We start from the raw sequence: 115343 nt of genomic DNA, 5'->3' as shown, positions 1-115343 counted from the left end.
ATCGTCGGTATGCTGCAGGGCGTGGTGGAGAAGGGCGGCGAGCTGCGCGTTGAAGTGGCCGATACCAACGAAAGCAAAGAGCTGATGAAGTTCTGCCGCAAGTTTACGGTACCGCTGCGCGCGGCGCTGCGCGAAGCGGGCGTGCTGACCAACTATGAAACGCCAAAGCGTCCGGTGGTCCACGTGTTCTTTATCGCCCCCGGCTGCTGCTACACCGGTTACTCGTTGTCTAACAACAACTCGCCGTTCTATATGGGCATTCCGCGGCTCAAGTTCCCGTCCGATGCGCCGAGCCGTTCGACCCTCAAGCTGGAAGAGGCGTTTCACGTCTTTATTCCGGCGGATGAGTGGGACGAGCGCCTGGCGAACGGTATGTACGCGGTGGATCTTGGTGCCTGCCCCGGCGGCTGGACCTATCAGCTGGTGAAACGCAATATGTGGGTCTCCTCGGTGGATAACGGCCCGATGGCGCAAAGCCTGATGGATACCGGCCAGGTGACCTGGCTGCGCGAAGATGGCTTCAAGTACCGCCCAACGCGCAACAACATTTCGTGGATGGTGTGCGATATGGTGGAGAAACCGGCGAAAGTGGCGGCGCTGATGGCCCAGTGGCTGGTGAACGGCTGGTGCCGGGAAACCATCTTTAACCTGAAGCTGCCGATGAAAAAACGCTACGAAGAGCTGTCGCGCAACCTGGCCTATATTCAGGAACAGCTGGACGAGCACGGCATCAACGCGCAAATCCAGGCGCGCCAGCTGTATCACGATCGCGAAGAGGTGACGGTTCACGTTCGCCGCCTGTGGGCTGCCGTCGGCGGTCGCCGCGACGAACGCTAGTTTAGCCGCTTTTGTAGGCCGGATAGGGTGTTAAGCCGCTATCCGGCGCTGCAATAGCCGTTACGACTGCGACACGTCCGAAACGATATGCGGCACATCATCCAGATGGCCGATCCGCGCCTCCCCTGAACGATTAAATTTGCTCTTATCAATCAACAATAACGATTGCGACGCTCGCTTAAGCAGCAGCGATTTGAACTCGGCGTTCACCGTATTTGAGTCCCAGAGCGCGCCGTCGCTGTCGATGCCCTCGCAGGAAAAAATGAACAGGTCGATCTCCAGCGCTTTGAGCTGTGAGATAAGCGACGCGCTGACGTAGCAGCCGTATTTTCGCTGGAGCGTACCGCCGGAGCAGGTAAGCTGAATATTCTCTCGCTTGCTGAGCTCCTGGCAAATCGGCTGGCTGTTGGTAAAGACGTGAAGGTCGATATCCGGCAGCTGGCGGGCCAGATACCAGCAGGTGGAACTGGCATCAAGGGCGATAACCATCCCCTCTTCTATCCACGCAAGCGCCTCGCGGGCGATGTCCGCTTTGTGCGCGTAGTGGCTTTTCAGACGGATATGAAAAGGGTCGCCGCTGTCACGGCTTTGCCGGTGAATGACTTTTGCCCGACCGTGGTTACGCAGCACTTTCCCCTGGGACTGGAGCTCGCTGAGATCGCGGCGAATGGTTTCTCTGCTGACGTTAAGCTGTAGCGATAAGGCTTCGGTGGTCAGGCTGTTATGGTTAATGAGCAGGTCTAGTATCGCTTGCTGTCGTGCCGCTTTCATTTTTCTCACCCTGGCGTTCGCTGAGCGCCCGCATCAGACGGGCGCTCCGGCATGAGATTACGGCGTTACTCCTTTTTTTAAAAGAATATTCCCGTACTTAGCGCGCTCACCTGTGATAACGATCGCAAAGGCTTTTTGCGCCCGCTCGTAGAAAGCAAAGCGGTCGATGCGGGCGATCTCCGGGCAGGGCGCGGGGCCGGAAAGCGCCTCGCGATAGCGCGTTTCTACCTGAGGGTCGAGGACGTCGCCTTCCACGGCGGCCATCATCACCAGCGGCGGAGCGTAGCTGTCTAACTCAAACAGCGGAATAATCGCCTGCAGCAGGTCGCTCACCCGCAGGCCGTCGGCGCGAATGACCTGTGGGCCCATGCTGTGGGCCGGGAAGTGGGCATCGGAAAAAATAATCTCATCGCCATGCCCCATTTCCGCCAGCACTTTGAGGAGGTCCGGGGAAATCAACGGGGAAATCGTTTTTAGCATCTCATACTCCCTCAATCAGTTCGGGTTCGGTTTGCGGGTAAAAGTAACGATACCGGTAGCTCACCTGCGCTCTGGCCTGCTCCGGGCTGCTGAATTCACCGACGCCATACCAGCCAAACATGGCGGCGCCGGCGACGGTGGTTTCGGCGTCATCGAGTACTTTAATGGGGATCTCCAGCCTGTTGGCTTTGATCTGATTCCACAGCGCGTTGCGGCTGCCGCCGCCGACCAGCAGCAGCTCGCGGGCTTTGAAGTGGCCGATTTGCTGCAGCGTTTGCAGATTGTGCGCCAGCTGTTCGGCTAATCCTTCCAGCGCGGCGAGGTAGAAATGACCGCGGGTGGTATTCAGCGTTATGCCCTGCCAGCCTGCGGTTGGGCTGGATAGCAGGTCGCACTGCATCTTCACCTTCTGAGCGCCGCGGGGGAGGGCCCGGGCCTCTTCAATCAACGTTTGCCACGGCGTTTCAGGTGTCCACAGCAGCTGGCGTATCCATTCCAGCACGCCGGAGGCCAGCCACTGCATGCCGGGGTTATAGCGTCCCGGCTGACAATCCAGCTCGCAGGTGGAGCCCGCATAGTGGCTGAGCAGCGACGTGTCTACCTGGGCGCTGCGCACCATCAGAATTTCCCAGGTGCCGGACGACAGCACCGGTTCATCCTGCTCCGCGCCCGCGCCAAACAGCGCGAACTGGGTGTCGTGCCCGGCGGAGATAACCGGAATGCCGACGGCTAAACCCAGCATTTTCGCGGCATCGCTCCGCAGCGTGCCAATCTGCTGGCCCGCTTCAACGAGCCGGGGAAACAGGCGGCGCGGCAGCCCCGTGGCCTGCAGAATCTGCGCGCTGAAATCCCGCTGGTGGATATCCAGCATCTGGCTGGTGCCCGCCATGGTGATATCGGTCGTGAATTCCCCGGTCAGACGCTGGTTGAGAAGCGAGGAGATGAACAGCCAGGCGTGGGCTTGCTCCAGCAGCTGCGGGTGGTTCTCTTTCAGCCATATCAGCTTATACAGGGTGTTGAAACCAAATGCGCCGACGCCGGAGATCTGCTGGAGCTGCTGCGCGGGCATAAAGCGGCCGATATTGTCCATCACCGACGCGGTACGCGGACATTTCCAGCTGATGACCGGATAGAGCAGCTTGCCCTGTTCATCCACCAGCGCGCCGTCGACGCCGAAGGTGGTGACCGTGATGCCGCGAACCGTGCAGGATGAGAGCGGGTCGGCAATTTGCCGACAGCATTCGGCGAAGCGTTGCAGGATCGCCTCCAGCGACCACTGGTGCCAGGCGCTGTTCTCCACGGCGATATCGCTGGCGTTGGCCGTTGCGGCGCGGGCGATAATGTTCCCCTGGCGGTCAACGGCAATCGCCCGTACGTTAGTGGCGCCGCAGTCGAGGACCAGGATGACTTCATTCTTCATAATCTCTCCCGAGACGTTGCCGGATGGCGGCGTAAACGCCTTATCCGGCCTACGGGACGGTATCATCCGTAGGCCGGATAAGCGCAGCGCCATCAGGCATTTTTAACGTTTATACAGCGGGCCGTAGTTCTGGCAGGCGCGGTAATCCTGGCCTTCGCTATCCATCCCGTGCGCAGACCAGCTGGAGGGGCGGTAGATTTTCGCCTCTTCTACGTTATGCATGCACACCGGGATCCGCAGCATCGACGCCAGGGTGATAAAGTCGGCGCCAACGTGGCCGATGGTCAGCACGCCGTGGTTAGCGCCCCAGTTCGCCATCACCGAGTAGACGTCGGAGAACGGGCCTTTACCGGTCAGGCGCGGCGCAAACCAGGTGGTGGGCCAGGTGGAGTTGGTGCGGGCATCCAGCTGGTCATGCATCGCTTTCGGTAGCTCTACGCTCCAGCCTTCGGCAATCTGCAGTACCGGGCCGAGGCCTTTGATGATATTTACGCGGGTCATGGTGAACGGTACGCCGCCTTCGGTCAGGAAGCGGGAGGAGAAGCCGCCACCGCGGAAATATTCATGAATCGCCGGGCACCATTCGGTGGCCGCGAGGCAGGCGTCGGCCTCCTGCTGGCTGATTTCCCAGTGCGGCTTCATGGTTGGCTTGCCTTCCGCATCGAGCTGTTTGCAGGCGCCGTCCAGCGCCGCTGAACCGGAGTTGATCAAGTGGATAATGCCGTGTTCCGCCAGTCCGGTGAGCGGTTGGCCGGTGACGCGTTTAACCGCGTCCGGCGACCAGTAGGTGCGCACGTCGGCAAACACCTGGGCGGTGCCGGTCAGCTGGTGGCCCATCAGCATCGCCACGCCGTTGAGGCTGTCGTTTTCCGTGGCGACGACGAAGGGTTCGCGTACGCCGTTCCAGTCGAACGAGCTATTGAGCAGCGCTTCGGCGGTATCGCCGTTAGGGTATTGATCGGTCCAGTGGCGCTGGCCCTGGAAGCCCGCAGCGATGGCGTTGTAGCCCAGCGACTCTTCGACCAGCCCTTTTTCCGCCAGCTTCTTGTTGCCCTGCATCATGTCGCGGATGCACATCGCCATCAGCAGGCTCTCTTTCAGCACCGCGCGGCTCTGTTCGGCGTTGCGCTTATACTGCTGCGCGTTCTGGTCTTCGCCGTAGCGGAAGTTTTTATCCGCCCACGCCAGCGCCATTTCCAGCTCGCTTTCATCATAGATTTTCTGGTCGATGCGGCGGCGCAGCTCGGTCATGTCCACCGCCTGCACTTTCATACCGAGCCAGGACTCGAAGAAGTTGTGATCGACGATAGAACCGGCGATCCCCATCGACACGCCGCCAACGGAAAGATAGCTTTTGCCCTTCATGCTGGCCACCGCTAAGCCGGCGCGGGCAAAGCGCAGCAGTTTTTCTTCGACATCCGGCGGAATGGAGGTGTCGTCGGCGTCCTGCACGTCGTGACCATAAATGGAGAACGCCGGAATACCCTTCTGACTGTGGGCTGCCAGCGCTGCCGCCAGGTAAACCGCGCCGGGGCGTTCGGTGCCGTTAAAGCCCCAGATGGCTTTTGGCCGCAGCGGGTCCATATCGATAGTTTCGCTGCCGTAGCACCAGCACGGAGTCACGGTAATGGTGACGCCGACGTTCTGGCTGCTGAATTTCTCCTCGCAGGCGGCGGATTCTGCCATGCCCGCAATGCAGCTGTCGGCGATGACGCACTCAATCTGCGCGCCGCAGGCGTGACGCAGTTTTTCCGCGATCAGCGCGGCGGTGGCTTTCGCCATATTCATGGTTTGCTCTTCCAGCGACTCGCGCACCCCCATGCGGCGTCCATCAATCACCGGGCGGATGCCAATTTTCGGTAAGCTGATTTTTTTCATTCCAGATTCCTCACGTTATTCGGATAAATATTTAGTTAGCTGCCGTTTGCGAACGGAAACGGGCAAAGATGAAGATGACGGCAAAGCACAGCGCCGGGACCAGCTCCGCGGTGGGGATGTTGCCGGCGGCGTCGCTGACAAAGCCCATCACCGGGGTGACAATCCCGCCGCCAATAATGGTCATGACGATAAAAGAGGAGCCGTATTTGGTGTCCTGCCCGAGGTTTTTGATGCCCAGCGAGAAGATGGTCGGATACTGAATCGACATAAAGGCGCTGCACAGCGTCAGGGCCAGCAGACCCACGTGGCCGCCGGTGAAAGCGGAAATCAGGCACAGGATCATCGAGAGCAGGGCATAGGCTGCCAGCACTTTATGCGGCGCGAAGCGGCTGATGAGCCAGGTACCGGAGAAGCGGCCGATAAAGAAGCACACCATCGTGCCGGTCAGATAGTTGGCGGCGAAACCGGGCGTCATGCCGGGGATCTCTTCGATAGCGTAGCGAATCAGATAGCTCCAGCAGGCGGTTTGCGCGCCGACGTAGCAGAACTGCGCCAGCACCGCCCAGCGCCAGTGGCGAACGCGGACCAGGCGAGCAAGGGAAGCGGAGAAGGAACTCTGGTTGGCGTCACTATGGTCGTCGCTCTGCAGGGCCGGAAATTTGGTCAACATAATCAACAGAGCGACCAGTAAGACAACCGCGACGATGATCATATACGGGGTTTGCACCGAGAGCACCAGGCTGTGTTTATAGGCGCTAAGCTGCTCCGGAGCCATTTTATCGAGCACATCCTGCGATTGATGCGGCACATTAGACAAAATGAGACTTTGCCCAAAAACCACCGCAATAATGGCGCCAAACGAGTTAAACGTTTGGGCAAGATTAAGCCGGAAGTGACCGCCGCTTTCTGGTCCTAAGACGGTAACAAACGGGTTTGCCGCGGTTTCTAAACACCCTAAGCCTGCAGCAATAATAAACAGGCCAATCAGGAATAAGGTGTAATTCATAACTTCAGCGGCGGGCCAGAATAGCGCGGCGCCAAAAGCATATAAGAACAGTCCGGTAATAATGCCGGCTTTATAACTTAACTTTTTCATCAAAATTCCGGCCGGAATGGGAATGACGAAATAGCCGAAATAAAAGGCGGATTGAATCAGTCCAGCCTGGAAGTTGGTTAAGGTAAAGGCTTGTTGAAATTGTGGTAATAAAATATCGTTGAGATTATTTGCGACCGCCCAAAGAAAAAACAGCGAGCACAGCAGGGCGAAGGGAATAATGTAGCGCTTGCTTTGCCCTGTCTCTACCGCACGAAAACTCTGCGTTTGTATTGTTGTGTTTCCCATAGCATCCTCATTGGTTCAGAAGCGTGTTCAGCAGCCGGCTTATGCCCACCAGACCGCAAAAATCAGGCGAGCTCTTGTGACGACATCAACAGTGAAATAAACATCACGGAGTGAACTCATGAATTCATTTTCAAATTAAAAAAGCCTTTTAATATGATAGCGGTCACACTTCGTATCCACTCGGTGGTTTTATGTGATTATCATCACTTTAATAATCAGAAAAACATGACCGTTTGAGAAAGTTAATTGTAAAACCCACAGGGTCGATGACCGATTTATTTTATTATGTGGAAAACGGGCAGTTGTTAAAACTATCAGTAAAATGCCCGTTTTTAAATCTATTAGTAAGAACGGGCATTTTTCAGAAAGCAAAAATCAATGAACGGTTGTTTTTATACTGAAATAAGTGAGAGGAATCACAGAACCGGCGGATGTAAATTCCTTTCTGCTTATTCGGGATGATGATGGTGAGTAATTATTTGAGCTATTCAACAGCGTCGGAGCGTCATCTCCGGCGAGCCGTCTGTTGTCGCATTGCGCATCATAAAGAGAGGTAAAGAATGGAACGAAATAGACTGGCCCGGCAGATTATTGATACCTGCCTGGAAATGACCCGCCTGGGGTTAAATCAGGGAACCGCCGGTAACGTGAGCGTGCGTTATCAAGGGGGGATGCTGATCACGCCAACGGGTATTCCTTACGAAAAGCTGACGGAAGCGCACATTGTGTATATCGATGCCGAAGGTCAGCATGAACAGGGCAAACTGCCGTCCAGCGAGTGGCGTTTTCATATGGCGGCTTATCAGACGCGGCCTGATGCTCACGCGGTGGTACATAATCATGCGGTTCACTCTACGGCGGTGTCGATCCTCAATCGTCCCATTCCCGCCATTCACTATATGATTGCGGCGGCGGGCGGTAACTCTATCCCCTGTGCGCCCTACGCCACGTTTGGTACCCGCGAGCTGTCTGAGCATGTGGCCGTGGCGCTGAAAAACCGCAAAGCTACGCTGCTGCAGCACCATGGCCTGATCGCTTGTGAAGAGAATCTGGAGAAGGCCCTGTGGCTGGCGCATGAAGTTGAGGTGCTGGCGCAGCTTTATCTCAGCACTCTGGCCATCACCGACCCAGTGCCGGTTCTTGGCGACGAGGCCATTGCTATCGTGCTGGAGAAATTCAAAACCTACGGATTGCGAATCGAAGAGTGATGCCGTAAGCGAAGGCTTCTGCCGGCTGCTTCCGGGAGATGTGCTGGGCTGATACCCCGGCGCTGTTATTCCCCGGCTTGCGCTGCGCTTAGCCGGGCTACGGGCTACAGGTATTCAGCCGTCTGCGGTAGCCCGGGTAAGGCGTAAGCCGCGACCCGGGGAATGCGCTCACCGTCTGCGGGCCGGTAGCCCGGACAGATGCGCAGCATCGCCTCCGGGGAAATGGTGCCACGCTGCGCTCTGCTCCCGGGGGCGGCGCAGGACGCGCCTTGCCCGGGCTACAGGTATTCCGCCGTCTGCGGTAGCCCGGGTAAGGCGTAAGCCGCGACCCGGGGAATGCGCTCACCGTCTGCGATCCGGTAGCCCGGACAGATGCGCAGCATCGCCTCCGGGAAGCCGCGCGCACCGCAGCCCGGCGCTACCGGGACAGCCGCAGCTGCTGGAGGTTGCCGTCCAGCTGTAAATCGGTTTGCAGGCGCGCGATGTCCCGGCAGGTGAAGGCCATCTCTTTCTGTTCTTCCAGCTTCTTGCGCCACTTCTCCGGCACGTCCGCCAGCCGCGCGTAGATCCCTTCCAGATCCTGAAAATCGGTTAACAGCTGGGCGGCGCTTTTCGGCCCAATGCCCGCCACGCCGGGAACCTTTGAGCTGCTGATGCCCGCCAGCCCCCAGTAGTCAGGCAGCTGTTCCGGCGTCACGCCAAACTCTTTGGCGATAAACGGCGCATCAAGCCAGCGCTTCTGAAAATAGTCGCGGATGCGGATCGTTGGCGACAGCAGCTGGCAGTAGCCTTTGTCGGTTGAAACGATGGTTGCCTGATGGCCGGCCTGCGCCACTTTGACCGCCAGGGTCGCGGCAAGATCGTCGGCTTCGCTGCCGCTGAGCGCCCAGCAGCGAAACCCGCGTTGCTCAAACGCCGCCCGCAGCGCCGGCATTTCCGCTTCGAGGGTCTCCGGCATCGGCGCGCGCCCGGCTTTATAATCGGGCAGACGCTGATGTCGCCAGCCGTGGCCGCGGTCTTCATCATCAAATACCGCCACCACGTGGGTTGGCTGGCTATGGACCACCAGCTGTTCAAGCGCATGCAGGCAGGTGTCGACGCAGGGTGACCCCTGCACCGCGTGGATGCGGCGAATCAGATTAAGTGCGTCGACGATTAACAGATGAACGGCCACGAATATCCTCATAAATAGGCTCTTATTGCAGTGCCTTTCAGGGTAACATCGCTGCGCGGATGAGGCTATTGGCGCCAGGGAAATCAGGAAGATGACTCGCAGTTTCCGGCTAATCAACGTGCATCAGCAGGCCGAGATCGCTATTGGTGGCTTCGCCGTACCAGACCGCCTCGCGCACCGAAACCGGTTTGTGGATAAGCCCAAGGGCGTAAAAGCGATCGGCGATACTTTGTTGGGCGCGAATCACGTTGAGATCCATCGGCCGCGGACGATGGCTGCGGCGCGATAAGGCGCGCGTCAGAGAGGCGGCGTTAAGCCCCAGCTCGGCGGAGAGCAGTCCGGCGGCTTGCTCCCGGTGCTGGTCAATAAACTGGCCGGTCTGCGCCAGCTCGGCTAACAGGCGCTGCATGATATCGCTATTGCGGCTGGCGTAGTCGCGGCGCGACAGGTAGAACTGGTGATTATTGACGCGCCCCTCGCCGCTGGCAACAACCCGTAATTCGCCGCTATATTCCGCGTCGCTGAGCAGCGGATCCCACATCATCCAGGCGTCCACCGCCAGGTAATCGCTGGCGGTCAGCGGATATTTCGGCGGAATATAGACCACTTTGACGTCGTTTAATGCCAGCCCGGCCTCTTCCAGGATATGCAGCAGCAGCCAGTGCACGTTAGAGCCCTTATTCAGCGCGATACGCTTGCCGCGCAGGTCGGCAATGGTGCGAATGTCGCTGTGCTGCGGGACGACCATCGCCACGCTTTGCGGAGCGGGCGGTTCCCAGGCGACGTAGACCAGCTCGCCGTTACTCGCCTGAGCGAAAACCGGCGGCGCTTCGCCGGTGGTGCCGAAATCGATCTCATCGCAGGCGAGGGCGTGCAGCAGCTGCGGCCCGGCGGGGAATTCGCTCCACAGCACGCTGACGCCGCGGCTGGCAAAGGCTTGCTCGAGACTTTGCCGCGCTTTCAGGATGCCAAGATTGCCGAAGCGCTGGAAGCCGATGCGCAGTTCCCGGTCGCGAGAGACGCTGTTGACCGCCGGGCCGAAGAGGGGCTCCTGACGGCGGCGGCTTTTAATGATGCCAAAATTGGCCAGCTGCGTGCGCAGCGTGTGGCGGCTAATACCGAGCAGCGCCGCGGCCTGGCTTTGATTATCGTCACTGTGGGCCATCGCGCCGCGTATCAACGCCCCGGTGACCCTCTCCCACAGCGGCTCGCCCGGCAGGGAAAGCTGACGACGAATAAAATCGTCGAGCTCATTATCGCCCGCCGCCGAGGGCTCATTGTTCAGCGTCGTCAGCCGCAGCTGGGCGGGGCCGATCTCCTCTTCTTTACTCAGCAATACCGCGTTATGCAGAGTGTTTTCCAGCTCGCGAATATTGCCCGGCCAGGGGTACTCCATCAGCCTTGCCAGCGTCTCCGGGGCCAGACGACGAGCCGGGCGGCCCAGGCGGCGGGCGTAGAGCGAGAGAAAATGGTCCGCCAGTACGGGAATATCCTGGCGACGCTGGCGCAGCGGCGGCAGCGGGACGAGGGCGATATTCAGGCGATAGTAGAGGTCTTCGCGGAAACGACGCTCGCGGATGGCCTGCATCAGGTCCACGTGGGTGGCGGCGATCACCCGCACGTCCACCTTAATGGCCTTGCGCGAGCCGACGCGGGTGATTTCGCGCTCCTGCAGAACGCGCAGCAGTTTGACCTGAAGCGGCAGGCTAAGCTCGCCGATTTCATCGAGCAGCAGGGTGCCGCCCTCCGCCGCCTCGAACCAGCCGGGATGGCCTTGTACCGCGCCGGTAAACGCCCCTTTTTCATGGCCGAACAGCTCCGCTTCCGCCAGGCTTTCGCTGAGCGCGCCGCAGTTGACGGCCAGAAACGGCCGGTGGCGGCGCGGGCTATGGTGATGCAGGTAGCGGGCGACGACCTCCTTACCGGTGCCGGTTTCGCCGACAATCAGCACGGTCGCCTCGGTGGGGGCCAGTTTATCCAGCAGGCTCTGAAACGCTTTTGACGCCGGGTCGATCAGCGCGGGCGTAGAGGATGGAAATTCAGGATTCAGCATGGTGACCTCCGGTATTTGATGCCCTGAAGTTATCCTGTGCCGGGGACGGAAACCAGAGGGCTAACTCGCCGGTCTGTTGCAAATGCCGCAGTCCGGACGCATTGGCTGCGGCATTTGCAACAGCGGCGTAAGGTTCGGTTTTTTGTAACTCACTGAATTTATACTGTTAATTTTTTATTCACCATTGGCACGATTATCGCTAACACTCATATAACCAAATTAAAACAACTCTTCGATAAATATCGGATATGGTTATATAGGAAATGGATAATGACGCAAAAAACCGACGATAAAATCAACGTGTTCTGGTTTCTGCCCACCCACGGCGATGGCCGCTACCTGGGCACCTCGGAGGGCGGACGCCCGGTTGATTTGCCTTACCTGCAGCAGGTGGCGCTGGCGGCCGATAGCCTCGGCTACTACGGCGTGCTGATCCCAACGGGGAAAAGCTGCGAAGACTCCTGGCTGGTGGCCTCGGCGCTGGCGCCGTTGACCCGCCGCCTGCGCTATCTGGTGGCCGTTCGTCCGGGCCTGCAGCCGCCGACGCTGGCGGCGAGGATGGCGACGACGCTCGACCGCCTGTCGGGCGGTCGGCTGCTGATTAACGTGGTGACCGGCGGCGATCCGGTGGAGAACAAAGGCGACGGTATTTTCCTCAGCCACGGCGAACGCTATCAGGTCACCCGCGAATTTCTCGACGTCTACTCGCGCCTGCTGAAAGGTGAAAAGGTGGATTATCACGGCGAGCATATCCACGTGGAAGGCGCGGAAGTGCTGTTTCCGCCGGTACAGGAAAACGGCCCGCCGCTGTTTTTTGGCGGCTCCTCTGAGGAAGCCATCGACGTCGCCGCCGATCAAATCGATACCTACCTGACCTGGGGGGAGCCGCCGGCGCTGGTGGCCGAAAAGCTGGCGATAGTGCGCGAGCGCGCCGCCGCCCGGGGCCGCACGTTGCAGTACGGGATTCGTCTGCATGTGATTGTTCGCGAAACCGAAGAGGAGGCGTGGGCCGCCGCCGATCGGCTGATTTCACACCTTGATGACGAAACTATTGCCCAGGCGCAGAAAATTTTTGCCCGTATGGACTCCACAGGCCAGGCGCGAATGAGTTCGCTGCATAAAGGATCGCGCGACAATCTGCGTATTGCGCCGAACCTGTGGGCGGGCGTGGGACTGGTGCGCGGCGGGGCCGGGACGGCGCTGGTCGGCAATCCGCAGCAGGTGGCAGAACGCATTCGTGAATATCAGGCGCTCGGTATCACCAACTTTATCTTCTCCGGCTACCCGCATCTGGAAGAAGCCCATCGTTTCGCTGACCTGGTCATGCCGCTATTGCCGCTGGCAGGCCACGATCAGCCGAAGGCGCGTAGCGTCAATACCGGCCCGTTTGGCGAAACCATCGGCGGCGATAAGCGTCCGGTGAAACAGGTCAGCGCAAGCTGAGGAGGCGCGTATGTTACACCGATTTGTGAAGGCGGTGGGCTATGCAAACTGAACCGCACGTGGTGATTGTCGGCGGCGGATTTAGCGGTGCGGCGGTGGCGATTCATCTCCTGCGCCTGGCGCCGGTTGGCGTGCGGGTCACGCTGCTGGAGCCGCGCGAGGTGCCCGGCGCGGGCGTGGCCTACTCCACGACCGAACCGAGCCATCGGATTAACGTTCCTGCCGCGCGGATGCAGCTTGCCGGTGAAGAGGAGGGCGCGTTCGATCGCTGGTACCGCAGCCAGCCCGCCTTTGCGGATGACCCGCATGCCCTGCTGGCAGACGGCGCGGTCTATCCGCAGCGCGGTCAGTTTGGCCGCTATGTCGCCCAGCGTTTCGCCGAGGAGGCGCGCGCCAGCGGCGGGCGGCTGACGCATCTGCGCGAGCAGGCGCTGAGCGTTAATCATGGTGAAGTTGTCACCGACGGCGGGCGTCGGCTGCAGGCCGATCTGCTGGTGCTGGCCATCAGCCATCCGCCGCCCTCGCTGCCGTCGCTGGCGACGCCGTTCGCAACGCATCCGGCGCTCATCGCTAACCCCTGGCGAGCGGGCGCGCTGGCAACTATCGCCCCGGAAGCGAGCGTCGCGGTCATGGGCACCGGCCTGACGATGGCGGACACCGTCGCGACCCTGACGCGTCTGGGCCATCGGGGGCCGATCGCGGCATTTTCACGCCGTGGGCTGCTGTCCCGCAGCAACCTCAGCGGCAGTAGTGAACCCTGGCCTGGCGAATACGATTGCGGAACGCTGCGCCAGCGGCTGCGGCAAATCCGTCTGGATATCGAGCGCGCGGCGGAGCAGGGACAGGCCTGGCAGGTGGTGCTGGACGCGGTGCGTAATCAGGGGCAGAGCATCTGGCAGGGGCTGACGGTGGCCGATCGCCAGCGCTTCCTGCGTCATTTGCGCAGCTACTGGGACGTTCACCGCTACCGTATCGCTCCGCAGGTCGCCGGGGTCCTTGAGCAGCGCCAGCGCGACGGCAGCCTGCGGGTGCTGGCGGCCAGGCTGACGGCGCTGGAAGGCGACGCGCAAAAGCTGGCGCTAACCCTGACGCCCCGGCGCGGTGAAACGCTGCGGGTGAGCGCTGACCACTTTATTTTAACCACCGGCCCGGCGCACGGCGGGTTGACCGACAGCCAGCCGCTGCTGCGTCAGCTGAGCCAGCGTGGGCTGATTCGCGCCGATGCGTTCGGCCTTGGCCTGGACGTCGATCCCCGCTCGCGGGCGATAGGCCGGGAAGGGCGGATTACGCCCAATCTGCTGGTTTCCGGACCCGCCGCGCGGGCGTATTTCGGAGAATTAATGGGGCTGCCGCAGGTGGCCGACCATGCCGCCGCCGTGGCCGACGAAGCGCTGCGGACCCTGGGCGTCAAACAATCCGCCCGATGTCCGGCGTTCTGAACGCCTTTTATCCCCTGATTCCTTTAACGATTATGCGCGCGTCCCGACAGCGGGGCGCGCCGTGGAGAGTGCTATGTCATCACAACGTGAAATTCGTCTGAACGCTTTTGATATGAACTGCGTCGGCCATCAGTCGCCGGGGCTGTGGGCCCATCCGCGCGACCGCTCCTGGCAGTATAAAGACCTCGAGTATTGGGTCGACCTGGCGCGTCTGCTGGAGCGGGGCAAGTTTGACGGGCTATTTATCGCCGATGTGCTGGGCGTCTACGACGTGCTGAACGGCAACGGCGATGCGGCGATCCGCCAGGCGGCGCAGGTGCCGGTCAACGATCCGCTGGCGCTGATTACGCCGATGGCGCTGGTGACGGAGCATCTGGGATTCGGCCTGACCGCTTCGCTCTCTTTTGAGCATCCCTATCCGTTCGCCCGCCGTCTTTCAACCCTCGACCATCTGACCAAGGGGCGAGTGGGCTGGAATATCGTGACCTCCTACCTTGAGAGCGGGGCGCGTAATATTGGCCAGAAAGCGCAGACCGACCACGACGCCCGCTACGACTACGCCGATGAATATCTGGAGGTGGTCTATAAGCTGCTGGAGGGGAGCTGGGAGGATGGCGCGGTGCTGCGCGACAGGGAACGTAAGATCTTCAGCGATCCGCGAAAAATTCACCCGATTAACCATCAGGGGAACTTCTTCTCGGTGCCGGGGATCCACCTCTGTGAGCCGTCGCCGCAGCGTACGCCGGTACTCTATCAGGCGGGCGCCTCCAGCCGCGGCAAGCAGTTCGCCGCCGGCCACGCGGAGTGCGTATTTGTCGGCGCGCCGTCGAAAGTGCTGCTGAAAAAGACGGTGGCGGATATTCGCCGTCGCGCCGAGGAGGCCGGGCGCGATCCGCGCAGCATCCTGATCTTCAATATGCAGACGGTCATCGTCGGCGAAACCGACCGTGAAGCCCAGGCTAAATGGCAGGAGTATAAACCGTACGTCAGCTACGAAGGGGCGCTGGCGCTGCTCTCCGGCTGGACCGGCATCGACCTTGGTCAGTATCAGCCGGATCAGGTGCTGGAGTATCTGCATACCAACGCGATTCAGTCGATGGTAGAGGCGTTTTCCACCGCCGATCCGAACAGCCAGTGGACCGTGCAGAAGCTGGCGGACTGGGCGGGAATCGGCGGCTTCGGGCCGCTGGTGGTCGGCAGCCCGCAGACGGTCGCCGATGAGCTGCAGTCCTGGGTCGAAGAGACCGACGTCGATGGGTTTAACCTCGCCTATGCGGTGACCCACGAAACCTTCCGCGACGTGGTGGATTTGCTGGTTCCGGAGCTGCAAAAGCGCGGCGTGTTTAAGCAGGAGTATCGCGAGGGAACCCTGCGCGAGAAGCTGTTTGGCGCCGGCCCGCGGCTGGCTGCGCCGCATCCGGGCGCAGGCTATCGCTACGGCGCGCAGGTCGCGGTCGGGAGTGAAGAGAAGGTGAGTTAATTTTGCCGGTCCCCCTCTCCCCGAAGGGTGAGGGACTGAACTGTGGGGCGGGAGGTTTTTCCCGGAGGCGGCGCTTGACGCGCCTGTTCGGGCTACGGATCCACCGCCGTCTGCGGGCCGGTAGCCCGGGTAAGGCGCCTGCGCCGCGACCCGGGAAGGGAAGACTTACTGCTTATCCAGCGACCAGGTCGCGCTGCGAACATCGACTTTCACCGGCAGCAGGCCGATACGGGTGAAGGTATCCGCCAGCGCCTGCTGTTCGTTATAGACCGCAGGCGTCATACGCTCGGCACCATAAGGCAGACGCGCCAGCGTCTTCAGCCAGATAGCCTTATCCAGCCCGGTTGAGGTGGAGAGGATCCCGGCGGCATCGTCCTGATGACTGTTGGCCCATTCGCTCAGTTTACCCAGCTCATCCACCACCTGCTTTGCGGTATCCGGATAGGTGTCGGCAAATTTGCGGCTGGCCAGGTAGAAGGTGTAGTGCGGCACCAGCCCTTCGGCATTGCCAATCTGTCGCGCTTTGGCGTTCGTTTCCACTTCGGCGAGGAACGGATCCCAGATAACCCAGGCGTCAATAGCGCCGCGCTGGAAGGCGGCGCGGGCGTCAGCAGGCGGCAGATAGACCGGCGTGATATCTTTATAGCTCAGCCCGGCTTTCTCCAGCGCGGTCACCAGCAGGTAGTTTACGTCGGAGCCTTTATTGAGCCCCACGCGCTTGCCCTTAAGATCGGCCACGCTCTTAATTGCCGAGTTTTCCGCCACCACGATGGCCTCGGTTTTTGGGTTCGCCGGGGAGTGGGCTAAATAGACCAGATCCGCCTGCGCCGCCTGAGCAAAGGCCGGCGGCGCATCGCCGGTGGCGGCGAGGTCGATGCTGCCGACGTTCAGCCCTTCCAGCATCTGCGGCCCGGCGGGAAATTCAATCCAGCGGACGGCGATACCCTGCTTTTTGAAGCTTTCATCGAGGGTGCCGCGATATTTAAGCAGCGCGAAGATATTGGCTTTCTGATAACCGATATTCACGGTTTCCGGCGCTTTCGCCAGCGCGGAAGCGGATAAGCCTGCCAGCAGTAGCAGCAGCGCCGGGCGGGATAATCTGAGCATGATTTGTTCTCCTTGAGCGGTTTTTCCGTAAGGTAACAAATCGTCTTTATAACTAATAAATAACTAAATTATCATTTATATAACATAAATGAAGGAGGAGGGCAGGGAAAAGAAGCCCGGCATGCCGCAGCATACCGGGAGGGGGGCGTTAATCGCAGGCGACAATCTTCATTGCCAGGCCGCCGCGCGAGGTTTCACGATATTTGGCGTTCATATCTTTGCCCGTTTCGTACATGGTCTCGATGACTTTATCGAGGCACACCCGCGGCTCGCTGGTGCGGCGCAGGGCCATACGCGCGGCGTTGACCGCCTTGACCGCTGCGATAGCGTTACGCTCGATGCACGGCACCTGCACCTGGCCGGCAACCGGATCGCAGGTGAGACCGAGGTTGTGCTCCATACCAATTTCCGCCGCGATGCATACCTGACCCGGACTGCCGCCAAGCAGTTCAGCCAGACCGGCCGCCGCCATTGAACAGGCTACGCCGACTTCACCCTGGCAGCCCACTTCGGCGCCGGAAATCGAGGCGTTCATCTTATAGAGCGAGCCAATGGCGCTGGTGACCAGCATATAGCGCGCCAGCGAGTTGGCGTTCACTTTGCGGATGAACTTGTCGTAGTAGGCCAGCACCGCAGGTACGATACCGCAGGCGCCGTTGGTCGGTGCGGTCACGACGCGCCCGCCGGCGGCGTTCTCTTCGTTAACCGCCAGGGCGAACATGTTAATCCAGTCAACGACCGCCATCGGGTCGCTGTTGGTGTTGTCCTGGCTTACCAGCATCCGGCGCAGCGCGGCGGCGCGACGCGGCACCCGCAGCTTGCCCGGCAGAACCCCCTCGGTGGTGATGCCGCGCTCAATTCCGCTGCTCATCACTTCCCAGACCGCGGCAAAATGCTGCTCCAGCGCTTCTTTACTGTGCAGCGCCAGCTCGTTTTGCATCATCAGACCGGAGAGCGATAGCCCGCTTTCGCGGCAGTGGCGCTGCAGATCGGCGGCGTTTTTATACGGATAAGGTACGGCGACCGGCGCTTCGCGGGTCACGCCGAAATGGTCTTCATCGACGATAAACCCGCCGCCGATGGAGTAATACGTCTGGCTGTAGAGAACCTTCTCGCCGCCGAGGGCGGTAATACGCATGCCGTTTTCATGCCGCGACAGGTTGTCGGCGTGGAAATTCATGCACCGATCGACCGGGAACGCCACTTCCTGCTGGCCGTTTGCCAGCATCAGGCGGCCATGGGTGTTGACGTCCTGGATAAAGCCGGGAATCGCGTCGATGTCGACGGTATCCGGCAGGTTGCCCGCCAGGCCCATAATAATCGCGATATCGGTATGGTGGCCTTTTCCCGTCAGGGAAAGGGAGCCGTAGACATCGACGACGACTTTGGTTACCTCGGAAAGCAGCCCGCGCTCAATAAGATCGTCCGTGAATTGTTTGCCCGCTTTCATCGGTCCAACGGTGTGGGAGCTGGAAGGGCCAATGCCGATTTTAAAAATATCGAATACGCTGATCATGATGCATCCAGTGCTGTCGGGAGCGCCGCCGTCAGGCGGCGCGGGGGATATTAACTAAACAGAGAGTAGAAAATCGCGGAGATAGCAATCAGGCCCATAATCACCACGAAAACGTTGCTGACGTGGCCGCTGTATTTACGCATCGCCGGGACTTTCTGAATCGCGTACATCGGCATCAGGAACAGAATCATCGCGATAATCGGGCCGCCCAGGGTTTCGATCATCCCGAGGATGCTGGGGTTCAGCGTCGCCACAATCCAGGTGGTGACCAGCATGAACAGGGCGGTGATTTTGTTCAGTTTATTGATTTCGATGGACTTGCCTTTACCGCGCAGGGATTTAATCACCATGCCGTTAAAGCCTTCGCGAGCGCCCAGGTAGTGGCCAAGGAAGGATTTAGTGATGGCGATCATCGCAATGATCGGCGCCATCCAGGCGATGATCGGCGCGTTAAAGTGGTTCGCCAGGTAAGACAGAATCGAGATGTTCTGATCTTTCGCCGCCGCCAGATCCGCCGGGGAGAGGCTCAGTACGCAGCTGAAGACGAAGAACATGACGGTCAGCACCATCATGATGTGCGCGCGGGCCAGAATGCTGGAGCATTTTTTCTCTGCGCCCTGGCCGTACTCTTCGCGTTTCGCGACGGCGAAGGAGGAGATGATCGGCGAGTGGTTAAAAGAAAACACCATCACCGGAATCGCCAGCCACAGGGTCATCCACAGGCCGTTGCCGGTCGCGGTCGCGCTGCTCAGGGAGAGGGTTTCCAGCGCCGCGCCGTTCCACTGCGGGATCAGATAAAAGGCCAGAATCATCAGCGCGACCACGAACGGGAACACCAGCACGCTCATCGCTTTCACAATCATCTGCTCGCCGAAGCGCACGATGGTCATCATGCCGACAATCAGAATCAGGGAAAGAATGGCGCGAGGCGGCGGCGTGATATGCAGCTGGTGCAGCATAAAGCTTTCCACGGTGTTGGTGATCGCCACGCTGTAGACCAGCAGAATCGGGTAGATGGCGAAGAAGTAGAGCAGGGTAATCAGCTTACCTGCGCCAACGCCGAAATGCTCTTCGACCACTTCAGTGATGTCTTCGCCCGGATTCTTACCGGACAGCACGAAACGGGTCATCCCGCGGTGGGCGAAGAAGGTCATCGGGAAGGCCAGAATCGCCATGATGATCAGCGGGATCATGCCGCCGACGCCGGCGTTGATCGGCAGAAACAGGACGCCCGCGCCGATAGCCGTGCCGTACAGGCCCAGCATCCACATGGTGTCCGTCTTACGCCAACCGCTACGGGTAGCATCCGAAACGATGGTGCTGGTTTGAGTGGTTTCCATCTGTATCTCCTGGAGGAAGCAACAAAATCTATTGAATAAAAAAGACCAAATAATATGAAATTCGTTTGTTTACGGTTTTTTAGGCATTTTCTCCGTAACAATTGGTGCGGGAAGATACATTTATATGGTGAATGCATCAGTGATCGCGATCTCAAATGCAATAATCCACTTTAAATGTAAGCAATTTTAGTCCAACAGCCTGTTTCTGGTGATCAGCCAGAGATTTGTGGCGCGGAGGCTATCATTTTCAGCATATGAGAGAATAGTGGCGCGACGTAATAACGAGGTTTTTACTGTAAAAATGCGAAGTTCTCGACGTTTTTACGTTAAAAGGCGTTTTTCCTGGTGATATTTATTGCAGTTTTTGGAAACGCAAACGATTGGCTTTTGTAAAGACGATGCTAAAAATTCATAAAAGGAATGATTTATCTGGAAAGCATACGGGCGAATGGAGAAGCGAAAAAGCGGAGAAAGAGTGCGGCCCGGGCGGGGAGAAATAGCCCGGGGGCGTAAGCCGCCCGGGAGAAGAGCAGAAGAGAACTCAGGAACAGATTTCGTAGCAGGGGATGTAAGCGGTGCCGCCCGGCAGCTTCATACGATGCTGCGCCACAAAGCCCTGCAGCAGATCGTCCATGCGGCGCATCATTGCCGGGTCGCCGTGAATCTTATACGGGCCGAATTTCTCGATAGCCTGGATACCCACCTCTTTAACGTTACCGGCGACGATACCGGAGAAGGCGCGGCGGAGATCCGCTGCCAGCACTTCCACCGGCTGGTCCGGATAGAGCTTAAGATTGGCCATATTCTCATGGGTCGGATCGAATGGCATCTGCAGGTCCGGCGCAATGCGCATCGACCAGTTGAAGCTGTAGGCGTCGCCGGTCTCGCGGCGATTCTCTTTCACCATCGGCATCGCTTTTTTCATCTGCCGGGCCACTTCCGCGGCGTCGTCAACGATAATGCGATAGTGACGACGGGCGGCTTCACCCAGCGTATGGACGATAAACTCATCCAGCACGCGGAAATAATCGGCGCTCTCTTTTGGCCCGGTGAGAATCAGCGGCAGAACCTGCGACTTGTTCGACGGGTGCATCAAAATGCCCAGCAGATAGAGCAGCTCTTCCGCCGTGCCCACGCCGCCCGGGAAGATGATGATGCCGTGGGCGATGCGCACGAATGCCTCCAGGCGTTTTTCGATATCCGGCATGATGATCAGTTCGTTCACCAGCGGGTTCGGCGGCTCGGCGGCGATAATCGACGGCTCGGTCATACCGATAAAGCGGCTGTCTCTGTAACGCTGCTGCGCGTGGCCGACGGCGGCGCCTTTCATCGGTGCTTCCATCGCGCCCGGTCCACAGCCGGTACAGATATTCAGTTCGCGCAGGCCCAGCTGGGTGCCGACGCGGCGGGCGTACAGATATTCGTTTTCGTTAATCGAGTGGCCGCCCCAGCAGACAATCATGTTTGGCGCTTCGCCGACGTGCAGGGCGCGGGCGTTACGCAAAATGGAGAATACCAGGTTGGTGATATGTACCGAGCTTTCAAGATCGAGATTCGGGAAGCGAACGGTATTGTGGATCTGGCCGTAGACGAACAGGATATCGCGCAGTACGGCAAACAGGTTGGCCTGCAGGGAACGGATAATACGCCCGTCAACGAAAGCGTCTTCCGGCGGGTTGATCAGTTCCAGCTTCACGCCGCGTTCGCGACGCAGCACGTTAATATCGAAGTTTTCAAAACGAGACAGAAGCTCCTTGCTGTTATCGGTCAGGCTCCCCGAGTTGAGCACAGCAAGCGAGCAGTTGCGAAAGAGTTGATACAGGTCACTGCTGGCGGTGCGTTTAAGCATATCCACTTCCAGCTGCGACAGCATATCCATTGAACCAAGCGGGCTAACATGTGTAATCAAGTGAACTCCTTACAGGACGATTATCGTCTTCCTGTGATTACAATAGCCCTGCTGATGGCGTTTTCACAACCTTGCGCGCGGGTTAACGCGCGCAAATTGTGAAAATGTTTACTATTGACGGGCGAGGCGACCGGTGGCCGGCACAAAATCGGTATTGCTGCGCCACGGGTTGATATCGAGACCGCCTCGTCGCGTGTAGCGCGCATAAACGGAAAGGGCTTCCGGCTGGCAGAAACGCTGAATGTCATTGAAGATGCGCTCTACGCACTGCTCGTGGAACTCGTTGTGGTGGCGGAATGACACCAGATAGCGCAGCAGCTTTTCGCGATCGATTTTCGCCCCGCGATACTGGATTTGCACCGACCCCCAGTCTGGCTGGTGGGTAATCAGGCAGTTGGACTTCAGCAGATGGCTGACCAGGGTCTCTTCGACCACTTTGCCGGCCGCGGCGTCCTGCAGGTAATCGGCGCTGAACTGGTAATTATCGATTTCAATATCCTGGTCGTCGATGCAGGTGCCGTGCAGATGAGCGACCGGCTGGCCTTCGAGCTCATCGAGGCGATACAGCGCTACCTTCACTTCTCCTTGCGCACAGGCGCTGAGATCGCGCGCCAGCGTCGCCTCGACCGCCTGCCAGTCGGCAAAGCGCGTCTGGTTGAAGCTGTTGAGATAGAGCTTAAAGCTTTTTGATTCCACCAGGTTTACGGTGGTATCGCTGAGCTCCACGTGGCCCACGGCGACCTGCGGCAGGCCTTTGGCGTTCAGCCAGGAGAGCTCATACAGCGTCCAGATATCGGCGCCGTGAAACGGCAGGTTATCGGCGTGCAGATCCAGCGGGTCGCGGTTCAGGCTGCGCGGGACGCCCTGAAGCAGGCTGGCGTCGTAGGTATCGCGGTAATCGGTTGATTTTCCGAGCGTCAGGCCGGCCAGCGCCTGATGATTATCGTAAGAAGACATGTTTCACCATAGTTAAAGCGGTTACACTATATGCCAAGTGTATCCTGTCTAACGTGAAGAGAGAAACCGGTGGACCAGCAAACCGCAGAAGCGCTACAAGCATTTACCCAACGTTATTGTGAGGCGTGGCAGCAGCAGCGCTCCAGCCTGCCGCGCAGCGAAGAGCTTTACGGTATCCCGTCGCCGTGCGTCAACGGCACGGATGATGACGGCGTTTTCTGGCAGCCGCAGCCGTTTTCATTAGCACAAAATATTGACGCGGTTGAACGGGCGCTGGAGATTGTGGTACAACAACCGCTTCATGCTTATTATACCACTCAGTTTGCCGGCGATATGCAGGCGCGTTTTGCCGATGAAACTGCCGATGAAACCATGACGCTGCTGCAAACCTGGAGCCCGGATGATTTCCAGCGGGTGCAGGAGAATCTGATTGGTCATCTGCTGGTGCAAAAGCGTTTGAAGCTGTCGCCCACGCTGTTTATCGCCACGCTGGACAGCGAACTGGAGGTCATTTCGGTCTGTAATATGAGCGGTGAAGTGATCAAAGAGACCCTCGGCACCCGAAAACGGACGACCCTTTCTCCCTCGCTTGCGAGTTTCCTTAATTCCCTTAAGCCAGTTCTGTAATCCACAGTACCCAAACTTTTGTGAGAGATCTCTTACAAGACCTGTAAGAGATCGTCATCATTTAAGCCGATCCTTCAGGGGGCGTATTTTAAGAAATATAATATTTTTCAAGTGATTAATGATTTTCTCATTAAGGATACTGACGATTAATCTTAAGATATTGTCTTAACAAGGGTTGTAAGACAGGGCGGAATCAGGGATTCTATACACATCGACAGGGAGTTGATAAACGAAGTGAACATCAGGATGATGACGCTTCTGCAGGACCCGCCAGGATGGCGTTGCAAGGACAGGCATCAGGATGAAGCACAGGATAACGCAGGATTGCGTAAAAGGACACCTCCAGGAAGGAGAACGAGAGCCGAGCGGGACGTTCGGTGGATCAGGAAGATCAGGACAGACTTAAGGATGAGTTATTTCGCATCGGGGTGGTGTGAAAGCAGGATGCAACTGTTTATGGATGAACATGGTCAGGAGACCTCAGGAAAAGTTTTCAAGGACGAGCAGGGAGCACCAATGTAGCTGGATTGCTGCAAAACGAACCGGGAGCACTGTTTTATACAGTGCTCCCTTTTTTTATTTCTCGTCTGAATTTGCTATTCTGCGCCGGTTTTTAACTCACCGAGGTTTCCCATGACTCTTGACCATCGCGTGCGCGAGCGCCTGCTCGCCATTGAAGCGCTGCTGCGCGAAACGGAACTCTGGCAGGATAGTGCCCCCGATAGCCGCGCGTTTGCCAGCGAACAGCCGTTTTGCCTCGACACCATGGAGCCGCTTGAATGGCTGCAGTGGGTATTGATTCCGCGTATGCACCAGCTTCTGGAAAGCGGAACGCCGCTGCCGCAGAACTTCGCCGTTGCGCCCTATTATGAGATGGCTCTGGATAATGCTCACCCCGTGCGCGAGCGGGTGCTGGCCGAACTGGTCCTGCTGGATGCGCTGTTTGCCGGCGGCGAAGCCTGATGCTGGAGATTTTATATCAGGACCAGTGGCTGGTCGCGGTGAACAAGCCATCGGGCTGGCTGGTGCACCGCAGCTGGCTGGATCGTGATGAAAAAGTGGTGGTGATGCAGACCGTGCGCGACCAGATAGGCCAGCACGTGTTCACCGCCCATCGCCTCGACAGGCCGACGTCCGGCGTGCTGCTGATGGGGCTGTCGAGCGAAGCGGGAAGATTGCTGTCGCAGCAGTTCGAGCAGCATCAAATGCAGAAACGCTATCATGCGATCGCTCGCGGCTGGCTGAACGACGAAGCGGTGCTTGATTACCCGCTGGTTGAGGAACTGGATAAAATCGCCGATAAGTTTGCCCGCGAAAATAAAGACCCGCAGCCGGCGGTGACGCATTATCGCGGCCTGGCGACGGTAGAGATGCCGGTGGCGACCGGCCGTTACCCCACGACCCGCTATAGCCTGGTGGAGCTGGAACCGAAAACCGGACGTAAACACCAGCTACGTCGCCATCTTGCCCATCTTCGCCATCCGATTATCGGCGATAGCAAACACGGCGATTTGCGGCAGAATCGCAGCGCGGCGGCGCACTTTGGCTGCGATCGGCTGATGCTGCACGCCAGCCAGCTCTCGTTAACGCATCCCTTTACCGGCGAACCGTTGGTTATTCGCGCCGGTCTTGACGACGTCTGGATGCGCGCGCTGTCGCAGTTTGGCTGGCGCGGCCTTCTCCCGCTAAATGAAAGGGTTGAGTTTGCCGACGACTGCGGTCAGGATGAAGAGATACAGGTCAATTCAGGGAGATAGTCATGGCAGAAGTCGGAATTTTTGTCGGCACGATGTATGGAAATTCGCTCCTGGTCGCCGAAGAGGCGCAGGCTATTTTGAGCGGGCTGGGGCATCAGGCGAAAGTCTTTGAGGATCCCGAGGTCAAAGACTGGGAGTCGTATAGCGGTAGATATGTGCTGGTGGTGACATCGACCACCGGACAGGGCGATTTACCGGACAGTATCGTGCCCTTGTACGAAGGCATCAAAGATATGTATCAGCCGCATTTACGCTATGGGATTATCGCCCTGGGCGATAGCACCTACGCTAACTTCTGCGGCGGCGGCCTAAAGTTTGATGCGTTATTGCAAGAACAGGGCGGCACGCGCGTTGGCGAGATGCTGATGATTGACGCCAGCGAAGATCCGGAACCCGAAAGCGTCTCTAACCCATGGGTAACGCAGTGGGCGTCGCTGCTCGATTAAAAAGTTTCGCCCTCTCCCTACACTAGAGGGCGCTCCTTTTTTACTGATGTTCAATGCCAGAGCCAGATTAACGGTCAAAAAGATCGTACCAATTCTCCACGTGGCTGGCTTCGGGCATTTGCCTTAAAACCTGTATAATGCCAGGGCCTTTACCGGGCTATTTCACGGGGTCAAGAGAGTTGATTCACACTCCTGCCTTTTGCACCGCCGTTTCCGCCTCTGAACGCGCGCGGTTTTTCATTTCCGTGAACCATCCCCCATCTCATTAGGCATACGCCATAAATCACATTTACTCAGCCGGTGAAAGCTGTGTATTTGCACGGTGAGCCCGCTAGCCCCTCTTTTTATACTTTCCCTGCCAGTTCCCAATGCAGTGCCAGATATAACGAAAACAATGAAAAACACTAACACGTCATTCTGAGTACCCTACAGGTTGTGCTGTTCAGAATGAACGTAGCTAACGCTATGATTCAGGAGTGCAACAATGAGTTCATTAAGTCAGGCGGCGAGCGGCGCTGAAAAGCGCACCAATGCTCGCTACTGGATAGTGGTGATGCTGTTTATCGTCACATCCTTCAACTACGGCGACCGCGCCACCTTATCCATTGCCGGATCGGAGATGGCCAAAGATATTGGTCTTGACGCCGTTGGCATGGGGTATGTTTTCTCCGCGTTTTCATGGGCCTATGTGATCGGCCAAATCCCGGGCGGTTGGCTGCTTGACCGCTTCGGTTCAAAACGCGTCTACTTCTGGTCCATTTTTATCTGGTCCATGTTTACCCTGCTGCAGGGCTTCGTCGATATCTTCAGCGGCTTCGGCATTATCGTCGCGCTGTTTACCCTGCGTTTCCTTGTCGGCCTGGCCGAAGCGCCATCTTTCCCCGGAAACAGCCGTATCGTCGCGGCGTGGTTCCCGGCGCAGGAGAGGGGCACCGCGGTGGCTATCTTTAACTCCGCGCAATACTTTGCCACCGTTATTTTTGCGCCAATCATGGGTTGGCTGACCCATGAGGTGGGCTGGTCGCACGTGTTCTTCTTTATGGGCGGCCTCGGGATTATCATCAGTTTTGTCTGGCTGAAGGTCATTCATGAACCCAACCAGCATCCGGGCGTGAACCAAAAAGAGCTGGATTACATCGCCGCAGGCGGCGCGCTGATCAATATGGATCAGGCGGCGGCCAAAGCCAAGGTGCCATTTAGCGTAAAATGGGGGCAAATTAAGCAGCTGCTGGGCTCCCGCATGATGATTGGCGTCTATATCGGACAGTACTGCATTAACGCTTTAACCTATTTCTTTATCACCTGGTTCCCGGTTTATCTGGTGCAGGCGCGCGGCATGTCCATTCTGAAAGCCGGTTTTGTCGCTTCGGTGCCGGCTATCTGCGGCTTCGCGGGCGGCGTGCTCGGCGGGATTATTTCCGACTGGCTGATGCGTCGTACCGGCTCGCTGAACATCGCGCGTAAAACGCCGATCGTGATGGGGATGCTGCTGTCGATGGTGATGGTGTTCTGTAACTACGTCAACGTGGAGTGGATGATCATCGGCTTTATGGCGCTGGCCTTCTTCGGTAAAGGCATCGGCGCGCTGGGCTGGGCGGTCATGGCGGATACGGCACCGAAAGAGATCAGCGGGCTGAGCGGCGGTCTGTTCAACATGTTCGGCAATATCTCCGGCATCGTGACGCCGATTGCGATTGGCTACATCGTTGGCACCACCGGTTCGTTTAACGGCGCGCTGATTTATGTGGGCGTCCATGCGCTGGTGGCGGTGCTGAGCTATCTGGTTCTGGTCGGCGATATTAAGCGTATTGAACTGAAACCTGTGGCAGGACGATCATCATGACAACGCAATCGAGCCCCGTTATCACGGACATGAAGGTTATCCCGGTGGCCGGGCAGGACAGTATGCTGCTCAATATCGGCGGTGCCCATAACGCGTACTTTACCCGTAATATCGTGGTGCTGACCGACAGCGCCGGCAATACCGGCGTCGGCGAAGCGCCCGGCGGCGAGGTGATTTATCAGACGCTGGTGGAGGCGATCCCGATGGTTTTGGGGCAGGAAATCGCCCGCCTGAATAAAGTGGTTCAGCAGGTGCATAAAGGCAACCAGGCCGCGGATTTCGACACCTTTGGTAAAGGCGCCTGGACGTTCGAACTGCGGGTGAACGCGGTGGCGGCGCTGGAGGCTGCGCTGCTGGATCTGTTGGGCAAGGCGCTCAACGTGCCGGTTTGCGAACTGCTGGGGCCGGGCAAGCAGCGCGATGCGGTGACCGTGCTGGGCTACCTGTTCTACGTGGGCGATCGTACGAAGACCGATCTGCCCTATCTGGAAAGCACGCCGGGCAGCCACGCGTGGTATCGCCTGCGTCATCAGGAAGCGCTGAACAGCGAGGCGGTGGTGCGGCTGGCGGAAGCCGCGCAGGATCGCTACGGCTTTAAAGATTTCAAACTCAAGGGCGGCGTGCTGCCCGGCGAGCAGGAGATCGAAACCGCCCGCGCGCTGAAGAAGCGTTTCCCGGATGCGCGCATTACGGTCGACCCAAACGGCGCCTGGCTGCTGGATGAAGCCATCGCCCTGTGCAAAGGGCTGAACGATGTGCTGACCTACGCCGAAGACCCCTGCGGCGCCGAGCAGGGCTTTTCCGGCCGCGAAGTGATGGCGGAATTCCGCCGCGCCACCGGTTTGCCGGTGGCTACTAACATGATCGCCACCAACTGGCGCGAAATGGGCCATGCGGTGATGCTGAACGCCGTGGATATTCCGCTGGCCGATCCGCACTTCTGGACCCTGTCCGGCGCGGTGCGCGTGGCGCAGCTGTGCGATGACTGGGGCCTGACCTGGGGCTGCCATTCCAATAACCACTTTGATATTTCACTGGCCATGTTCACCCACGTCGGCGCGGCGGCGCCGGGTAACCCCACGGCCATTGATACCCACTGGATTTGGCAGGAGGGAGATTGCCGTCTGACCAAAAATCCGCTGGAGATTAAGCACGGAAAAATTGCTGTTCCGGACGCGCCAGGACTTGGCGTTGAGCTGGACTGGGAGCAGGTACAGAAAGCGCATGAGGCGTATAAAAAGCTGCCCGGCGGCGCGCGTAATGACGCAGGCCCAATGCAGTACCTGATCCCCGGATGGACTTTTGACCGTAAACGCCCCGTTTTCGGCCGTCACTGATTTGAATAAGGACTAAATTATGAGCGCACAATTTTCGACCCCCGTTGTTTCTTCTATGCAGGTCATTCCGGTCGCGGGCCACGACAGCATGCTGATGAACCTGAGCGGCGCGCACGCCCCGTTCTTCACGCGCAATATTGTGGTGATCAAAGATAATTCCGGCCATACCGGCGTCGGTGAAATCCCCGGCGGAGAGAAAATCCGCACCACCCTGGAGGACGCGATCCCGCTGGTGGTCGGTAAGACGCTGGGTGAATATAAAAACGTGCTGACCGCCGTGCGCAATACTTTCGCCGACCGCGACGCCGGTGGACGCGGTTTGCAGACCTTCGATCTGCGTACCACAATTCACGTAGTGACCGGGATCGAAGCGGCGATGCTTGACCTGCTGGGCCAGCATCTGGGCGTGAACGTGGCGTCTCTGCTGGGCGATGGCCAACAGCGCAGCGAAGTGGAAATGCTCGGCTACCTGTTCTTCGTCGGCAACCGTAAAGCCACGCCGCTGCCGTATCAGAGCCAGCCCGATGACAAATGCGACTGGTATCGCCTGCGTCATGATGAAGCGATGACCCCGGATGCGGTGGTGCGCCTGGCGGAAGCGGCGTATGAGAAATATGGCTTTAATGACTTTAAACTGAAAGGCGGCGTACTGGCCGGGGAAGAGGAAGCGGAGTCCATCGTTGCGCTGGCGAAGCGCTTCCCGCAGGCGCGCGTGACCCTCGATCCGAACGGCGCGTGGTCGCTGGATGAAGCGATCAAAATTGGCAAATACCTGAAAGGCTCTCTGGCCTATGCGGAAGATCCGTGCGGCGCAGAACAGGGCTTCTCCGGACGCGAAGTGATGGCGGAGTTCCGCCGCGCCACCGGCCTGCCGACGGCGACCAATATGATCGCGACCGACTGGCGTCAGATGGGCCACACGCTGTCGCTGCAGTCCGTCGATATCCCGCTGGCGGATCCGCACTTCTGGACCATGCAGGGTTCCGTCCGCGTGGCGCAGATGTGCCACGAGTTTGGCCTGACCTGGGGCTCGCACTCTAACAACCACTTTGATATCTCGTTGGCGATGTTTACCCACGTGGCGGCGGCAGCGCCGGGTAAAATTACCGCCATCGACACCCACTGGATCTGGCAGGAGGGTAACCAGCGTCTGACCAAAGAGCCCTTTGAAATTAAAGGCGGGATGGTACAGGTACCGGCGAAACCGGGTCTGGGCGTGGAGCTCGATATGGATCGGGTGATGAAAGCTCATGAGCTGTACCAGAAACACGGCCTGGGCGCGCGCGATGACGCGATGGGCATGCAGTATTTGATCCCGAACTGGACGTTTGATAACAAGCGTCCGTCCATGGTGCGCTAAAGAAATACCGGTCCCTTCGGGGACCGGTTTCCTGCACGGCGTCGGGTAATCGTTCATTTTAAGGACAGCATATGAAGATAGTGATCGCACCGGATTCATACAAGGAGAGCCTGAGTGCGCTGGATGTCGCAACCGCGATAGAACAAGGTTTTCGGGAAATTTACGCCGATGCGGAGTACGTTAAGCTGCCGGTTGCCGACGGTGGCGAAGGAACCGTTGAAGCCATGGTTGCCGCGACCCAGGGATGCCGGATTGCGGTCACCGTCACCGGTCCGCTCGGTGAACCCGTGGAGGCCTTCTATGGCCTGTCGGGCGACAGGCAGTGTGCGTTTATTGAAATGGCGGCGGCAAGCGGCCTGGAGAGCGTACCGCCGGCGCGGCGAAATCCTTTGCTGACCACTTCATGGGGGACCGGCGAGCTGATTCGCCATGCGCTGGATGCCGGAGTGAGGCAAATTATTATCGGCATCGGCGGTAGCGCGACGAACGACGGCGGCGCCGGGATGGTGCAGGCGCTGGGGGCGAAACTGCTGACCAAAGATAACCAGCAGATTGCCGCCGGCGGACGCGCGCTGGAGAGCCTCGCGCGCATCGACGTTAGCGAACTTGATAAACGCCTGGCCGGCTGTCGTATTGACGTCGCTTGCGATGTTACCAACCCGCTGACGGGACCACAGGGTGCGACGGCGGTATTTGGGCCGCAGAAAGGGGCGACGGCGGAGATGATCCCCTGCCTTGACAACGCGCTGGCCCATTTTGCCGATATTATCCATCGCGATTTAGAACTTGATGTGCTGCATCTTGAAGGCGGCGGCGCGGCGGGGGGAATGGGCGCGGGCCTGTACGCCTTTTGCGGCGCAAAGCTGCGGCCGGGCATTGAGATTGTGACCGATGCGCTCCATCTTGCCGATATCGTGGCGGATGCGGACCTGGTGATCACCGGCGAAGGGCGCATCGATAGCCAGACGGTTCACGGCAAAGTGCCGGTTGGCGTGGCGAGGGTGGCAAAACGCTACAACCTGCCGGTCATCGGCATTGCCGGGAGCCTGACGGCTGACGTCGGCGTCGTGCATCAGCACGGCCTGGATGCGGTATTCAGCGTGATTTATTCCGTTTGCACCCTGGAGCAAGCACTGGAAAATGCCGCCGAAAACGTGCGTATGACGGCGAGAAACGTCGCCGCCGTGCTGAAAATGGGCCGGCTATTATAGGTTTTTCCCCGGTCGCGAAGCGCAGACCGGGGCTCGCGTTTTACATCCTCTAAATCCCCAACAGCTTACAGGCTTCGCGCGCGACGTTGTCCATTTCATCCAGCAGCTCCAGAAACTCCGGCTCCATCTCTTCGGCGGCGGTGCCCGCGCGTAGCTGGCTCTCAAGGGTGTGACACAGCTTTTTCAGCCGCGGTACGCCGCTATAGCTACAGCTGCCGTGAAGCTTATGAATGAGATCCAGCAGGCCTTCCGGCTGCTCTCCCACCAGCTGTTCTTCTACCTTGTTACGCACCTCCGGCATAAAGGCGAGCAGCATCTGCAGCATTTCCCGCGCCAGATCCGGTTTCATCGCCGCCTGGCGCAGCGCCAGCTGCCAGTCGAGGGTGATGTCATGGTTAACGGGCGGCTCAACAGGCTCCGCGGCGACCTGCGGCGGTAGCGTCTTTCCCGGCTTGTAGCGCAGCAGCAGGCTGTAGAGCTTATCCTCCTCAATGGGTTTCGCCAGATAGTCGTTCATCCCCGCGCTGAGTAATTTCTCTCGCTGCCCTTCCAGGGCGTGGGCGGTCACGGCGATCACCGGCGTTTGCTGCTGATGAGGGAGCTGGTGAATCAGTTCGCAGGCGCGGATCCCATCCATCTCCGGCATCTGAATATCCATCAGAATCAGATCCTGCTGCGTTTCTCTGGCCCGCTCGACGGCGTGCTGGCCGCTGTCGCAGAGGATAACGTGCTGGACTAAATCCTCCAGCAGGGCGCCGATAAGCTTGAGATTCGCCGGATTGTCATCAACGGCCATGACCGTCATCGGAAGCTTCTTACTATCGGAACGCGGTGGCAGAACCGTTGGCTGCGTCTGGCAGGAGGCCGTCAGCGCCGGCAGTAAGCGCGTTGAGGTCAATGGCTTAAGCAAACAGGCGGCAATGCCGTCCTGCCGCAGCGTTTCGGCGCTGACCTGGGCGTGGCACGGCAGGGCCAGCACCAGATGATCGGCAAGCTTGCTGGCTCTTTCCAGCTTATCGCGATGCTGGCTCAGGTCACGTATTGATACGGGAATGCCGGCCAGCAGGATATCGTAGTGAGCATCCGGTAGGGCGGTCATCGTCGGACTGTAAACCACCTCCAGCGGCGTTGTCGCCAGTAGCTCCATCGTACACTGCGCCGCCGCCGCGTTGGCCTCGATATAGGCCAGCTTTTTACCCGCCAGGCACTGGGTTGGCACGCTGTCGGGAACCGCGTTGGGGTTGAGATCAAGGCTGATATGGAACCAGAACGTCGAGCCGCGATTAGGTTGGCTATGGAAGGAGATATCGCCGCCCATCTCTTTCACCAGCCGCTGGGTGATGACCAGCCCAAGTCCGGTTCCGCCGTGGCGACGGGAGATGCTGGCGTCGGCCTGGCGGAACGCCTGGAACAGACGCGACTGATCGCGTTCAGGAATCCCGATACCGGTATCGTGGATCTGGACTTCAATTTGTACCCTTGAGTTGCTGATGGCGCGCTGTTCCACCAGCACGTCGATATTGCCGTGTTCGGTAAACTTAATGGCGTTGCCCATCAGGTTGGTAATAATTTGCTGCAGGCGCAGCGGGTCGCCAATGACGTTATCCGGCACATCGTTTTTGATATTCAGCGTCAGCTCCAGCCCCTTATCGTGCGCCGAGTGCGCCAGCAGCGTGACCACCTCGTCCAGCGAAGTGCGCAGCAGGAACGGAATACTCTCCAGAATAAGCTTCCCGGCTTCGAGCTTAGAGAAGTCCAGAACATCGTTAATGATGGCCAGCAGATTATTCGCGGAACGCTCAATGGTCGTCAGGTGATCGCGCTGGGTGGTGTTTAAGTCGGTCTTCAGCGTCAGGCGGGTAAAGCCAATGACGCCGTTGAGCGGGGTGCGCAGTTCATGAGACATATTGGCGAGGAATTCGGATTTGATTCGCGCCGCTTCCTGCGCGCGTTTTTTCGCCAGGTCCAGCTCGACGTTCTGGATTTCCATCTGTTCAAGCGTTTCCCGCAGATCCGATGTCGCCTGATCGACGTTATGCTGCATCTCTTCGTGGTAGGCCGCCAGCGACATGGCCATGGAGTTGATACCGTTTTTCAGCATATCCAGCTCGCCGAGCATAAAGCCTTCGACGCGGCTATCAAGCTGGCCCCGGCGGATGCGGTCAACGGTATTCACCATATTGCGGATCGGCCCGGTCACGTCGCGCATCAGCCGCCAGCCGAAGATCAGCGCAATACCGATACAGAACAGCATCATCACGCTGGAGATAAAGATCTCTTTGTACTGCTGTAGCCGCACCGATTTGAGATCCATCTCAAGCGCCACGTAGCCCAGCATATTGTCCGGCATCTTGGCATCGCTTCCCGGCGATTCATCCGGTGAATAGCTTTCCGAGATAATAGGGGTACGCAAAATCATCAAATCGCCGTGGCGCACCACGCTCAGGCGGCGGGGAAAGGGTTCCCCTTTTGGCAGCTGAAGTTCGCCGGGATCGAGCTGAAAGTTAGAGGTGACAAACAGCCTGTTGTGCGAGTCGTAGATGGAAATGGCGCGCACAATATCGGAGTGGCGGCGGTGCAGCACGCTGATGAGCTGCCCGATTGACTCGCGGTTTTGCAAATTCATGCCATATTCACTGGAGACCGCCAGCGGTTCGATAATACTGGCGCCGGCATCCTCCAGCTGGCGCTGTAGGTCGTTATAGCGGTGTGCGACGAAGAAAATACTGAGCAGCAGACCGATCAGAACGGTAGGCGCCAGAATAAGAATCATCATGCGGGCACGAAGGCTGTAGTTGGTCATGCGGTTCCATTATGGGAGAATATACACATCATCTTTCAGGAGGCTGGTGCGTTGTTACTCTGGCTCATCCTGACCGAACTCTTATTCAGAGTCAGTATATTTAATTGAGACAAATCTCTACGATGGCGCAATTCTACTCTGCAAAACGGCGTGTGACGACGCGCCAGATCATAACCGTTACAGTAAATGACCTTGACCCCTTCGGCCAGGGCGTTGCGCGTCATCAGGGTAAGGCGCTGTTTATCAGCGGTTTATTGCCACAGGAGCAGGCTGACGTTGTTGTGGTCGAAGATAAAAAACAGTACGCCCGCGCCCAGGTTAAACGCCGTCTTAGCGATAGCCCGCAGCGGCAGGCGCCGCGCTGCCCGCATTTTGGCATCTGCGGCGGGTGCCAGCAGCAGCACGCCAGCATTGAGCTGCAGCAGCAGAGCAAACGCGCCGCGCTCGCGAGGCTGATGAAGCGCGACGTTGATGACATTATAGCCGCTTCGCCGTGGGGCTATCGCCGCCGGGCGCGTCTGAGCTTGAATTATCAGCCAAAGTCCCAACAATTACAGATGGGCTTCCGCAAGGCTAACGCCAGCGAGATCGTCGATGTGGTGCAGTGCCCCGTTTTGGTGCCCACTCTTGGTGCGCTATTGCCCGCGGTACGTGAATGTCTTAGCGAATTGAAATCGGTGCGTCAGCTTGGCCACGTTGAGCTGGTGCAGGCGGATAACGGCCCGCTGATGGTATTGCGCCATACGGCGGCGCTTCCCGCGGCAGATAAAGAAAAGCTGGAACGTTTTTCGCAATCTCACGGTCTTTCCCTGTACCTCGCCCCGCAAAGCGAGATACTGGAACATATTCGCGGGGAAGCCCCCTGGTATACCTCGGACGGTCTACGCTTAGTGTTCAGTCCGCGCGATTTTATCCAGGTGAACGATGGCGTAAACCAGCTGATGGTGCGCACGGCGCTGGAATGGCTGGATATCCAGCCTCAGGATCGCGTGCTGGACCTCTTTTGCGGCATGGGCAACTTTACCCTGCCGCTGGCGAAGCGTGCGGCGCAGGTGGTTGGCGTTGAAGGGGTTCCCGCGCTGGTGGCGAAGGGCCAGGAGAACGCGGCGTTGAACGGGTTGCATAATGTGACTTTCTTCCATGAGAACCTGGAAGAGGACGTCACCCGCCAGGCGTGGGCGAAGCACGGTTTTGATAAGGTCTTGCTCGACCCGGCGCGCGCCGGCGCGGCGGGCGTTATGTTACATATTATAAAATTAGCGCCGCGTCGGGTGGTGTATGTTTCATGTAACCCGGCGACCCTGGCGCGCGATAGCGACGTTTTATTGCAGGCGGGATATACCATTCAACGCCTGGCGATGCTCGATATGTTCCCGCATACCGGACATCTGGAATCAATGGTGTTGTTTGAGCACAAGAATCATTCAAATCGCAGTGAAGCGGCATCCTCAGAAGCAGGTGACTGAGATAAAAGACGAACGCCAGCGTTGGCGCGGTTTGAAGGATGAAGTGTAAAAGTTGAGGCTTGCCGACTTCGGCAGGCGGTCCCTTAAGGAGAGGACAATGGTTGCGGTAAGAAGTGCACATTTAAATAAAGCTGGTGAATTTGACCCGAAGAAATGGATCGCGAGTCTGGGAATTTCCAGCCAGCAGTCGTGTGAACGCTTAGCCGAAACCTGGGATTATTGTCGAGAGAAAACGCAGGGGCATCCGCAGGCCGATCTCCTGCTATGGCGCGGCGTGGAGATGGTGGAAATTCTCTCCATGTTGAGCATGGATATCGATACGCTGCGCGCGGCGATGCTTTTCCCGCTGGCGGACGGCAACGTCGTCAGCGAAGAGATCATGCAGGAGAGCGTAGGGAAATCGGTCGTCACCCTGATCCACGGCGTGCGGGACATGGCCGCGATACGCCAGCTTAAAGCCACCCATACGGATTCGGTCTCCTCTGAACAGGTGGACAACATTCGCCGCATGCTGCTGGCGATGGTCGATGACTTCCGCTGCGTGGTAATTAAAATCGCCGAGCGCATCGCCCATCTGCGTGAAGTGAAAGATGCGCCGGAAGATGAGCGCGTACTGGCGGCAAAAGAGTGTACCAATATTTACGCGCCGCTGGCCAACCGCCTGGGGATCGGCCAGCTGAAGTGGGAGCTCGAAGATTACTGCTTCCGCTATCTGCATCCGGCGGAATATAAGCGAATCGCTAAGCTGTTACACGAGCGGCGCATCGATCGTGAACATTATATTGATGAATTCGTCAGCCATTTACGCACGGAAATGAAAACCGAGGGCGTCAAGGCTGAGGTCTACGGGCGTCCCAAGCATATCTACAGCATCTGGCGCAAAATGCAGAAAAAACATCTCGCCTTCGACGAGCTGTTTGACGTGCGGGCGGTGCGTATTGTCGCCGAGCGCCTGCAGGACTGCTATGCCGCGCTGGGGATCGTGCATACTCATTACCGCCATCTGCCGGATGAGTTCGATGATTACGTCGCCAATCCCAAGCCTAATGGCTACCAGTCAATTCATACCGTCGTGCTTGGCCCCGGCGGAAAAACCATTGAAATTCAGATCCGTACCCGCCAGATGCATGAAGATGCCGAGCTGGGCGTGGCCGCGCACTGGAAGTATAAAGAGGGCGCCAGCGCAGCGGCCAGCGGCGGGCGCGGCTATGAAGATCGCATTGCCTGGCTGCGTAAACTGATCGCCTGGCAGGAAGAGATGGCCGATTCCGGCGAGATGCTGGATGAGGTGCGCAGCCAGGTCTTTGATGACCGGGTTTATGTCTTTACGCCGAAGGGCGACGTGGTGGATTTGCCTTCGGGTTCGACGCCGCTCGATTTTGCCTACCATATACACAGCGATGTCGGCCACCGCTGCATCGGGGCGAAAATCGGCGGGCGTATTGTGCCGTTCACCTATCAGCTGCAGATGGGCGACCAGATTGAAATCATCACCCAGAAGCAGCCCAACCCCAGCCGCGACTGGCTGAACCCGAACCTTGGCTACGTCACCACCAGCCGCGGGCGTTCCAAAATTCACGCCTGGTTCCGCAAGCAGGATCGCGACAAGAATATTCTTGCCGGGCGACAGATCCTTGATGATGAGCTCGAGCATCTGGGCATCAGCCTGAAGGACGCGGAAAAGCATCTGCTGCCGCGCTACAACTTTAACGAGCAGGACGAACTGCTGGCGGCGATTGGCGGGGGCGATATTCGCCTCAACCAGATGGTTAATTTCCTGCAGGCGCAGTTTAATAAACCCAGCGCGGCGGAGCAGGATGCGGCGGCGTTAAAGCAGCTGCAGCAGAAAACCCACGCTCCGCAGAATCGCAGCAAAGACAATGGTCGCGTGGTGGTGGAGGGCGTCGGCAATCTGATGCACCACATTGCGCGCTGCTGCCAGCCGATTCCCGGCGACGAGATCGTGGGCTTTATCACCCAGGGCCGCGGGATCTCGGTGCACCGCGCGGATTGCGATCAGCTTGCGGAGCTACAGTCTCATGCTCCCGAGCGCATCGTTGACGCGGTGTGGGGAGAGAGCTACTCGGCGGGCTACTCGCTGGTGGTGCGCGTCCAGGCCAACGATCGTAGCGGCCTGCTGCGCGACATCACCACCATTCTCGCCAATGAGAAGGTCAACGTGCTGGGCGTTGCCAGCCGCAGCGATACTAAACAGCAGATGGCGACGATCGATATGACCATTGAGATCTACAACCTGCAGGTGCTGGGGCGCGTACTGGCGAAGCTGAATCAGGTACCTGACGTCATCGACGCCCGTCGTCTGCACGGCGGATAAACTCCCACGCTTATGTCAGCCGGGTCAGGCGCTACCGCCACCCGGCATTTTTTTATCAGGACAGACTTATGACTCAAATCGAACGCCTGCTCGGCATTATGCGGCGTCTGCGCGATCCGGAAAACGGCTGCCCGTGGGACAAAGAGCAGACCTTTGCCACCATCGCGCCGTATACCCTTGAAGAAACCTATGAAGTACTCGACGCTATCGCCCGCGAAGATTTTGACGATCTGCGCGGTGAGCTGGGCGACCTGTTGTTCCAGGTCGTCTTCTACGCTCAGATGGCGCAGGAAGAGGGGCGCTTTGATTTTAACGATATCTGCGCCGCCATCAGCGACAAGCTGGAGCGCCGTCATCCGCATATTTTCGGCGAGGCGAGCGCCGGTAGCAGCAGCGAAGTGCTGGCCCGCTGGGAGCAGATCAAAAGCGCTGAGCGAGCGGAAAAGTCCCAGCACTCCGCGCTGGACGACATCCCGCATAGCCTTCCGGCGCTGATGCGCGCGCATAAAATCCAGAAACGCTGCTCGGCGGTAGGCTTTGACTGGACCTCTCTGGGGCCGGTGCTGGATAAAGTGCACGAAGAAATAGATGAAGTGATGCACGAAGCGCAGCAGGCCGTGGTGGATGAAGCTAAACTGGAGGAGGAAGTGGGCGACCTGCTGTTTGCGACGGTCAATTTATCCCGCCATTTAGGGGTAAAAGCCGAAGTTGCGCTGCAAAAAGCCAACCTGAAGTTTGAGCGCAGGTTCCGCGAAGTTGAGCGGATTGTCGCCGCGCGCGGCCTGGAAATGACCGGCGTTGACCTCGATACCATGGAGCGGGTGTGGCAGGAAGTAAAACGCCAGGAAACTGATCTCTAAAGAGTTTTCGTGATCAAGCGCTATTTGTGTGATTTTTTAAATAACAAGCGCTTGATTTACGTCAAAAACATTTCGCCAAAAGCGGCTATTTTCTCACTCCCTGCGTTTGTGTGGGCCTGATGAAAAGGAGGGATAATGAAAGTTTGTGGCGTCAGTCATGATCGGGTATACTGCTTTCCCGTCCTGGTTATTCCATCGTCTTTTAAACCTAACTTCTCAGGTTCAGCATGACAACGAACTATATTTTTGTGACCGGCGGGGTCGTATCCTCTCTGGGTAAAGGCATTGCCGCAGCTTCCCTCGCAGCCATTCTCGAAGCCCGCGGGCTTAACGTGACCATGATGAAACTGGATCCGTACATCAACGTCGATCCGGGCACCATGAGCCCAATCCAACACGGGGAAGTGTTCGTTACTGAAGACGGCGCTGAAACCGATCTGGACCTGGGTCACTACGAGCGTTTCATTCGCACCAAGATGACCCGTCGCAACAACTTCACCACGGGTCGTATTTACTCTGACGTCCTGCGCAAAGAGCGTCGCGGCGACTATCTGGGTGCCACCGTTCAGGTTATTCCGCATATCACCAACGCGATCAAAGAGCGCGTGCTGGCCGGCGGTGAAGGCCATGATGTGGTGCTGGTTGAAATCGGCGGCACCGTTGGTGATATTGAATCGCTGCCGTTCCTTGAAGCGATTCGCCAGCTGGCGGTGGATATCGGTCGTGAAAACGCGCTGTTTATGCACCTGACCCTGGTGCCGTACATGGCCGCCGCGGGTGAAGTCAAAACCAAGCCGACCCAGCACTCCGTTAAAGAACTGCTCTCCATCGGTATTCAGCCTGACATTCTGGTCTGCCGCTCCGATCGCGCTATTCCGGCGAACGAACGTGCCAAAATTGCATTGTTCTGCAATGTGCCGGAAAAAGCCGTTATTTCGATGAAAGATGTCGATTCCATTTATAAAATCCCGGGCCTGTTGAAATCTCAGGGGCTGGACGATTATATTTGTAAACGATTCAGCTTAAACTGTCCGGAAGCGAACCTGGCCGAATGGGAACAGGTTATCTACGAAGAAGCGAACCCGGCAGGTGAAGTCACCATTGGTATGGTCGGCAAGTACATTGAACTGCCGGACGCCTACAAATCGGTGATTGAAGCGCTGAAACACGGCGGTCTGAAAAATCGCGTCACCGTCAACATCAAGCTGATTGATTCGCAGGATGTGGAAACGCGCGGCGTCGAAATTCTGAAGAATTTAGACGCTATCCTGATTCCTGGCGGCTTCGGCTATCGCGGGGTTGAAGGTAAGATTGCCACCGCGCGCTACGCGCGTGAAAACAACATTCCATACCTGGGCATTTGCCTGGGGATGCAGGTTGCGCTGATTGAGTTCGCGCGCAACGTAGCGGGGATGGAAAACGCCAACTCAACGGAATTTGTGCCAGACTGTAAGTACCCGGTCGTGGCCCTGATTACCGAATGGCGTGATGAAGACGGTAATGTCGAAGTCCGCTCTGATAAGAGCGATCTCGGCGGCACGATGCGCCTCGGCGCACAGCAGTGCCAGCTGGCTGAAGATAGCCTGGTGCGCCAGCTGTACGGCGAGCCAACCATTACCGAACGCCATCGTCACCGCTACGAAGTCAACAATATGTTGCTGAAGCCGATTGAAAATGCGGGCCTGCGTATTGCGGGCCGTTCCGGGGATGATCAGTTGGTCGAGATCATCGAGGTGCCTAACCATCCGTGGTTCGTCGCCTGTCAGTTCCATCCGGAGTTTACTTCGACGCCGCGTGATGGCCATCCGCTGTTTGCTGGCTTTGTGAAAGCCGCTGGCGAGTACCAGAAGCGTCAGGCGAAGTAAAAGAGTTAGAACGGCAATGCACCCATCCGGGTGCATTGTTTGTCTGGAGTTTTAGTTTAACTTGTACTGAGGAAAACCTAATGTCCAAAATCGTTAAAGTCATCGGTCGTGAAATCATCGACTCCCGTGGTAACCCGACTGTTGAAGCCGAAGTACACCTGGAAGGTGGTTTCGTCGGTATGGCAGCTGCTCCGTCAGGTGCTTCTACTGGCTCCCGCGAAGCGCTGGAACTGCGCGATGGCGACAAATCCCGTTTCATGGGTAAAGGCGTACTGAAAGCTGTTGGCGCGGTTAACGGCCCGATCGCTCAGGCAATCCTTGGCAAAGATGCCAAAGATCAGGCTGGCATCGACAAAATCATGATCGACCTGGACGGTACTGAAAACAAATCTAACTTCGGTGCGAACGCCATCCTGGCCGTCTCTCTGGCTAACGCCAAAGCTGCCGCTGCTTCTAAAGGTCAGCCGCTGTACGAGCACATCGCTGAGCTGAACGGCACCCCGGGCAAATACTCCATGCCGGTTCCGATGATGAACATCATCAACGGCGGCGAGCACGCTGACAACAACGTCGACATCCAGGAATTTATGATTCAGCCGGTTGGCGCTAAATCCCTGAAAGAAGCCGTACGTATGGGTTCTGAAGTGTTCCACAACCTGGCTAAAGTTCTGAAAGCTAAAGGTATGAACACCGCTGTTGGTGACGAAGGCGGCTACGCGCCGAACCTGGGCTCCAACGCTGAAGCGCTGGCTGTTATCGCTGAAGCGGTTAAAGCTGCTGGCTACGAGCTGGGCAAAGACATCACCCTGGCGATGGACTGCGCGGCTTCTGAATTCTACAAAGACGGTAAATACGTTCTGGCCGGCGAAGGCAACAAAGCGTTCACCTCTGAAGAATTCACCCACTTCCTGGAAGAGCTGACCAAACAGTACCCGATCGTCTCCATCGAAGATGGCCTGGACGAATCTGACTGGGACGGTTTCGCATACCAGACTAAAGTACTGGGCGACAAAATCCAGCTGGTTGGTGACGATCTGTTCGTAACCAACACCAAGATCCTGAAAGAAGGCATCGAGAAAGGCATCGTTAACTCCATCCTGATCAAATTCAACCAGATTGGTTCTCTGACCGAAACTCTGGCTGCGATCAAAATGGCGAAAGACGCTGGCTACACTGCCGTTATCTCTCACCGTTCTGGCGAAACTGAAGATGCGACCATCGCTGACCTGGCTGTGGGTACCGCTGCAGGCCAGATCAAAACTGGTTCTATGAGCCGTTCTGACCGCGTTGCTAAATACAACCAGCTGATTCGTATCGAAGAAGCGCTGGGCGAAAAAGCACCGTACAACGGTCGTAAAGAGATCAAAGGTCAGGCATAAGCCTGTCTTAATCTGATATGAAAAAGCCAGCCTTCGGGCTGGCTTTTTTTATACCTGCAAAAGCGGCTACTTAAAATCTACCGCCATTTGCTGCGGGATAGAAAGCCCGCGCGTGGTCTGTACGCAGCGGTCAATGTAATCGGTAAAGCGCGGCGGTTTTGGCATACCCATGCTGAGCAGCTTGTCGTTGCTGAATCGTACGTTAAGCGTGGCGAAGGCGCCGTACAGGCGCATGGCTTTTAGCATCAGCCGTTCGTTGCAGGGGCCAAAAATAGCCTTCAGCTCACGGCGCATTTTGACCAGCGTTTCATAGCTGACCTGCGCGTATTTATCGCCGACCGGCGCCTGCTCGAGGGCGGAGGCCATCGCGTTATCGATATCCGCAAACCTTACGCTGTTTTCCTCTCCCGCGGAAATATGCACCACCTCTCCGCGCGCCAGCGGGCTGGTAAGCAGCATCAGCAGCGCATCGGCGCAGTAATCGACGGGGATTACATCGATGCGGTCTTCCATCGAACACATAAATTTTTGCAGCATCAGCCCCATGCTGAACACCCAGAAGATGCTGCTGGAGGGCTGACAGCCGTGATGAGTGTGGCCAACAACAATAGAGGGACGGGCGATCGCCAGCGGTAGCGTTGGGCACTCCTGCCGCATGAGACGCTCAATTGTTGATTTAGAGTGGGTGTACTCGACCAGATGCTCGGCGCGTTCACGAAACGCCGTGCTTTCCGCTACCAGCGAATCGGGGTCTGGCGAGCAGGACATCGCGGTGCCCACGTGCAGAAAGCGCTCAAGGCCGCCGACCTGAGCCATCCGCCGGGCAAACTGCAGCGTGCCTTCGACGTTGACCTTCCAGATAAGCGGATTATTACCAAATGAGGCGACGGCGGCGCAGTTGAGCACGTGGGTAACCTGATTCAGGCGCGGGTCGTCGAGAAAGGGCTGCGGATTGGCCAGATCCCCCAGCAGAATGTTGCCGGGCGTCAGGGCCGTTAATCTCTCTTCGCTAATATTGAATTTTCGCAGGTTTTCCTTTACCCGTTCTACGGCAGCTACACTATTATCTGCACGAACTAACAGTAATAGATTAGGCGCATTCTTTTTATTCAGAATGCTTTCTAACACTGCTCCACCGAGAAAACCGGTCGCGCCAGTAATTAATAATGTATTCATGAATGCAGTCTCATTATGGTTGGTTGACTGGATTCTAGGCGCGGAAAATTAAACGGATATTAAATGGAAAATGAACATAAGGTGCGGTTTATTAAGGTTATTTTAAGATAATTTAGCGTCGTGGATCGAATTTGACCCTAAGCTATGACAATAAATTCATTATTTCGTGTATCCATTTGTACATCGTTGAAATTTATTATTTTTAAGTTTGTTATTTTATTTTTGGCTTTCAAAATTATACATGTTTTGTTACACCAAAAATTTTAGCCGTGCCGCTTAATAGTCGCCTGATGATTATCAGGCTAATTAAATCAGCCGGTGCGGGATAATGGAATCGGCCAGCTGCCGGAGGTTTATCATTAAGGTTTAGGTTCTACCCACCACGCGGCGCAGCGCGGGACAAGATCTGCGCGGGCAAATCTGCGATAATGCGCGCTCACAACCCTAAGCAGAGATGATTATGCAGTACCCGATTAACGAGATGTTCCAGACCTTGCAAGGCGAAGGTTACTTCACCGGCGTTCCCGCCATTTTTATTCGTTTACAGGGATGCCCGGTTGGTTGCGCCTGGTGCGATACCAAACATACCTGGGATAAGCTTGCCGATCGGGAAGTGTCGCTGTTCAGCATTCTGGCAAAAACCAAAGAGAGCGATAAATGGGGCCCGGCGAGCAGCGAAGATCTGCTGGCTATCATCGGGCGTCAGGGCTGGACGGCCCGCCACGTGGTCATTACCGGCGGCGAGCCCTGCATTCATGATTTAACGCCGTTAACCTCTTTACTGGAGCAAAACGGATTTAGCTGCCAGATTGAAACCAGCGGCACCCATGAAGTGCGCTGCACGCCGCATACCTGGGTGACGGTGTCGCCAAAGGTGAACATGCGCGGCGGCTATGACGTACTCTCTCAGGCGCTACAGCGGGCTGATGAAATTAAACATCCGGTTGGACGCGTGCGCGATATCGAAGCGCTGGATGAGCTGCTGGCAACGCTGGCCGATGAAAAGCCGCGTATTATCGCGCTTCAGCCGATTAGCCAGAAAGATGACGCGACGCGCCTGTGCATCGAAACCTGTATCGCCCGCAACTGGCGCTTATCGATGCAGACGCACAAGTACCTCAATATCGCGTGATATAAAAAACCCTGATAGCGCAGGGCTATCAGGGTCTTATTCAGCTAAAGGCACTATCACTCGCCGCGATAGACGCAGCCCGCGGTGCAGGTTTCTTTGATCATCACCGCGCTCAGCAGCGGTACCCGCGGTTTCATCTGCTCCCAGATCCATTTTGCCAGCACTTCGCTGGTCGGATTGGACAGCCCGGGAATATCGTTTAGGTAGTAATGGTCGAGGCGATCGTAGATGGGTTTAAACGCGGCCTTCAGCTCGGCAAAATCCATGATCCACCCGGTATGGGGATCGACTTCACCGGTAATCTCCAGGCGCACCATAAAAGAGTGGCCGTGCAGGCGACCGCACTTATGACCTTCCGGCACGTGCGGCAGGTGGTGAGCGGCTTCAAAGGTGAAATCTTTAAACAGCGTGGTGGACATCTTTTCTTCTCAATATGGCAAAAAACCGCCGTAGGGTACCGGAAAGCACATTTTTTCGCATTAACTAAAACGGCCCTGAGCGGAAAATAGCCACATTCATCCAGCCTGTTCAAATTAATTGCCTATATTTCATGGGCTTATTTAATCGATTTTGTTGTTAATAACTATAACTAAAACAGGTTAGTCCATTTGGTTATTTGTTATTTCCATCCTTTATTTAGTTGTTACTATTTGCACCGTTAACCTACTCACTCGTCATACTTCGAGCCGCATGTGCGTTGGCAATAACTCGGCCCAGCCTTGGGCTTTGCCCTGATGGGCGCTGTGTCGCTGCCTGCAACTCGAATTATTTAGAGTAAATACATTATCTTCTGTTTATCACGCTGACAGGGCGTGAATCACAGCTTTGCTTACTGGAACATAACAACGCATGACGACACAGGCCCCACCTTCCAATTTGCTACCGCTGAGTCCGGAGCAAATGGCGCGCCTTCAGGCGGCCACGACTGACTTCACGCCCACCCAGCTGGCCTGGGTTTCCGGCTATTTTTGGGGGGTGCTGAACCAGCAGCCCGGCGCGGCGGTTGTTGCGCCAGCCCAGGCGGCTGAAGTACCGTCCATTACCCTGATTTCGGCATCGCAAACCGGCAACGCCCGCCGCGTCGCTGAAGCGCTGCGCGACGATCTGCAGGCCGCGCAGCTGAACGTGAAGCTGGTCAACGCAGGCGACTATAAATTCAAACAAATTGCCTCCGAAAAGCTGCTGGTCGTGGTGACGTCAACGCAGGGTGAAGGTGAGCCGCCGGAAGAAGCCGTCGCGCTGCATAAATTCCTGTTTTCGAAGAAAGCGCCGAAGCTGACCGATACCGCATTTGCCGTGTTTGGCCTCGGCGATACCTCCTATGAATTCTTCTGCCAGTCCGGCAAAGATTTTGATAATAAGCTGGCCGAACTGGGCGGTGAACGCCTGCTCGACCGGGTTGATGCTGATGTAGAGTATCAGGCCGCCGCCGCCGAATGGCGCGCTCGGGTGGTTGAGGCGCTGAAAGCGCGCGCCCCTGCCGCCGTCCCGTCTCAGCTGATTGCCAGCGGATCGGTGAACGAGATCCACACCAGCCCCTATACCAAAGAAGCGCCGCTGACCGCGACGCTGGCGGTGAATCAAAAAATTACCGGTCGCGATTCTGAAAAAGATGTGCGCCATATTGAAATCGACCTCGGCGACTCCGGCCTGCGCTATCAGCCGGGCGATGCGCTGGGCGTCTGGTACCAGAACGATCCGGCTCTGGTGAAAGAGCTGGTAGAGCTGCTGTGGCTGACGGGCGAGGAGCCGGTCACGGTTGACGGCAAAACGCTGCCGCTCGCCGAAGCGCTGGAGTGGCACTTTGAGCTGACGGTCAACACCGGTAACATCGTGGAAAATTATGCCACCTTAACCCGCAGCGAATCCCTGCTGCCGCTGGTGGGCGATAAGGCACAGCTCCAGCATTACGCCGCGACCACGCCGATTGTCGATATGGTGCGTTTCTCCCCGGCGCAGCTGGATGCCCAGGCGCTGGTCGACCTGCTGCGCCCGCTGACGCCGCGACTGTACTCGATCGCTTCTTCGCAGGCGGAAGTGGAAAGCGAAGTCCACGTCACCGTTGGCGTGGTGCGTTATGACATCGAAGGCCGCGCTCGGGCCGGCGGCGCTTCCAGCTTCCTGGCTGACCGCGTCGAAGAAGATGGCGAAGTGCGCATCTTCATCGAGCATAACGATAACTTCCGTCTGCCTGCCAACCCGCAGACGCCGGTGATCATGATTGGCCCCGGCACCGGCATCGCGCCGTTCCGCGCTTTTATGCAGCAGCGCGCGGCGGAAGGCGCGGAAGGGAAGAACTGGCTGTTCTTCGGCAACCCGCACTTTACCGAAGATTTCCTTTATCAGGTGGAGTGGCAAAGCTACGTCAAAGAAGGCGTGCTGAGCCGCATCGACCTGGCCTGGTCCCGCGATCAACAACAAAAAGTCTACGTTCAGGACAAGCTGCGCGAGCAGGGGGCCGAACTGTGGCGCTGGATTAACGACGGCGCCCATATTTATGTCTGCGGCGATGCCAATCGTATGGCAAAAGACGTTGAGCAGACGTTGCTGGAAGTGATTGCCGAATACGGCGCGATGGACGCCGAAGCGGCGGACGAATTTTTAAGTGAGCTGCGCGTTGAGCGCCGTTATCAGCGAGATGTCTACTAATGAGCGAAAAACATCCAGGCCCGCTGGTGGTCGAAGGTAAACTGACTGACGCCGAGCGCATGAAGCTCGAAAGCAACTACCTGCGCGGCACCATTGCGGAAGATTTGAACGACGGCCTGACCGGCGGTTTTAAAGGCGATAACTTTCTGCTGATCCGTTTTCACGGTATGTACCTGCAGGATGACCGCGATATCCGCGCCGAGCGCGCGGCGCAGAAGCTGGAGCCGCGTCACGCGATGCTGCTGCGCTGCCGCCTGCCGGGCGGGGTGATCACCACCAAACAGTGGCAGGCGATCGATAAATTCGCCGCCGATAACACCATCTACGGCAGTATCCGTCTGACCAACCGTCAGACCTTCCAGTTCCACGGCATTCTGAAGAAGAACGTCAAGCCGGTGCACCAGATGCTGCATTCGGTCGGGCTGGACGCGTTGGCTACCGCCAACGATATGAACCGTAACGTGCTGTGTACCTCTAACCCGTACGAGTCCCAGCTGCATACTGAAGCCTACGAATGGGCGAAGAAGATCTCCGAGCACCTGCTGCCGCGCACGCGCGCCTACGCCGAGATCTGGCTGGATCAGAAGAAAGTCGCCACCACCGATGAAGAGCCGATCCTCGGTCAGACCTATCTGCCGCGTAAGTTCAAAACGACCGTGGTGATCCCGCCGCAGAACGATATCGATCTGCACGCGAACGATATGAACTTCGTGGCCATCGCCGAAAACGGCAAGCTGGTCGGCTTCAACCTGCTGGTCGGCGGCGGTTTATCGATTGAGCACGGGAATAAGAAAACCTACGCCCGTACGGCGAGCGAGTTTGGCTATCTGCCGCTGGAGCACACTCTGGCGGTGGCGGAAGCGGTGGTCACGACCCAGCGCGACTGGGGTAACCGTACCGATCGTAAAAATGCGAAAACCAAATACACCCTCGAACGCGTTGGCGTTGAGACCTTTAAGGCGGAAGTGGAACGTCGGGCGGGCATCAAGTTTGAGCCGATCCGTCCGTACGAATTCACCGGCCGCGGCGATCGTATCGGCTGGGTGAAGGGTATCGACAATAACTGGCATCTGACGCTGTTTATTGAAAATGGTCGTATCCTTGATTATCCGGGTCGCCCGCTGAAAACCGGCCTGCTGAAGATTGCTAAGATCCACAAAGGCGAATTCCGCATTACGGCGAACCAGAACCTGATTATTGCCAGCGTACCGGAAGATCAGAAGGCGAAGATCGAGAAGCTGGCCCGCGATCACGGCCTGATGAACGCCGTCACGCCGCAGCGCGAAAACTCTATGGCCTGCGTGTCGTTCCCGACCTGCCCGCTGGCGATGGCGGAAGCCGAGCGTTTCCTCCCGTCGTTTATCGATAAAGTCGAGGCGCTGATGAGCAAACATGGCGTTGGCGACGAGCATATCGTTACCCGCGTTACCGGCTGCCCGAACGGCTGCGGCCGCGCGATGCTGGCGGAAGTGGGGCTGGTCGGTAAAGCGCCGGGCCGCTATAACCTGCACCTTGGCGGCAACCGCAGCGGGACGCGTATTCCGCGTATGTATCGGGAAAATATTACCGAGTCGGAAATTCTCGATTCGATCGACGAACTGGTAGGGCGCTGGGCGAAAGAGCGCGAAGCGGGTGAAGGCTTCGGCGACTTTACGGTGCGTGCGGGCATCATTCGCCCGGTGCTCGACCCAGCTCGTGATTTCTGGGAATAACATCCAGGTGCCCGGTGGCGAGCAGCGATCCGGGCCTGTGGGTTTTGTAGGCCGGGCAAACGCAGTACCGCCCGGCGAAACAGGCAAGCGAGGTTCTTATGTCCGTACTCGATCTAAACGCGCTGAACGCATTACCGAAGGTCGATCGTGTTTTGCAGCTGGCGGAAACCAATAGCCAGCTGGAAAAGCTGAGCGCGGAAGCGCGCGTCGCGTGGGCGCTGGAAAACCTGCCAGGCGAATATGTGCTCTCTTCGAGCTTTGGTATTCAGGCGGCGGTGAGCCTGCATCTGGTCAATCAGGTGCGCCCGGATATTCCGGTCATTCTGACCGATACCGGCTATCTGTTCCCGGAAACCTACCAGTTTATCGACGAGTTAACGGACAAACTCAATCTGAACCTGAAGATCTATCGGGCGAAGGAGAGCGCCGCCTGGCAGGAGGCGCGCTACGGTAAGCTGTGGGAGCAGGGCGTTGAGGGTATTGAAAAGTACAATGATATTAACAAGGTCGAGCCGATGAACCGGGCGCTGGAAGAGCTGAATGCGCAAACCTGGTTTGCGGGCCTGCGCCGCGAGCAGTCCGGCAGCCGCGCCCACCTGCCGGTGCTGGCGATCCAGCGCGGCGTGTTTAAGGTGCTGCCGATCATCGACTGGGATAATCGTACCGTCTATCAGTATCTGCAAAAGCACGGCCTGAAGTATCACCCGCTGTGGGATCAGGGCTATTTGTCGGTGGGGGATACCCACACCACCCGGAAATGGGAGCCGGGGATGGCGGAGGAAGAAACGCGCTTCTTTGGCCTGAAAAGAGAGTGCGGGCTGCACGAAAGCTAATGTAGCCCTGTGGGATTTCCACAATATCCGGCTAAAACAGCAGAACCCTTTTTTGACCTGGTAAGCCATATTGGCGACGATTTTACAGTAAAAAGGGTATCTGCTATCTGATTCTTCCGGCTTCAGCCCACTGTTGTCATGGTGAAGCCTGGCGCTATGGTTATCTACCAGAATATAACCGCTGACTTGTCGCCGGGCCTCGTCCTTGTCTGCATGGAAGGCTGAAAGATGGGCTGCCGGGATTGCCTCGATTTTCAGTCTCCCGGCGTCATGGATTTTTCTGCAACTACAAATCTGCTTTGACAAAATCTCCATCGATCATGAACTATTATTCCTGGTCTTTTAAACTATACCCATTAGAAATATAAGTGATTTATGTTTCATTACGATATTATCTCATAATTATCCGTTGTGATTGAGGTTCTCATTTGTACCTGGCTTGACACAGGCCACAAATTGTATTTATATTTTTGAGTCAGGGCGAATGCAGAAAGAATATATTTCGGATTTTCTCTCATCATTCGAATACCCCAATATTTTCTGAACGCCTCGATTTCCCCATTTTTACTGGCTGTTGCTGGGGAGTTTTTTCTTAAATAAAGCGCAAGGTAGCGTCATGTCATTAGAAAAGGAAATAGTACCTAAAGGTGATTATCATTCTTCCCTGGAAGTTATAATCGAAAATAGTTACGCCACAAGTGCCGGTAAGCTCGTTGTCTACCTCGAAGGCGGTCATTTCAATCGGCAATTTGGCGCAGACGAGTTTGCGCTTAACACGCTATCTGATGCCGTTGCTTTCGGAAAAAAACTTATCAGTAAATATCAAAAAAATATCAAACTCGTTTACGGTATTCTGGTAGACGATCTCGGGATTGCCTGTTCTGAAGATAGCTGTACTCTCCCTCAACTCGAAAAGATATCAGAACCGCAAACGGCTGGAGAACTTCCTGAGGAAATTGAATTTTTTATCCAAAAAAATACTCTCATCAAACGCGATAAATTAATGGTTTTTTCCGAGCGAACCAGTAAAAATCGGTCCATCGAAAGTATAAAAAAGAAACTCAAGGACAATACGGAAGGATTATTGATTACTGAAAATGGATCTCATACTGAAATAAAGTTATCAGTCCCTGATGTCATTCCTTTTGTCTTAGCAAGAAAAAATGGTGACGTTTTTACTGCTAAATGTCCAGCTATCATTTTCCAACACTATAAAGATATACTTTTCAAACTGAAACAGCGATTTACAGAATCCCGTGACTTTGTGATCATCGACTGGTCTGATTTTTCAGATCACAATAAGGTGGTACAAGGCCGCACCGCATTAACTGTTATGCAAAAACCGCAAAATCATAATCTCACCATCGCTAATATATTTTATGGCGATGATGAAGGCCACATCGCTAAAATGGAATACAGTGCCGTATCGTCTATAAAAGCAGACCCTATGGTTGTCTAACAGGAAGTGGATATAAACATGATTTATCTGGATAATAACGCAACAACCAACATGGCTCCTGAAGTCCGCGCTACTGTTATACACTGCTTTGACGAATACTTCGCCAATGCATCTTCTGTCAGTCATTATGAAGGGATCAGAGCGCAAAATTATTTAGAAGAGTGCAGGGCCATTGTGGCACAAATGATTGGGGCTAATGCGGAATTTATCACTTTCAATTCTGGTGCTTCTGAAGCAAATAACACGGTTATTCGAGCGGTGTCTGATTACTTCTTACACACCGGCAAGGTTCATATCATTACCAGTTCGATCGAACACGAATGCCTGCTAAAAGTTTGTGAGTATGTCAGGCGACACGGTGTCGACATTACTTTTCTGCCTGTCGATCGTCTGGGACGCGTCTCCATTGAGGCTCTAAAAGAGGCTATCCGTCCAGAAACTCGACTAATTTCTGTCATGGCAGCGAATAATGAAACTGGTGTTCTACAGCCTCTGGATCAAATTGGAATTATAGCGCGCCAGCACGGTATATTATTCCATAGCGACGCCGCCCAGCTCGTGGGGAAACTCCCCTTCTCGGTGACACAGTCCAGCCCTGATTTTGTCAGTTTTTCAGCTCATAAATTCTATGGCCCCAAAGGCGTCGGCGCACTCTACAGCTCACGGCCTGACATCCTTCGGCACTCGCCACTCATTCATGGAGGAGGTCAGGAGTCAGGCATCCGTAGCGGCACAGTGAATCTTCCTGCTATTGCTGGAATGGCAAAGGCTGCTGAGCTGTTTATCTCCTCATATCCGCAGCGCATTGCGTTTCAAAAAGAGATGAAGAGTTATTTTATCGATCTCCTCGAATCAATAATGCCGGACGTTGTGATAAATGGCTGTAGGACGCAAAGCCTGCCTAATACCGTGAACTTCTCTTTGCCTGGCATTAAGTCCAGTATGCTTCTGAAAAAACTCAAAATGAAAGTTGCGCTCAGTAGTGCCTCAGCCTGTCATTCAACGGAACAAAAACCCAGCCATGTTTTAAGCGCTATGGGGCTGGATGATGCCTTGCTTCAAGGGGCAATTCGCATGAGCTTTAGCCATATGACGGAGCGTGAAGAACTTAAAACAGCAGTGGAGTTGCTTGCCGGTACAGCCCAGCGCCTGGGGGGGATTAAATGAAGCCCAGAGAGCCAAAACGCTGGGTTGCCGAGCTATTGCTGGCCGTTGTTGCGGCGGGCTGGGGGATTGGTTTTCCGGTTATGAAAATGGTGGTCAATACCTATCCGGTAATGATGGTGTTAGGGCTACGCTTTCTGCTTTCGGCCTTCTTTTTGCTGCCGTTCAGCTTGAGAGGATTGGGAACATTATCGCGACAAACATTGCTGTCGGGTCTACTACTGGGTCTGCTATTGGGAACTTCATTTGTGTTCCTTATTTATGGTCTTCAGTTAACAACGGCCTCAAATACCGGTTTTCTTGCGGGGCTCAGCGTCATTTGGGTGTTATTGCTCACGGGACCATTGATGGGGAAACGCCCCTCTTTTGACGCGATATTAGCGACATTGTTTGGTCTTGCGGGTTTATATCTGATGGCCGATATCCAGGGATGGCAGCTCCATCTGGGAGATGGGTTGGTCGTTATTGGATCGTTGTTCACCGCCATACATATTATTGCGCTCGATCGTTTCTGCGCGCGTCATAATAATATGACACTAACGTTTTTACAGATCTCTACGATGGCCGTAATCTTTCTGGGGCTACAGCACATCAGCGGAGGTGAGATTCTCCCTCGTAACTGGAGTAGCAAGCTTGTCATCGCGCTAGGGATAACGGCAGTCTTTTCTACTGTCATTGCTTTTTGGGTTCAGGCGCATTTCCAGCGGTATTCAACGCCAACGCGAGCCGTTCTGATTTACAATCTGGAGCCGGTGTTTTCCGCACTATTCGCACTCTGGTTATTGCATGAAACGTTTTCCGCCAATGTTATTTTCGGGGGAGGATTGATTCTGATAGGGATGTGCCTTCCGGGTATTCTGAAGATATTTTCGAAGCGCTCTAACGTAAATCCAACGGATCGGTTACGCGGATTGTAGCGGTGTGTTCAGGCGGTGCTTGCGCCGTCCAGGCAACAGGACGGTGCCCAGTCAACGGTACAGGAAAACCCCTTTTCCCCGCAGGTTGGCCAGCAAGCTGAATGACTTCTGGCTGTGGAGACGGTGAAGGACATCTTACCCTGTCATCAAATTAAGGTTACCGCCACCTGCCACGGCGTGACGCATCCTGTCTACCCGATTAAAGACCCCGGCCATCAGCAGGAGCCTGCCCGGTGCCCGCCAGAAAACCATAATTAAGTTATGGTAACTTGTGCGTTTTATACCCGCAGTAGATACTGCGCGTTTAGTGTGACATGAAAGGGAGTTCGTAATATGCAGGGAGTATTTAAAGCAGCTCCGCTGTTATGTTTTTTACTTTTGGGCTGTGGCCCGATTGAAAAAGAAGAATCACGCGGCAACGGGAAGACCAGCTACGTAGCGGCCGATCTACAGGGCTATAACCATGTGGCAGGCACGAATATCAACTGGTTCTCCGTCAACGGCTACCGGGGACACGCCGGGGGATTTACCTGCTGCATATCGCTGCCGGAAAAATGGCGGCCCAATATGCAGGTGGCAGTGGAGTGGGAGGTGGATCCTGACCCGTTTCCGAAGGATATGCCCCGCTTGGGAACAAAAGAGTTTCGCGATTATGTGAAAGCTCACGAAGCAAATTATCGCCATTATAAAGCGGTGGCCACCATTCCTGAATATGAAGAGTCCTGCGGACTGCAGGTTCATTTTTTACCCTGTCAGCAGGTTAAAGTTACCGCGACCTGCCACGGCGTGACGCATCCTGACCACCCGATTAAAGAGCCTTTCGATCTGCCGGAGTCTGCCCAATGCCCTCAATAATAGAATCTCTTCGGGAACGTTTTGGGAATAACCAGTTTACCACCACGGGCGATCCGTGCTGGGTTCCCCCCGCCTTTCCGAAAGACGGAAGGTTGCTTTTGAGCCAGCAGCAGGTCAACGCAAATATAATAAAAACCGGCAGGGAGGAGGCGCTGTTTCGCCAGGAATCCCGTCAGAATAAAGGCAGCCTGTGCTGCAAAAGCCTGCATATCAGCCTGTTTTTTGACGGCACCAATAATAATGAGCCAAATGATACTGCCAGCACGCCGCCGCATCCGTCCAACGTGGCAAAACTTTACCACGCCTGTGCGCCTGATGATCGCAAGGGAAACGAGCGCGGTTTTTATGCCTTCTATATCCCCGGCGTCGGTACGCCCTTTCCGCGGATTGGCACCTATGACTATTACTCGTCGGGATTGCAGTTTGCTGTCGGAGGAGAGGACCGTATCAACTGGGGGCTGGTGCAGCTATGTAATGCCCTGAGTCACACCGTTACAAAAGATTTCCTCGGCAACGGCAAAATGAAAACGGCGGTTCAGGCGATGAACAGCTCCAGCACTCTTGCGGGCGCGGAACTGGGTTTATTCGCGGGCAGTATGGCGATGTCTTACAACCGTGAAAAAGTTAACCAGGCCTATTTAGACTCGCGGGAAGCGATGCATGACCAGAAGCGGGTGCGGCTGCGTACGCTCGAAAAACTATTAAGCCCGGTGCAGGAAAAATTCGTGCGCGCGCAGTGTAAGACGGTAGCAATAAAGCTGTTTGTGTACGGCTTTTCCCGCGGCGCGGCAGAAGCCCGCGCTTTTGTCAGCTGGCTGGATGAGGCGCTGGCGGAGGGGGTGCTCGGCTTCCCGGCGGGAACGCTGCTGGGCGTGAAGGTCTCGGTGGAATTTTTGGGTCTGTTTGATACCGTGCCGGCAGTGGGCATTGCCAACGTGGTGCCGGGTTTCACCGGTCACAACGGCTGGGCGGGGCAGACGCAGCCGCTGCCGCAGTCGGGGTTAATCAAACGCTGTTATCACCTTGTGGCGGCTCACGAGCAGCGTCAGGCGTTTTCGCTGGACTCCATCCGTACCGCCGCAGGCCGCTATTTGCCCAATACTCAGGAAGTGGTCTACCCCGGTATGCACTCCGACGTTGGCGGGGGGTATCCTACCGGCGACCAGGGCAAAGGTCGCGGCGGGGAGGGAGATCTGTTATCGCAAATTACCCTGCATGATATGTATGCGGCCGCGATTGATGCCGGGGCGCCGCTGTCGTTTCATCCTGATGTTTTTGCCCTGTTGCACCCGGATTTCAGGCAAATGTATATCTTTCGGGAAATGAGTTTTGCTTCAGTTAGGGAATTTGATTTTTATCCCGCACTGGTAGACACCTTTAACAACTGGCGGTCGACCCTCTCCCTTGACAATCAGCAGGAGGATCCGCTGTCTGACGATGCTATCTACGCGCCGTTTCGTTTTGAGTCAGTCTGTCTGGAAGAGATGCTGGAAGCGGAAATGATCTGGATGACCGGCTGGCGTATCGCACGTTTTGCTTCGCCCAGGACATCGCCGATGAATCTCACGTCGCAGCCTTTCTTTCAGAACGCATCCCAGCACCCGGAGATTACCGCCCAGCCGTATGAGGCAGGGTTCAGCCAGCAGGCGCAGCGCGCACTTGCCCGCGAGTGGTCACTCCTGCAATGTAAAGCGGAAGCTATAGCGCAGGCGCGTAAAAATGAGGAATCCAGACACAAGGGAGATGAAAACTGGTTTCCGGGGGCAGACCTCATTGGGGAGCCGTTGTACGATGCCAATAATGCCCGCGGCCAGCTCTGGGAAGCCGCCATCGAGTTTGCGGCGGACTACACGCGCGCAGTTCGTCCTGACGCATTGTTTAAACCTGCTACGAATCAAAAAACGCAGGGGGCGATCGATTCGGCCACCTGCAGTATTGCGACAAACGCAGAAATCGGCTTTTCCCGGAAGGTGAGCACGACGGCGACGCTTTTACAGATGCTGGATCCGATGCTTGCCACAACGGCCTATATATATACCCATCAGAATGAAGCGTATGAATATCTTCGGTTTAAGAAGGCAGGTGAATACAGATTCCGTCAGCATATTGAGCCGTGCCTGTTGAAAAGAGAGAAGAACGATAAAATCAGCGGGCTGATCAATCTGTATGATAACTATATCCATGATTCCCGGGCCTGGTTTATGCACTCGGAAAGCGGCGTCAGGGAGCCGTTTGGCAGCTACTTTTTATCCAGAATGATCTATTTTGGCGATAAGTGGAGCAAGGCCGTCCAGCTGCGCTTTGATGGGCAAACGATGTCAGGTATTGGCGAAGCACTGCAGGATAAGGCCGTTTTTGCTCATGTGCCAACCTACGGTGTAAAAGTCTTTAACCGTGATACCGGGCAAGAAATTCCCGTTGACGAAAGCACTCTGCCAGCGCCCACCCATGAGTTTATTGCGCAGCTTAAACCCCTGGTCAAACAGCGTCAGATGGAAAGGGAAACAGTCAGGCGCGAGCGCATCGCAACTGCGCTCAACGACTTATGGGACTCCGAAATACTCCACTCACCTCAGGTGTAATTTTACAGAGGTGAGATGTCAGCGGTGGCGTATTTGTTATCTGAACAGGTTCGGGGCAGCGTTTTTTCAGCTGCCCAGATATAAACCTGGCTGTCGGCGATGGATCGCGTGCTGGCAGCCAGTAGCAACAATGGTATTAAAAAATGAAAACGCATCATGGCGACAGTCCTTGTTGCCTGATTTTATCGTTAGTCTATTTTGAGGCGGGTCTCTTCTCCGCCTTCGCCAGCTCTTTCACCAGCGGCAGCATCACTTTCATCACATCGCGTCCGCGATGCTCAATACGCCCCGGCAGCGCTTTATCAATATACTGCAGGTTATCCAGCTGTACGTCATGCCAGCTCGTGCCCTGCGGGAAGCTGCGTGATTTGCTCCGCTGCTGATAACCGTCTTTCTTACCCAATGACCAGTTGGTCGCTTCCACCGACAGTACCGGGATCCCGGCGCTATCAAAAACGCTGGCGTCGTTGCAGCAGCCGGTGCCTTTCGGGAAGTCCCGGTTCATCCCTGGATTGGTGAAGGCCGCGATGCCGTGGCTACGGGCGATAGCCAGCGCCCGGTCGCGAGTGAGCTTGCGCACCGATGCTGGCGTGCTGCGGCCGCTATTAAAGTACAGCTTATCGCCCACGACCAGGTTATCGAGATTAATCACCAGCAGGGTGTTTTTCTTTTCCGCGTCGCTCATGCGCTTAAGCAGATTCTGCGCACCCAGCCGGCCTTCTTCTTCGCCGCTGGTGGCAACGAAGCGAATACCGTAACGGGTAGGAACGTTCTTTAACTGTTCAGCAAGTTCCAGCATGACGCCGAGACCCATCGCGTTGTCGTCTATCCCCTGCAGGGTCAGGCCGCCGAGGTTGTTTTCAACATCTTTATCGCTCTGCGGCGCGTAGGTATCCAGGTGCGCCATGATAATAATCTGCTGGCGAGATTGGCCTTCATGAGCGGCGATCACCGTACTGCCGGTGGCGTTATGCCAGTTTTTACGCTGATTGCTATCGGTATAGACGTAGCGGGTATTGAAGCTGCGCACATCGCTCTGGTAACCCATCTGGGCGAACTGCTGGCGGAGATAATCGGCCGACAGCATCTCGGCCGGCGTGCCGGTCATTCTTCCGGGATAAAAGGTGGCGATATGACGAGCCTGGGCATTGGCAGTTTCGCCCGGGGCGCTGAATGCCGGGGCGGCGGAGAAGACAAAACCTGCGCCCAACGCCAGGGGGAGCAGGCGACGGCACAATGCGGAAAACATAGGGGGGTCCTTTAGCACTTAAAACAATTTCACCCGCGTAGTATGAAACTGTGACCGGGGTTAAACAATTTCAATCGCTCTTAAATGGTGGAAAAACCGCGTGTTAAGCACTTTTTGATATTTGCTTTCCCAGGTCGTTATTCTTTTGAGTAACAACTCATTCCATTTCGTAATTTCATTTGCTCTAAACCGCACCCTATAGTCGCTCTATTGCTGATTGTAAGAGAGTTGTTGCGCAGTGGAATACTTGCCGATATTTGCCGAAGTGAAAGACAGACCCGTGCTGGTGATCGGCGGCGGCGAGATAGCCGCGCGTAAGATTACGTTTTTGCTGCGCGCTGAAGCGAAGGTGCAAATTGTCGCCGAAACGTTGATGCCGGAACTTGCCGAAAAGGTCGAGCGCGAGGAAATTCAGTGGCGGGCAACCGTATTCGAAGAGCAGCAGCTTGACGACGTATTCCTGGTGATTGCCGCCACGGAAGATGACGAGCTGAACCAACGCGTTTATGTCGCGGCTAACGCGCGCTATCGGCTGGTCAACGTCGTGGATAATCAGGCGCTGTGCTCGTTTGTCTTTCCATCCATTGTCGATCGCTCTCCGCTGCTGGTGGCTATCTCTTCCAGCGGAAAAGCGCCGGTGCTGTCGCGGATTTTGCGCGAAAAAATCGAAGCGCTGCTGCCCACCAACCTTGGGCGGCTGGCTGAAACGGCGAGCTACTGGCGTCACCATATTAAAACCCATCTGAAAACCACCGCCGAACGCCGCCGCTTTTGGGAGCGCGTGTTTACAGGTCGCTTTGCCAGCCTGATGCTGGCGGGCAATAAAGATGAAGCGGAAAAAGCGCTGGAAGATGAACTTCGGCAGCCGGAAAAACGCCCTGGTGAAATTATTCTCGTCGGGGCAGGGCCAGGCGATGCCGGATTGCTGACCCTGCGCGGCCTGCAGGCCCTTCAGCAGGCGGACGTGGTGTTTTACGACAACCTGGTCACCCCGGAAGTACGTGAACTGGTGCGCCGGGACGCGGAGACAATCTGCGTCGGCAAAAGCGCCGCCGGCGTATCTGTACCGCAGCAGGAGATCAACCGCCTGCTGCTGGAAGCGGCGAAAGCGGGCAAGACGGTGATTCGCCTGAAGGGCGGCGACCCGTTTATTTTTGGCCGCGGCGGTGAAGAGCTGCAGGCCGCAGCCGAAGAGGGCATTCCGTTTCAGGTCGTTCCGGGCGTCACGGCGGCGGCGGGCGCAACGGCCTATGCCGGTATTCCGCTGACGCATCGTGATTATGCCCAGAGCGTAACCTTCATTACCGGGCACTTTGGCGCTGAAAATTCGCCGCTCGACTGGGCGCGACTGGCGCAAAGCGGCCAGACCCTGGCGATTTATATGGGCAGCCTGAAAGCGGCGGAAATCAGCGCTCAGCTGATCGCCAACGGTCGCGGAGGCGATACCCCGGTGGCGGTAATCTCGCGCGGCACCCGCGCCGATCAGCAAACGAAGACCGGCACATTACAACAGCTTGAAAACCTGGCGAAAGACGCCCCGATGCCCGCGCTGCTGGTGGTGGGTGAAGTGGTGCAATTACATCAACAGCTCGCCTGGTTTCAACACACCTCATCCTCAGACGCCTTCAAGGCTTCTGTAGTAAATCTGGCTTAAGGAACGGTTATGGACCAAAAACGACTTACTCACCTGCGGCAACTGGAGGCGGAAAGCATCCATATCATTCGTGAGGTGGCCGCCGAATTCTCTAACCCGGTGATGATGTACTCCATCGGCAAAGACTCCAGCGTGATGCTGCATCTGGCGCGTAAAGCGTTTTATCCAGGCACCCTGCCGTTCCCGCTGCTGCACGTCGATACCGGCTGGAAATTCCGCGAAATGTACGAGTTCCGTGACCGTACCGCTAAAGCCTACGGCTGTGAGCTGCTGGTGCACAAAAACCCGGAAGGGGTGGCGATGGGGATTAACCCGTTCGTGCACGGCAGCGCCAAGCATACTGATATCATGAAAACCGAAGGCCTCAAGCAGGCGCTGAACAAATACGGCTTCGATGCCGCGTTCGGCGGCGCCCGTCGCGATGAAGAGAAATCCCGCGCTAAAGAGCGTATTTACTCCTTCCGCGACCGCTTCCACCGCTGGGATCCGAAAAACCAGCGCCCGGAGCTGTGGCACAACTATAACGGCCAGATTAACAAGGGCGAAAGTATCCGCGTATTCCCGCTCTCCAACTGGACCGAGCTGGACATCTGGCAGTACATCTATCTGGAAAATATTGAAATTGTTCCGCTGTACCTGGCGGCGGAGCGTCCGGTGCTGGAGCGCGACGGGATGCTGATGATGATCGATGACGATCGCATCAATTTACAGCCCGGCGAGATGATCAAAAAACAGATGGTACGCTTCCGCACCCTCGGCTGCTGGCCGCTGACCGGCGCGGTGGAGTCCAATGCGCAAACGCTGCCGGAGATCATCGAAGAGATGCTGGTCTCGACCACCAGCGAACGACAGGGGCGCGTGATTGACCGCGACCAGGCAGGCTCCATGGAGCTGAAGAAACGTCAGGGTTATTTCTAAGGAGCCGCCATGAATACGACTATTGCACAACAAATTGCCAACGAAGGCGGCGTTGAAGCCTACCTGCATGCCCAGCAGCACAAAAGCCTGCTGCGCTTTTTGACCTGCGGCAGCGTCGACGACGGCAAAAGTACGCTGATTGGCCGCCTGCTGCACGATACCCGTCAGATTTACGAAGATCAGCTCTCTTCGCTGCATAACGACAGCAAACGTCACGGTACCCAGGGCGAAAAGCTCGATCTGGCGCTGCTGGTGGACGGTCTGCAGGCCGAGCGTGAGCAGGGCATCACCATCGACGTCGCCTACCGTTACTTCTCTACCGAGAAGCGCAAATTTATTATCGCCGACACCCCGGGACACGAACAGTATACCCGCAACATGGCGACCGGCGCGTCAACCTGCGACCTGGCGATCCTGCTGATCGACGCCCGCAAAGGCGTGCTCGATCAAACCCGCCGCCACAGCTTTATCTCCACGCTGCTGGGGATCAAACACCTGGTGGTGGCGGTGAACAAAATGGACCTCGTCGATTTTAGCGAAGAGACCTTTAACACCATCCGTGAAGCGTATCTGACCTTTGCTGAACAGCTGCCAGGCGATCTCGACATTCGCTTTGTCCCGCTTTCCGCGCTTGAAGGGGACAACGTCGCCAGCCAGAGCGATAAAATGCCGTGGTACAGCGGCCCGACGCTGCTGGAAGTGCTGGAAACCGTTGAGATTCAGCGCGTGGTGGAAAGCCAGCCGCTGCGCTTCCCGGTGCAGTACGTCAACCGCCCGAACCTCGACTTCCGCGGGTTCTCAGGTACGGTTGCCGCCGGCAGCGTGAGCGTAGGACAGCGCCTGAAAGTGCTGCCGTCGGGGGTGGAATCCACCGTGGCGCGCATCGTCACCTTTGACGGCGATCTGCCGGAAGCGGCGGCCGGGGAAGCGATCACTCTCGTGCTGAAGGATGAAATTGATATCAGCCGCGGTGACCTGCTGGTGGACGCGACTGTCTCTCTGCCTGCGGTACAAAGCGCCAGCGTTGATGTGGTATGGATGGCGGAGCAGGCCCTAACGCCTGGCCAGAGCTATGACATTAAAATCGCCGGTAAGAAAACCCGCGCCCGCGTGGATGGCGTACGCTACCAGGTCGATATTAACAACCTGACCCAGCGTGAAGTGGAATCGCTGCCGCTCAACGGCATTGGGCTGGTGGATCTGACTTTCGACGAGCCGCTGGTACTCGATAAATACCAGGATAACCCGGTCACCGGGGGCCTGATTTTTATCGATCGTTTGACTAACGTGACCGTTGGCGCAGGGATGGTACGCGAACCGAACGAGCAGGCTCAGGCAGGCGCTTCGCAATACAGCGCGTTTGAGCTTGAGCTGAACCAGCTTATTCGCAAGCACTTCCCGCACTGGGACGCCCGCGACCTGCTGGGAGGCAAGTAATGGCCCGGCATGACGAAAACGTCGTCTGGCACGCGCATCCTGTCACGCAGGCGCAGCGCGAGCAGCATCATGGCCATCGCGGCGTGGTGCTGTGGTTCACCGGGCTTTCGGGCTCGGGGAAATCCACCGTTGCCGGCGCGCTGGAAGAGGCGCTGCATCGGCTCGGCGTGAGCACCTATTTACTGGATGGCGATAACGTGCGTCACGGCCTGTGCAGCGATCTTGGCTTCAGCGACGACGACCGCAAAGAAAACATTCGCCGGGTGGGTGAAGTGGCGAAGCTGATGGTGGATGCCGGGCTGGTAGTATTGACTGCGTTTATATCACCGCATCGCGCAGAGCGGCAGATGGTGCGCGAACGTTTGGGCGAAGGGCGCTTTATTGAAGTCTTTGTCGATACGCCGCTGGCGATCTGCGAAGCGCGGGATCCGAAAGGGCTGTACAAGAAGGCACGGGCCGGGGAGCTGCGCAACTTTACCGGAATTGATTCAGTGTATGAATCCCCGGAGCGCGCCGAAATTCACCTCGACGGTGAACAATTGGTAACAAATTTGGTGCACCAATTATTAGACCTGCTACGACAGAGCGATATTATCAGATCCTGAAACGGCAGCGGCATCATCACAGGATGCCGATCGCCAGGTCAACAGGATTCGATATGCGCAATACCCAGAACATCAGTATTATTCGTTCAGAACCGCCGCCGGCAGTCAGCGACGAGACCACCTGGTCTCTGTCGGGCGCTGCCGTTGGCTTTATTTCATGGCTGCTGGCGCTGGGTATTCCCTTCCTGATCTATGGCAGTAACACGCTATTTGTCTTCCTCTACACCTGGCCGTTCTTCCTGGCATTAATGCCGGTTGCCGTCGTGGTTGGCATCGCGCTGCATTCGCTAATGGACGGCAAACTTCAGTACAGCGTCTGCGCGACGATTTTAACCGTCGGATTGATGTTCGGTCTGCTGTTCCTCTGGCTACTGGGGTAGTCCTTTCTACGAATGAATCTAGCCTGGGTATCAACGGTAAAAATGTGGTACAGTCCCCGCGTTACGCGGCGTCGTCCGCGCGCCAGAGTAGAGAACTCGGGCGAGTTATGGGATGATGATGCCGTTTTTCAGGGGGCAGGATGGGTAAACTAACGCTGCTGTTATTGGCTTTGCTGGTCTGGCTGCAGTACTCGCTATGGTTCGGCAAAAATGGTCTGCACGACTATAGCCGGGTTAACGACGATGTCTCCGCGCAGCAGGCAACGAACGCTAAATTAAAAGCACGCAACGATCAGCTGTTCGCCGAAATTGACGACCTCAACGGCGGTCAGGAAGCTATCGAAGAGCGCGCGCGCAATGAACTCAGTATGACCCGCCCGGGCGAAACGTTTTATCGTCTGGTGCCGGATGCGTCAAAACGCAACCAGGCCGCGGGGCAACAGCAGAATAATCGATAAACAGGCCCAGGATTACAACATGGCAGCCACTTTTCCGGGCGTTTGCGCCGTGGTGCCGGCAGCCGGTTTTGGCCGCCGCATGCAAACGGAATGCCCTAAACAATATCTCTCAATCGGTAACAAAACGATTCTCGAGCACGCGGTCGCCGCGCTGCTGGCAAACCCCCTTATACAGCGGGTAGTGATTGCCGTCAGCCCGGGCGACGTTCGCTTCAGCCAACTGCCGTTGGCGAACCACTCCCAAATCACCGTCGTTGATGGCGGCACGGAACGCGCGGACTCCGTTCTCGCTGGCCTGAAGGTTCTTGGCGAAGCCGACTGGGTGCTGGTGCACGATGCCGCGCGCCCCTGCCTGCACCAGGACGATCTCAGCCGCCTGCTTCAGCTATGCCAAACCAGCCGTACGGGCGGCATTCTGGCCGCTCCGGTTCGCGACACGATGAAGCGCGCGGAGCCGGGCAGGGCAGCCATCGCCCATACCGTTGAACGTAACGATTTATGGCACGCGCTGACGCCGCAATTTTTCCCTCGCGAACTGCTTGTTGATTGCCTGACGCGGGCGCTTAATGAAGGGGCGACCATCACCGACGAAGCCTCGGCGCTGGAGTACTGCGGCTTTCATCCTGAACTGGTCGCCGGACGAGCTGATAATATTAAAGTGACGCGCCCGGAAGACCTGGCGCTGGCCGAATTTTACCTTACCCGTTCCCGACACCAGGAGAAGGCTTAATGCGAATTGGACACGGTTTTGACGTACACGCTTTTGGCGGTGAAGGCCCAATCATCATCGGCGGCGTGCGCGTACCCTACGAGAAAGGGCTGCTGGCCCACTCCGACGGCGACGTCGCGCTGCACGCGCTGACCGATGCGCTGCTCGGCGCGGCGGCGCTGGGCGACATCGGCAAGCTGTTCCCGGATACCGACCCGGCCTTTAAGGGCGCCGACAGCCGCGAACTGCTGCGCGAAGCGTGGCGGCGGATTCAGGCGAAAGGCTATACCCTTGGCAACGTTGACGTCACCATTATCGCCCAGGCGCCAAAAATGCTGCCGCATATTCCCCAGATGCGCATCTTTATTGCCGAAGATCTCGGTTGCCATATGGACGATGTTAACGTCAAAGCCACCACCACGGAAAAGCTGGGCTTTACCGGTCGCGGCGAAGGCATTGCCTGTGAAGCGGTGGCGCTGCTGCGTAAGGCGGAGAAATGATCGCTTTTGACGAACTCACTTATCTGCATGGAAAACCGCTGAGCCAGGGGCTGCTAAAAGCCAACCCGGAGGACTTCGTGGTGGTTGAGGATCTGGGTTTTGCGCCTGACGGCGAAGGCGAGCATGTGCTGGTGCGTATTCTGAAAAACGGCTGCAATACCCGTTTTGTTGCTGACGCGCTGGCAAAATTCCTTAAAATTCATGCGCGTGAAGTGAGCTTTGCCGGGCAGAAGGACAAACACGCGGTCACTGAACAGTGGCTGTGCGCCCGAGTGCCGGGCAAAGAGATGCCCGACCTGAGCAAATTTCAGCTTGAGGGCTGTCAGGTACTGGAGTACGCGCGCCATAAGCGCAAGCTGCGCCTCGGGGCGCTGAAGGGGAACCAGTTTACGCTGGTGCTGCGCGAAATCAGCGATCGCGACGATGTCGAAACGCGTTTACAGGCGATTGCTGAGCATGGCGTACCCAACTATTTTGGCGCTCAGCGCTTCGGTATCGGCGGCAGTAACCTGCTGGGGGCGCTGCGCTGGGCCGAGAGCGGCGCGCCGGTGCGCGATCGTAATAAACGCAGTTTTTGGTTGTCGGCGGCCCGCAGCGCATTGTTTAATCAACAGGTTGGTATTAGATTAAAAAAACCGGAATTTAATCAGGTTGTTGATGGCGATGCGCTACAATTAGCGGGGCGCGGAAGCTGGTTCGTTGCGGCCTCTGAAGAACTGACGGAACTCCAGGCGCGGGTAGATAACCGCGAGCTGATGATTACCGCTGCGCTTGTGGGCAGCGGCGATTGGGGAAGCCAACGGGATGCGCTGGCCGCCGAGCAGGCGGCAGTGGTCGAAGAGACGCAGCTACAGGCGCTGCTGGTGCGTGAAAAAGTAGAGGCCGCCCGCCGGGCGATGCTGCTTTATCCCCAGCAGATGAGCTGGAACTGGTGGGATGACGTTACCGTTGAACTGCGTTTCTGGCTGCCCGCGGGCAGCTTCGCCACCAGCGTAGTAAGGGAGCTTATCAATACAACGGGTGACTATGCGAATATTGCTGAGTAACGATGATGGGATTCATGCGCCGGGCATTCAGAGCCTGGCAAAGGCCTTACGGGAATTCGCTGAGGTTCAGATAGTTGCACCCGATCGTAACCGCAGCGGAGCGTCGAACTCCCTGACGCTGGAATCTTCGCTTCGTACTTTCACTTTTGATAACGGCGATATCGCCGTACAGATGGGCACGCCGACGGACTGTGTTTATCTCGGGGTCAACGCCCTGATGCGGCCGCGTCCGGATATCGTGGTTTCCGGCATTAACGCCGGACCCAACCTCGGTGACGACGTCATCTATTCCGGCACCGTTGCCGCCGCGATGGAAGGCCGTCATCTTGGCTTTCCGGCGCTGGCCGTCTCGCTAAACGGCTATCAGCATTACGATACCGCCGCTGCGGTCACCTGCTCTATTCTGCGCGCTTTAAGCCGCGAGCCGCTGCGCACCGGGCGCATTCTCAATATCAACGTGCCGGATCTGCCTCTTGAGCAGATCAAAGGTATCCGCGTGACCCGCTGCGGCAGTCGCCATCCTTCCGACCAGGTGATCCCGCAAAAAGATCCGCGCGGCAATACGCTGTACTGGATCGGACCGCCGGGCGAAAAGTACGACGCCGGACCGGATACCGACTTTGCCGCCGTGGATGAAGGCTATGTGTCGGTCACGCCGCTACACGTCGATTTAACCGCCCACGGCGCGCATGAGGTGGTTAGCGGCTGGCTGGATCGCGTTGGAGTTGATACGCAATGGTAAGTAAACGTGTTGAAAGTCTTCTCAATCAGCTCCGCACGCAGGGCATTATTGACGAGCGCGTGCTGAACGCGATCGCCATGGTTCCGCGAGAAAAGTTTGTTGATGAAGCCTTTGAACATAAGGCGTGGGAAAACACGGCGCTGCCGATTGGTCAGGGGCAAACCATCTCGCAACCCTACATGGTGGCGCGGATGACCGAGCTTCTGACGCTAACGCCGGAGTCCCGGGTGCTGGAAATCGGCACCGGCTCTGGCTATCAGACGGCGATTCTGGCGCATCTGGTGCATCACGTTTGCTCGGTTGAGCGAATTAAGAGTTTGCAGTGGCACGCGCGCCGTCGTCTTAAACAACTTGATTTACATAATGTTTCAACCCGTCACGGCGATGGATGGCAGGGTTGGCAGGCGCGTGCGCCGTTCGACGCGATTATCGTTACCGCCGCGCCGCCGGAAATTCCGGCCGCGCTGCTGGCGCAGCTGGACGATGGCGGCGTACTGGTGCTGCCGGTTGGCGAAGAGCATCAGTTCCTGAAGCGGATCCGTCGGCGCGGCAACGAGTTTGTCATTGATACCGTCGAAGCCGTGCGCTTTGTTCCCCTCGTGAAGGGGGAGTTAGCCTGAACCCGGATTATTCCAGGTTTTTTTGCCTGCATTTAGGCATAGGGTGGACACATTTTTCGTGTCCTGGCCGGGCGCCGTCCGGTGAGCAAGATATTGGTAGTTAACATATTCCTGGGGGATAAATGAGCGCGGGAAGCCCAAATTTTACCTTAAGCCGCATTGCGGCTTTATCACTGGTGTCACTGTGGCTGGCAGGCTGCAGCAGCTCCAACAATCCGCCTGCGCCGGTCAGCTCGGCTGGCGGGACTTCGTCTTCCAGCACGAATTCCGGAATGCTGATCACGCCTCCATCCAATAACGTTCCGCAGGCGCGCCCGGTACAAACGCAGCCGGTGCAGACGCAGCCCGCTCAGGTCCAGCCGATGGCTCAGGAGCCGGTACAAACGGTGAACGGCAAAATTGTCTACAATCGTAAGTATGGGGATATTCCGAAAGGTAGCTATACCGGCGGCAGTACCTATACTGTTAAACGCGGCGACACGCTATTCTATATTGCGTGGGTCACCGGGAACGACTTCCGCGACCTGGCGCAGCGTAATAATATCCCGGCGCCGTACGGACTGAACGTGGGTCAGACGCTGCAGGTTGGCAACGCATCCGGTCAGCCAATCACCGGAGATAACCCTGTCGCCCAGGCCAGCGTGAAGGCCAGCAGCGGCGGGATGTTAACCGCAAATTCTGCACAAAAATCCACCGTGGTGGTTGCGTCCCAACCAACTATTACGTATTCTGAATCTTCAGGTGAACAGAGTGCTAATAAGATGTTGCCGAATAACAAGCCTGCGACGACAATAACCGTCGCGCCTGTTACGGCCCCGGCTGTCAGCACAACCCAATCGACTGCAAGCAGTACGTCAACCAGTTCGCCGATCTCTTCATGGCGCTGGCCGACTGATGGCAAGGTTATCGAGAACTTTAGTGGTGCCGAAGGTGGCAATAAAGGTATTGATATTGCAGGCAGTAAAGGACAGGCTATTGTCGCGACCGCAGATGGGCGCGTCGTCTATGCCGGTAACGCACTGCGCGGTTACGGTAATCTTATTATCATCAAACACAACGATGATTACCTGAGCGCCTACGCACATAACGATACGATGCTGGTAAAAGAGCAACAAGATATCAAGGCGGGGCAGAAAATCGCTACCATGGGTAGCACAGGTACAAGTTCTACACGTTTGCATTTTGAAATTCGTTACAAGGGGAAATCCGTCAACCCGCTGCAGTATTTACCGCAGCGATAATTTGGCAAAGTACGGATAAGCTCAGTATCGCTAAAAGAGGCGCCAGGGCGGCCAGAATGCCTGCTTTACCGGGGCAGAAAAGGTTCTCGTCCGGGCGTCTTTTAAGTGATGTTTAGCGGAAGGTGCTTTGCTCAGGGATCACGGGTAGGAGCCATCTTTATGAGTCAGAATACGCTGAAAGTTCATGATTTAAATGAAGACGCGGAATTTGATGAGAACGGAGTCGAGGTTTTTGATGAGAAAGCCTTAGTTGAAGAGGAACCCAGTGATAGCGATCTGGCTGAGGAAGAGCTTCTTTCGCAGGGAGCAACCCAACGGGTGCTCGATGCGACGCAGCTTTATCTTGGAGAGATTGGTTATTCCCCACTGCTGACGGCCGAAGAAGAGGTTTATTTTGCGCGTCGCGCGCTGCGTGGTGACGTTGCGTCACGCCGCCGGATGATCGAAAGTAACCTGCGTCTGGTCGTCAAGATAGCCCGCCGTTACGGCAATCGCGGTCTGGCTCTGCTGGATCTGATTGAAGAAGGTAACCTGGGGCTGATTCGCGCAGTTGAGAAGTTTGACCCGGAACGTGGGTTCCGTTTTTCGACTTACGCGACCTGGTGGATTCGCCAAACGATTGAACGGGCGATCATGAACCAAACCCGTACCATTCGTTTACCTATCCATATCGTCAAAGAGCTGAACGTTTATCTGCGTACCGCACGCGAGTTGTCCCATAAGCTGGACCACGAGCCAAGCGCGGAAGAGATAGCCGAACAGCTGGATAAGCCAGTTGATGACGTGAGCCGCATGCTGCGTCTGAACGAGCGCATTACCTCGGTGGATACACCGCTGGGCGGCGACTCGGAAAAAGCGCTGCTGGATATTCTGGCCGATGAAAAAGACAACGGCCCGGAAGACACCACGCAGGACGATGACATGAAACAAAGCATCGTCAAATGGCTGTTCGAACTGAACGCCAAGCAGCGTGAAGTGCTGGCTCGTCGCTTTGGTCTGCTCGGCTATGAAGCCGCGACGCTTGAGGATGTGGGCCGCGAAATTGGCCTGACCCGCGAACGCGTGCGTCAGATCCAGGTAGAAGGTCTCCGCCGTCTGCGGGAGATCCTGCAAAGCCAGGGGCTGAACATCGAAGCGCTGTTCCGCGAGTAAGACACCTTTCTTAAAAAAGCTCAATCGTTTGATTGGGCCTTTTTCTTTTTTGGGCCTCCGTCGCTTACGCGATCGCCGTCTCGTGGAGGTGCCGCCAGATGATTTTCTCTTCCTGCAGACGGAAAAGAACCGTCGACCAGCGCGCGGTTTCCGCTTTACTGGGGAGCGCGTGTATTTCCCGGTAGCTCACCGCTGCGCCATCGCGCCATTCGGCAAGTATGACGGCACTATCGACGACAATCTTTAAGCCCGGACGGCTCGCGCGAGCCCCGTGAAAAAAGGCGCTGACCGCCTGATGATCCATGCGCATACCGTTTATCGGGATCATGGTAAAGTCCGGGCTAAAGCGACGCATCAGCGCGTCGGCGCTCCCTTCACCCTGATTCAGCCAGTTTTCTATAGCCACGTGGGTCGCAATAACTTCCGCAATATAGCGATTCATTTGTTCTCCATTTTACCGTGCAGGCGCATGATTATCGCCCGGTTATCGAAGGTAAGGCAGCCCAGCAGCGGCGCCAGGGTCAACGCGGCGGCGGCGATAAATACGCCACGCCACGCCTGCGGCGTTGGCCAGTAAAGCAAAAAGGCGCTCAGTAAGGCTGCCAGTAGCGCAGATCCCATCAGGAAACTGAGCTGGCGGTTAAGATTCCACAGCGCGCTGGCGTCCGGCATATCGCCGTTTGCCACATTCAGAAACGCGCTGCTCTGGGCCGTACTGCTGCACAGGCTGCCGCCTGCGCCCATGAATATAAATGCCGCGATTAGCATACTGCTGGCGGTATGGGCATTGACGCCAGCCAGGGTGACGATCCCGACTGCCTGGAGAAGGCAGCCTACCGCGATAAGCGGGCGAGGGCCGAGACGATTGAAATAGCGGCCGGTCGTCGCGATCGCCACAAACGAGGCCAGCGACCACGGAAGCATCAGGGCGCCGATGGCGGAGGGCGACATCCCCGTCACGCTTTGTAAATAAAACATCCCGACGACATTGATGCCAATAAAAGTCCCCGGCACGCAGAGATAGACCAGCATTGAAAAGCGCAGCAGCGGATCGCGCAGTAGTGAGAGACGCAGGAGTCCCCCCGGCCGCGCGACGCGTCTCTCATCCTTAATCCACAGCGCTGCCAGTCCGAACGTCAGCAGCGCGATCGGCAGGCTGGCAAAGAAAACCCAGCGCCAGCTGAGCGATTGCACCAGCACCCCGCCGATCGCCGGCGAGCACGCCGGCGCCAGCAGCCCGACCAGCATCACCGCGGCGGAAAGTTTCGCCCGCTCGTGAGGCCTGAACTGTTGCCAGGTTAGCGACTGGCCTGGCGGGATCAATAGTCCGCCGCCCATCCCCTGCAGGGCGCGCCACATGACAAGGCTGGTCAACGAGTCGGCCATTCCTGCGGCCAGAGCCCCAATGCTAAATATGCTGAGCGAAAGCAGGAATACCCGCCGGGTACCAAACTGCTGGCTGAGCCAGGCGCTAAACGGCAGTACCAGCGTGAGCCCGGCAATATAGCCATTGCTGACCCACGCCAGTTCGCCCACCGACGCGTGCAGCGTCCGGCCCATCGCCGGAAAGGCGACGCTGGCGATGAACATATTGATTAAGTCGAGAAAGAAACCCAGCAGAAAAACGGTTGCGACCTTGCTGCGATACGTCATTGATTAAACCCCCCGTGAAGGCCGCTACTGTAAACCTCAGCGTCAGGGCGAATAAACACGACATTCGGAGATATACTGTCTGAAATTTTTTGACAATTGGCGGCGCGATGCTGAACCTGCAGCGGATGAACATATTTGTAGCGGTGGTCGATAGCGGAAGTTTTACCGCGGCGGCGACGGCGCTGGGGCAGACCAAGGCGGTGGTGAGTTTCAACATTCGCCAGCTGGAGAGCGAGCTGGGGGTTACGCTGCTGTTGCGATCGACCCGTCGGCTGACGCTGACGGAAGCCGGTTCGCTCTTCTATCATCGCGGGGTCGCGCTGCTGAAAGCGGCGGAAAACCTGCAGGACGACGTCCGGGGCAGCCACGTGGGGTTGAGCGGTGAACTGCGGATCACAACGACGCCAGAATATGGCGCGCAGGTGATTATCCCGGCGCTGGCGGAGTTTAGCCAGCGGCATCCAGCGCTCCGCGTGCGCCATGTTTCTTCTTCTCTCCACGCGGATTTAATCTCCGAACGGTTTGACGTGGCGATTCGCCTCGGGACGCTGGCGGATTCGCGCTACCGCGCGGCGCTGATATCGCGTTTTGCCATCGTCCCGGTTGCTGCCCCATCATGGCTGGCGCAGCATCCTGTAAAGACGCTTGAGGAGCTGGCCCACGCGGCGTGGATTATTCATGAACGTCTGACCGCGCCGCTCCGCTGGCCGCTTACCGGGCCCGATGAGGAGAGCATCGCCTTCGAGATTAAACAGGCGCCGCGGCTGTCGGCAGATAGCGCCAGCGCGCTGATGGCCTTTGCGCTGGCGGGCAGCGGCATCGCGCTGCTGCCCGAATGGCTGGTGGCCGCTGCGCTGGCAGACAGCGCGCTGGTGAAGGTGATGCCGGCGTTTAGCTTTCCGCGCCAGGGGGTGTACGCGGTTTACCCGGACGCGCAGCACGTTCCCGTCAGGGTCCGGGCGTTTATTGATTTTCTCCGCGAGCGCCTGGGTTAATTGGGTTCTCGCGCTATCAGCTTGTGGATGATTTGCGAAAACTGCTGGCGCTCTTCATCGTTCAGCCGACCTAAAAATTCTTCATCAACGGCGTTACCCAGCGGCATTGAGCTTGCCAGTAGCGCTTCGCCTTCTGCGGTTAAATAGACAAACCGACGGCGTTTGTCCGCCGGATCGTGTTCGCGACGAACCAGACCGCGGCTCTCCATTCGGCTCAGCATCTCCGCCAGCGTCGCTTTCGTGCTGACCGCCGCTTCCGTTAGCGTCACCTGTTCAATGCCGGGATGTTCGGCAATGGAACGCATCACCGCATACTGCGGTTTGGTGAGGTCCGGCAGTTCAAGCTGCCAGCGGGCGGTGTGCTGCTGAAAAAGCTGGCGTAGCAGGTGAAACGCCTCGTTTTTTAACTCCATGACAACTCCGTAATCAAACCGTCGGTTCTATGATAGCCGTTCGGGAGGCGTTTTAGCATTTTTCCTGTTTTGATGAAAAATGCGGCCGTGTACGAACGCACTTGCACGAAAAGCTCATCAAGCGTAGTTTTAATAAAAATGTTCGTATACGAACAATTATGAGGCGATGATGAAGCTAATTGTAGGGATGACCGGAGCGACGGGTGCTCCGCTGGGCGTGGCGCTGCTCAAAGCGCTTCGAGAGATGCCGGAAGTGGAAACGCATCTGGTGATGTCAAAGTGGGCCAAAACCACCATTGAGCTGGAAACGCCTTACAGCGCCCGTGAAGTGGCTGCGCTGGCCGATTTCTCGCACAGTCCGGCGGACCAGGCCGCCGTCATCTCATCGGGTTCGTTTCGTACCGACGGCATGATCGTTATCCCCTGCAGTATGAAAACGCTGGCGGGTATCCGTGCCGGTTATGCCGAGGGGCTGGTGGGGCGGGCCGCGGACGTGGTGCTGAAAGAGGGGCGTAAGCTGGTGCTGGTGCCGCGTGAAATGCCGTTGAGCACGATCCATCTGGAAAACATGCTGGCCCTGTCAGGCATGGGTGTGGCGATGGTGCCGCCCATGCCCGCTTATTACAACCATCCCAAAACCATTGAGGACGTCACTGACCACGTTGTCACGCGGGTGCTGGATCAGTTCGGTCTGGAGTATCACAAAGCGCGCCGCTGGAGCGGGTTGCGGGCGGTAGAGAATGTATCACAGGAGAATGAATAATGGCTTTTGATGATTTGCGCAGCTTTTTGCAGGCGCTGGACGACCAGGGGCAACTGCTGAAAATTAGCGAAGAAGTGAACGCGGAGCCGGATCTGGCCGCGGCGGCAAACGCGACCGGGCGCATCGGCGATGGCGCTCCCGCGCTGTGGTTTGACAATATTCGCGGTTTTACCGATGCGCGCGTGGCAATGAACACCATCGGTTCCTGGCAGAACCACGCTATCTCGCTGGGGCTGCCGCCGAATACGCCGGTGAAAAATCAGATCGACGAATTTATTCGTCGTTGGGATAAATTTCCGGTGACGCCGGAGCGGCGGGCAAACCCGGCGTGGGCGGAAAATACCGTCGACGGCGAGGCGATTAATCTGTTCGATATTCTGCCCCTGTTCCGTCTCAATGACGGCGACGGCGGCTTTTATCTCGACAAAGCCTGCGTGGTTTCTCGCGATCCTCTCGACCCGGACAATTTTGGTAAGCAAAACGTCGGCATTTACCGTATGGAGGTGAAGGGCAAACGTAAACTCGGCCTGCAGCCGGTACCTATGCACGATATCGCTCTGCATCTGCACAAAGCGGAAGAGCGCGGTGAAGACCTGCCGATCGCCATTACCCTGGGTAACGATCCGATTATCACCCTGATGGGCGCCACGCCGCTGAAATACGATCAGTCGGAATATGAGATGGCCGGCGCGCTGCGTGAAAGCCCGTACCCAATCGCCACCGCGCCGCTGACCGGCTTCGACGTACCGTGGGGGTCAGAGGTGATCCTCGAAGGGGTGATTGAAAGCCGCAAGCGCGAAATTGAAGGCCCGTTCGGCGAATTTACCGGCCACTACTCGGGCGGCCGTAATATGACGGTGGTGCGTATCGATAAGGTTTCCTACCGCAGCAAGCCGATTTTCGAGTCCCTCTATCTCGGTATGCCGTGGACCGAGATCGACTACCTGATGGGCCCGGCCACCTGCGTACCGCTGTATCAGCAGCTGAAGGCCGAGTTCCCGGAGGTGCAGGCCGTCAACGCGATGTACACCCACGGCCTGCTGGCGATTATCTCCACCAAAAAACGCTACGGCGGCTTTGCCCGCGCGGTGGGTCTGCGGGCGATGACCACGCCGCACGGCCTGGGCTACGTGAAGATGGTGATCATGGTTGATGAAGACGTCGACCCGTTCAACCTGCCGCAGGTGATGTGGGCGCTGTCGTCGAAGGTCAACCCGGCGGGTGACCTGGTGCAGTTGCCGAATATGTCGGTCCTGGAGCTTGATCCAGGCTCCAGCCCGGCGGGGATCACCGACAAACTGATTATCGACGCCACCACGCCGGTTGCGCCCGATCTGCGCGGCCACTACAGCCAGCCGGTACAGGATCTTCCTGAAACCAAAGCCTGGGCTGAAAAACTGACCGCCATGCTGGCCAACCGTAAATAAGGAGAAGAAGATGATTTGTCCACGCTGCGCCGATGAACATATTGAAGTGCTGGCAACATCGCCGGTAAAAGATGTCTGGACGGTATTCCAGTGCCAGCACTGTTTCTACACCTGGCGGAATACTGAACCGCTACGCCGCACCAGCCGGGAACATTATCCGGAAGCGTTCCGCATGACCCAAAAGGATATCGATGACGCGCCAATGGTGCCGCATATTCCGCCGCTGCTGGCGGAAGATAAACGCTAAAATCAACGGGGTCCGCTTAGTCGGGCCTTTTTATATTTAGTTAATCAATGCAAAATATTTATTAATTAAATTTTCAAATTGCATAAAAGGTTAATAGAGCAGATACGTTTGCGAGCCATCTTCCAGTTTATAATAAAATCAACGGGTTTGATAAATTACCGATAAGCTTCGCGGCCGGGAAAATATAGAATAGCGGCGGGTGCTTGAGGCTATCTGGCTTTGAGCATTGACAAGGATTCAGATAGACGAAAGCCCCAGGAGATATTTCTATCAACTGAGGCTGACGAATGAACCTGAACAATTCAGATGTTAGTCTCTTCTTTGCAGGGAGGCAAGACATGCTAACAAAATATGCCCTTGTGGCAATCGTCGTACTGTGTATTACGGTACTGGGATTTACGCTTTTGGTGCGCAGCTCGCTGTGCGAACTCAGTATTAAAGAGCGTAGTATGGAGTTTAAAGCTGTTCTCGCTTACGAATCGAAGAAATAGCATCAGCGCGGGGGGCAACCCCGCGTATTGGTTGTCAGGATGCATCCTCTCGCACCCAGTTTGCATTTGTTAAAACGGCAGCACCGCAGGGCGCTGCCGTTTTTTCACGTTAAACGAGAACTACACCAGGCTCTTCAGGCGATAGATCCACTCCAGCGCCTGGCGCGGAGTCAGCGAATCCGGGTCAAGATTCTCCAGCGCTTCAACCGCGGGCGAGGTCTCTTCCGGAGCGGAAAGCAGCGACATCTGGGTACCGTCCACCTGCGTGGCGGCAGCGCTCGGCGCAATGCTTTCCAGCTCGCGCAGCTTCTGCCGCGCGCGTTTAATCACCTCTTTCGGCACACCGGCCAGCGCGGCAACCGCCAGACCGTAGCTCTTACTGGCCGCGCCATCCTGCACGCTGTGCATGAAGGCGATGGTGTCGCCGTGCTCCAGAGCATCAAGATGGACGTTGGCCACGCCTGCCATTTTCTCCGGCAGCTGGGTCAGCTCGAAGTAGTGGGTGGCAAACAAGGTCAGGGCCTTAATCTTGTTCGCCAGATTTTCCGCGCAGGCCCACGCCAGCGACAGGCCATCGTAGGTCGAGGTGCCACGACCGATTTCATCCATCAGCACCAGGCTATGCTCGGTGGCGTTATGCAGAATATTGGCGGTTTCGGTCATCTCTACCATAAAGGTTGAGCGGCCGCTGGCCAGGTCATCCGCCGCGCCGACGCGGGTGAAAATACGATCGATGGGGCCGATGTCGACTTTTTCCGCCGGAACGTAGCTGCCGATATACGCCAGCAGGGCGATCAGCGCGGTCTGACGCATATAGGTACTTTTACCGCCCATATTCGGGCCGGTGATAATCAGCATTCTCCGCTGCGGGGCGAGGTGCAGCGGGTTAGCGATGAACGGCTCTTTCAGAACCTGCTCAACCACCGGATGGCGGCCTTCGCTGATACGAATACCCGGCTTATCGCTAAAGGTCGGGCAGCAGTAGTTGAGGGTCTCCGCGCGCTCGGCGAGGTTCACCAGCACATCGAGCTCCGCCAGCGCGCTGGCGCTCTGCTGCAGGTCGCCAAGATGCGGCAGCAGCATATCGAAAAGTTCATCGTACAGCTGCTTTTCCAGCGCCAGCGCCTTCCCTTTGGAGGTCAGCACTTTGTCTTCATACTCCTTCAGCTCAGGAATAATATAGCGCTCGGCGTTCTTGAGGGTCTGGCGACGGACGTAGTGGATCGGCGCATGCTGGCTCTGACCGCGGCTAATCTGGATGTAGTAGCCGTGGACGGCGTTGTAGCCTACCTTCAGCGTGTCCAGCCCCAGACGCTCGCGCTCGCGAACTTCCAGTCTGTCGAGGTAATCGGTCGCGCCATCGGCCAGGCCGCGCCACTCATCGAGTTCCGCGTTATAGCCGGGGGCGATAACGCCGCCGTCGCGAACCAGTACCGGCGGCGCATCGATAATCGCCCGTTCCAGCAGTTCACGCAGCTCGCTAAATTCCCCCATCTTTTCCCGGAGCCGCTGTACTGGCGCACAGTCGACGTCCCCCAGCATCGCGCGCAGTGCCGGCAGCTGCTGGAAAGCGTGACGCATACGCGCTAAATCGCGAGGACGGGCGGTGCGAAGCGCCAGGCGCGCCAGAATACGTTCGAGGTCGCCTACCTGGCGCAGTACCGGCTGCAGCTCGGTGTAATGTTCCTGCAGCGCGCCGATGGTCTGCTGGCGCTCTACCAGCACGGCGGTGTCGCGCGCCGGCATATGCAGCCAGCGCTTAAGCATACGGCTGCCCATGGGGGTCACGGTGCAGTCGAGCACCGAGGCCAGCGTATTATCAAAGCCGCCGGCCAGGTTCTGGGTGATCTCCAGATTGCGGCGGGTGGCCGCATCCATAATGATGCTGTCCTGCTGGCGCTCCATCGTGATGGAGCGGATATGCGGCAATGACGTGCGCTGGGTGTCTTTGACGTACTGCAGCAGGCAGCCGGCGGCGCACAGGCCGCGCGGGGCGTTTTCAACGCCGAAACCAACCAGATCGCGCGTACCGAACTGGAGATTGAGCTGCTGGCGCGCGGTGTCGATTTCAAATTCCCACAGCGGACGGCGGCGCAGGCCGCGGCGGCCCTCAATCAGCGACGACTCGGCAAAATCCTCCGCGTACAGCAGCTCGGCGGGGTTGGTGCGCTGGAGCTCCGCCGCCATCGTTTCGCGGTCAGCGGGTTCGCTCAGGCGAAAACGTCCGGAGCTGATATCGAGGGTGGCGTAGCCAAAACCTTTACTATCCTGCCAGATGGCGGCCAGCAGATTGTCCTGGCGTTCCTGCAGCAGCGCTTCATCGCTGATGGTACCCGGGGTCACAATGCGGACGACTTTGCGTTCAACCGGCCCTTTGGTGGTTGCCGGATCGCCAATCTGTTCGCAAATGGCCACCGACTCGCCCTGATTAACCAGCTTAGCCAGATAGTTCTCAACCGCGTGATGGGGGATCCCGGCCATCGGAATCGGTTCGCCCGCGGAAGCGCCGCGCTTCGTCAGCGAGATATCCAGCAGCTGCGATGCGCGTTTCGCATCGTCATAGAACAGTTCGTAAAAATCACCCATCCGGTAAAACAGCAGAATCTCCGGGTGCTGGGCTTTCAGCTTGAGATACTGCTGCATCATTGGTGTATGGCTAGAGAAGTCCTTGTCAATGTCTTCATTCATATTGATTTTACTCATTTTTTAATTCTTTCAGGTGCTCATGTGGCCCCAGGTAAATCCCCTTTAAACCCACATAAACCCATAAATTTGTAGCTCACTTGTAGCCTAGAATGTGATAGGTTACCTTCTAATCATTCTTGGGCTACAAATAGTGGTGATACTTTGAAAACAACTCTCAGTCAGACTTTTATTATCAATAAGTTAAGCATTGGTGTGAAGCCCACCCTTAACCATGCGGGAAAAGTCGTTTTCGAAGCAAACCCAGAGCAAAAACCTTACATAGTTTTTGATGACCACCGCGACTCACCAGTTGGCTTTGGTGTGAAGGTCAGTTTGACGAAAAAAACCTATGTGATCCAGCGAAGAGTAGCCTCGTCAGATCGTAATGTCAGTGAGGGTAAGAAGCCAAGCTCTGTCTTGAAAGTCAAGGTTGGAAATGTGTCTGATTTTCCAAGTATCGATCAAGCCCGTGAGGTAGCTCGGCAGTTGGTTCAGACAATGATCGCAACAAAGAGAAATCCCAACAAAATTAAGAGGGAACTCGATCTTGCCGAATTGACGGTGAGTGAAGCTTTTGCCCAATACAGAAGTCACTTACTTGGCAGAACCAGGCCTGCTAAACCCAACACCCTAAATGTATTGGACAAAGCAGAAAATCGATTAAAAGAGTGGCAAAACCTTCGAATCAAGGATCTCACTGGTAATGAAATCCTCCGTAAGTTTGACGAGATTGCTGCAAAAGCTAGAACAGCAGCAGAGCAGACTTTCCGGTGGGCCAATGTTGCTGTCAAACATGCGATTGAAATTGAGGCTGGAAATGCTCAGACACAACAGCGGCAACCTTCGTTGTCATACAACCCATTTTCTATCCTGAAAGTGCAGAAAAAGTTCAGGACTCGTTCTGAACTGGAAGACAGCTATCGTGCTAAAGGTGTTCGAAACCCCTTATCACCTAAGGATACATTAGGACGGTTTCTTACCGCATTACACAACAAGAGAAGCTTCAATCGTCTGGGGTGTGATTATCTGTTGTTGACCGTACTGACGGGGGCCAGAAAAGAAGAAACGGCTTCGTTGTGCTGGCGAGAGGCTCTGACAGAAGATGAAGCAAAAACGACCAGCTATATCGATCTCGAAAACCGGGTTATTCGCTTTTACGACACAAAAAACCGCAATGACCATGAATTGCCTATCTGCGATGCTACGAAGCGAATTCTGGAAGATCGACGAGATATCGTCAACGATACCGAAAAACAAGCAGATAAACGCAAATGGGTTTTTCCGGCTCGTTCGTCACGAAGCAAGGTCGGGCACTATTCAGACAGTAAAAGCTTACGCGAGTATATCTGTCAGGAAGCCGGAATAATGAAGTTAGGAATGCACGATCTGCGTAGGACCTTTGGCCGTGTTGCAGAAGAACTGACCTCGTATACAGTGGTGAAAAGATTGCTCAACCATCGCAATACCACCGATCCCACTGAAAGGTATGCAATGCCTGATAATGAACGAATTTATGGGGCACTTCAAAGGATTGAGCTTCATATGCTGATGACGGCACCAGGATTGTATAATACACTTTTGGCTTCGGCGAAATATCCACCATTACCAGTAAATTAGGAGAAGGGAATGAGTGCAATAGACACTTTAAGGGAATACGCCGAAGTATGGCATTTATTTGGTAATATGCCAGATGATGCAACTCTAAGTGCTGAAGTTTCGGCTCTTTATCTTGGTGTGAGTGTCAAAACTCTTGCTCGCTATCGCCAGAATGGTAATGGCCCAGCTTATATCCAGTACCAAGCAGAAGACAGCAAAGCACGGAATCAACGAGTAAATTATCTACTGGGTGATTTAAGGGCTTGGCGGGATAGTCATAAGGTAAGCAGTACAATGGAGGCTGCACAGGTCCGAGGATTGGCTTTTACTTGTTTGAATGATTTTACTAAGCCAGAACCGTTTTGGTCTATTGATAATAAAATTTACTCTCATGCCCTCACTATTTCTGACGAAATATTCAAGGAGCTATTAAATACAACTCGTGCAGAAGTTATCTGGATCTCTGTTGAAAAAGTTTTATCTGAGGACTGGCATAGTGCGAGGGAACGGCAGATATGGAATGATTTTTTTGTTATTTTTTTAAATGAGCTTGTGTTGACATCAAATTTGCTACAGGAAAAACATATAATTAATGATAAACTCTTAGAATAGAGATTTCATATTGATTCAAAGGGGGTGAAAAAGTGATGTTAATAAAAATCAATCATTTTAAAAATCGTCTCAACTGATTAACATGCAGATAATTACGATGATAGATAGTATATTAAGGTTTTGACTTTTTTAATGGTAGCATGGTTATTTTTATACTAAGTGAGTTTAATACATGATACTTGTACAAGGACATAAGTAACTTATGAAAAAAATAAATCAGTTGATAACCCCTTCTGTTGATGCGACAGATTATACATCACCAGATAAAAAAATGTTTTTTAAGGACTCATATCTTGCTACAAGTTTTTCTGAGAAAGCTTGCGATCCTAATTGCTATTATTTTGTCGGGGAGAAAGGGACTGGAAAAACAGCATTAGCATTTCATATACAAAATGATGAGCCTAAAAATATTAATGCGAAGTTATTGCCAATCTCTGATTCTCAGTACACTAGATTCATTAATTTAAAATCAGCAGGAAAGTTGTCATATACTGATTATCCCATCATATGGCGAGCAACTATTCTTTATCTTATCTGTAAGTTGATTATTCAAAAAAGAAAGAAATGGTATCATAAATTAACGTATAAATTTCACAAATTGGAAGCAGCAATAACATCTTATGATAAGGATGCACATATTCCTGAGCTTGAGTATGTTATTGAATTTGCTACTTCCTTAAGTGAAGGAGGTAAACTATCTGCAAACATACCGGAAGCATTAAAAATAGCATTTGAGTCAAGTGAAACTAATTCAATAAAAACAACTCAGACATCGATAAAAGCTTCATTATTGGAATGTGAAAAAATATTGAAAGATAGTTTATTTAGTTTGAAATTAAATAAGCAAATTGTATTATTTTTAGATGGAATAGATGCTAAGCCAAGCGGTATTGACTTTTCGGAATATCAGAAATGTATAACTGGGTTGGCAGATGCGGCTTGGAGTCTCAATAAGGACTTTTTTTCAAATATGCCAAACTCACCTCAAAAGCCAAGAGTAGTTCTCCTTTTGAGACCAGATGTTTTTGATTCACTAAATTTACATAATTCAAACTGTAAACTTTCAGATAATTCAGTTGTATTTGACTGGAGTACATCTAAACAAGGCTATAAAAATTCAGATCTTTATAAAATGTCTGACAAATATTTTATCTCACAAAATAATGACAATAGTGGCTGGGAGAGATATTTTCAAGAGGAAAGACCTGGCAGTAAAAATAGGTCGTATAGACGACTTCTTCGCATTTCATATCAAAGGCCGCGAGATGTATTTTCAGCAATAAAAATACTTATTGATATATATAAAAAAGATGGGAGAGGCTCATTAAACCATTTTTCATGGCAAGATTTTATCAGCCCTGAATTCACTAAAGTGTATTCTCAGTATCTTTTGGGAGAGGTCAAAAATTATGCTAATTACTATATATCAAATGCACAGTTTGATGTTTTGATTTCATTTTTTCAACTATTAGATGGCAATAGCAATTTTACTGAAGAAGAATTTAGAGAAGCTTTCAATACATTTAAAAATAGGCACGAAAATGAAATACAAGAGACATCAAGTATTACAAATGATTATAGTTCCTTTTTGCAGTTTTGGTATGATGTGAATGTAATTGGTTATAAGGAAAGAGTGGCAGAAGAAAATAATAATTTCTACCATTGGTCCTATCGTGAACGAAATGCACTCAATGTCATGCCGAAAATTAAAAAAGGGTGCATGTACATGATACATCCAGGTATAGCGAAAGCTATTGATATCGGTAAGCCTACTGTCCGAGAATAATATACTCTCTGGCTTAATAATTGAATTTGTAATATAGAATTCAATCGGATAATTTTACAAAATGGCTGACCTATCCTTGCTCCCATATGATGGGTCAGACCATATTAAATCAGGATTTTTATTTTGTTAGCATGGTAAATATTATAGAGATAAGTACTTTCGATAGGTGACAATAATATGGAATGCGAGATCTGATGATTGAGTGAATTTCAACGCAGTTTCTTATTATAACATGATTAGTACAAATTATATAATTAGCCATGAATCTATCTTTTTTTTGATTTGTAAAAATTAAATGAATTCATAAGATCTGGTGTTTCTATTTTTGATTTTTTGAATCTATCCATTTGCTCCTCATTGAATTTATGAGGAATCCCTTTCACGCATAAATTAGAGTTCAAATAAACATGATCGTCTTCTGTATTGCGAATTAGAATTCCCTTTTCAAATAACTCTTTGAATGCTCTCGAAACATTAGATTTTTGTAGTCCTAAATCTTTTGCTACTCTTGATTGAGAGAAGTTAACAAGAATATTACCATAGTCAATAATTGAAAAAAGATAAATAATTATTCGAAAAGAAGTTGGTGTTAGCTTCATTTTTGCCAGAGTGCCGATATTAGTTTTAAAAATCATGGAAAAATCATCCTTAAAGGAAGTTTTCCTTTTATTACTGGCTTTAATTCTAAGTTCTTCTAAATCGTCTAATGATACGTCTAATGCTTCTGCAATCGCGGATTTTTGTTCTCTGGTTAGAATAACATTTGTATTTATCATATTATCTCCTTTTGTTGTTTATCTGATAATATATATTGCATATTTTATTTAATTGTCAAATTTTTATTCATAAAAACATAAATTATTTTATCTATATTGATATGTAGAGTATTAAATTAAATACTATGGGTGGTAGATTTAATGTTTCAGGTTATGAAATAAATAAATTTACTTCATGGAAGTTATTACCGCTCATCCGATGTAATGTTATGATTTACTTAGTTTTATTTTATTTGTCTTTCGCAAGATAAAAGATAAATAAAGAAATAAGAAACCATAGCATTATAATACTAATTGGAACTGCCATATTGTCTTGCTTGATTCCATATTGAATATACCCATTATGCTTATGTGTATAAATGTCATGAAGTCTGCGCAACTTCAGTGTTGCGCCATTGGACTTCGGTTATCATTATTTTTTTGGACTAAATGTAAATAATTACGCCATATACAGATATCTGGAGTTAAATAATGAGCAAGGTTGTCGCAGAAGAGCTTAGATATCAGAATAACTGAAAATCATTGTGTTACATGATTATAAAAACCGGCTTTCGCCGAAAACCTCTGGGAAATTATTTCTACTTCAGCGAGTGAGTGCTTTGTGCACTCAGCGGTGCTGCAAGAAAGTCCGTAGAGAAGTATAAACCAATATCTTCGTATCAGTATACGGGGCGTAAGCCAGTGCGAAGCACTTTGTCATAAAGATCCGTAGAAGGTTTTTTATTAATTGGTTTTAAATTCGATTAAAGGAAGATTGTTATTTAACTTACATATATTATTGTTTTGTTTCCAAAAAGTAAGATGATAATTATTTCTCATTGGTAATGATAAAAAAAATTTTTGTTTTAGGTGTTGATTTTTTATGTTGGCATGATAGTACTTGATTATAAAACTAAAAAAGGATCAAGCTATGTGTAATAACATTACTCTTTCGCAGGAAGAAAAATTTATCCAGTTGATTGATAAATATATCACTCAGCATCGTGATGATGCTATTAATGCTGTGTTTTACCGAAAGCTGTATGTGCTTTTCGTCGGATATCACCTTAAATATTATTACTCACGTAAGCAATACTGTAACTCGTGTTTTCATGTCGATAATATTATGCAGATGTTCACAGGTGTAGTTTCATCACTCAGGGCTAATGTGCTAATAAAGCTCAACAACAGCCATACGATGCTTTATTGCTTGAATGGGCTTGTGGATTATATTTCTGGTAACCTCATGGAGGTTGAACAACTCTATGCAGATTTGCTGGCACAGTATGAAAGGAAGAGCATTTCACATTCATTGAATTACGTACCACCACCTATAGGTGGCAGGAAAAGGCTATGAGGATAAGGTGATGTGCTTTATGCACACTATTCAGTTCGTGGCACGGTGAGATATGTGGGTAAGAAAAAGCAGGAGTTGGTTATCCAGGATCCTGCCTGCGGGGATAATTTTCTGGAATTTTACTTATCTACGATCTGCCAGCCATCATCCGTTTTGACCATTGTGACAGCTGCGGTGGCCTTGTCGTTATTGACAACAACCGTCACATTACATTTATAGCTTTTATCCGATACTTTCACACAGTCATGCTTTTTGACTGATTTTAATTCCCGCAGTGCGTCTTTTGGGACATCTTTACCGGCTATGGATGTGACGATGGCATTCGTCTGCTCCACGACCTTATTCATTGCATTATAAAGTTCTTGCTCGGAGGGCTCATTATTACAGCCACTCAGTAAAAAAATTGAGGCAATGAGTGTAGTAATTGCATATGTTTTCATAAAATAACTCCAGACGGTAGAGTGCGTTATTGAATAAGACTGGTTTTCATCTTGCTGTTATTTTCTGAGAGCGTCCACTTTCTGACCGTTTCGTCTTTAAATTCGATTTCGAGTCTTTTTGCCTGTGTCTGTGAACCACCCGTCAGTAATCCAACGATCGGGATGAATGTGGTGGCGTCAAACTGATTGTTATTCATAAAGTAAGTCCATTCTTCATTACCGTTATCAAGAGTGGTTCTTGTATCTGGCTCGCCCAGGAGGGCGGTGATTTCTGATTTCGTTGTCTTATTTTTAGTAATTTGCGACTGTAGACTTTGTGATGTTTCGTTTTTAAGATGTTGATTGCCTGATGTTGAGCAACCAGAAGTAAAGGAAACGGAAATAAAAAATACAGAAGCAATAAGTCTGTTCATAAGCTCTCTCATTTTAATGTTTTATGCAGTGCAGAATTAATTTCGTTGAATAAAAACAACTCTGTTTGCATATGTCTTTTTAATTATACAGATAAGAATAATGATGCTGGCAAAAAACGTAATGACTGAAACAGAAGTGCTATCGGTCAATGAAAATACTAACCATGCGAGACCGAAGGCCACGAATTGAAACAGGAAGGCCACACTGAGCGGACTTTCACCATAGGCCACTTTTGCATGGCATCCGGTGCATATTTTTACGCCGTGGGGACTTTCTTTAAAACAAAAGGGGCACTGAACAGTTTGCTTACTCATTGCAACTCCCTGACCTGATTTAAGGCGATGTCTTTTTGAGCATTTTCAATGAATGAACTGCTTTAGTAAAATTGCTTGTACCGATCGATGGATTCCTGTTGATAGTTTTTATCTATCGTAAATGAATTATCGATCTATATAAACGATCAATAATTTCTTGACTAAATTGTAAAAATGAACTATTTGAATGTGGTTTGTAGTTGGATCCTTTGCTAACCAATTGTTCTGAATGTATTTCATCGCCAGGTTCAGGAGAGGAGGTAAGTAAGTGAAGATGATAGATTTGTCTAAAGGGACGAGAGGTCGCATACAACACAGAACTACCCAACTGTCTGATCAGTTGTATGAGCCTGCTAAGAAATGGAAGCCACACCTGGAAGTGGGATTGGTGTTGTCTGGATATCTGATGGGCCGTAAAGCGTAGTTTTTGGTTCAATTGGATGGTATGGGCAAGTTCATTCTCCCTTTCATTTCTGACTTGCTCGTTGAGTTGCAGTAGTTTATCGAGAATAGTTTCTCTGCTGGGACGTTGTGCTTCTGGCTGTTTACAAGGAGCAGGAGCAAACTTAGATCCTGTATTAAGTAGTTTTACATGTCCAGGCGAGTAATCAATAAGTGTCTGAATATTTGACCAGGCATACCTTTTCCCAAGCTGTGAAGCCTTGAAGGCAATCCCCCGAAATTCAAATGAAAAACCATTCATTTTGCCCGTCGAAGCAATGTTGGGCTGGCAGGTTACACCCACTTGTTCCAGTTGCTTAATGAACGATAACAAATCTGGGCGATTGGCTAACACATTATCGATGCAAGTTTGCAAAGCGACTTTTGGGCAGGGAGTTGCCGTTCGTTCAGAGAGCATCTTTTCGTTGCGCGAAAGCTTCTTTATGCCCTGAGCTCGTCGGTTTGAAGTAGTCGCTGTTTCTGTGAGACCATGTATTCTTTCCAGCTCACTGATAATTCGAGTGCTGATAAGGTTCTCATTTTTTCCCAGATACAACTTTCCGTCAGTAATATCGATACGACTGGCAATAATGTGAATATGCTGTCCAGCCTTATCATTATGAAGAACATAGCAACGAAGATGTGTATCAGTAAAACCCATACGGGACATATAGTCGTCGGCTACGGTTGCCCATTGTGCTTCTGACAATTTTTCTCCATGCGGTAAGCGAAGAGAATTGTGCCATACTGGTTTTTTGATATCCGGTCGTAAAATTTTTGTTTGCCCAAACTCGCGGATAAGGTCGACGATATTGTTACCGGCCATATTGCCACCAATAACCCTGGGATCAGTTTTATGGTGTGAAGCCGGTTCAAGTGCATAGACAACTACTCCTGTAAATTGCTTACCTCTCTTGATTTTCTGCATACCTTTCATTTGTATTACTCCAAAAAGTTGAGGGAAGTAGAAGAGTGCGAAGTGTCTGCACCTGCCGTTTAATTACATGCATTCCTGTCATTGTTGGATCGCTGTCAGGACTTTTACCATCGAGGTATGTCAGCAGGCGATTTAAATCTTGTGAAAGGCGACCAAGCTCTACCCATGCACTTTTATTAATCGCTGGTAATACCAAAGGAAGTTTATTCAGCGAAGCCATCCTGAGCCATTCTCCTTTTTTATAGGAACCTCTTTTTTCTTCCAGAATAGATAATTCATTTTCATTTAATCTGACACTTACACAGTATGATCTGATTTCATTCTCTGGTAGCCGTTCAGTATGAAATTTTCCCCTTCTCGATGTTTTTGTTAAATCAGGCTGTTGTTTTTGAGGATTATAATGCATATAAATACCTAAATTTTAATTGTGTCATGAACCATATATAAAAGATAATAATAAAACGTCAAGTGTGTAATGTTGTAAATATAATGTTTGGTAAGCCGGATTTTATAAAATGTAAGTTTTATTTGTCATGCGGAAGTGATTATTTCTAACAGGAGTGTCGCTGTCATTCCAATTTTGTAATGTGCACAAACTGGTTGATATTTTCATGTTTTATAATATAATTTTTATAGAGTAATATGAGATGGATTTAGAAGGAAGAACAATGAAAAAAGACATTAAAGAAATGGAAAGGATGATTGATATCATTAATGCATGTTCTATGGACATAAATTCATATGGTGATATATCTTATAATTTGTTAGTGCATAAAGAAATTTCTTCGAGCGATTTATTTAAAAAAATTAATACAATATTGAATGCTCGGATACATCTTAAAAAGAAAAATACATTTTATGTAGAACCATCTACTGGGAAGAATTTATCTGACTTGTTAAGTGAAGATGATTTAGATAATATTGCTTTTTTGGCAGAAAAGATAACTCATTTACCTGTACGTGGCCGATTATATGATGTGTTGTGGCTTTATAAGAAACCAAGGCAACGTAATTTTGCTTCAGAGGCATTAAATGCTTTTTCATCCTTAGATATCAAGGAAGATAATTGGTATGGATACGTAAAGGATGTTTTCTACAGAGCTCTTTATTTACCAAAGTTCACTCAAGAGTTCTCGGCGTATGATGTGATTGAATCAAAAATAATGACTTGTTTTCATGAGGCTAATAATCCCTACTTGTTCTGTGAAATGGCGGATATAATAACATCAAATAGCATCAAAAATGAAGATGATGTCTTAATCAATAAAGTAATAAGGACATTTATCTATAAATCAAAAAAATCAAAAGACTATGTGTCTGCTTATCGTTGTCTAACAATATTATATGAGCGGTATAAAAATGATATCTTCCAAGGAAATGGTGATCATAAATGCCAATTAGTGAATTTATACCATGCCAGATTGTTAGATGAAGAAGGAAGGGAGTATCAAGGCCTGCATGCAGTAAATTGCTTTAATGAATCCTTGAAAAAATATAAAGCATCAAAAATTACACTTCGTGGGATCTTTGATGTAGATGAAGCTATTACAGCATTAAAAGCTATGATTAGAAAAGAAGGTAAACATGCCTATGAGTCTATGGCAATAATAAAAACAGAACCATTAGACATTTCCGTTGAAGTAAATCGAGCTATAGAACTTGTTTCAGAACAAAAGGATATAATTCATTCTCTTTACAATTTTTGTTTTATTGCCCATCCAGTCAATAAAAAAAGAATGATTAAAGATGCGGTTGAAAGTATTAGGAATCACCCATTTCAAAGTATATTTCCTTCCATAGTAACTGATAGAGATGGCAGAGTTCTTGCTAAAACAAACGGTGTTGAAATTGATGAATTGAAAGATGAGGATTATAGCTTAGAGAATATTATAATTCCATTATCACAAGGTTTTTCAATATATATATCGCTACAAATACAGGCAAGAATTGCTCCTGCACTTAAACAAATTTGTGAAGAGTATTATATTGATTATAAAGTTATTAAAGATCTTTGCGAACATTGTGGATTTATACCCGATAGTAAAATAGCCCTTTTCTCGCAAGCCCTGCATTTTGGCTTTGAGTACAATTTTTCTGCATCAGTGCACCTATTGGCCCCTCTTTTAGAAGATATAATTAGAAAGATACTTTATGATCAAGGTGAATACTCTGCAATTATAGATATGAATGCAAAAAGCACTGAAGTATCTATATCAACTCTTTTAGATAAACCAAAAGCTAAGGAAGTTTTTGACGAGAATTTCCTTTTTGAGTTAAAAATGCTGTTAACTAATAACATTGGCTCTAATCTGAGAAATGCAGTAGCACACGGGTTATTAGATGACGATACTGCCAGTGGGGGGGATGTTGTTTATCTCTGGTGGAGAATATTAAGATGGGTAATGCTATCTGTCGTGATTGGTCATAATGAATATCAGGAACTAAAAAATGCTCCTGTCATTGAGGAATCTGAATGATCAACAGTTAAATTTTATGTTTATATTAATATTAACCTAAGTTAAATATAGATGGCTATTGTTAAAGCGGTAGCCATATTTATGTGATTTTGATGGTTGGCTATAGTTTGGTTGACTTTTAATTATTTAGTTAACTGGTTATTGAAGGCGTTTATTTTATTATGGGCTGTAGTATTAAGTAATTAGAATGTCGGATATGTGGCTATTCTTCCTTTTCCAACCAAAGGGCGGAAAAGCAAGGTCAACCCGAAGAAGCATACGCAGTAGCTTCGTAGGGTTAGCCCTTGCTTATCTTATAATTGGCATTACTCATTAAAGAACAATAAGATCTTCGCTTGCACAAGCGAAGCTATAATATAAATCTGGCGATTAATTATTATAAAAATATTTAACCAAAACCTATTGACATAAATAAAAAATAAGTTATTTATTAAGTATGCCATAAATAAAAGAGTTTTTATGTCATACGTCTCCTGCACAATGTGCAGTTAATATACTACTTGCCCCATATATGGGGATATTGGAAAGGTTACTTTGTTTTGAAGTAGCCTTTCGTCCGTCAAGGCTCACCATCGCTTCTTGCTCCTACCGAAGCCAGCCAAGTCGAAGAACTTTTTCTATCTGAAGCGACTTCGAACACCCGGTTAAAGTCCAAAAAATGTATCTCATACGTAGACCAAAGAAAATTACAAGATAATTACTGTATGTTTTTCATGGCATTAGGATGGTTTCTCAGGTACTGCTGCATCATCGGGGTGTGGGCGTCAAGATTCTCTAGTGTACTCATCAGTTTTTGCTGTCCATTTTCTGAAGTTTTAATGAGTTAGCGGAGTTTATTGTTTTCATGACGTCGCGCTATCGCTCATCGGTTCCCGTGAAACTGTGCATTTCTGTTTATTGACTCATGAGCCGCATGATAACGGAGTCTTCAGGTCAGGAAAACAAGAAGCAGCGGCGGTATGCCGGAGGAGGAGGTCGCAGCGGAAAAAGGCTATACTGGCGAATGCAGGTCGATGGTGTAGACGGGGAGACATCCGTTTTCACCGGCGTCGTACGCCTCGCGTTATTTCCCTTATTCCGTCTACTTTTCACCGTTGCGTGTAGCAGAAAAGGGGCTTTGTTAATAAAATGTGATCTGTGTTACAATTCTCTTACCATCAACATCTTTCGTTTATCCTCTATTAATTACCTTTCGTAATTTGTTTTTAGGATATATCTCAGCATTCTGCGAGTTAATTTCCTATGGTGGCATTGTTCGCGAGGTTAAATCTTTTTTTAATTCCTTTGTAAATGTATCTCTTTTTACCTAAAAAATGATTTGTTAGTATTTTTGTCGACCAGGGGATCTGGCTTTAATTAAATTATTAATATTAATTAATAGTCTAATTATTGAAACGGATTTTTCGGTGATGCGGAGGGCTGCAAATTGTTATGAGAGTATAACTCAGCAATTTTATAGCTCCTTACTCTTTAGGATAAAAATTTATAACGCAGGAATTTTCTATGAAACTGAATAAAGTTGCTATGGCTGTGGCATTAACTGCTGCTCTCGGCTCAATGTCTGCACTGGCTGATACCACTAATGGTCAGATTGAGCTTCAGGGTGAGCTGGTGAATACCGCGTGTGGTTTAGCGCCGTCGTCCAGCCCGGTAACCGTTGATTTTGGTCAGGTTCCAGTTTCCCTGCTGCAAGGCGGTGGTCAGGCAACTGAAACCAAAAACATCGAGCTGCAATATTGCGATACCACCATCGCCAGCAGCGCCGTTGTTTCCTATACCCCGACTTCGGTTAACCCGAACGATCCTACTCTGGCTGCCTTTACTTCTGGTACCGCATCTGGTGCAGGTATCGGCCTGAAAGATAGCGCTAGCCAGACTGTGACCTGGGGCGCGCAGACCACGCCGGTCACCCTGGTCGATGGTACTAACACCATTCCTTTCGTGGCCTTCCTGAAAGCGGAAGCGGCAGCGAGCGGTTCTACCACTACCGTAACCGCGGGTGCATTCCAGTCAACGATCAATTTCACTATCGATTATCAATAATCGATTTTGAGTTATCGCTCGCGGGGAGGTTCCTCCCCGCGATATTGGATGGTGTACCCGATAATATGGAATTCTGAGTATGGTTAAGGATACAGAGAAAAAGAGACTGATGGCGCTATTCGTATCGGTATTACTCTTTTCCGGACATGCTTCGAGTACTAATTTTACGCCCGGACAGCTGGCGCTTTCGGGGGAGCTGGTTGCAGCCGCCTGCGATATTGATCCCAGCTCGCGGGAGCTATGGGTGGATTTCGGCAACATATCCGCTCGCGATATTAATATGGATCAAGAAGGTAAGCTCGTCCGGCCTTTTCTGGTGCGCTTAGTGGGCTGCGCGTCTTACGGCAGTGAAAATCAATCAACGCCCGGTGCTTATGCCACGATTACTTTTACCGGCAATGCGTCATCGCAGGACCCGACCGTATTAATTCCGGATGGGGAAGGAAAGGGGTTTGGTATACAGATTCGCGATCGCCGTGGGGAAGTTTTAACTTTTGGAGAACCCTCTTCGGGATATCTGCTAAGTGATGAGAATAATACGCTGAAATTCACCGCTTCGCTGGTTCCGGTTCAGCAACATATTAAGGCTGGGGATTTTTACGCCGTCACTCGTTTTTATATGGATTACAACTAGACGCAAGCCAGCTATTGCTGTTGTAGCTTGTTTACCGCGCACGATATTTTACTGAATGATTCGGGATGAATAGTCATGTCAGCAGAACTAAAAATAAAAATAATCCTCTCTCAGATGCTTTTTTTCTGCTGTGCTTCTATGGCTTGTGCCTCAACCGACGTGGAATTCAATACCGACGTACTGGATGCCGCCGATCGCGACAATATCGATTTAACCCGTTTCGCCACCGACAACTATGTCCCGCCGGGCGAGTACTTATTAGATATTAAAATAAATGGCCAGGCGGTGGGGCAGCAAAAGGTTCGTTATCTGGCTTCTAAGGACCAGAAGCATACCCAGGCCTGCATTAACGGCGAAATTCTTGCCAGATTGGCGTTGAAAGAAGAAGCGCAGAAAAAGGTCGCACAGCCGTTTGCCGATTGCTATGACCTGCTGAGCCTTCCTGGCGCTACGCTCAGCAACTACGCCGGGGTGCTGGACATCACCGTCCCGCAGGCGTGGATGAAATACAACGATCCGAACTGGACGCCGCCGGAGCGCTGGGACCAGGGCATAGGTGGGTTTTTGCTCGACTACAGTCTGACCGGGCAATATACCCGCCAGCTTGATATGCATGAAGATTACACCACCCTGAGCGGATACGGCCAGACCGGGTTTAACCTCGGCGGCTGGCGTTTGCGCGGCGAATATCAGACCAGCTATTACAGCGCGACGCATCAATTTGATTTCGACATGAATCAGATCTACGCCTACCGTCCGCTGCCGATGATGGCGGCAAAGCTGACGGCGGGGGAGATCTACCTTGATTCTCAGGTCTTCGACACCGTGCGCTTTACCGGGCTTAATCTCGCCAGCGATGAGCGTCAGCTGCCGCCAAACCTGCAGGGCTACGCGCCGGAAATTCGCGGCCTGGCCAAGACCAACGCCAAAGTGACGGTGAAGCAGAGCGGGCGCATTATTTATGAAACGACGGTTCCCGCCGGGCCGTTTAACATTCAGGATTTACGCAGCTCGGTGCGCGGTACGCTGGATGTTCAGGTGGAGGAGCAGGACGGTTCCATTTCGACGTTCCAGGTTAACACCGCCAACATTCCTTACCTTACGCGTCCCGGCTACGTGCGTTACAACGTGGCTGTCGGCGCGCCGTCCCGCTATAACCATAAAATTCAGGGGCCAGGTTTCGCTTCCGGTGATTTCTCCTGGGGGATAACCAACGCCTGGTCGCTGTACGGTGGTTTACAAAGCGCAGGGGCGGAATATACCGCGGTCTCCGCCGGTATTGGCCGCGATCTCAGCGTACTGGGCGCGCTCTCGCTGGACGCCACCGAATCCTACAGCCAGCAGTCAAACCAGAAGCGGCTTAAAGGCACCTCGTTTAAGCTGAGCTATGCGAAAACGTTCGACGAATATAACAGTTCAATTACCTTCGCCGGCTATCGCTTCTCTCAGGAAGATTTCCGCTCTTTCTCGCAATACCTCAACGAGCGTTACGAGGGTTACGACAGCCTTGGCCGTGAAAAAGAAGTCTATACCATCACCGGGAATAAAACGTTCTGGGCCGATGAGCCAGGCAAAGCGACTACCGTCTTTCTGACCTATACCCACCAGAATTACTGGAATCGAAGCAGCCAGGATCGCTACGGCATCTCGTTAGGGCGCTCGTTTAACGTCGGTAATATTCGCGGGATCACCACCAATATTTCGGCCTACCGTTCCGATTACGAAGGGCGTAAAGACGACTCTATTGCTTTCTCGCTTTCCATTCCCGTTGGCGATAGCAAATGGAGCGGTCTCGATGTACAGACCAATAACGGCAAAACCAGCCCGATGCTCTCGTACACCGACAGCAGCGACTACAACAACCTGTGGCGACTGCGTGCCGGGGCGAGCCAGAGCGGCTATGCCAACGTCGACGGCTACTATCAGCGCCGCTCGCAGTATGCCGAAATCAACAGCAACGCCAGCTATCAGCAGGATCACTACGTTTCCCTGAGCAGCACCCTGCGCGGCGGCTTTACCGCTACCCGGCACGGGGCGGCGATCCACAACAGCGGCGCGACGCTTAACACGGCGCGCGTGATGGTGAATACCAACGGTATCGGCGACGTTCCGCTCAATGACGGTAAATCAAGAACCAACAATTTCGGCATTGCCGTTATTCCGGACATCGTGAGCTACAACAGCTTTGATACCCGTGTTGATGTCGATGCGATGTCGGAATCCATCGAACCGGCAAAGGCCATCAGCACTGCCACGCTGACCGAAGGCGCCATTGGCTATCAGACCTTTGGCATGGCCAAGGGCGAAAAAATGATGGGGATTATTCGCCTGGCTGACGGTACCTATCCACCGTTCGGCGCGGAGGTTATCAACGGCGATGGCGTGAGCGTCTCCATGATTATGGAAGGTGGCCAGGGATGGCTGGCGGGGGTTAATCCTCAGGAGCTGCTAAGCGTAGTGTGGAGCGGGAAAAAGCAGTGCCAGATTGCCATCCCGCCGACCATCGTGCGTCGTTCGACAGCCGCGCTATTGCCGTGTAAATGACAGTGACAGTAATAAAAGGCCAAAAATGAGCATAACAAGCAACAAATTCTGCTGGATGGGCGTTGTGATGCTGGCGGCGGTAAGCGGTACCGCTCAGGCAGGGGTTTCGCTGGATCGCACGCGTCTTATCATCACCGGTAAAGACAGCTCGGCGAGCGCGAATTTAACCAACACCAGCCCGGATATTCCTTTCCTCGCGCAATCGTGGGTTGAGGACAGCAAGGGCAACAAGATTACCTCTCCGCTGGTGGTGCTGCCGCCTTTACAGCGGATTAACGGCGGGCAAAAAGGGGTGGCACGGGTCACCAAAACTGATGGTATTAACCAGCTGCCGCAGGATCGGGAAAGCCTGTTTTATTTAAGCGTGCGCGAAATCCCGCCCAAGCCGGATAAAGCGAATGTCCTGCAGTTAGCCATGCAGTCGCGGATTAAATTATTTTACCGCCCGACGGCCATTATTCCCAAAAGCAAAAGCGAGATTTGGCAGGACCAGGTCGTCTTTCAAAAGAGCGGCAATAAGATGACCGCGCAAAACCCGACGCCCCATTACATCACCATTATTAGCTTGTCCCGCGTTAAGGGTGAAAAAATCACTAAGTTTCCGGGGATTATGATTGCGCCGAAGTCCAGCATGGAGTTCAGCGTAACCGACGGCGGTGTGCGAGATTTCGCCATGATGTATGTGAACGATTATGGCGGTCATCCGGAGCTGAAATATCGCTGTGAAGGAAATACCTGTAAAGCGCTGCCGCCATCGCAGCAAGGGTAATTAAAGAGGAACCTGATGATGAAAACGCGTCTATCGCTATTAGCACTGTTTGTATTCGGTATCAGTATGCCAGCGCTGGCCGACGCTGATATTCCGCTACAGCCACAGCACTATAACCGGGATCATCAGGGGGAAGATGGCGGTAACGTGATATTCAATGGCTCCGTTTATGCCTCGCCTTGCGTGCTGGCGCCGCAGAGCCGCCTGCAGATTATTGAGATGGGTGAAATCAGCGCCCGCCGTTTTCATCAGGCCGGCGACCGGAGCCAGCCGGTGCTGGTTCGCGTCGAACTCAGAGATTGCCTGAAAGGCGCCTCACAGGCGCGCGACAGCATCGCCTCACGGACGACGGGCAGCAGCAAGCATCTCTACACCACCGGCGAGCAGGCGGTTCAGCTCACTTTTATCGGCGAATCGGATGAACATAATCGCCAGCTGCTGCGCCTGACCGGCAGCATCTCAGGAGCCGGTATTCGCCTGCTGGATGTCAAAGAGCGGGCGCTGGATATTAATCAAACGCAGCCGCCGTTTATTGTGAAAACCGGCGATAGCAGCCTGACGTTTATTGCCGTGCTGGAGTCAACCGGACGAAACGTGACCGCGGGCAACTTTAGCGGACTGCTGCGTTTAAAAATGGAGTATCTCTGATGACGATGATGGTTATCGGGCGAAAATCTTACGTCACGCTTTTACTCTGCGGCGGCTTATTATCCCTTGACGCCAGCGCGGCGATTGAAGGGGAAATTACGCCGGTCGGCGGACCTAAAATGTATAATATTGACGTGGTCAATCAGGATATTACCAATAACAGCATTGGGGCAACGATTCCTTATGAATTTTCATTGGGTGGGCAATATTCTGGTATAGCCAGCTGTACCATTCCTATGGAAAATCAGGCGATTTATTACTCTGCGACCGCCTCGCTGATGCAGCAGGGAAGCGCGCCGGGCTATTTAAAGCTCAATGATTATATGGATGTAAAAATTGAAATTTATATCCATGGTAAGCGCATGGATTATTTTGCGGTGCCTTTTTATAATGAATCGAATAACGCTTTTCAGAATAAATGCGTTCCGCCAACCACCCAATTTAATAACTTTGAGTCCGGCGCCAAGGGGCGGGTAACGTTTATGATTACTAAGCCTATTGTCAACGGCGTTAACCTGTTGGGTACAGAAATCGCCAAGCTTTACGGCCGCCTGGGGAACTATAGCTCAGGAATGGGCAGCACTCCAATGTCGATTGTCTCGATTAATTCCGGGGTCATTACCGTTCCGGATAAATGTATTGTTAACTCAGGTTCACCGATCGTCGTTGATTTTGATACCATCCCCAGTTCGGGTTCGCTGCTAAATGGCAATAATTACAGCCGGTCCGTGCCTATTCAGGTGAAATGCGAAGGGGGAAGTTTCGCGAACGGTAATTTAAATATTCGCCTGGGTATTCAGCAGGCCAATACCGCCAGTTTTAATAGCGATTATTTAGGGACCACCGGCGCCGTCGATCGATCCAATCTTGGCATTATTCTGAAAGATTCAGGCGGCAGTTTAGTGGCCGCGAATAGATTTTATGACGTGCCGGGTTTTAATAATAATCAGGGAACCTGGAATCTCACCGCCGCGCCGATTGCCAATGCCGGGACCAACGTTCTCGAAGGGGATTTCCAGGCATCGGCCACCGTGGTCGCTGAGTTTCAGTAAGGGGGCAGCATGCGTCAATTTATCGCATCTATGGTACTTCTGGGCTTACTGTCGGCGGCCACGCCGGCGTACGCCAGTGGGGAACTGATCGGCGGCGACTTAACCTTCAAAGGCACCGTCGCGGCCCATGGCTGCAGTATCGTTCCTTCATCCAAAAATATCGCCGTGGATTTTGGCCAGATTTCAACCCGTACGCTCTATGCGGAGAGCAAATCACAGCCCAAAGCGTTTGTGATTGAGCTTAAGGATTGCAGTACCGATGTTTTTAATTCCGTTACCGTAACCTTTAGCGGGACGGAAAATGCCAATATGAGCGACCGTCTGGCGATTACGCCGGTAGCGCCAAATTCCGCCAGCGGTATTGGCATTGGTTTTGAAGAGAGTAACGGCACGGCGATTTCACTCAATACGCCAACAACCGCGGTCGCCATTTCCGATGCCACCATGCAGTTAAATTTTAAAGCTTTTGTTGAAGGGGAACCGGACGCCTTGAGTAACAAAACCTTGCAGACCGGTGCCTTCCAGGCAACAGCGTATTACACCCTTAATTACCAGTAGAATAGATCAAGGATGATGATAAATGAGCCGCCGTTTCTTTCTCTACGATAAAAATATCTTTTTCTCAGAAGGCGTACGTTCTTTGGTTGACGATCTTGCCGCGCATGACGGCGACTGCGCTTTCTCAAGGCTCGACCAGTTCTCTCAGCTGATTAATACGCTGCGTCTGCCGAAGCAGAAAGAGGAGCTGCGCTGGGTGCTCTGCGATGTCGACAGTTTGCCGGACGAACGCTTTAATGCGCTATATACCATTAAAGAGTACTACTGCCGGGAAAATCAGCAGCTGGTGATTTTATTAGGAGAAAATAATATTTCTCTGTTTTTTGCGCTGCATTCGCTGCTCCCGGAGGCGAGCTGGTTATTAAAAAATGAGTCGCTGGAGAACTTTTTTAAATTCATTGAAGGCGCTGATTCGATGGTGGCAAAGAAAATATTTTATAGCCGCTCGCTAATTAATTATACCCGACAGAAGTGGTTAGCCCGGGATTTTAATAACAGTATCTCCAGCGATGACTGGTGGTTAATGGAAGAAATATTCAAAGGGAAGTCATTGTCGCAAATTTCCTCTGAGCAAAAAATTGATGTTCGTCGACTGAGCCGCTGCAAACGGGGCCTGATGAAAAAGTTAAACGCTAAAAATAACGTAGAGCTGTTTAATATTTTCAAATGTATCGTCGCCACCCCCTGCGTATAACAGCATACAAAGTCTAACATCGACAGAATTACTGGCAGATAGCTAAGCCAGTAGGTAAGTGTAAGAAAAATACATTTCAATATAAATAGTTAAGGATCTAACAAATGCAAAAATTAAGTATGATTGAAGCGTCAACTATTATTGGCGGCTGCTGCAAGGAAACTTGCACAAGCTCTTACGAGACAGTGGTCGTTGGCGGTGTTTCTACCTGTAAACAAGTGACCACCTGTACGGATAAGCACGGTTCAACCGTTAGCATGAAAGATGCGCCGGACAGCATGTGCGTCGTGCCAAATAGCGCCCGTTATTAATCACTGATGTGATACATGGAGGGGGAACCCTCCATGTATTTCTCCGCTATTTTCGCGAGCCTGGTATCAAATGAAGATAAAACCTATTACCGCCGTTGGCTATACGTTTCTGGTGGCGTTAATTTCGTCGCTAATTACCGTGCTGTGCTATCACATATTTGTGTTTAATACATTTTCACTGGATAGCAGTCAGCCTTCCGCCCTGCGGGAAATTGACAGCGCAACCGTTGCCAGTAGCCCAATAAAAAATGAGAAAAGCATTATTGAAGTGATGTCCTATGGCTGTCACTACTGCGCATCGAACGAGGAAGAGATCGAAAAATTCGCCGCCACGCTACCCGCGGATAGCACCTTTGAAGTTATCCATATTACTGGCGAGAATAACGGCCTGGCGGTCTTTGCGCCGGTTTTTGCGACCCTTGAAGTCATGGGTATTGAGCGCCAGACGCGCGACCAGGCATTTAACGCGGTAATGACCCGCGGGATTAATTTAGCCGATGAGGAAACGCTTAATGGCTGGCTGAAAAAGAATAGTATTGATGTCGATAAATACCATCAGCTACGCCAAAGTCAGGCCGTCGCCGAGCGTCTGGAATATATGGCGAAAATCACCGAACTTTATGACATTAACGCGACGCCGCTGTTTATTGTTAATAAAAAATACGTAGTGGCGAAGGATCGTCAGTTTCCTGAATTTGCCGACTATTTGCGCCAGCTGTTAACCCAGGATAAGGAGTAAGCGTGGCGCGCTTTCTCATCGTCTGGAGCGTCTTCAGCGTAAGAAAATGGTCCGCGCAGCTGAGCTGGCGCTACCGGCCTCTTACCGGCTACGGCCAAAAAGCGGTGCGTAGAGTCATGCGTTTTACCCCGATGCCGCTGCTGCTGCTGGCGGTTCGCGCGCTGTGTCGGCTGCGGCTGCTGGGGAGACAGTACCGTGGCCGCAGCGCCGTGGCGACGCAAAACTACCGCTGCCTGACGGGCGTCGAGGGCCGAATTGATGCCGGATGGATAGCCATGCGTCGCCAGCTGCTGGAGACAGGGGCGACCTGGGGACAGCACCCGGCCACCCTGGCCCAGATGCAGGCATGCACGCGAGAGCTTGACGCCGTTGTCGCTCCCCTGGCGGCGCAAAAGACGCCGGTCGTCCTTGCGCCGCTGCACTGCGTTTCCGATATCTTAGCGGCGATGGTCGGGGCCGGCGTGACGCCGGGCAAAGCCAGCGTAGTGGTCTCTTCCAGCGCGGAAAGCTACACCGTCGCCAGCCGAAAAATGGGCGGCGTCGCGCTCTCTTATTGCTCAATCCACCAGGATAATACATCGCTGGCTAGCGAGCTTATGGCGTTAATGACCAATGTATCGGCAGGGCGGGAAAATATGATTATTTTTCCCGACATTCCTGCCGATTACACCGTGCAGACCCCGGAAGCGCAGTCCGGGAAAATAAGCTGCCGGATATTTGGCCGCCCGGCAAAATTACATAGCGGGGTACAGCGGTTTTCTCGCATCGTATCGGCGCAGGTGGTTTTTTATCACCTCTATTATCAGCACGGGATAAAAATAAAGATCTATTCTCCGCTGAGGCCAAAAGAGGTCGCGGCAAAGCTACCGACGATGATTGAAAACACCCTGCGTGACTATCCGCAGGATTGGCTTTTGTGGCACAGCCATTCGCTCTATTTTATTAATCACTGATGCATCATCATGAAAAAGATTATTCCTGATATGGTTTTCCAGGAAGAGACCAATGAATGCGGCCTCTCCTGTATTGCGATGCTGGCGCAAACCCAGAATATTCCGTGCTCGCTGCCGGCTTTGCGGGAAATTTTCCCGGCATCCGATCATGGGACATCGTTGAGCGATTTATCCGTTATTCTGCAGCAGCTCGGCATTGCCACCGCGCCGGTATTGTTCGATCACGCTGAGCTTCATGCGCTGCCGTTCCCGTCCATTTTGCACTACGGCGCCAGCCACTATGTTCTGCTGGCCTGGCGAAAAGGGGATTACGTCTGCGTCATGAATCCGGCGATTGGCCAGCAGTGGCTGCCTTTCTCGGCATTAAAAAAAGAGATTAGCGGCTATGCGCTGATCCTTGAAGAGTCGCCCGGCGCGATTGCCGGCCCGGACCCGGTTATTACCGGCGCGCAGCAGGAGATGCCGCGGACGATGAGCCTGAAGGAGACCGCGGCGGTTCCGGGCATTTATAAGCTGATGCTCTTGACCTTCCTGGTGTCGCTCACCCTGTTTTTAATGCCGACGATGGTCAGCCGGGCGATCAACCAGGCCTTCTCTGACGTTCAGAATACGCAGTTTCCTTATTTATGGTTCATCCTCGCCTTTGTTGTATCCACGCTGCTGGCGCTGGGCGTCAGGGTGATTAGCGAGCGATTTATTCGCCGCTTTGTCCTGCTTAAAAGCGATATCGGTTTTTCCCGCCTGCTGAATAATCCGCTGCGTTTTTTTGAAAAACGCGCGCCGGGGGACGTTTTCAGCCGTTTTATCGCCTGGCAGGGCGGGATGCTGCAAAAAATCGAACTGGATAACGGGCTCCGCTCGGACTGGATCATCTGCGTTATCGCGATCGGCATTATGTTCTGGATCTCCCCGGTGCTGGCGCTGATTTCCGCCGTGGGTATTGTGGCGATGGGGCTGATTAGCGTCTGGGCCATTTTTCGCGACCGCTGGTATACGCAGCAGCTGCAGCTGAAAAGCGCGACGCTGAATGACTTTTTTATGGAAACGCTTCAGGGCGTGTTAACCATCAAGACCGCCGGACTGGAGACGCAGCGTAAAGCGCAGTTTGCCCGTCTGTCTCATGACCTTTTCACCTGCCTCCAGCGGCAGAAAGTCTATCAGCAGGTCAAAGAGGGACTGTACCAGCTGACCGGCAGCCTTGAGATGGTGGTTTTCATGCTGGTGGTGCTGCCGCTGGTGCACGCAAAGCTTATCTCGCTGGGCGACTTTTTTGCCTACAGCTTTTTACGACAGATTTTTACCTCCTACGTCACGCGGATATTTTATGCCGTGATCCGTAAATCACAGCTGCACGTGATCGATACCCGCGCGCAGGGCCTGTTCACCCGCCATGAGCCTGCTGCGCCCCAGTTTGCTCCGCTCAGCGGTGAAGCGGTTCCGCGGCTGACGTTCGAGCAGGTGAGCTTTCATTACAACCCGCAGCGTCCGGTACTCAATGCCGTTGATCTCATCCTGGAGCCCGGCGATCGGCTGGCGATCGTGGGTGATTCCGGCGCCGGAAAAAGCACCCTGCTGCGGCTGATGGCAGGGCTTTTTTCCGCGCAGCATGGGCGAATTTTGCTGAACAACGACGAGGTGAGCGCGCAGCAGCTGGCGTCGCAGGTATGGCTACAGAGTCAGGAAGACATCCTGTTCAACGCCTCGGTGCTGCAAAACATCACCCTGTTTGACCCGTGGTACAGCGACAGCGATCGCGGGCGAGTGGAGGCGCTGGTCGAAAAAATGGCGCTGGGGCCGGTGGTTCAGGCGCTGCCGGGAGGAATGGAAGCGCTGATCCGCGAGAGCCACTCGGCGCTCTCTTTAGGCCAGCGTCAGCGGCTGATGCTGGCGCGGGCGCTCTACAGCACCCGGCCCATACTGCTGTTCGACGAACCGACCGCCAATCTTGATGATGAAACCGCGGAAACGGCGATCCTCGCGCTGTGCCAGTACTGCCGCGAACAGGGCAAGACGCTGATCGTCGTGACCCACAGCGAGCAGATCCTGCATCACTTCACGCGGGTTTATCGCCTGAAGAAAGGCAAGCTGCGCGATATCACACAGGGAGAGGTGGAGCAATGAGAAGAGCATTTTTACGCCGCCGTAAAACGTGGCTGTTTGCGCTGGTCGCTATGCTGGCCATTGTTGCCGCCGTCTATTATCAGCGCTCATTTCCGGCACAGGCCGAGTCGATTGATACCGTTACGCTCGATCGCGGGGATATCGAAAAGGTCGTGCTGGCGAGCGGGATTATCAAACCTGCCGTCCAGGTGAGCGTCGGCGCGCAGGTCAGCGGCCAGCTGCGTAAGCTGTACGTGCGCCAGGGCGAGCGGGTGCGCAAAGGGCAGCTGTTAGCCGAAATCGACCCGACGCTGCAGCTTTCCGACTTACGCAACGCTACCGCGCAGCTGGCCAGCGCCAGAGCGCAAAAGCAGGCCTCTGAGGCCACGCTGGTGCAGTACCGTAAAGCGCTGGCGCGCGAGCAGGCCATGAGCCGCGACGGCTCCGGCGTGAGCAGCGACCTCGAACAGGCGCAGGCGCAGTATGCCGCGCAGGTTCAGCAGATAGCGGTGAATGAGGCGCAGATTGTGCAGGCGGAAATGAGCGTGCAGACCGCTAACGCCAACCTCGGCTATACCCGCATTCTCGCGCCTATGGATGGCGAAGTGCTGGGCATCGTGACCCGTGAAGGGCAAACCATCGTCTCCTCGCAAATTGCGCCTACGATTCTGGTGCTCGCCGATCTCGATAAAGTCCAGGTCCAAACCCGCATTTCCGAAGCCGATATCCAGAAAATCCATCCGGGACAGCCGCTATGGTTTTACGTCATTGCCGACCCGCAAACCCGTTATGAAGGGGAGCTTGGCTATGTCCAGCCCGCGCCGCAGGAGGCGCTGGAGGAACAAAACGCCGGCGCGTCTGCCGGTAACCAGCAGAGCAGCGCCATTTACTATAACGGCACCTTCGAGGTGGATAATCGCCAGCGATTGCTGAAAACCTCGATGACCGCCCAGGTGTTTATCCGCATCGCGCAGGTGAAAGATGCGCTGCGCGTGCCGGTTGCCGCGCTGGGGCGTTCGCTCGGCGATGAGCGCTACCTGGTCGTGGTGCAAAAGGAGAACGGCAGCGAGGAGCGCACCATCCGCATCGGGATTAACGACCGCCAGTATGCGCAGGTTCTTGAAGGATTACAGCCCGGTGAGCGGGTGGTGATCCCGCAGGATGCGGGGTCCGTCTGATGGCTGAGCCGTTAATTTTGCTAAACAACGTCACGCGTCATTTTGTTGCCGGGACGCAACTGATTCCGGTGCTGAAATCCATCTCTCTGACCATTATGCCCGGCGAGATGGTGGCGATTATGGGCGCTTCCGGCTCGGGTAAATCGACGCTGATGAATATTATCGGTTGTCTGGATAAACCCAGCAGCGGTGAAGTGTATATCAACGGCATCGCCACCCATCAGGCCGACAGCGCGGCGCTGGCGGAGTTGCGCAGCCGCTGGCTGGGATTTATTTTTCAGCGCTATCACCTGATGCCTTATTTGACGGCGGAAGAGAATATTGCCATCCCTGCGCTCTATACCGCGATGCCTGCCGCTGAGCGCCAGGCGCGCATTGCGCTGCTGGCGGAAAAGCTGGGCATTGACGCGCGCCTGGCGCATAAACCCGCGCAGCTTTCCGGCGGCCAGCAGCAGCGGGTCAGCGTCTGTCGGGCGCTGATCAACGGCGCGCAGATTATTCTCGCCGATGAACCCACCGGGGCGCTGGATAGCGTCAGCGGCCGGGCGCTGATGGATGTTCTGCACCAGCTGAACGCTGACGGGCATACGGTAATTATCGTGACCCACGATCGCGAGGTAGCGCAGCAGGCCCAGAGGATCGTCGAGATCAGCGATGGGCAGGTGGTCGCCGACAGCACCCACGGCGCGCGTGATAATCGCGGCATTCCGCGGCTGCCCGCGGTACAGGATAACGGCCGGGCCTCGCTGTCGCGCAGTATCGGAGAGTCGGTACGGATGGCATGGCGGTCGCTGCTGGGGCATCGTATGCGCGCCTTTTTGTCGATGCTGGGGATTATCATCGGCATTTCGTCCGTGGTTTCCTCCATGGCGGTGGGAGAAGGCGCCCGGCAGAGCATCATGAACGAGATTGGCAAGCTGGGTAATACCACGCTCGAAATCCGCCCCGGCACCGGCTGGGGCAGCAAGCGTCCGGATATGGAGCGGGCGCTGTCGCTGGATGATATCGCCAGCCTCGGCAAACAGTCGTGGGCGCTTGGGGTGTCGCCGATCGTCTCCAGCATGACGACCGCGGTGCGCCAGGGGTTTGATTCCTCGATTATTCTTTCCGGGGTTTCCGCCGACTATTTCTCGCTGCAGGGCATTCGTTTCCTTCACGGCAACGGTTTTACCCACCGCGATGTCGACGATCGTGAACCGGTGCTGGTGCTGGATGAAACCAGCAAAGAGACGCTGTTTCCCGGTAATGAAGATCCGCTGGGTAAAATTGTGCAAATCGCCGGCGCGCCGTGGCGGGTGATCGGCATCGCCAGCAAGCCGGGACCGAAGGTGGTCAGCGGATTTATGTCGGCCTGGATCCCCTATACCTCTTTATTGCAGCGGATTTCCGGGGACAAACCGCTGGAGGCGCTCACGCTGCGCTTTCAGGAAACGCTGTCGCCGCAGGACGCGGCGCGACGGGCGGAAAGGCATCTTATCCGCGAGCACGGCAAAAAAGATTTCTTTGTCCAGACCGACGAACAGCTCGCCAACGCGCTGCAAAAAACCTCTGACTCCATGTCGCTGCTGATCACCGCGATTGCCGCCATCTCGCTGCTGGTTGGCGGCGTTGGCGTCATGAATATCATGCTGGTTTCCGTTACCGAACGCACCCATGAGATTGGCATCCGGCTTTCGGTCGGCGCTCGCCCCAGCGACATCATGCATCAATTCTTAATTGAGGCGGTGATGATCTGCGCGCTCGGCGGGCTGACGGGGGTATTGGGCTCCTGGGCCGCCGGTAACCTGTTTGCCCTGCTGACGCAGGAGTTTTCCATGGTCTTCACCTGGCTGCCGGTAGCGATGGCCTGCGGTTTTTCCGCCCTGATTGGCCTGACGTTTGGCTATTTTCCAGCGCGCCGCGCGGCGCGACTGAACCTGACGGAGGCGCTGGCCCGCGAATGAGACCGCTGACTTTATTACCGTTAATTGTATTGCTGACGGGCTGCGGGAATTTAACCCGCAGCGATTATCAGCGCCCGCTGCTGTCGGTGCCGGAGAACTGGCAGCGGACGGAGGGAGACAGCATCGCGCGCTCGCAGGAGAAAGCGCAGCGCTGGTGGGACCGTTTCGGCGACGAACGTCTGTCGCGGGTGGTGGGGCAGGTGCTGGAAAGCAATAACGATCTCGCCGCTGCCGCCTTAACCCTTAAGCAGGCGCGTATTTCCGCTGGGCTCACCCGGACCAATATCAGCCCCGACGCGAGCCTCAACGGCTCCGGCAGTAACTCAAAACCGCTCAACAGCGGCGGTTCGCAGGAGAGCTACAGCGCCTCACTGTCCCTGAGCTATGAGCTGGATCTGTGGGGCAAGCTGGCGCGGATCCGGGAGCAGAGCGAATGGGAGGCGATAGCCAGCGAGCAGGACTACCGGGCGACGATCCTGTCGACGATTGACACCACCGCGCAGCTGTACTGGAACATCGCTCTGCTGAACCAGCAAATGACGTATCAGGCGGCGAGTCTGGATATCGCCAGGCAGACGCTGGCGCAGATTGAGTCCTGGCAGCGAGCGGGGAAAGTGGGACTGCTTGATGTGCTGCAGGCGCGACAGACGGTCATCAGCCGGCAGAATCAGCTGCTGAGCCTGAAGCAGCAGCGGGCGATTTCCCGTAACGCGCTGGCGCTGCTGCTCAACAGACCGCCGGCCCAGCACACCGATGAGTCCTCCGCGCTGGATGTACGTCAGCATATCGCCATTGCCAACGCCACGCCGCTGGCCGCGCTCGCCAGCCGGCCGGACCTGCAGGCGGCGGAATCCCGCCTGCGGGCGGCGCTGGCGGGCTCAGACGCCGCGCGGGTGAGCTTCTATCCCACGCTCTCGCTGCAGGGAACGCTAAGCGCCGGAAGCCAGCTCTTTCACCAGTGGTTTAACGACCCGCTGCGCACCGTGGGCAGCAGCGTTTCCGCGCCCTTTATCCAGTGGAACACGGTACAGCTCACCGTGGAGCAGGCCAGCGTGAAGGTACAGCAGGAGGCGGTGAACTTTCGCCGCACCGCCTATACCGCGCTGTCGGAGGTGGACAACGCGATGGAGAAGCGGCTTAACGCCGACGAGCAGCGCGATCGTCTGCTGCAATCGCTACAGCTGGGCGAGCAGCGTCTGGCGCTCACCGGGAGCCGCTACCGCTCAGGAGCGGTGGATTATCAGACTCTGCTGAACGCCCAGGACGCGCTGCTTGATGTGCAGAACAGCCTGGCGCAGAACCAGTACGACTATCTTTATGCCACTTTGCAGCTTTGGCTGGCGCAGGGAGGCATTAACCCGCAACAGAGGACTTCCCAGAATGAGTCACAGTAACTCCCCTTATCGCGTGGTGATAACCGGCTATGGCGCGGTGACTCCCCTCGGCGATAGCGCCGCCGAAAGCTGGCAGGCCATCATGGATTATCGACGCGGCTACCGCTATGTGGATCTCTCCGCGAACGGTATTCACACGCATTTTATCGGTCAGGTGGCGAATGAACCCAGCCTTAAGGGGGTTCCCGCCGCGATTCGTCGGCGTCTGCCGCGTCACGCGCGCCTGGCGCTGGCCGCCGCGCGGGAAGCGGTGGCGATGGCCTTTGCGGGGGAAGCTCCCACGGCGTTTTATGACCCGCTAATGTGCGGCGCCATCATCGGCTCCGGCTGGGCAGGGCTGGATGAAAGCTATCTGGCGGTACCCGAGTTTGAGAAAACCGGCGTCTCCTCGCCCTTTAGCTGCTTTTTTTCCATGCCCAACGTGAGCACCGCCGCCTGTAGCCAGCTGTGGAATTTGCGCGGCTATCAAAATACCCCGGTCGCGGCCTGCGCCACCGGCACTATCGCTGTCGGCGAGGCCTATGATGCGATTCGCTTTGGCCGCGCCAGCATGCTGCTCGCCGGCGCCGGGGAATCGCTAAACAGCGTTTGCGCGATCTGGAATATCGATGTGCTCGGCGCGCTGAGCCGGGAAACGGAGTCGCCGGAGCGGGCCAGCTGTCCGTTCAGCCTGCAGCGCAGCGGGTTCGTGCTTTCGGAAGGCGGGGCGGTGCTGTGCCTGGAGGAGCGCGAGAGCGCCCTCGCGCGCGGGGCGACGATCCTGGCGGAGGTCACCGGCTATGCTAATTTCTCCGACGCGGTGGATTTTACCTCCCCGGCGGAGGACTGCGTAGCCCGCGAGCAGACCATCCGTTGGGCGCTGCGCGGCGCAGATCTCCAGCCTGCCGACCTCGATTATATCAACGCCCACGGCACCTCCACGCCGCTCAACGATCTCAACGAAACGCAGTCGCTGAAAAAGGCGCTGGGCGACGAGGCGTACCGTATCCCGATTTCCAGCACCAAAGCCTACTCCGGGCATCTGATTGCCGCCGCAGGGAGCTTCGAGACCATTGTTTGCCTGCAGGCGATGGCGGCGGGGATCCTGCCCGCGACGGCCCATTTAACCCAGCCTGACCCGCAGTGCGATCTTGACTATATCGCCGAAGGGCACCGCCAGGGGGAGATACATCGGGCGCTGAATCTGAGCTTTGGTTTCGGCGGCGCGAACGCCGCGCTGGTGCTGGAGAAACACGCGTGACGCTGCTGCACTACACCCTTGCCGACGCGCAGCAGTGGGCGGCGTTTTCCGGCGACGAAAACCCTATTCACTTCGACCTCGCGGCAGCGCGCGAGATGGGCGCGGGACAGCTGAGCGTCCACGGAATGCGCGCGCTGCTCGACGTGAAGCGCGATGCCCACTCCCGGCTGTACCGCCCTGAGCGTTACGTAAAATGCCAGGTTCGCCTGCGCAGGCCAATATGGTGCGATACCGACTGGCTGTTAACGCCCGGGGTAGCCAAAAATCGCCTTTTGTCCGCCACTTCGGTCAGCAATCCGCACAATGGCGAACTCTGCCTCTCCTGCCAGATGAGCACGGCGGCCGGGCCGGAATCGCTGGTGGGTAAACAGCCCTGCACGATTGCGCCAAAGACGCTACGCGAGCTGCAGTCGTGCTTCAACGCCGCCTGGCCCGACCTGGCGCAGTGGCAGTTTCTTGACGCCTTGCTGTTCCGCCAGCTGATTGGCGATCCCGCGCTGCTGCGCCAGGAGAGTATCGCCTCCCTGCTTGGGCCGGGGGAAACCTCGTTGCAGCAAATATTTACCCGCTATCCGGTGCTGCAAACCCACCAGGAGGTGGTGTTTGATGCTCGTCTCGCGGGCAAAGCGACGCCGATTTGGCCCGAATCTCTGTCGCTCTGGCTGCTGCCCTCGCTGGTGGTGGGCCAGGTCGAACAGGGGGCGCTGGTGCGCATCGCCGCGGCGGCGCAGCTGGATAACCTGATAATAACCAACGTGGTCACGCTAAAAGTTGGCCCCGTGCCTAATTGATAATTAAGGATAATTTATGACTGCCTATGATGAAGTTCTGCAAAAAGTATGTGAAATGATTTGCGATGCGAAAGACCTGGAACCGGATGAGATTGATGAGAATACGCCGCTGGTTCGACTGAAATTAGATAGCCTGGACTACGTCGAGCTCATGGTGCTGGCAAAACGTGAATTCAATATCACCCTGGAGGCGGACTGGTTTATTCACAATCCGGGGATCACCCTGGGCGAACTGTGTCAGCACATCAGCAAAGAGTCAGGTAACTGATATGACGCAACAATGGATATTAGTGACCGGCGGCAGCCGCGGTATCGGCCGGGCGCTGGTCACCGGCCTGGCGCAAGGCGGGAACGTGGTCTTTACCGGCCGCGATGAGGCTGCGATTAACGCCACCCGGGCGGCGAGCGAAAACTCCGCCCACCGGGTGCAGGGATACGTCTGCGACGGCAACGACGCGTCGCGGGTTGAACAGCTTGCGCAGGCGCTACTGGCCGAGCGGGGGGCGCCGGAAGCGATTATTCACAATGCCGGGATAGCTCGCGATGGCCTGCATATTCATCAGGACGCCGCGCTCTGGCGCGAAGTGTTGGACACCAATGTGATCGCGATGATGAACTGGAACCGGGTGCTGCTGCCGGCGATGCTCACGCAGCGGCGGGGCTCCATCGTGATGATGTCGTCGGTCAGCGCGTTAAAGGGCAACGTGGGGCAGACGGCGTACGCCGCGAGTAAAGCGGCGATGAGCGGTATTGCGCGCTCGCTGGCGCTGGAGGTCGGGCGTTTCGGCATTCGGGTTAACTGCCTGGCGCCGGGCCTGATCCGTACGGAGATGCTGGAAGAGATACCCGCGCAAAAATTAAAAGAGATGCGCCAGGCGATACCGCTACGCCGATTGGGCGAAACGGATGATGTGCTGCAGGCGGTGGCGTTTTTAATCGGTGAGGGGAGCCAGTATATGACCGGGCAAACCCTGGTTCTGGACGGCGGATTGAGCGCCTGAGTCTGTGATTAGGCCGGGTTAGCCTCTAAAGGGAATGCGTGAGTTGCGCAATGCGATTCATTAACGCCTGTATTTCGCCAGCGGTTGCACGATAGACCTGGATAATTTGTGGGGAATATTGGGCAATCAGGGATAACATAAACGGGGGAATTTCCTCTCCCGGGTTATTTTTTATTAACTGCGCCAGCGACTTCTCTTCCGCTTTCGGTCTATTTAGCGCATGGACCACCCGTCGGCTCACCGCGATAAGCACGGCTTCTGGCGTAAGGATTTCCTCGGGTAATTGAAGCGGCGCGGGGCCATTTTGCATGGCCATCCACTCAGAAATATCATCAATACCTTCAATAGGATAAAGCGTGTGCCGGGCGTTGTCTGACGCACCAACGCGTTTTGACGGCGGGCTATGATCCAGACAGGAAATATTATGCAGTAACCCGCCAATTTCTACTTTCAGCGCTTGCGTCGCGCTCATTTCTATTTTTGTCGCCAGATAACCGGCAATGTGCCCGACGGCGGCGGAGTGCCAGGGCGTCTGCTGACTGAATTGATCGATAATAAAAGAGACCAGCTCAGCAATATCGCGGAGGTTGTGTAAAGAGAGGGTGTCGTTATGAACGCCGGAGATCGCGTTAATGTAATCGCGATAGTCGGTGGATGCCATGACAGACCAGAAATGGTCATCGGCGGAGAGCGTTCTGAAGGCCTGAATATACTCCTGTTTATAAAAAATATTAGCTCCGGCAGCAACGATGTCGACCAGCTTGTTGCTTAAAAAGGCGCTATGGTCGGTACGGTGCTCGCAATAAAGTACATCCAGCCGGTCAGCGAAGAAGAGCAGATGGCTCTCTTCGGGTACCCGCTCACCTTCAATATAACGCCCCAGACCGTTGCGCCAGCGGGTGTGATGATAGCGAACGATTCTGTTGAGCGGGCGAAACAGCGGAATTCGGCTAAGCAACTCGCTGCCGATTAGCGCGTGATTATTATGTTCATTATCGATGTAGTTGAGCGGCTCAAGGCGCGACTTTTCATTTAATCCGCCGACATCATGAATAAGAGCGGCGAGAATGGTTTTACGCCGCTGGGCCGCAGAAAAATTGACTAAATTTGCCAGATGCGATGCGATAAACGCCGTTCTGACATGGTGCAGATTTAGCCGTGGGTTAATCATATCAATGATATTAGCGATGCTGGCTAACGTCGGTAGTAAATGTATCGTCATGATATCTTTGTAATTAAAATTAATGAGATGAATCTCAATCAATGATTGTTTTTTTGACGCTGGCAACCATATTGTGGGAACGTTTGGTTACCGAATAAAATAGTATCATCATTAACGCGATTGATATAGATGATTCTATCATTAGTTTGGTTGTCAAAGAGGATTTTTTGCGCGATGTTATCAGGCGTATTATCACCGTTGTGGCGAGTGGTTTGCGAATCAGCAATATAAAAAAGATGCTCTGCAGCGGCGCTTTTTTTTAATGTGATGGAGAGGGTGCGCGAGACAATGTATTTATCTCCCGCGCTGGTGAGCAATCCCTCAAGGTTGATTATAAGATGATGGTTGGAAAACTCAGCGGATAGCAAGCCCTGGGAGCGGAGAACATTCTCATTTATTTCCTCTGTAAGATCGTATTGTGATTTACAGGAGAAAGCGTCATGGCTGTTGAAACAAATGTACAGGATGGAAGCTAATGCCAGCGTTAGCGTACAGGCCAGCGCGATAAAAGCGTATTTACGCATTTTTTATTTCCTTATAGTAGTAACTGTGGCACTGCTGGTACTTCATATCGCATTTGAGTATGAATATATCCATATAAATACCTAAGTCCTGTTCCTGATTTAATTGACGGTTGAAAAGATAAATTTTCTTGGGTGTAGAACAATCGAGCCCCGAGGGGAACAGCTTTTTATTTCTGAGTATTTCCCCCCGCGCGTAGCGCTCCTGCGCCATAAAAAATACATTTATCCTGAGTAAAAATCGCTGTAGGGGACTGTTTTTGATGGGTAAAAAACTGTGAAAGCAGCATCAAAGCTATCACCAACGGGATAAATAAAATGGCGACTTTGCGGTGTTGCCACAGCAAACTACGTCTGGGAAGTTCTGGGGGCCAGCGTCGGGAGAGTGAAAGAGGAGGAGTAATCATTGTCGCTGGTGATAATGACTTCCTCAGAAATTTTAAAGCCAATTCGCGGTACCGTAATAATCACATTTTTCTCAACGCCCAGATCCGCAAGGCTGCGACGCAGCGTTGAGATGTATTGATTCAGGTTGCTATTAGAAGGTCTGGCGCCATATTTTTCAAACACCGACTGAAAAATGTCAACGCGAGAGATAATATCCCCACGGTATTGTAACAGATTGGTCAGGAGGCGAGTGGAAGTAGCAGAGAGTTCAATACAATCACCGGTCAACAGATTGACCAGGGATGCTTCCTCAGTATCAAATGTAATAAATCCCTCTATATCGAACCGCATTTTTATCTCCGCACGGAATTAAAAATTCACTCTTTATATCAGGGTTTTTATCATAAAAAAAAGTGAATTTCAGATAAATGTACTGTTTAAGTTGAAATTTAAAGCTAATGTTGCCGTTTTCGTAGGGTCAATCCATACTGCCGTGTACTTAATGACAGAAGGAGCTGACTCATGAAGATTTCATTTTCGTCCTGTACACCGCATTCGCATCAAAATTCTGTAACCGCAGTTGAGAATTTACGAGTATTGATGAATTCAATGGGCATCAATAAATTCGCCGGGGTAATCGTACCAGAGCAGGAGTATATTCTTTATGTATTAAAAGAACATGAACCTGAAGGGTTACTTACTCGTGAGTTAGCGGACAAGTGCGAAATGTCAATTTATAAAGTCAGACATTTACTGCTGCCGTTGGAGAAGTATGGTCAGGTGATTAGAATAAAAATTAATAAGCATCATAAATGGTATTTTTATAATAAATAATATATGTCAAGGGCCATATTAACAAGAGGTAATGTTGTTTGCAATAAAGATAGAGATCTTGACTGTTTTTTTTATGTTTTTAGATTTTTAACAATTAATATCTCGCAAATGATAGAGAATATTCTTAATAATGAGAGCTCGCGACTCTTAAGAAAAAGATGTTTTGCTATCGACAGGCCGATAAGCAATTATGAATAATGACAGATAATTCTTATTAGAGGTTTTTAATCGATAGCCAACGGCCTGGGATGGCCGCTTTGTTGAGGAAATGATGCTTTTGTTTCTAAAGTGTTAAGTCGACGATATGACCATCTGATGCACTTGATGTTGGCGGGCGGCGAGATAAGGAGACGGATAAGAAAGAGGTATAGAGAATAATCGAAGGCAGTTTCTAACGTGCGCCGGCTTAAGCGTCATGAGTCCCTCCTGTTTCTGTTGTGCTTCTGCAGAGATACCTTTTTGGCTATACGAATGCGTATCGGCAGTAAAAGATAAAATAATGTGATCCAGTTCAATAATATCCATCATGAGATAATATCTTTCTCAGGTCTATACCCTAAATAATTCGAGTTGCTTAAAGGCGGCAAGGGAGTGAGTCCCCAGGAGCATAGATAACTATGTGACTGGGGGGAATGAGCGTAGCCAGCACATAAGCAACTTGAAGTATGACGGGTATATATTACTGTTGGTGTCCCTGGGCGTCATTAAAGTTGATGCTCGCTGATGTCCAGTATGCTGGACAGATCTCATGACTAATGTGCGATGGGTTAATTAACTGCAACAGCGTGCCGGGCAATTAGGGTGTTAATTGATATGAATTAATAAAATGGCTGCGCCAGTCACGTTACTGTAGGGCTAAATATTATGGTTATCAAACACTCGAATTGAGGGAGCACAAATGGCTTACAGAATGATTTTAAACGAAACCTCGTATTTTGGCCCAGGTTCGATTCGCTGTATCGTTGATGAAGTTAAAAAACGCGGCTTCAAAAAAGCGCTGGTGGTCACGGATAAGGATCTGATTCGTTTTAACGTCGCCACAAAAGTTTTTGCTATTCTCGACGAAGCCGGGCTGCCTTACAGCATTTTTGATGAAGTGGTCCCGAACCCCACGATTGAGGTTGTGCAGCAGGGCGTAGAGACGTTTAAACAGTCGGGCGCCGACTACCTGATCGCTATCGGCGGCGGCTCACCGCAGGATACCTGTAAGGCGATAGGCATCATCATTAATAACCCGGAGTTCGCCGACGTCCGCAGTCTTGAAGGCGGGGCGGAGACGAAAAACGCCGCCGTGCCGATGATTGCCATCCCAACCACCGCCGGTACGGCAGCCGAAGTCACCATCAACTACGTGATTACCGACGTACAGAATCGGCGCAAATTTGTTTGCTACGACCCGCACGATATCCCGGTAGTGGCGATCATCGATGCCGACATGATGAGCAGCATGCCGGCCAGCCTGAAGGCGGCGACCGGCGTCGACGCGCTAACCCATGCGATTGAAGGCTACATCACCAAAGGCGCATGGGAACTCACCGACATGCTGCATCTGAAGGCTATCGAGGTGATTGGCCGCTCGCTGCGTGCTTCCGTTCAGGGCGAGGCGCAGGGCGCGGAAGGGATGGCGCTGGGGCAGTATATTGCCGGAATGGGCTTCTCAAACGTTGGTCTGGGGCTGGTCCACGGTATGGCCCACCCGCTGGGCGCATTCTACGGTACGCCGCACGGCGTGGCTAACGCGGTGCTGCTGCCGCATATCATGGCCTACAACGCCGAATATACTGGCGAAAAATATCGCGACATCGCGGTGGCCCTCGGCAACAAGCAGGCGTCAACCCTGCCGATTGCCGAAGCGCGTCAGGCAGCCATTGAGGCGGTGGCGCAGCTGAATCGCGACGTCAATATCCCGGCGCGCCTGCGCGATGTCGGTATGAAAGAAGAGGATATTGATGCCCTTGCGGCGGCGGCTCTGGCGGATGTGTGCACCGGCGGCAACCCGCGTGACACTAACCTGGAAGAGATTAAAGCGCTGTATCGGGCAATTTTCTAACGCACTATAAAACCGCCGTTGTCGGTAGCGATACCGGCAACGGAAAGTTGTAATAAGAGGGGAGGGCGATTAATCAATTGTTGCTGCTGGTTGAAGACTTAATTTTATCAATGGCGGTAACGTTCTCCGACATGGCTTCGTTAAGTACTTTCACTGCTGTACTGGCATCGCGATTTTTTATCGACATGTAGACTTTGATATGGGCTTCTACGCTCTCAAGGGTGATACCGAGCGCGCGATTCAGCTCCTCAAGATAATAGTAATAAATATCTTTTATTGAATTCATTACGTTATAAAAGACGCTGTTGTGTGAGGCCCTGACGATAGCCAGATGGAAAGCGTAGTCTGCCTCCGAATACTTTTTGTAGTCGCCTTTGTTAATCAGCATATTGTTGAGCGCCTGTTCGAGCTCAAGAATGTCCTCTTCCGTGGCATGAGTAACGGCCAGCTCCACGCATTTGAACTCCACGGTCTGGCGGAAGATCATCATATCGTGAAACTCTTCGCGGCTAAGATGCATGATGGGACGAGGATCGTTGCTCAGCATCTGCGGCGTAAAGTGATCGCTTACGTAGCTACCGCTCCCCTGACGAGTGACGACGATGCCGAGATCGCGAAAGCGCTGGACAGCGCTGCGCACGCTGACCCTGCTAACGTTAAAGGAAGCGGTCAGCTCCGCTTCAGACGGAAGGCGGCTACCCGGCGGCCAGCTCCCATCCAGCAGCTTTGCGCTGATCTGATCATAAATTTCATTTACAACGTTCTGTTTTTGAATGGATTTTATGCTCAAGATCGCTGTCCGGTAGAGTGCTGAGAATTGCAGCATTGTATAACATTCACTTTTAAGAACAAAGCGCCCGACCGGGCGCTTGTCGCGGTTATTCAAAGCGAATGAGGACCTTAGCTGAGATATTTTTGTCCGCCGCGGTTATCAATGCCTGTTCAATGCTGGCAGGGGAGAATTCGGCGCTAATTAGCGGGCGCGGATTAATGCGGCCATCTTCAAGCCAGCGCACTGCGATAGTAAATTCGTCAATAAACCGGAACGAGCCTACCAGATTAATTTCTTTGACCAGCATGGCAGAGACCGGCCAGGTTATC

Annotated in this window: 103 protein-coding genes and 1 pseudogene (2 of these 104 only partly in view); 71 read left to right on the top strand and 33 right to left on the bottom strand. The window is 54.0% G+C overall.

The window, feature by feature from the left end:
* Positions 1–837, top strand: partial view of a 23S rRNA (cytidine(2498)-2'-O)-methyltransferase RlmM gene (gene rlmM, locus BJF97_RS23555; protein ID WP_014226619.1) — the 3' portion only. The gene continues 264 nt to the left of window position 1, outside the view; 837 of the gene's 1101 nt are visible here — the last part of the coding sequence; its start codon lies beyond the left edge, outside the window; the stop codon is at positions 835–837.
* Positions 838–897: 60 nt separating this feature from the next.
* Here rlmM and fucR read toward each other — a convergent pair whose 3' ends face one another.
* From fucR to fucP, 5 genes are all read right to left on the bottom strand, one after another.
* Entirely contained in the window at positions 898–1608 is a 711-nt protein-coding gene (gene fucR, locus BJF97_RS23550) for an L-fucose operon activator (RefSeq protein WP_032694679.1), read from the bottom strand.
* Positions 1609–1665: 57 nt separating this feature from the next.
* Positions 1666–2088: an L-fucose mutarotase gene (gene fucU, locus BJF97_RS23545; protein ID WP_014839391.1), complete on the bottom strand. Its 423-nt coding sequence runs from the start codon at positions 2086–2088 to the stop codon at positions 1666–1668.
* Position 2089: 1 nt separating this feature from the next.
* Positions 2090–3508, bottom strand: a complete 1419-nt coding sequence (gene fucK, locus BJF97_RS23540; RefSeq protein ID WP_014839390.1) for an L-fuculokinase — start codon at positions 3506–3508, stop codon at positions 2090–2092.
* 102 nt (positions 3509–3610) lie between these two features.
* The gene (gene fucI / locus BJF97_RS23535; protein WP_032694678.1) at positions 3611–5386 is read right to left on the bottom strand and encodes an L-fucose isomerase; all 1776 of its coding nucleotides are present in this window, start codon (positions 5384–5386) and stop codon (positions 3611–3613) included.
* Positions 5387–5417: 31 nt separating this feature from the next.
* Positions 5418–6728 carry an L-fucose:H+ symporter permease gene (gene fucP / locus BJF97_RS23530; RefSeq protein ID WP_004853675.1) on the bottom strand — a complete coding sequence of 437 codons (1311 nt, stop codon included), beginning with the start codon at positions 6726–6728 and terminating at the stop codon, positions 5418–5420.
* A 560-nt stretch (positions 6729–7288) separates the two neighbouring features.
* On the opposite strand from fucP, the gene fucA reads away from it, so the two are divergent.
* Positions 7289–7936: an L-fuculose-phosphate aldolase gene (gene fucA, locus BJF97_RS23525; protein ID WP_004853673.1), complete on the top strand. Its 648-nt coding sequence runs from the start codon at positions 7289–7291 to the stop codon at positions 7934–7936.
* A 418-nt stretch (positions 7937–8354) separates the two neighbouring features.
* On the opposite strand, the gene xni is transcribed toward fucA, so the two are convergent.
* Both xni and BJF97_RS23515 read right to left on the bottom strand, forming a co-directional pair.
* Positions 8355–9110 carry a flap endonuclease Xni gene (gene xni / locus BJF97_RS23520; protein ID WP_025108014.1) on the bottom strand — a complete coding sequence of 252 codons (756 nt, stop codon included), beginning with the start codon at positions 9108–9110 and terminating at the stop codon, positions 8355–8357.
* 109 nt (positions 9111–9219) lie between these two features.
* Positions 9220–11163: a sigma-54-dependent Fis family transcriptional regulator gene (locus BJF97_RS23515; RefSeq protein ID WP_014226612.1), complete on the bottom strand. Its 1944-nt coding sequence runs from the start codon at positions 11161–11163 to the stop codon at positions 9220–9222.
* A gap of 270 nt (positions 11164–11433) precedes the next feature.
* Here BJF97_RS23515 and ssuD point away from each other — a divergent pair, with 270 nt between their 5' ends.
* The 3 genes from ssuD (at position 11434) to BJF97_RS23500 (ending at position 15525) form a co-directional block, all read left to right on the top strand.
* Positions 11434–12606 (top strand): FMNH2-dependent alkanesulfonate monooxygenase, encoded by a 1173-nt coding sequence (ssuD, locus tag BJF97_RS23510; RefSeq protein ID WP_014226611.1) that lies wholly within the window; start codon positions 11434–11436, stop codon positions 12604–12606.
* Positions 12607–12647: 41 nt separating this feature from the next.
* The gene (locus BJF97_RS23505; protein WP_032694677.1) at positions 12648–14045 is read left to right on the top strand and encodes an FAD/NAD(P)-binding protein; all 1398 of its coding nucleotides are present in this window, start codon (positions 12648–12650) and stop codon (positions 14043–14045) included.
* A 73-nt stretch (positions 14046–14118) separates the two neighbouring features.
* Positions 14119–15525, top strand: coding sequence for an LLM class flavin-dependent oxidoreductase (locus tag BJF97_RS23500; protein WP_014226609.1), 1407 nt, complete (start codon positions 14119–14121; stop codon positions 15523–15525).
* A 165-nt stretch (positions 15526–15690) separates the two neighbouring features.
* On the opposite strand, the gene BJF97_RS23495 is transcribed toward BJF97_RS23500, so the two are convergent.
* The 5 genes from BJF97_RS23495 to queF all read right to left on the bottom strand — a co-directional run bounded on the left by BJF97_RS23495 (position 15691) and on the right by queF (position 22354).
* Complete coding sequence (locus BJF97_RS23495) at positions 15691–16632, bottom strand: aliphatic sulfonate ABC transporter substrate-binding protein (protein ID WP_014226608.1); 942 nt, start codon at positions 16630–16632, stop codon at positions 15691–15693.
* 148 nt (positions 16633–16780) lie between these two features.
* Positions 16781–18148 carry an L-serine ammonia-lyase gene (locus tag BJF97_RS23490; RefSeq protein WP_014226607.1) on the bottom strand — a complete coding sequence of 456 codons (1368 nt, stop codon included), beginning with the start codon at positions 18146–18148 and terminating at the stop codon, positions 16781–16783.
* A gap of 50 nt (positions 18149–18198) precedes the next feature.
* Positions 18199–19488 carry an HAAAP family serine/threonine permease gene (locus tag BJF97_RS23485; protein WP_004124376.1) on the bottom strand — a complete coding sequence of 430 codons (1290 nt, stop codon included), beginning with the start codon at positions 19486–19488 and terminating at the stop codon, positions 18199–18201.
* Positions 19489–20029: 541 nt separating this feature from the next.
* A complete protein-coding gene (gene ppnN, locus BJF97_RS23480; RefSeq protein ID WP_004853652.1) occupies positions 20030–21397 on the bottom strand; it encodes a nucleotide 5'-monophosphate nucleosidase PpnN in 1368 nt (455 codons plus the stop codon).
* Between the two features lie 111 nt (positions 21398–21508).
* The gene (queF, locus tag BJF97_RS23475) at positions 21509–22354 is read right to left on the bottom strand and encodes an NADPH-dependent 7-cyano-7-deazaguanine reductase QueF (protein ID WP_004853651.1); all 846 of its coding nucleotides are present in this window, start codon (positions 22352–22354) and stop codon (positions 21509–21511) included.
* A 69-nt stretch (positions 22355–22423) separates the two neighbouring features.
* Here queF and syd point away from each other — a divergent pair, with 69 nt between their 5' ends.
* From syd to BJF97_RS23430, 8 genes are all read left to right on the top strand, one after another.
* The gene (gene syd / locus BJF97_RS23470; protein WP_014226606.1) at positions 22424–22981 is read left to right on the top strand and encodes a SecY-interacting protein; all 558 of its coding nucleotides are present in this window, start codon (positions 22424–22426) and stop codon (positions 22979–22981) included.
* 633 nt (positions 22982–23614) lie between these two features.
* A complete protein-coding gene (locus BJF97_RS23460; protein ID WP_032694676.1) occupies positions 23615–23944 on the top strand; it encodes a YqcC family protein in 330 nt (109 codons plus the stop codon).
* Positions 23944–24738 (top strand): tRNA pseudouridine(65) synthase TruC, encoded by a 795-nt coding sequence (truC, locus tag BJF97_RS23455; protein ID WP_014226603.1) that lies wholly within the window; start codon positions 23944–23946, stop codon positions 24736–24738. Before BJF97_RS23460 ends, truC begins: the two co-directional genes overlap by 1 nt.
* 2 nt (positions 24739–24740) lie before the next feature.
* Complete coding sequence (locus tag BJF97_RS23450; protein ID WP_014226602.1) at positions 24741–25184, top strand: flavodoxin; 444 nt, start codon at positions 24741–24743, stop codon at positions 25182–25184.
* Between the two features lie 484 nt (positions 25185–25668).
* Positions 25669–27027 carry a galactarate/glucarate/glycerate transporter GudP gene (gudP, locus tag BJF97_RS23445; RefSeq protein WP_032694675.1) on the top strand — a complete coding sequence of 453 codons (1359 nt, stop codon included), beginning with the start codon at positions 25669–25671 and terminating at the stop codon, positions 27025–27027.
* The gene (locus tag BJF97_RS23440; RefSeq protein ID WP_014226601.1) at positions 27024–28364 is read left to right on the top strand and encodes an enolase C-terminal domain-like protein; all 1341 of its coding nucleotides are present in this window, start codon (positions 27024–27026) and stop codon (positions 28362–28364) included. The genes gudP and BJF97_RS23440 overlap by 4 nt, the downstream gene beginning before the upstream one ends.
* A gap of 19 nt (positions 28365–28383) precedes the next feature.
* The gene (gudD, locus tag BJF97_RS23435; RefSeq protein ID WP_032694674.1) at positions 28384–29724 is read left to right on the top strand and encodes a glucarate dehydratase; all 1341 of its coding nucleotides are present in this window, start codon (positions 28384–28386) and stop codon (positions 29722–29724) included.
* Positions 29725–29795: 71 nt separating this feature from the next.
* Positions 29796–30935 (top strand): glycerate kinase, encoded by a 1140-nt coding sequence (locus BJF97_RS23430; protein ID WP_014226599.1) that lies wholly within the window; start codon positions 29796–29798, stop codon positions 30933–30935.
* Between the two features lie 49 nt (positions 30936–30984).
* Here the strand turns inward: BJF97_RS23430 and barA are convergent, their stop codons facing one another.
* The gene (gene barA, locus BJF97_RS23425) at positions 30985–33738 is read right to left on the bottom strand and encodes a two-component sensor histidine kinase BarA (protein ID WP_014226598.1); all 2754 of its coding nucleotides are present in this window, start codon (positions 33736–33738) and stop codon (positions 30985–30987) included.
* A 122-nt stretch (positions 33739–33860) separates the two neighbouring features.
* Here barA and rlmD point away from each other — a divergent pair, with 122 nt between their 5' ends.
* The 5 genes from rlmD (at position 33861) to eno (ending at position 41643) form a co-directional block, all read left to right on the top strand.
* Positions 33861–35204, top strand: a complete 1344-nt coding sequence (gene rlmD, locus BJF97_RS23420) for a 23S rRNA (uracil(1939)-C(5))-methyltransferase RlmD (protein ID WP_014226597.1) — start codon at positions 33861–33863, stop codon at positions 35202–35204.
* Between the two features lie 97 nt (positions 35205–35301).
* The gene (gene relA, locus BJF97_RS23415) at positions 35302–37539 is read left to right on the top strand and encodes a GTP diphosphokinase (RefSeq protein ID WP_004853643.1); all 2238 of its coding nucleotides are present in this window, start codon (positions 35302–35304) and stop codon (positions 37537–37539) included.
* Positions 37540–37607: 68 nt separating this feature from the next.
* Complete coding sequence (mazG, locus tag BJF97_RS23410; RefSeq protein WP_014226596.1) at positions 37608–38399, top strand: nucleoside triphosphate pyrophosphohydrolase; 792 nt, start codon at positions 37608–37610, stop codon at positions 38397–38399.
* Positions 38400–38626: 227 nt separating this feature from the next.
* The gene (pyrG, locus tag BJF97_RS23405) at positions 38627–40264 is read left to right on the top strand and encodes a glutamine hydrolyzing CTP synthase (RefSeq protein ID WP_004105009.1); all 1638 of its coding nucleotides are present in this window, start codon (positions 38627–38629) and stop codon (positions 40262–40264) included.
* A gap of 80 nt (positions 40265–40344) precedes the next feature.
* Positions 40345–41643: a phosphopyruvate hydratase gene (gene eno, locus BJF97_RS23400; protein ID WP_004124327.1), complete on the top strand. Its 1299-nt coding sequence runs from the start codon at positions 40345–40347 to the stop codon at positions 41641–41643.
* A 66-nt stretch (positions 41644–41709) separates the two neighbouring features.
* Here eno and BJF97_RS23395 read toward each other — a convergent pair whose 3' ends face one another.
* A complete protein-coding gene (locus BJF97_RS23395) occupies positions 41710–42819 on the bottom strand; it encodes an SDR family oxidoreductase (protein WP_025106430.1) in 1110 nt (369 codons plus the stop codon).
* Positions 42820–43279: 460 nt separating this feature from the next.
* On the opposite strand from BJF97_RS23395, the gene queE reads away from it, so the two are divergent.
* Positions 43280–43951, top strand: a complete 672-nt coding sequence (gene queE, locus BJF97_RS23390; protein ID WP_004124321.1) for a 7-carboxy-7-deazaguanine synthase QueE — start codon at positions 43280–43282, stop codon at positions 43949–43951.
* A gap of 56 nt (positions 43952–44007) precedes the next feature.
* Here queE and queD read toward each other — a convergent pair whose 3' ends face one another.
* Positions 44008–44370 (bottom strand): 6-carboxytetrahydropterin synthase QueD, encoded by a 363-nt coding sequence (gene queD / locus BJF97_RS23385; protein ID WP_004853637.1) that lies wholly within the window; start codon positions 44368–44370, stop codon positions 44008–44010.
* Between the two features lie 430 nt (positions 44371–44800).
* Here queD and cysJ point away from each other — a divergent pair, with 430 nt between their 5' ends.
* From cysJ to BJF97_RS23340, 8 genes are all read left to right on the top strand, one after another.
* Complete coding sequence (gene cysJ / locus BJF97_RS23380) at positions 44801–46600, top strand: NADPH-dependent assimilatory sulfite reductase flavoprotein subunit (protein WP_025106432.1); 1800 nt, start codon at positions 44801–44803, stop codon at positions 46598–46600.
* Positions 46600–48312, top strand: coding sequence for an assimilatory sulfite reductase (NADPH) hemoprotein subunit (cysI, locus tag BJF97_RS23375; RefSeq protein WP_070083010.1), 1713 nt, complete (start codon positions 46600–46602; stop codon positions 48310–48312). The genes cysJ and cysI overlap by 1 nt, the downstream gene beginning before the upstream one ends.
* Before the next feature lie 98 nt (positions 48313–48410).
* Positions 48411–49145 (top strand): phosphoadenosine phosphosulfate reductase, encoded by a 735-nt coding sequence (gene cysH, locus BJF97_RS23370; RefSeq protein WP_032694673.1) that lies wholly within the window; start codon positions 48411–48413, stop codon positions 49143–49145.
* 616 nt (positions 49146–49761) lie between these two features.
* A complete protein-coding gene (locus BJF97_RS35215; protein WP_223240633.1) occupies positions 49762–50604 on the top strand; it encodes a hypothetical protein in 843 nt (280 codons plus the stop codon).
* 18 nt (positions 50605–50622) lie between these two features.
* Entirely contained in the window at positions 50623–51771 is a 1149-nt protein-coding gene (locus tag BJF97_RS23355) for a cysteine desulfurase family protein (protein WP_025106434.1), read from the top strand.
* Entirely contained in the window at positions 51768–52685 is a 918-nt protein-coding gene (locus BJF97_RS23350) for a DMT family transporter (protein ID WP_032694671.1), read from the top strand. The genes BJF97_RS23355 and BJF97_RS23350 overlap by 4 nt, the downstream gene beginning before the upstream one ends.
* Before the next feature lie 333 nt (positions 52686–53018).
* Positions 53019–53540: a DUF3304 domain-containing protein gene (locus tag BJF97_RS23345; RefSeq protein WP_032694670.1), complete on the top strand. Its 522-nt coding sequence runs from the start codon at positions 53019–53021 to the stop codon at positions 53538–53540.
* Positions 53541–53638: 98 nt separating this feature from the next.
* Positions 53639–56122 carry a T6SS phospholipase effector Tle1-like catalytic domain-containing protein gene (locus BJF97_RS23340; protein ID WP_223240632.1) on the top strand — a complete coding sequence of 828 codons (2484 nt, stop codon included), beginning with the start codon at positions 53639–53641 and terminating at the stop codon, positions 56120–56122.
* Between the two features lie 2 nt (positions 56123–56124).
* On the opposite strand, the gene BJF97_RS34810 is transcribed toward BJF97_RS23340, so the two are convergent.
* Entirely contained in the window at positions 56125–56280 is a 156-nt protein-coding gene (locus BJF97_RS34810; protein ID WP_162933633.1) for a hypothetical protein, read from the bottom strand.
* A gap of 35 nt (positions 56281–56315) precedes the next feature.
* Positions 56316–57371: an aminopeptidase gene (locus BJF97_RS23335; protein ID WP_025106436.1), complete on the bottom strand. Its 1056-nt coding sequence runs from the start codon at positions 57369–57371 to the stop codon at positions 56316–56318.
* A gap of 247 nt (positions 57372–57618) precedes the next feature.
* Here BJF97_RS23335 and cysG point away from each other — a divergent pair, with 247 nt between their 5' ends.
* The 13 genes from cysG (at position 57619) to rpoS (ending at position 68833) form a co-directional block, all read left to right on the top strand.
* Complete coding sequence (cysG, locus tag BJF97_RS23330; protein WP_162097155.1) at positions 57619–59025, top strand: siroheme synthase CysG; 1407 nt, start codon at positions 57619–57621, stop codon at positions 59023–59025.
* Positions 59026–59034: 9 nt separating this feature from the next.
* Complete coding sequence (gene cysD / locus BJF97_RS23325) at positions 59035–59943, top strand: sulfate adenylyltransferase subunit CysD (RefSeq protein ID WP_004104981.1); 909 nt, start codon at positions 59035–59037, stop codon at positions 59941–59943.
* A gap of 9 nt (positions 59944–59952) precedes the next feature.
* Positions 59953–61380: a sulfate adenylyltransferase subunit CysN gene (gene cysN, locus BJF97_RS23320; RefSeq protein ID WP_014226587.1), complete on the top strand. Its 1428-nt coding sequence runs from the start codon at positions 59953–59955 to the stop codon at positions 61378–61380.
* Positions 61380–61985 (top strand): adenylyl-sulfate kinase, encoded by a 606-nt coding sequence (cysC, locus tag BJF97_RS23315; RefSeq protein WP_004853621.1) that lies wholly within the window; start codon positions 61380–61382, stop codon positions 61983–61985. Before cysN ends, cysC begins: the two co-directional genes overlap by 1 nt.
* Before the next feature lie 53 nt (positions 61986–62038).
* Entirely contained in the window at positions 62039–62365 is a 327-nt protein-coding gene (locus BJF97_RS23310; protein WP_014839365.1) for a DUF3561 family protein, read from the top strand.
* Positions 62366–62505: 140 nt separating this feature from the next.
* A complete protein-coding gene (ftsB, locus tag BJF97_RS23305) occupies positions 62506–62823 on the top strand; it encodes a cell division protein FtsB (RefSeq protein ID WP_004104977.1) in 318 nt (105 codons plus the stop codon).
* Between the two features lie 19 nt (positions 62824–62842).
* Positions 62843–63553: a 2-C-methyl-D-erythritol 4-phosphate cytidylyltransferase gene (ispD, locus tag BJF97_RS23300; protein WP_004853617.1), complete on the top strand. Its 711-nt coding sequence runs from the start codon at positions 62843–62845 to the stop codon at positions 63551–63553.
* Positions 63553–64032, top strand: a complete 480-nt coding sequence (ispF, locus tag BJF97_RS23295; RefSeq protein WP_004853615.1) for a 2-C-methyl-D-erythritol 2,4-cyclodiphosphate synthase — start codon at positions 63553–63555, stop codon at positions 64030–64032. Before ispD ends, ispF begins: the two co-directional genes overlap by 1 nt.
* Positions 64029–65078 carry a tRNA pseudouridine(13) synthase TruD gene (truD, locus tag BJF97_RS23290; protein WP_014226586.1) on the top strand — a complete coding sequence of 350 codons (1050 nt, stop codon included), beginning with the start codon at positions 64029–64031 and terminating at the stop codon, positions 65076–65078. Before ispF ends, truD begins: the two co-directional genes overlap by 4 nt.
* Positions 65059–65820: a 5'/3'-nucleotidase SurE gene (gene surE / locus BJF97_RS23285; protein ID WP_032694667.1), complete on the top strand. Its 762-nt coding sequence runs from the start codon at positions 65059–65061 to the stop codon at positions 65818–65820. Before truD ends, surE begins: the two co-directional genes overlap by 20 nt.
* Positions 65814–66440, top strand: a complete 627-nt coding sequence (locus BJF97_RS23280; RefSeq protein ID WP_009651549.1) for a protein-L-isoaspartate(D-aspartate) O-methyltransferase — start codon at positions 65814–65816, stop codon at positions 66438–66440. Before surE ends, BJF97_RS23280 begins: the two co-directional genes overlap by 7 nt.
* A gap of 182 nt (positions 66441–66622) precedes the next feature.
* On the top strand, positions 66623–67681 hold the full coding sequence (gene nlpD / locus BJF97_RS23275; protein WP_223240637.1) for a murein hydrolase activator NlpD: 1059 nt from the start codon (positions 66623–66625) through the stop codon (positions 67679–67681).
* Between the two features lie 159 nt (positions 67682–67840).
* Entirely contained in the window at positions 67841–68833 is a 993-nt protein-coding gene (rpoS, locus tag BJF97_RS23270) for an RNA polymerase sigma factor RpoS (protein WP_004104962.1), read from the top strand.
* 64 nt (positions 68834–68897) lie between these two features.
* Here rpoS and BJF97_RS23265 read toward each other — a convergent pair whose 3' ends face one another.
* Both BJF97_RS23265 and BJF97_RS23260 read right to left on the bottom strand, forming a co-directional pair.
* The gene (locus BJF97_RS23265) at positions 68898–69275 is read right to left on the bottom strand and encodes a hypothetical protein (protein ID WP_032694665.1); all 378 of its coding nucleotides are present in this window, start codon (positions 69273–69275) and stop codon (positions 68898–68900) included.
* Complete coding sequence (locus BJF97_RS23260) at positions 69272–70486, bottom strand: MFS transporter (RefSeq protein WP_032694664.1); 1215 nt, start codon at positions 70484–70486, stop codon at positions 69272–69274. Before BJF97_RS23260 ends, BJF97_RS23265 begins: the two co-directional genes overlap by 4 nt.
* A gap of 107 nt (positions 70487–70593) precedes the next feature.
* On the opposite strand from BJF97_RS23260, the gene BJF97_RS23255 reads away from it, so the two are divergent.
* Positions 70594–71481 carry a LysR family transcriptional regulator gene (locus BJF97_RS23255; RefSeq protein WP_032694663.1) on the top strand — a complete coding sequence of 296 codons (888 nt, stop codon included), beginning with the start codon at positions 70594–70596 and terminating at the stop codon, positions 71479–71481.
* On the opposite strand, the gene BJF97_RS23250 is transcribed toward BJF97_RS23255, so the two are convergent.
* Positions 71478–71894 (bottom strand): MarR family winged helix-turn-helix transcriptional regulator, encoded by a 417-nt coding sequence (locus tag BJF97_RS23250; protein WP_004853601.1) that lies wholly within the window; start codon positions 71892–71894, stop codon positions 71478–71480. The genes BJF97_RS23255 and BJF97_RS23250 overlap by 4 nt on opposite strands.
* A gap of 169 nt (positions 71895–72063) precedes the next feature.
* Between BJF97_RS23250 and BJF97_RS23245 the strand changes: the two genes are divergently transcribed.
* The 4 genes from BJF97_RS23245 (at position 72064) to BJF97_RS23230 (ending at position 74822) form a co-directional block, all read left to right on the top strand.
* A complete protein-coding gene (locus BJF97_RS23245) occupies positions 72064–72657 on the top strand; it encodes a non-oxidative hydroxyarylic acid decarboxylases subunit B (RefSeq protein ID WP_032694662.1) in 594 nt (197 codons plus the stop codon).
* Entirely contained in the window at positions 72657–74084 is a 1428-nt protein-coding gene (locus BJF97_RS23240; protein ID WP_004853598.1) for a non-oxidative hydroxyarylic acid decarboxylases subunit C, read from the top strand. Before BJF97_RS23245 ends, BJF97_RS23240 begins: the two co-directional genes overlap by 1 nt.
* A 10-nt stretch (positions 74085–74094) precedes the next feature.
* A complete protein-coding gene (locus BJF97_RS23235) occupies positions 74095–74331 on the top strand; it encodes a non-oxidative hydroxyarylic acid decarboxylases subunit D (RefSeq protein ID WP_004853596.1) in 237 nt (78 codons plus the stop codon).
* Between the two features lie 338 nt (positions 74332–74669).
* Positions 74670–74822 (top strand): Hok/Gef family protein, encoded by a 153-nt coding sequence (locus BJF97_RS23230; protein WP_009651623.1) that lies wholly within the window; start codon positions 74670–74672, stop codon positions 74820–74822.
* A gap of 120 nt (positions 74823–74942) precedes the next feature.
* On the opposite strand, the gene mutS is transcribed toward BJF97_RS23230, so the two are convergent.
* Complete coding sequence (gene mutS / locus BJF97_RS23225) at positions 74943–77510, bottom strand: DNA mismatch repair protein MutS (protein WP_032694732.1); 2568 nt, start codon at positions 77508–77510, stop codon at positions 74943–74945.
* 159 nt (positions 77511–77669) lie between these two features.
* On the opposite strand from mutS, the gene BJF97_RS23220 reads away from it, so the two are divergent.
* The 3 genes from BJF97_RS23220 (at position 77670) to BJF97_RS23210 (ending at position 81501) form a co-directional block, all read left to right on the top strand.
* Positions 77670–79124: a tyrosine-type recombinase/integrase gene (locus BJF97_RS23220; RefSeq protein WP_032694661.1), complete on the top strand. Its 1455-nt coding sequence runs from the start codon at positions 77670–77672 to the stop codon at positions 79122–79124.
* 9 nt (positions 79125–79133) lie between these two features.
* Positions 79134–79715 (top strand): hypothetical protein, encoded by a 582-nt coding sequence (locus BJF97_RS23215; RefSeq protein WP_032694660.1) that lies wholly within the window; start codon positions 79134–79136, stop codon positions 79713–79715.
* Between the two features lie 202 nt (positions 79716–79917).
* Positions 79918–81501: a P-loop ATPase, Sll1717 family gene (locus BJF97_RS23210; RefSeq protein ID WP_070083009.1), complete on the top strand. Its 1584-nt coding sequence runs from the start codon at positions 79918–79920 to the stop codon at positions 81499–81501.
* 266 nt (positions 81502–81767) lie between these two features.
* Here the strand turns inward: BJF97_RS23210 and BJF97_RS23205 are convergent, their stop codons facing one another.
* On the bottom strand, positions 81768–82277 hold the full coding sequence (locus BJF97_RS23205; RefSeq protein WP_032694658.1) for a helix-turn-helix domain-containing protein: 510 nt from the start codon (positions 82275–82277) through the stop codon (positions 81768–81770).
* Positions 82278–83187: 910 nt separating this feature from the next.
* Here BJF97_RS23205 and BJF97_RS23200 point away from each other — a divergent pair.
* A complete protein-coding gene (locus BJF97_RS23200) occupies positions 83188–83613 on the top strand; it encodes a hypothetical protein (RefSeq protein ID WP_032694657.1) in 426 nt (141 codons plus the stop codon).
* Between the two features lie 119 nt (positions 83614–83732).
* On the opposite strand, the gene BJF97_RS23195 is transcribed toward BJF97_RS23200, so the two are convergent.
* The 5 genes from BJF97_RS23195 to BJF97_RS32975 all read right to left on the bottom strand — a co-directional run bounded on the left by BJF97_RS23195 (position 83733) and on the right by BJF97_RS32975 (position 86565).
* A complete protein-coding gene (locus BJF97_RS23195; protein ID WP_032694656.1) occupies positions 83733–84053 on the bottom strand; it encodes a hypothetical protein in 321 nt (106 codons plus the stop codon).
* Between the two features lie 26 nt (positions 84054–84079).
* On the bottom strand, positions 84080–84466 hold the full coding sequence (bamE, locus tag BJF97_RS23190) for an outer membrane protein assembly factor BamE domain-containing protein (RefSeq protein ID WP_032694655.1): 387 nt from the start codon (positions 84464–84466) through the stop codon (positions 84080–84082).
* A 36-nt stretch (positions 84467–84502) separates the two neighbouring features.
* The gene (locus BJF97_RS32980) at positions 84503–84781 is read right to left on the bottom strand and encodes a hypothetical protein (protein WP_022651757.1); all 279 of its coding nucleotides are present in this window, start codon (positions 84779–84781) and stop codon (positions 84503–84505) included.
* A gap of 112 nt (positions 84782–84893) precedes the next feature.
* A complete protein-coding gene (locus BJF97_RS23185) occupies positions 84894–86159 on the bottom strand; it encodes a relaxase/mobilization nuclease domain-containing protein (RefSeq protein WP_223240631.1) in 1266 nt (421 codons plus the stop codon).
* Positions 86128–86565 (bottom strand): ATP-binding protein, encoded by a 438-nt coding sequence (locus tag BJF97_RS32975; RefSeq protein ID WP_071993401.1) that lies wholly within the window; start codon positions 86563–86565, stop codon positions 86128–86130. The genes BJF97_RS23185 and BJF97_RS32975 overlap by 32 nt, the downstream gene beginning before the upstream one ends.
* Positions 86566–86827: 262 nt before the next feature.
* Between BJF97_RS32975 and BJF97_RS23180 the strand changes: the two genes are divergently transcribed.
* The 20 genes from BJF97_RS23180 to BJF97_RS23085 all read left to right on the top strand — a co-directional run bounded on the left by BJF97_RS23180 (position 86828) and on the right by BJF97_RS23085 (position 109228).
* Complete coding sequence (locus BJF97_RS23180) at positions 86828–88636, top strand: DUF4209 domain-containing protein (RefSeq protein WP_070083008.1); 1809 nt, start codon at positions 86828–86830, stop codon at positions 88634–88636.
* A 1503-nt stretch (positions 88637–90139) separates the two neighbouring features.
* The gene (locus BJF97_RS23175) at positions 90140–90679 is read left to right on the top strand and encodes a fimbrial protein (RefSeq protein WP_004124241.1); all 540 of its coding nucleotides are present in this window, start codon (positions 90140–90142) and stop codon (positions 90677–90679) included.
* Between the two features lie 79 nt (positions 90680–90758).
* The gene (locus BJF97_RS23170; protein WP_014226579.1) at positions 90759–91313 is read left to right on the top strand and encodes a fimbrial protein; all 555 of its coding nucleotides are present in this window, start codon (positions 90759–90761) and stop codon (positions 91311–91313) included.
* 75 nt (positions 91314–91388) lie between these two features.
* Positions 91389–93857: a fimbria/pilus outer membrane usher protein gene (locus tag BJF97_RS23165; RefSeq protein ID WP_014839357.1), complete on the top strand. Its 2469-nt coding sequence runs from the start codon at positions 91389–91391 to the stop codon at positions 93855–93857.
* A gap of 25 nt (positions 93858–93882) precedes the next feature.
* On the top strand, positions 93883–94626 hold the full coding sequence (locus BJF97_RS23160; protein WP_032694653.1) for a fimbrial biogenesis chaperone: 744 nt from the start codon (positions 93883–93885) through the stop codon (positions 94624–94626).
* An 18-nt stretch (positions 94627–94644) separates the two neighbouring features.
* Positions 94645–95274, top strand: coding sequence for a fimbrial protein (locus tag BJF97_RS23155; RefSeq protein WP_004137363.1), 630 nt, complete (start codon positions 94645–94647; stop codon positions 95272–95274).
* Positions 95274–96326 (top strand): fimbrial protein, encoded by a 1053-nt coding sequence (locus BJF97_RS23150; protein WP_032694651.1) that lies wholly within the window; start codon positions 95274–95276, stop codon positions 96324–96326. Before BJF97_RS23155 ends, BJF97_RS23150 begins: the two co-directional genes overlap by 1 nt.
* A 9-nt stretch (positions 96327–96335) precedes the next feature.
* Positions 96336–96884: a fimbrial protein gene (locus BJF97_RS23145; protein WP_014226575.1), complete on the top strand. Its 549-nt coding sequence runs from the start codon at positions 96336–96338 to the stop codon at positions 96882–96884.
* A 22-nt stretch (positions 96885–96906) separates the two neighbouring features.
* A complete protein-coding gene (locus tag BJF97_RS23140; RefSeq protein WP_014226574.1) occupies positions 96907–97578 on the top strand; it encodes a transcriptional regulator in 672 nt (223 codons plus the stop codon).
* Between the two features lie 104 nt (positions 97579–97682).
* On the top strand, positions 97683–97889 hold the full coding sequence (locus BJF97_RS23135) for a DUF4762 family protein (RefSeq protein ID WP_014226573.1): 207 nt from the start codon (positions 97683–97685) through the stop codon (positions 97887–97889).
* 70 nt (positions 97890–97959) lie between these two features.
* Complete coding sequence (locus tag BJF97_RS23130) at positions 97960–98628, top strand: DsbA family protein (protein ID WP_032694650.1); 669 nt, start codon at positions 97960–97962, stop codon at positions 98626–98628.
* A gap of 2 nt (positions 98629–98630) precedes the next feature.
* A complete protein-coding gene (locus BJF97_RS23125; RefSeq protein WP_032694649.1) occupies positions 98631–99581 on the top strand; it encodes an ABC transporter in 951 nt (316 codons plus the stop codon).
* A 9-nt stretch (positions 99582–99590) separates the two neighbouring features.
* Positions 99591–101702, top strand: a complete 2112-nt coding sequence (locus BJF97_RS23120) for a peptidase domain-containing ABC transporter (protein ID WP_032694648.1) — start codon at positions 99591–99593, stop codon at positions 101700–101702.
* Complete coding sequence (locus BJF97_RS23115; protein WP_014226569.1) at positions 101699–102859, top strand: efflux RND transporter periplasmic adaptor subunit; 1161 nt, start codon at positions 101699–101701, stop codon at positions 102857–102859. Before BJF97_RS23120 ends, BJF97_RS23115 begins: the two co-directional genes overlap by 4 nt.
* Positions 102859–104802, top strand: a complete 1944-nt coding sequence (locus BJF97_RS23110; RefSeq protein WP_070083007.1) for an ABC transporter permease — start codon at positions 102859–102861, stop codon at positions 104800–104802. Before BJF97_RS23115 ends, BJF97_RS23110 begins: the two co-directional genes overlap by 1 nt.
* Positions 104799–106196, top strand: coding sequence for a TolC family protein (locus BJF97_RS23105; RefSeq protein ID WP_032694646.1), 1398 nt, complete (start codon positions 104799–104801; stop codon positions 106194–106196). Before BJF97_RS23110 ends, BJF97_RS23105 begins: the two co-directional genes overlap by 4 nt.
* Positions 106183–107436 (top strand): beta-ketoacyl-[acyl-carrier-protein] synthase family protein, encoded by a 1254-nt coding sequence (locus BJF97_RS23100; RefSeq protein ID WP_014226566.1) that lies wholly within the window; start codon positions 106183–106185, stop codon positions 107434–107436. Before BJF97_RS23105 ends, BJF97_RS23100 begins: the two co-directional genes overlap by 14 nt.
* On the top strand, positions 107433–108227 hold the full coding sequence (locus BJF97_RS23095; protein ID WP_032694645.1) for a MaoC/PaaZ C-terminal domain-containing protein: 795 nt from the start codon (positions 107433–107435) through the stop codon (positions 108225–108227). The genes BJF97_RS23100 and BJF97_RS23095 overlap by 4 nt, the downstream gene beginning before the upstream one ends.
* Positions 108228–108243: 16 nt before the next feature.
* A complete protein-coding gene (locus tag BJF97_RS23090) occupies positions 108244–108495 on the top strand; it encodes an acyl carrier protein (protein WP_004853570.1) in 252 nt (83 codons plus the stop codon).
* A 1-nt stretch (position 108496) separates the two neighbouring features.
* Entirely contained in the window at positions 108497–109228 is a 732-nt protein-coding gene (locus BJF97_RS23085) for an SDR family NAD(P)-dependent oxidoreductase (protein WP_032694644.1), read from the top strand.
* Positions 109229–109253: 25 nt separating this feature from the next.
* Here BJF97_RS23085 and BJF97_RS23080 read toward each other — a convergent pair whose 3' ends face one another.
* The 3 genes and pseudogenes from BJF97_RS23080 to BJF97_RS35540 all read right to left on the bottom strand — a co-directional run bounded on the left by BJF97_RS23080 (position 109254) and on the right by BJF97_RS35540 (position 111709).
* Positions 109254–110450, bottom strand: a complete 1197-nt coding sequence (locus BJF97_RS23080; protein WP_223239320.1) for an HD domain-containing protein — start codon at positions 110448–110450, stop codon at positions 109254–109256.
* Between the two features lie 38 nt (positions 110451–110488).
* Complete coding sequence (locus tag BJF97_RS23075; protein WP_032694643.1) at positions 110489–110974, bottom strand: hypothetical protein; 486 nt, start codon at positions 110972–110974, stop codon at positions 110489–110491.
* Positions 110967–111709 (bottom strand): annotated as a pseudogene (locus BJF97_RS35540) (winged helix-turn-helix domain-containing protein). Before BJF97_RS35540 ends, BJF97_RS23075 begins: the two are co-directional and overlap by 8 nt.
* 171 nt (positions 111710–111880) lie before the next feature.
* Here BJF97_RS35540 and BJF97_RS23065 point away from each other — a divergent pair.
* The gene (locus BJF97_RS23065; RefSeq protein ID WP_014226560.1) at positions 111881–112192 is read left to right on the top strand and encodes a FaeA/PapI family transcriptional regulator; all 312 of its coding nucleotides are present in this window, start codon (positions 111881–111883) and stop codon (positions 112190–112192) included.
* 291 nt (positions 112193–112483) lie between these two features.
* Here BJF97_RS23065 and BJF97_RS34410 read toward each other — a convergent pair whose 3' ends face one another.
* Positions 112484–112720: a hypothetical protein gene (locus BJF97_RS34410; RefSeq protein ID WP_125908604.1), complete on the bottom strand. Its 237-nt coding sequence runs from the start codon at positions 112718–112720 to the stop codon at positions 112484–112486.
* Positions 112721–113090: 370 nt separating this feature from the next.
* Between BJF97_RS34410 and fucO the strand changes: the two genes are divergently transcribed.
* Positions 113091–114242, top strand: a complete 1152-nt coding sequence (gene fucO / locus BJF97_RS23060; protein ID WP_014226559.1) for a lactaldehyde reductase — start codon at positions 113091–113093, stop codon at positions 114240–114242.
* 73 nt (positions 114243–114315) lie between these two features.
* Here the strand turns inward: fucO and BJF97_RS23055 are convergent, their stop codons facing one another.
* Together BJF97_RS23055 and idnD are read right to left on the bottom strand one after the other, a co-directional pair.
* Entirely contained in the window at positions 114316–115032 is a 717-nt protein-coding gene (locus BJF97_RS23055) for a FadR/GntR family transcriptional regulator (protein ID WP_014226558.1), read from the bottom strand.
* A gap of 88 nt (positions 115033–115120) precedes the next feature.
* A protein-coding gene (gene idnD, locus BJF97_RS23050; protein ID WP_014226557.1) for an L-idonate 5-dehydrogenase crosses the window boundary here: on the bottom strand, positions 115121–115343 show its end. 827 nt of this gene lie beyond the right edge of the window; only the last 223 of its 1050 coding nucleotides appear in the window; its start codon lies off the right edge, out of view; the stop codon is at positions 115121–115123.

The organism is Klebsiella sp. LTGPAF-6F (assembly GCF_001753185.1).
In the GTDB taxonomy this organism is placed as follows: Bacteria; Pseudomonadota; Gammaproteobacteria; order Enterobacterales; family Enterobacteriaceae; genus Klebsiella; species Klebsiella michiganensis.
Note: the sequence above shows the minus strand (reverse complement) of the source record. Positions and strands in the feature narration are given on the sequence as shown.

What these genes read in the sequence shown, in the direction of transcription:
- bamE (WP_032694655.1), bottom strand. Translation starts at nt 84,466, where the DNA reads ATGAACAGACTTATTGCTTCTGTATTTTTTATTTCCGTTTCCTTTACT.
- mutS (WP_032694732.1), bottom strand. Translation starts at nt 77,510, where the DNA reads ATGAATGAAGACATTGACAAGGACTTCTCTAGCCATACACCAATGATG.
- BJF97_RS23080 (WP_223239320.1), bottom strand. Translation starts at nt 110,450, where the DNA reads ATGACGATACATTTACTACCGACGTTAGCCAGCATCGCTAATATCATT.
- rpoS (WP_004104962.1), top strand. Translation starts at nt 67,841, where the DNA reads ATGAGTCAGAATACGCTGAAAGTTCATGATTTAAATGAAGACGCGGAA.
- BJF97_RS23140 (WP_014226574.1), top strand. Translation starts at nt 96,907, where the DNA reads ATGAGCCGCCGTTTCTTTCTCTACGATAAAAATATCTTTTTCTCAGAA.
- fucO (WP_014226559.1), top strand. Translation starts at nt 113,091, where the DNA reads ATGGCTTACAGAATGATTTTAAACGAAACCTCGTATTTTGGCCCAGGT.
- BJF97_RS23485 (WP_004124376.1), bottom strand. Translation starts at nt 19,488, where the DNA reads ATGGAAACCACTCAAACCAGCACCATCGTTTCGGATGCTACCCGTAGC.
- BJF97_RS34410 (WP_125908604.1), bottom strand. Translation starts at nt 112,720, where the DNA reads ATGATGGATATTATTGAACTGGATCACATTATTTTATCTTTTACTGCC.
- BJF97_RS23245 (WP_032694662.1), top strand. Translation starts at nt 72,064, where the DNA reads ATGAAGCTAATTGTAGGGATGACCGGAGCGACGGGTGCTCCGCTGGGC.
- BJF97_RS23235 (WP_004853596.1), top strand. Translation starts at nt 74,095, where the DNA reads ATGATTTGTCCACGCTGCGCCGATGAACATATTGAAGTGCTGGCAACA.
- fucA (WP_004853673.1), top strand. Translation starts at nt 7,289, where the DNA reads ATGGAACGAAATAGACTGGCCCGGCAGATTATTGATACCTGCCTGGAA.
- eno (WP_004124327.1), top strand. Translation starts at nt 40,345, where the DNA reads ATGTCCAAAATCGTTAAAGTCATCGGTCGTGAAATCATCGACTCCCGT.
- BJF97_RS23265 (WP_032694665.1), bottom strand. Translation starts at nt 69,275, where the DNA reads ATGAATCGCTATATTGCGGAAGTTATTGCGACCCACGTGGCTATAGAA.
- cysH (WP_032694673.1), top strand. Translation starts at nt 48,411, where the DNA reads ATGTCCGTACTCGATCTAAACGCGCTGAACGCATTACCGAAGGTCGAT.
- queF (WP_004853651.1), bottom strand. Translation starts at nt 22,354, where the DNA reads ATGTCTTCTTACGATAATCATCAGGCGCTGGCCGGCCTGACGCTCGGA.
- BJF97_RS23200 (WP_032694657.1), top strand. Translation starts at nt 83,188, where the DNA reads ATGTGTAATAACATTACTCTTTCGCAGGAAGAAAAATTTATCCAGTTG.
- BJF97_RS23165 (WP_014839357.1), top strand. Translation starts at nt 91,389, where the DNA reads ATGTCAGCAGAACTAAAAATAAAAATAATCCTCTCTCAGATGCTTTTT.
- BJF97_RS23460 (WP_032694676.1), top strand. Translation starts at nt 23,615, where the DNA reads ATGACTCTTGACCATCGCGTGCGCGAGCGCCTGCTCGCCATTGAAGCG.
- BJF97_RS23170 (WP_014226579.1), top strand. Translation starts at nt 90,759, where the DNA reads ATGGTTAAGGATACAGAGAAAAAGAGACTGATGGCGCTATTCGTATCG.
- BJF97_RS23195 (WP_032694656.1), bottom strand. Translation starts at nt 84,053, where the DNA reads ATGAAAACATATGCAATTACTACACTCATTGCCTCAATTTTTTTACTG.
- BJF97_RS35215 (WP_223240633.1), top strand. Translation starts at nt 49,762, where the DNA reads ATGTCATTAGAAAAGGAAATAGTACCTAAAGGTGATTATCATTCTTCC.
- BJF97_RS23495 (WP_014226608.1), bottom strand. Translation starts at nt 16,632, where the DNA reads ATGCTCAGATTATCCCGCCCGGCGCTGCTGCTACTGCTGGCAGGCTTA.
- fucI (WP_032694678.1), bottom strand. Translation starts at nt 5,386, where the DNA reads ATGAAAAAAATCAGCTTACCGAAAATTGGCATCCGCCCGGTGATTGAT.
- BJF97_RS23115 (WP_014226569.1), top strand. Translation starts at nt 101,699, where the DNA reads ATGAGAAGAGCATTTTTACGCCGCCGTAAAACGTGGCTGTTTGCGCTG.
- BJF97_RS23255 (WP_032694663.1), top strand. Translation starts at nt 70,594, where the DNA reads ATGCTGAACCTGCAGCGGATGAACATATTTGTAGCGGTGGTCGATAGC.
- BJF97_RS23160 (WP_032694653.1), top strand. Translation starts at nt 93,883, where the DNA reads ATGAGCATAACAAGCAACAAATTCTGCTGGATGGGCGTTGTGATGCTG.
- BJF97_RS23085 (WP_032694644.1), top strand. Translation starts at nt 108,497, where the DNA reads ATGACGCAACAATGGATATTAGTGACCGGCGGCAGCCGCGGTATCGGC.
- fucU (WP_014839391.1), bottom strand. Translation starts at nt 2,088, where the DNA reads ATGCTAAAAACGATTTCCCCGTTGATTTCCCCGGACCTCCTCAAAGTG.
- BJF97_RS23110 (WP_070083007.1), top strand. Translation starts at nt 102,859, where the DNA reads ATGGCTGAGCCGTTAATTTTGCTAAACAACGTCACGCGTCATTTTGTT.
- BJF97_RS23430 (WP_014226599.1), top strand. Translation starts at nt 29,796, where the DNA reads ATGAAGATAGTGATCGCACCGGATTCATACAAGGAGAGCCTGAGTGCG.
- cysN (WP_014226587.1), top strand. Translation starts at nt 59,953, where the DNA reads ATGAATACGACTATTGCACAACAAATTGCCAACGAAGGCGGCGTTGAA.
- ispD (WP_004853617.1), top strand. Translation starts at nt 62,843, where the DNA reads ATGGCAGCCACTTTTCCGGGCGTTTGCGCCGTGGTGCCGGCAGCCGGT.
- BJF97_RS23185 (WP_223240631.1), bottom strand. Translation starts at nt 86,159, where the DNA reads ATGAAAGGTATGCAGAAAATCAAGAGAGGTAAGCAATTTACAGGAGTA.
- fucR (WP_032694679.1), bottom strand. Translation starts at nt 1,608, where the DNA reads ATGAAAGCGGCACGACAGCAAGCGATACTAGACCTGCTCATTAACCAT.
- BJF97_RS23345 (WP_032694670.1), top strand. Translation starts at nt 53,019, where the DNA reads ATGCAGGGAGTATTTAAAGCAGCTCCGCTGTTATGTTTTTTACTTTTG.
- BJF97_RS23335 (WP_025106436.1), bottom strand. Translation starts at nt 57,371, where the DNA reads ATGTTTTCCGCATTGTGCCGTCGCCTGCTCCCCCTGGCGTTGGGCGCA.
- BJF97_RS23250 (WP_004853601.1), bottom strand. Translation starts at nt 71,894, where the DNA reads ATGGAGTTAAAAAACGAGGCGTTTCACCTGCTACGCCAGCTTTTTCAG.
- ftsB (WP_004104977.1), top strand. Translation starts at nt 62,506, where the DNA reads ATGGGTAAACTAACGCTGCTGTTATTGGCTTTGCTGGTCTGGCTGCAG.
- BJF97_RS23350 (WP_032694671.1), top strand. Translation starts at nt 51,768, where the DNA reads ATGAAGCCCAGAGAGCCAAAACGCTGGGTTGCCGAGCTATTGCTGGCC.
- BJF97_RS23355 (WP_025106434.1), top strand. Translation starts at nt 50,623, where the DNA reads ATGATTTATCTGGATAATAACGCAACAACCAACATGGCTCCTGAAGTC.
- queD (WP_004853637.1), bottom strand. Translation starts at nt 44,370, where the DNA reads ATGTCCACCACGCTGTTTAAAGATTTCACCTTTGAAGCCGCTCACCAC.
- BJF97_RS23155 (WP_004137363.1), top strand. Translation starts at nt 94,645, where the DNA reads ATGAAAACGCGTCTATCGCTATTAGCACTGTTTGTATTCGGTATCAGT.
- gudP (WP_032694675.1), top strand. Translation starts at nt 25,669, where the DNA reads ATGAGTTCATTAAGTCAGGCGGCGAGCGGCGCTGAAAAGCGCACCAAT.
- BJF97_RS23150 (WP_032694651.1), top strand. Translation starts at nt 95,274, where the DNA reads ATGACGATGATGGTTATCGGGCGAAAATCTTACGTCACGCTTTTACTC.
- BJF97_RS23100 (WP_014226566.1), top strand. Translation starts at nt 106,183, where the DNA reads ATGAGTCACAGTAACTCCCCTTATCGCGTGGTGATAACCGGCTATGGC.
- surE (WP_032694667.1), top strand. Translation starts at nt 65,059, where the DNA reads ATGCGAATATTGCTGAGTAACGATGATGGGATTCATGCGCCGGGCATT.
- BJF97_RS23240 (WP_004853598.1), top strand. Translation starts at nt 72,657, where the DNA reads ATGGCTTTTGATGATTTGCGCAGCTTTTTGCAGGCGCTGGACGACCAG.
- BJF97_RS23135 (WP_014226573.1), top strand. Translation starts at nt 97,683, where the DNA reads ATGCAAAAATTAAGTATGATTGAAGCGTCAACTATTATTGGCGGCTGC.
- cysI (WP_070083010.1), top strand. Translation starts at nt 46,600, where the DNA reads ATGAGCGAAAAACATCCAGGCCCGCTGGTGGTCGAAGGTAAACTGACT.
- BJF97_RS23210 (WP_070083009.1), top strand. Translation starts at nt 79,918, where the DNA reads ATGAAAAAAATAAATCAGTTGATAACCCCTTCTGTTGATGCGACAGAT.
- BJF97_RS32975 (WP_071993401.1), bottom strand. Translation starts at nt 86,565, where the DNA reads ATGCATTATAATCCTCAAAAACAACAGCCTGATTTAACAAAAACATCG.
- ispF (WP_004853615.1), top strand. Translation starts at nt 63,553, where the DNA reads ATGCGAATTGGACACGGTTTTGACGTACACGCTTTTGGCGGTGAAGGC.
- BJF97_RS23175 (WP_004124241.1), top strand. Translation starts at nt 90,140, where the DNA reads ATGAAACTGAATAAAGTTGCTATGGCTGTGGCATTAACTGCTGCTCTC.
- mazG (WP_014226596.1), top strand. Translation starts at nt 37,608, where the DNA reads ATGACTCAAATCGAACGCCTGCTCGGCATTATGCGGCGTCTGCGCGAT.
- queE (WP_004124321.1), top strand. Translation starts at nt 43,280, where the DNA reads ATGCAGTACCCGATTAACGAGATGTTCCAGACCTTGCAAGGCGAAGGT.
- BJF97_RS23205 (WP_032694658.1), bottom strand. Translation starts at nt 82,277, where the DNA reads ATGATAAATACAAATGTTATTCTAACCAGAGAACAAAAATCCGCGATT.
- cysJ (WP_025106432.1), top strand. Translation starts at nt 44,801, where the DNA reads ATGACGACACAGGCCCCACCTTCCAATTTGCTACCGCTGAGTCCGGAG.
- fucK (WP_014839390.1), bottom strand. Translation starts at nt 3,508, where the DNA reads ATGAAGAATGAAGTCATCCTGGTCCTCGACTGCGGCGCCACTAACGTA.
- BJF97_RS23075 (WP_032694643.1), bottom strand. Translation starts at nt 110,974, where the DNA reads ATGCGTAAATACGCTTTTATCGCGCTGGCCTGTACGCTAACGCTGGCA.
- fucP (WP_004853675.1), bottom strand. Translation starts at nt 6,728, where the DNA reads ATGGGAAACACAACAATACAAACGCAGAGTTTTCGTGCGGTAGAGACA.
- BJF97_RS23515 (WP_014226612.1), bottom strand. Translation starts at nt 11,163, where the DNA reads ATGCTGAATCCTGAATTTCCATCCTCTACGCCCGCGCTGATCGACCCG.
- BJF97_RS23105 (WP_032694646.1), top strand. Translation starts at nt 104,799, where the DNA reads ATGAGACCGCTGACTTTATTACCGTTAATTGTATTGCTGACGGGCTGC.
- relA (WP_004853643.1), top strand. Translation starts at nt 35,302, where the DNA reads ATGGTTGCGGTAAGAAGTGCACATTTAAATAAAGCTGGTGAATTTGAC.
- BJF97_RS32980 (WP_022651757.1), bottom strand. Translation starts at nt 84,781, where the DNA reads ATGAGTAAGCAAACTGTTCAGTGCCCCTTTTGTTTTAAAGAAAGTCCC.
- BJF97_RS23395 (WP_025106430.1), bottom strand. Translation starts at nt 42,819, where the DNA reads ATGAATACATTATTAATTACTGGCGCGACCGGTTTTCTCGGTGGAGCA.
- BJF97_RS23500 (WP_014226609.1), top strand. Translation starts at nt 14,119, where the DNA reads ATGTCATCACAACGTGAAATTCGTCTGAACGCTTTTGATATGAACTGC.
- BJF97_RS23090 (WP_004853570.1), top strand. Translation starts at nt 108,244, where the DNA reads ATGACTGCCTATGATGAAGTTCTGCAAAAAGTATGTGAAATGATTTGC.
- truC (WP_014226603.1), top strand. Translation starts at nt 23,944, where the DNA reads ATGCTGGAGATTTTATATCAGGACCAGTGGCTGGTCGCGGTGAACAAG.
- barA (WP_014226598.1), bottom strand. Translation starts at nt 33,738, where the DNA reads ATGACCAACTACAGCCTTCGTGCCCGCATGATGATTCTTATTCTGGCG.
- BJF97_RS23180 (WP_070083008.1), top strand. Translation starts at nt 86,828, where the DNA reads ATGAAAAAAGACATTAAAGAAATGGAAAGGATGATTGATATCATTAAT.
- BJF97_RS23505 (WP_032694677.1), top strand. Translation starts at nt 12,648, where the DNA reads ATGCAAACTGAACCGCACGTGGTGATTGTCGGCGGCGGATTTAGCGGT.
- cysD (WP_004104981.1), top strand. Translation starts at nt 59,035, where the DNA reads ATGGACCAAAAACGACTTACTCACCTGCGGCAACTGGAGGCGGAAAGC.
- BJF97_RS23440 (WP_014226601.1), top strand. Translation starts at nt 27,024, where the DNA reads ATGACAACGCAATCGAGCCCCGTTATCACGGACATGAAGGTTATCCCG.
- rlmD (WP_014226597.1), top strand. Translation starts at nt 33,861, where the DNA reads ATGGCGCAATTCTACTCTGCAAAACGGCGTGTGACGACGCGCCAGATC.
- BJF97_RS23310 (WP_014839365.1), top strand. Translation starts at nt 62,039, where the DNA reads ATGCGCAATACCCAGAACATCAGTATTATTCGTTCAGAACCGCCGCCG.
- BJF97_RS23260 (WP_032694664.1), bottom strand. Translation starts at nt 70,486, where the DNA reads ATGACGTATCGCAGCAAGGTCGCAACCGTTTTTCTGCTGGGTTTCTTT.
- BJF97_RS23490 (WP_014226607.1), bottom strand. Translation starts at nt 18,148, where the DNA reads ATGATCAGCGTATTCGATATTTTTAAAATCGGCATTGGCCCTTCCAGC.
- cysC (WP_004853621.1), top strand. Translation starts at nt 61,380, where the DNA reads ATGGCCCGGCATGACGAAAACGTCGTCTGGCACGCGCATCCTGTCACG.
- BJF97_RS23230 (WP_009651623.1), top strand. Translation starts at nt 74,670, where the DNA reads ATGCTAACAAAATATGCCCTTGTGGCAATCGTCGTACTGTGTATTACG.
- pyrG (WP_004105009.1), top strand. Translation starts at nt 38,627, where the DNA reads ATGACAACGAACTATATTTTTGTGACCGGCGGGGTCGTATCCTCTCTG.
- BJF97_RS23450 (WP_014226602.1), top strand. Translation starts at nt 24,741, where the DNA reads ATGGCAGAAGTCGGAATTTTTGTCGGCACGATGTATGGAAATTCGCTC.
- gudD (WP_032694674.1), top strand. Translation starts at nt 28,384, where the DNA reads ATGAGCGCACAATTTTCGACCCCCGTTGTTTCTTCTATGCAGGTCATT.
- BJF97_RS23280 (WP_009651549.1), top strand. Translation starts at nt 65,814, where the DNA reads ATGGTAAGTAAACGTGTTGAAAGTCTTCTCAATCAGCTCCGCACGCAG.
- BJF97_RS23145 (WP_014226575.1), top strand. Translation starts at nt 96,336, where the DNA reads ATGCGTCAATTTATCGCATCTATGGTACTTCTGGGCTTACTGTCGGCG.
- BJF97_RS23065 (WP_014226560.1), top strand. Translation starts at nt 111,881, where the DNA reads ATGAAGATTTCATTTTCGTCCTGTACACCGCATTCGCATCAAAATTCT.
- BJF97_RS34810 (WP_162933633.1), bottom strand. Translation starts at nt 56,280, where the DNA reads ATGATGCGTTTTCATTTTTTAATACCATTGTTGCTACTGGCTGCCAGC.
- BJF97_RS23130 (WP_032694650.1), top strand. Translation starts at nt 97,960, where the DNA reads ATGAAGATAAAACCTATTACCGCCGTTGGCTATACGTTTCTGGTGGCG.
- truD (WP_014226586.1), top strand. Translation starts at nt 64,029, where the DNA reads ATGATCGCTTTTGACGAACTCACTTATCTGCATGGAAAACCGCTGAGC.
- BJF97_RS23215 (WP_032694660.1), top strand. Translation starts at nt 79,134, where the DNA reads ATGAGTGCAATAGACACTTTAAGGGAATACGCCGAAGTATGGCATTTA.
- BJF97_RS23120 (WP_032694648.1), top strand. Translation starts at nt 99,591, where the DNA reads ATGAAAAAGATTATTCCTGATATGGTTTTCCAGGAAGAGACCAATGAA.
- ssuD (WP_014226611.1), top strand. Translation starts at nt 11,434, where the DNA reads ATGACGCAAAAAACCGACGATAAAATCAACGTGTTCTGGTTTCTGCCC.